General features: G+C 73.2%; 109 protein-coding genes and 6 tRNA genes (2 of these 115 cut by a window edge). 39 read left to right on the forward strand and 76 right to left on the reverse strand.

The annotated features are described in order from the left end of the window. Positions 1-226 carry the 3' portion of an HNH endonuclease signature motif containing protein gene (locus tag OM98_RS14610; protein ID WP_245528694.1) on the forward strand. The gene continues 1,406 nt to the left of window position 1, outside the view, so the window shows 226 of its 1,632 coding nt (coding positions 1,407-1,632); the start codon falls outside the window, past its left edge; the stop codon is at positions 224-226. Between the two features lie 722 nt (positions 227-948). On the opposite strand, the gene OM98_RS00575 is transcribed toward OM98_RS14610, so the two are convergent. Next, positions 949-1,021, reverse strand: a tRNA-Lys gene (locus OM98_RS00575). A 228-nt stretch (positions 1,022-1,249) separates the two neighbouring features. Continuing rightward, positions 1,250-1,915, reverse strand: a complete 666-nt coding sequence (locus OM98_RS00580) for a hypothetical protein (RefSeq protein WP_010532612.1) — start codon at positions 1,913-1,915, stop codon at positions 1,250-1,252. A 159-nt stretch (positions 1,916-2,074) separates the two neighbouring features. Here OM98_RS00580 and OM98_RS00585 point away from each other — a divergent pair, with 159 nt between their 5' ends. Further along, positions 2,075-2,740: an IMPACT family protein gene (locus OM98_RS00585; RefSeq protein ID WP_010532613.1), complete on the forward strand. Its 666-nt coding sequence runs from the start codon at positions 2,075-2,077 to the stop codon at positions 2,738-2,740. On the opposite strand, the gene OM98_RS00590 is transcribed toward OM98_RS00585, so the two are convergent. From OM98_RS00590 to nrdF, 3 genes are all read right to left on the reverse strand, one after another. Further along, on the reverse strand, positions 2,741-3,475 hold the full coding sequence (locus OM98_RS00590; protein WP_010532614.1) for a hypothetical protein: 735 nt from the start codon (positions 3,473-3,475) through the stop codon (positions 2,741-2,743). Between the two features lie 73 nt (positions 3,476-3,548). Next, a complete protein-coding gene (locus tag OM98_RS00595; RefSeq protein ID WP_010532615.1) occupies positions 3,549-3,833 on the reverse strand; it encodes a GlsB/YeaQ/YmgE family stress response membrane protein in 285 nt (94 codons plus the stop codon). 143 nt (positions 3,834-3,976) lie between these two features. Further along, the gene (gene nrdF / locus OM98_RS00600; RefSeq protein ID WP_010532616.1) at positions 3,977-4,945 is read right to left on the reverse strand and encodes a class 1b ribonucleoside-diphosphate reductase subunit beta; all 969 of its coding nucleotides are present in this window, start codon (positions 4,943-4,945) and stop codon (positions 3,977-3,979) included. Positions 4,946-5,177: 232 nt separating this feature from the next. Between nrdF and OM98_RS00605 the strand changes: the two genes are divergently transcribed. After that, positions 5,178-6,500, forward strand: a complete 1,323-nt coding sequence (locus OM98_RS00605; protein WP_010532617.1) for a DUF418 domain-containing protein — start codon at positions 5,178-5,180, stop codon at positions 6,498-6,500. On the opposite strand, the gene OM98_RS00610 is transcribed toward OM98_RS00605, so the two are convergent. The 4 genes from OM98_RS00610 to OM98_RS00625 all read right to left on the reverse strand — a co-directional run bounded on the left by OM98_RS00610 (position 6,461) and on the right by OM98_RS00625 (position 11,102). Next, positions 6,461-7,204: an anaerobic ribonucleoside-triphosphate reductase activating protein gene (locus OM98_RS00610; protein ID WP_010532618.1), complete on the reverse strand. Its 744-nt coding sequence runs from the start codon at positions 7,202-7,204 to the stop codon at positions 6,461-6,463. The genes OM98_RS00605 and OM98_RS00610 overlap by 40 nt on opposite strands. After that, a complete protein-coding gene (locus tag OM98_RS00615; protein WP_010532619.1) occupies positions 7,201-9,030 on the reverse strand; it encodes a ribonucleoside triphosphate reductase in 1,830 nt (609 codons plus the stop codon). Before OM98_RS00615 ends, OM98_RS00610 begins: the two co-directional genes overlap by 4 nt. A gap of 154 nt (positions 9,031-9,184) precedes the next feature. Then, positions 9,185-10,771, reverse strand: a complete 1,587-nt coding sequence (locus OM98_RS00620; RefSeq protein ID WP_010532620.1) for a solute symporter family protein — start codon at positions 10,769-10,771, stop codon at positions 9,185-9,187. After that, positions 10,764-11,102, reverse strand: coding sequence for a DUF485 domain-containing protein (locus OM98_RS00625; protein WP_010532621.1), 339 nt, complete (start codon positions 11,100-11,102; stop codon positions 10,764-10,766). Before OM98_RS00625 ends, OM98_RS00620 begins: the two co-directional genes overlap by 8 nt. Positions 11,103-11,304: 202 nt before the next feature. On the opposite strand from OM98_RS00625, the gene OM98_RS00630 reads away from it, so the two are divergent. Both OM98_RS00630 and OM98_RS00635 read left to right on the forward strand, forming a co-directional pair. After that, positions 11,305-11,640, forward strand: coding sequence for a PadR family transcriptional regulator (locus OM98_RS00630; protein WP_010532622.1), 336 nt, complete (start codon positions 11,305-11,307; stop codon positions 11,638-11,640). Continuing rightward, complete coding sequence (locus OM98_RS00635) at positions 11,637-12,680, forward strand: permease prefix domain 1-containing protein (RefSeq protein ID WP_010532623.1); 1,044 nt, start codon at positions 11,637-11,639, stop codon at positions 12,678-12,680. The genes OM98_RS00630 and OM98_RS00635 overlap by 4 nt, the downstream gene beginning before the upstream one ends. On the opposite strand, the gene OM98_RS00640 is transcribed toward OM98_RS00635, so the two are convergent. The 5 genes from OM98_RS00640 to OM98_RS00660 form a co-directional block, all read right to left on the reverse strand. Further along, positions 12,649-14,013: a multidrug effflux MFS transporter gene (locus OM98_RS00640; RefSeq protein ID WP_010532624.1), complete on the reverse strand. Its 1,365-nt coding sequence runs from the start codon at positions 14,011-14,013 to the stop codon at positions 12,649-12,651. The genes OM98_RS00635 and OM98_RS00640 overlap by 32 nt on opposite strands. A gap of 259 nt (positions 14,014-14,272) precedes the next feature. After that, positions 14,273-16,405 carry a class 1b ribonucleoside-diphosphate reductase subunit alpha gene (gene nrdE / locus OM98_RS00645; protein ID WP_029362603.1) on the reverse strand — a complete coding sequence of 711 codons (2,133 nt, stop codon included), beginning with the start codon at positions 16,403-16,405 and terminating at the stop codon, positions 14,273-14,275. Positions 16,406-16,410: 5 nt separating this feature from the next. Beyond that, positions 16,411-16,809 carry a class Ib ribonucleoside-diphosphate reductase assembly flavoprotein NrdI gene (gene nrdI / locus OM98_RS00650; RefSeq protein WP_010532626.1) on the reverse strand — a complete coding sequence of 133 codons (399 nt, stop codon included), beginning with the start codon at positions 16,807-16,809 and terminating at the stop codon, positions 16,411-16,413. 22 nt (positions 16,810-16,831) lie between these two features. Next, complete coding sequence (gene nrdH, locus OM98_RS00655; protein ID WP_010532627.1) at positions 16,832-17,089, reverse strand: glutaredoxin-like protein NrdH; 258 nt, start codon at positions 17,087-17,089, stop codon at positions 16,832-16,834. A gap of 624 nt (positions 17,090-17,713) precedes the next feature. After that, entirely contained in the window at positions 17,714-19,087 is a 1,374-nt protein-coding gene (locus OM98_RS00660) for a Gfo/Idh/MocA family protein (protein ID WP_010532628.1), read from the reverse strand. Positions 19,088-19,214: 127 nt separating this feature from the next. Here OM98_RS00660 and OM98_RS00665 point away from each other — a divergent pair, with 127 nt between their 5' ends. Both OM98_RS00665 and OM98_RS00670 read left to right on the forward strand, forming a co-directional pair. Beyond that, the gene (locus tag OM98_RS00665; RefSeq protein WP_010532629.1) at positions 19,215-19,886 is read left to right on the forward strand and encodes a lysophospholipid acyltransferase family protein; all 672 of its coding nucleotides are present in this window, start codon (positions 19,215-19,217) and stop codon (positions 19,884-19,886) included. A gap of 83 nt (positions 19,887-19,969) precedes the next feature. After that, a complete protein-coding gene (locus tag OM98_RS00670) occupies positions 19,970-20,353 on the forward strand; it encodes a universal stress protein (protein WP_010532630.1) in 384 nt (127 codons plus the stop codon). Positions 20,354-20,566: 213 nt separating this feature from the next. Here the strand turns inward: OM98_RS00670 and OM98_RS00675 are convergent, their stop codons facing one another. Both OM98_RS00675 and OM98_RS00680 read right to left on the reverse strand, forming a co-directional pair. Continuing rightward, positions 20,567-22,063 (reverse strand): catalase, encoded by a 1,497-nt coding sequence (locus OM98_RS00675; RefSeq protein WP_010532631.1) that lies wholly within the window; start codon positions 22,061-22,063, stop codon positions 20,567-20,569. A gap of 93 nt (positions 22,064-22,156) precedes the next feature. Continuing rightward, the gene (locus tag OM98_RS00680) at positions 22,157-22,594 is read right to left on the reverse strand and encodes a Fur family transcriptional regulator (RefSeq protein ID WP_010532632.1); all 438 of its coding nucleotides are present in this window, start codon (positions 22,592-22,594) and stop codon (positions 22,157-22,159) included. A gap of 126 nt (positions 22,595-22,720) precedes the next feature. Here OM98_RS00680 and OM98_RS00685 point away from each other — a divergent pair, with 126 nt between their 5' ends. Together OM98_RS00685 and OM98_RS00690 are read left to right on the forward strand one after the other, a co-directional pair. After that, positions 22,721-23,971: a histidine kinase gene (locus OM98_RS00685; protein WP_010532633.1), complete on the forward strand. Its 1,251-nt coding sequence runs from the start codon at positions 22,721-22,723 to the stop codon at positions 23,969-23,971. Beyond that, positions 23,968-24,675 carry a response regulator transcription factor gene (locus OM98_RS00690; protein WP_010532634.1) on the forward strand — a complete coding sequence of 236 codons (708 nt, stop codon included), beginning with the start codon at positions 23,968-23,970 and terminating at the stop codon, positions 24,673-24,675. Before OM98_RS00685 ends, OM98_RS00690 begins: the two co-directional genes overlap by 4 nt. Before the next feature lie 63 nt (positions 24,676-24,738). Here the strand turns inward: OM98_RS00690 and OM98_RS00695 are convergent, their stop codons facing one another. Beyond that, positions 24,739-24,930, reverse strand: a complete 192-nt coding sequence (locus tag OM98_RS00695) for a hypothetical protein (protein WP_010532635.1) — start codon at positions 24,928-24,930, stop codon at positions 24,739-24,741. Positions 24,931-25,060: 130 nt separating this feature from the next. Further along, a complete protein-coding gene (locus OM98_RS00700) occupies positions 25,061-26,386 on the reverse strand; it encodes an ISL3 family transposase (RefSeq protein WP_010532636.1) in 1,326 nt (441 codons plus the stop codon). An 878-nt stretch (positions 26,387-27,264) separates the two neighbouring features. On the opposite strand from OM98_RS00700, the gene OM98_RS00710 reads away from it, so the two are divergent. After that, a complete protein-coding gene (locus tag OM98_RS00710) occupies positions 27,265-28,401 on the forward strand; it encodes a fatty acid desaturase family protein (RefSeq protein ID WP_010532638.1) in 1,137 nt (378 codons plus the stop codon). A 100-nt stretch (positions 28,402-28,501) separates the two neighbouring features. Here the strand turns inward: OM98_RS00710 and OM98_RS15730 are convergent, their stop codons facing one another. From OM98_RS15730 to OM98_RS00740, 8 genes are all read right to left on the reverse strand, one after another. Beyond that, complete coding sequence (locus OM98_RS15730; RefSeq protein WP_175285929.1) at positions 28,502-28,678, reverse strand: hypothetical protein; 177 nt, start codon at positions 28,676-28,678, stop codon at positions 28,502-28,504. Positions 28,679-28,721: 43 nt separating this feature from the next. After that, the gene (locus tag OM98_RS00715) at positions 28,722-28,943 is read right to left on the reverse strand and encodes a helix-turn-helix transcriptional regulator (protein WP_010532639.1); all 222 of its coding nucleotides are present in this window, start codon (positions 28,941-28,943) and stop codon (positions 28,722-28,724) included. Continuing rightward, entirely contained in the window at positions 28,940-29,101 is a 162-nt protein-coding gene (locus tag OM98_RS15735; protein WP_175285930.1) for a hypothetical protein, read from the reverse strand. The genes OM98_RS00715 and OM98_RS15735 overlap by 4 nt, the downstream gene beginning before the upstream one ends. A gap of 286 nt (positions 29,102-29,387) precedes the next feature. Next, positions 29,388-29,621, reverse strand: coding sequence for a hypothetical protein (locus OM98_RS00720; RefSeq protein ID WP_010532640.1), 234 nt, complete (start codon positions 29,619-29,621; stop codon positions 29,388-29,390). Positions 29,622-29,778: 157 nt separating this feature from the next. After that, positions 29,779-29,854 (reverse strand) — tRNA-Thr (locus OM98_RS00725). Between the two features lie 118 nt (positions 29,855-29,972). Beyond that, a complete protein-coding gene (locus OM98_RS00730) occupies positions 29,973-31,607 on the reverse strand; it encodes an alpha/beta hydrolase (protein ID WP_010532641.1) in 1,635 nt (544 codons plus the stop codon). A gap of 91 nt (positions 31,608-31,698) precedes the next feature. Next, positions 31,699-32,433 (reverse strand): hypothetical protein, encoded by a 735-nt coding sequence (locus tag OM98_RS00735; protein ID WP_010532642.1) that lies wholly within the window; start codon positions 32,431-32,433, stop codon positions 31,699-31,701. A gap of 11 nt (positions 32,434-32,444) precedes the next feature. Next, a complete protein-coding gene (locus tag OM98_RS00740; protein ID WP_010532643.1) occupies positions 32,445-33,404 on the reverse strand; it encodes an ABC transporter ATP-binding protein in 960 nt (319 codons plus the stop codon). 135 nt (positions 33,405-33,539) lie between these two features. Between OM98_RS00740 and OM98_RS00745 the strand changes: the two genes are divergently transcribed. Both OM98_RS00745 and OM98_RS00750 read left to right on the forward strand, forming a co-directional pair. Beyond that, on the forward strand, positions 33,540-34,667 hold the full coding sequence (locus OM98_RS00745; RefSeq protein WP_029362604.1) for a sensor histidine kinase: 1,128 nt from the start codon (positions 33,540-33,542) through the stop codon (positions 34,665-34,667). Then, the gene (locus OM98_RS00750; RefSeq protein ID WP_010532645.1) at positions 34,652-35,335 is read left to right on the forward strand and encodes a response regulator; all 684 of its coding nucleotides are present in this window, start codon (positions 34,652-34,654) and stop codon (positions 35,333-35,335) included. The genes OM98_RS00745 and OM98_RS00750 overlap by 16 nt, the downstream gene beginning before the upstream one ends. A gap of 21 nt (positions 35,336-35,356) precedes the next feature. Here OM98_RS00750 and OM98_RS00755 read toward each other — a convergent pair whose 3' ends face one another. Together OM98_RS00755 and OM98_RS15740 are read right to left on the reverse strand one after the other, a co-directional pair. After that, entirely contained in the window at positions 35,357-35,719 is a 363-nt protein-coding gene (locus OM98_RS00755; RefSeq protein ID WP_010532646.1) for a metallopeptidase family protein, read from the reverse strand. Between the two features lie 154 nt (positions 35,720-35,873). Then, complete coding sequence (locus tag OM98_RS15740; RefSeq protein WP_175285931.1) at positions 35,874-36,014, reverse strand: hypothetical protein; 141 nt, start codon at positions 36,012-36,014, stop codon at positions 35,874-35,876. A 153-nt stretch (positions 36,015-36,167) separates the two neighbouring features. Between OM98_RS15740 and OM98_RS00760 the strand changes: the two genes are divergently transcribed. Next, positions 36,168-36,533 carry a hypothetical protein gene (locus OM98_RS00760; protein WP_010532647.1) on the forward strand — a complete coding sequence of 122 codons (366 nt, stop codon included), beginning with the start codon at positions 36,168-36,170 and terminating at the stop codon, positions 36,531-36,533. Here the strand turns inward: OM98_RS00760 and OM98_RS00765 are convergent. Further along, complete coding sequence (locus OM98_RS00765; RefSeq protein ID WP_139017532.1) at positions 36,530-37,180, reverse strand: MerR family transcriptional regulator; 651 nt, start codon at positions 37,178-37,180, stop codon at positions 36,530-36,532. The two genes, OM98_RS00760 and OM98_RS00765, sit on opposite strands and share 4 nt — an antisense overlap. A 124-nt stretch (positions 37,181-37,304) precedes the next feature. On the opposite strand from OM98_RS00765, the gene OM98_RS00770 reads away from it, so the two are divergent. Next, positions 37,305-38,195 carry an SDR family oxidoreductase gene (locus tag OM98_RS00770; protein ID WP_010532649.1) on the forward strand — a complete coding sequence of 297 codons (891 nt, stop codon included), beginning with the start codon at positions 37,305-37,307 and terminating at the stop codon, positions 38,193-38,195. Further along, positions 38,192-38,629 carry an anthrone oxygenase family protein gene (locus OM98_RS00775; RefSeq protein WP_010532650.1) on the forward strand — a complete coding sequence of 146 codons (438 nt, stop codon included), beginning with the start codon at positions 38,192-38,194 and terminating at the stop codon, positions 38,627-38,629. Before OM98_RS00770 ends, OM98_RS00775 begins: the two co-directional genes overlap by 4 nt. Positions 38,630-38,697: 68 nt before the next feature. On the opposite strand, the gene OM98_RS00780 is transcribed toward OM98_RS00775, so the two are convergent. From OM98_RS00780 to OM98_RS00790, 3 genes are all read right to left on the reverse strand, one after another. After that, a tRNA-Phe gene (locus tag OM98_RS00780) sits at positions 38,698-38,770 on the reverse strand. Between the two features lie 260 nt (positions 38,771-39,030). Continuing rightward, a tRNA-Asp gene (locus OM98_RS00785) sits at positions 39,031-39,104 on the reverse strand. 119 nt (positions 39,105-39,223) lie between these two features. Continuing rightward, positions 39,224-39,296 (reverse strand) — tRNA-Glu (locus tag OM98_RS00790). A gap of 173 nt (positions 39,297-39,469) precedes the next feature. Here OM98_RS00790 and OM98_RS00795 point away from each other — a divergent pair. Next, on the forward strand, positions 39,470-41,158 hold the full coding sequence (locus OM98_RS00795; protein ID WP_010532651.1) for a formate--tetrahydrofolate ligase: 1,689 nt from the start codon (positions 39,470-39,472) through the stop codon (positions 41,156-41,158). Positions 41,159-41,188: 30 nt separating this feature from the next. On the opposite strand, the gene mnhG is transcribed toward OM98_RS00795, so the two are convergent. Genes mnhG through OM98_RS00825 form a run of 6 tightly spaced genes read right to left on the reverse strand, consistent with a single transcriptional unit; the run spans position 41,189 to position 47,959 of the window. After that, a complete protein-coding gene (mnhG, locus tag OM98_RS00800) occupies positions 41,189-41,776 on the reverse strand; it encodes a monovalent cation/H(+) antiporter subunit G (RefSeq protein WP_033194836.1) in 588 nt (195 codons plus the stop codon). Continuing rightward, on the reverse strand, positions 41,773-42,420 hold the full coding sequence (locus OM98_RS14615) for an MrpF/PhaF family protein (RefSeq protein ID WP_010532653.1): 648 nt from the start codon (positions 42,418-42,420) through the stop codon (positions 41,773-41,775). Before OM98_RS14615 ends, mnhG begins: the two co-directional genes overlap by 4 nt. Then, positions 42,417-42,953, reverse strand: a complete 537-nt coding sequence (locus tag OM98_RS00810; protein WP_029362606.1) for a Na+/H+ antiporter subunit E — start codon at positions 42,951-42,953, stop codon at positions 42,417-42,419. The genes OM98_RS14615 and OM98_RS00810 overlap by 4 nt, the downstream gene beginning before the upstream one ends. Next, positions 42,950-44,506 carry a Na+/H+ antiporter subunit D gene (locus tag OM98_RS00815; protein WP_010532655.1) on the reverse strand — a complete coding sequence of 519 codons (1,557 nt, stop codon included), beginning with the start codon at positions 44,504-44,506 and terminating at the stop codon, positions 42,950-42,952. The genes OM98_RS00810 and OM98_RS00815 overlap by 4 nt, the downstream gene beginning before the upstream one ends. Next, positions 44,503-45,036, reverse strand: a complete 534-nt coding sequence (locus tag OM98_RS00820; protein WP_010532656.1) for a Na(+)/H(+) antiporter subunit C — start codon at positions 45,034-45,036, stop codon at positions 44,503-44,505. Before OM98_RS00820 ends, OM98_RS00815 begins: the two co-directional genes overlap by 4 nt. Continuing rightward, entirely contained in the window at positions 45,026-47,959 is a 2,934-nt protein-coding gene (locus OM98_RS00825) for a Na+/H+ antiporter subunit A (protein ID WP_010532657.1), read from the reverse strand. Before OM98_RS00825 ends, OM98_RS00820 begins: the two co-directional genes overlap by 11 nt. A gap of 130 nt (positions 47,960-48,089) precedes the next feature. Between OM98_RS00825 and OM98_RS00830 the strand changes: the two genes are divergently transcribed. Further along, a complete protein-coding gene (locus tag OM98_RS00830) occupies positions 48,090-49,415 on the forward strand; it encodes an MFS transporter (RefSeq protein ID WP_010532658.1) in 1,326 nt (441 codons plus the stop codon). Position 49,416: 1 nt separating this feature from the next. Here the strand turns inward: OM98_RS00830 and OM98_RS00835 are convergent, their stop codons facing one another. Next, on the reverse strand, positions 49,417-50,211 hold the full coding sequence (locus OM98_RS00835) for a hypothetical protein (RefSeq protein ID WP_010532659.1): 795 nt from the start codon (positions 50,209-50,211) through the stop codon (positions 49,417-49,419). After that, the gene (dcd, locus tag OM98_RS00840) at positions 50,208-50,819 is read right to left on the reverse strand and encodes a dCTP deaminase (protein ID WP_010532660.1); all 612 of its coding nucleotides are present in this window, start codon (positions 50,817-50,819) and stop codon (positions 50,208-50,210) included. The genes OM98_RS00835 and dcd overlap by 4 nt, the downstream gene beginning before the upstream one ends. Positions 50,820-50,919: 100 nt before the next feature. Here dcd and OM98_RS00845 point away from each other — a divergent pair. Both OM98_RS00845 and OM98_RS00850 read left to right on the forward strand, forming a co-directional pair. Then, positions 50,920-50,993: transfer RNA gene (locus tag OM98_RS00845), tRNA-Gly, on the forward strand. A gap of 81 nt (positions 50,994-51,074) precedes the next feature. After that, on the forward strand, positions 51,075-51,662 hold the full coding sequence (locus tag OM98_RS00850; protein ID WP_010532661.1) for a TetR/AcrR family transcriptional regulator: 588 nt from the start codon (positions 51,075-51,077) through the stop codon (positions 51,660-51,662). Between the two features lie 37 nt (positions 51,663-51,699). On the opposite strand, the gene OM98_RS00855 is transcribed toward OM98_RS00850, so the two are convergent. From OM98_RS00855 to OM98_RS00875, 5 genes are all read right to left on the reverse strand, one after another. Then, complete coding sequence (locus OM98_RS00855) at positions 51,700-54,090, reverse strand: sodium/proton-translocating pyrophosphatase (protein ID WP_010532662.1); 2,391 nt, start codon at positions 54,088-54,090, stop codon at positions 51,700-51,702. 24 nt (positions 54,091-54,114) lie between these two features. Beyond that, positions 54,115-56,049: a thioredoxin-like domain-containing protein gene (locus OM98_RS00860; protein ID WP_010532663.1), complete on the reverse strand. Its 1,935-nt coding sequence runs from the start codon at positions 56,047-56,049 to the stop codon at positions 54,115-54,117. Between the two features lie 105 nt (positions 56,050-56,154). Continuing rightward, entirely contained in the window at positions 56,155-56,850 is a 696-nt protein-coding gene (locus OM98_RS00865; RefSeq protein ID WP_010532664.1) for an HAD family hydrolase, read from the reverse strand. Continuing rightward, the gene (locus OM98_RS00870) at positions 56,847-57,551 is read right to left on the reverse strand and encodes an HAD family hydrolase (RefSeq protein ID WP_010532665.1); all 705 of its coding nucleotides are present in this window, start codon (positions 57,549-57,551) and stop codon (positions 56,847-56,849) included. Before OM98_RS00870 ends, OM98_RS00865 begins: the two co-directional genes overlap by 4 nt. A gap of 25 nt (positions 57,552-57,576) precedes the next feature. Further along, positions 57,577-58,914 carry a bifunctional o-acetylhomoserine/o-acetylserine sulfhydrylase gene (locus OM98_RS00875; protein ID WP_010532666.1) on the reverse strand — a complete coding sequence of 446 codons (1,338 nt, stop codon included), beginning with the start codon at positions 58,912-58,914 and terminating at the stop codon, positions 57,577-57,579. A 133-nt stretch (positions 58,915-59,047) separates the two neighbouring features. Here OM98_RS00875 and OM98_RS00880 point away from each other — a divergent pair, with 133 nt between their 5' ends. Beyond that, positions 59,048-60,013, forward strand: a complete 966-nt coding sequence (locus OM98_RS00880; protein WP_010532667.1) for a helix-turn-helix transcriptional regulator — start codon at positions 59,048-59,050, stop codon at positions 60,011-60,013. Here OM98_RS00880 and OM98_RS00885 read toward each other — a convergent pair. Next, positions 59,910-61,547 carry an ATP-binding cassette domain-containing protein gene (locus tag OM98_RS00885; protein ID WP_010532668.1) on the reverse strand — a complete coding sequence of 546 codons (1,638 nt, stop codon included), beginning with the start codon at positions 61,545-61,547 and terminating at the stop codon, positions 59,910-59,912. The genes OM98_RS00880 and OM98_RS00885 overlap by 104 nt on opposite strands. Positions 61,548-61,667: 120 nt before the next feature. Continuing rightward, entirely contained in the window at positions 61,668-63,062 is a 1,395-nt protein-coding gene (locus OM98_RS00890) for a glycoside hydrolase family 3 N-terminal domain-containing protein (RefSeq protein ID WP_010532669.1), read from the reverse strand. A 65-nt stretch (positions 63,063-63,127) separates the two neighbouring features. Between OM98_RS00890 and OM98_RS00895 the strand changes: the two genes are divergently transcribed. After that, positions 63,128-64,120: an N-acetylglucosamine kinase gene (locus OM98_RS00895; RefSeq protein WP_245528696.1), complete on the forward strand. Its 993-nt coding sequence runs from the start codon at positions 63,128-63,130 to the stop codon at positions 64,118-64,120. Positions 64,121-64,171: 51 nt separating this feature from the next. After that, positions 64,172-65,560 (forward strand): flavin-containing monooxygenase, encoded by a 1,389-nt coding sequence (locus tag OM98_RS00900; protein WP_010532671.1) that lies wholly within the window; start codon positions 64,172-64,174, stop codon positions 65,558-65,560. 39 nt (positions 65,561-65,599) lie between these two features. On the opposite strand, the gene OM98_RS00905 is transcribed toward OM98_RS00900, so the two are convergent. The 10 genes from OM98_RS00905 to OM98_RS00950 all read right to left on the reverse strand — a co-directional run bounded on the left by OM98_RS00905 (position 65,600) and on the right by OM98_RS00950 (position 76,363). Continuing rightward, positions 65,600-67,369 carry a cytochrome c oxidase assembly protein gene (locus OM98_RS00905; RefSeq protein WP_010532672.1) on the reverse strand — a complete coding sequence of 590 codons (1,770 nt, stop codon included), beginning with the start codon at positions 67,367-67,369 and terminating at the stop codon, positions 65,600-65,602. Beyond that, positions 67,366-67,782, reverse strand: a complete 417-nt coding sequence (locus OM98_RS00910) for a fluoride efflux transporter FluC (RefSeq protein WP_010532673.1) — start codon at positions 67,780-67,782, stop codon at positions 67,366-67,368. The genes OM98_RS00905 and OM98_RS00910 overlap by 4 nt, the downstream gene beginning before the upstream one ends. Further along, complete coding sequence (locus OM98_RS00915) at positions 67,779-68,417, reverse strand: fluoride efflux transporter FluC (RefSeq protein WP_245528697.1); 639 nt, start codon at positions 68,415-68,417, stop codon at positions 67,779-67,781. The genes OM98_RS00910 and OM98_RS00915 overlap by 4 nt, the downstream gene beginning before the upstream one ends. Positions 68,418-68,474: 57 nt before the next feature. Beyond that, positions 68,475-69,932, reverse strand: coding sequence for a dihydrolipoamide acetyltransferase family protein (locus tag OM98_RS00920; protein WP_010532675.1), 1,458 nt, complete (start codon positions 69,930-69,932; stop codon positions 68,475-68,477). Between the two features lie 74 nt (positions 69,933-70,006). After that, positions 70,007-70,990 (reverse strand): alpha-ketoacid dehydrogenase subunit beta, encoded by a 984-nt coding sequence (locus OM98_RS00925; RefSeq protein WP_010532676.1) that lies wholly within the window; start codon positions 70,988-70,990, stop codon positions 70,007-70,009. Then, on the reverse strand, positions 70,987-72,165 hold the full coding sequence (locus OM98_RS00930) for a thiamine pyrophosphate-dependent enzyme (RefSeq protein ID WP_010532677.1): 1,179 nt from the start codon (positions 72,163-72,165) through the stop codon (positions 70,987-70,989). The genes OM98_RS00925 and OM98_RS00930 overlap by 4 nt, the downstream gene beginning before the upstream one ends. A gap of 105 nt (positions 72,166-72,270) precedes the next feature. After that, the gene (locus OM98_RS00935; RefSeq protein ID WP_010532678.1) at positions 72,271-73,554 is read right to left on the reverse strand and encodes a Gfo/Idh/MocA family protein; all 1,284 of its coding nucleotides are present in this window, start codon (positions 73,552-73,554) and stop codon (positions 72,271-72,273) included. A 44-nt stretch (positions 73,555-73,598) separates the two neighbouring features. After that, positions 73,599-73,922, reverse strand: a complete 324-nt coding sequence (locus OM98_RS00940) for a P-loop nucleotide/nucleoside kinase family protein (protein WP_010532679.1) — start codon at positions 73,920-73,922, stop codon at positions 73,599-73,601. Positions 73,923-73,946: 24 nt separating this feature from the next. Next, positions 73,947-75,269 (reverse strand): MFS transporter, encoded by a 1,323-nt coding sequence (locus OM98_RS00945; RefSeq protein ID WP_010532680.1) that lies wholly within the window; start codon positions 75,267-75,269, stop codon positions 73,947-73,949. Continuing rightward, complete coding sequence (locus tag OM98_RS00950) at positions 75,266-76,363, reverse strand: histidinol-phosphate transaminase (RefSeq protein WP_010532681.1); 1,098 nt, start codon at positions 76,361-76,363, stop codon at positions 75,266-75,268. The genes OM98_RS00945 and OM98_RS00950 overlap by 4 nt, the downstream gene beginning before the upstream one ends. 78 nt (positions 76,364-76,441) lie before the next feature. Between OM98_RS00950 and OM98_RS00955 the strand changes: the two genes are divergently transcribed. Further along, positions 76,442-76,846, forward strand: coding sequence for a phage holin family protein (locus tag OM98_RS00955; protein WP_010532682.1), 405 nt, complete (start codon positions 76,442-76,444; stop codon positions 76,844-76,846). A gap of 84 nt (positions 76,847-76,930) precedes the next feature. On the opposite strand, the gene OM98_RS00960 is transcribed toward OM98_RS00955, so the two are convergent. Then, on the reverse strand, positions 76,931-78,829 hold the full coding sequence (locus tag OM98_RS00960; RefSeq protein ID WP_029362607.1) for an alpha-amylase family protein: 1,899 nt from the start codon (positions 78,827-78,829) through the stop codon (positions 76,931-76,933). A gap of 138 nt (positions 78,830-78,967) precedes the next feature. Between OM98_RS00960 and purB the strand changes: the two genes are divergently transcribed. Next, the gene (gene purB / locus OM98_RS00965) at positions 78,968-80,395 is read left to right on the forward strand and encodes an adenylosuccinate lyase (RefSeq protein WP_010532684.1); all 1,428 of its coding nucleotides are present in this window, start codon (positions 78,968-78,970) and stop codon (positions 80,393-80,395) included. Continuing rightward, a complete protein-coding gene (locus tag OM98_RS00970) occupies positions 80,392-80,727 on the forward strand; it encodes a metal-sensitive transcriptional regulator (protein ID WP_010532685.1) in 336 nt (111 codons plus the stop codon). The genes purB and OM98_RS00970 overlap by 4 nt, the downstream gene beginning before the upstream one ends. Positions 80,728-80,757: 30 nt before the next feature. Here the strand turns inward: OM98_RS00970 and OM98_RS00975 are convergent, their stop codons facing one another. From OM98_RS00975 to mshD, 12 genes are all read right to left on the reverse strand, one after another. Then, positions 80,758-81,480 carry an SDR family oxidoreductase gene (locus OM98_RS00975; protein ID WP_010532686.1) on the reverse strand — a complete coding sequence of 241 codons (723 nt, stop codon included), beginning with the start codon at positions 81,478-81,480 and terminating at the stop codon, positions 80,758-80,760. Continuing rightward, positions 81,477-81,800, reverse strand: a complete 324-nt coding sequence (locus OM98_RS00980) for a rhodanese-like domain-containing protein (RefSeq protein ID WP_010532687.1) — start codon at positions 81,798-81,800, stop codon at positions 81,477-81,479. Before OM98_RS00980 ends, OM98_RS00975 begins: the two co-directional genes overlap by 4 nt. 79 nt (positions 81,801-81,879) lie before the next feature. Further along, a complete protein-coding gene (locus OM98_RS00985) occupies positions 81,880-83,235 on the reverse strand; it encodes a hypothetical protein (RefSeq protein ID WP_010532688.1) in 1,356 nt (451 codons plus the stop codon). Further along, a complete protein-coding gene (locus OM98_RS00990; protein ID WP_010532689.1) occupies positions 83,232-84,026 on the reverse strand; it encodes an ABC transporter ATP-binding protein in 795 nt (264 codons plus the stop codon). The genes OM98_RS00985 and OM98_RS00990 overlap by 4 nt, the downstream gene beginning before the upstream one ends. 272 nt (positions 84,027-84,298) lie before the next feature. After that, positions 84,299-85,084 carry a phosphate ABC transporter ATP-binding protein PstB gene (gene pstB, locus OM98_RS00995; protein ID WP_010532690.1) on the reverse strand — a complete coding sequence of 262 codons (786 nt, stop codon included), beginning with the start codon at positions 85,082-85,084 and terminating at the stop codon, positions 84,299-84,301. Between the two features lie 28 nt (positions 85,085-85,112). After that, complete coding sequence (pstA, locus tag OM98_RS01000; RefSeq protein WP_010532691.1) at positions 85,113-86,285, reverse strand: phosphate ABC transporter permease PstA; 1,173 nt, start codon at positions 86,283-86,285, stop codon at positions 85,113-85,115. 7 nt (positions 86,286-86,292) lie between these two features. Continuing rightward, on the reverse strand, positions 86,293-87,315 hold the full coding sequence (gene pstC, locus OM98_RS01005; RefSeq protein WP_010532692.1) for a phosphate ABC transporter permease subunit PstC: 1,023 nt from the start codon (positions 87,313-87,315) through the stop codon (positions 86,293-86,295). 106 nt (positions 87,316-87,421) lie between these two features. After that, the gene (gene pstS, locus OM98_RS01010; protein ID WP_010532693.1) at positions 87,422-88,555 is read right to left on the reverse strand and encodes a phosphate ABC transporter substrate-binding protein PstS; all 1,134 of its coding nucleotides are present in this window, start codon (positions 88,553-88,555) and stop codon (positions 87,422-87,424) included. Between the two features lie 270 nt (positions 88,556-88,825). Next, positions 88,826-89,131: a hypothetical protein gene (locus tag OM98_RS15405; RefSeq protein ID WP_139017533.1), complete on the reverse strand. Its 306-nt coding sequence runs from the start codon at positions 89,129-89,131 to the stop codon at positions 88,826-88,828. Positions 89,132-89,412: 281 nt separating this feature from the next. Then, complete coding sequence (locus OM98_RS14625; RefSeq protein WP_010532695.1) at positions 89,413-89,964, reverse strand: DUF4190 domain-containing protein; 552 nt, start codon at positions 89,962-89,964, stop codon at positions 89,413-89,415. A 97-nt stretch (positions 89,965-90,061) separates the two neighbouring features. Further along, complete coding sequence (locus OM98_RS01025) at positions 90,062-91,006, reverse strand: NUDIX hydrolase (protein ID WP_010532696.1); 945 nt, start codon at positions 91,004-91,006, stop codon at positions 90,062-90,064. Between the two features lie 2 nt (positions 91,007-91,008). Next, positions 91,009-91,890 (reverse strand): mycothiol synthase, encoded by an 882-nt coding sequence (mshD, locus tag OM98_RS01030; protein WP_029362609.1) that lies wholly within the window; start codon positions 91,888-91,890, stop codon positions 91,009-91,011. Positions 91,891-92,042: 152 nt separating this feature from the next. Between mshD and OM98_RS01035 the strand changes: the two genes are divergently transcribed. The 6 genes from OM98_RS01035 to OM98_RS01060 all read left to right on the forward strand — a co-directional run bounded on the left by OM98_RS01035 (position 92,043) and on the right by OM98_RS01060 (position 97,064). Beyond that, the gene (locus tag OM98_RS01035) at positions 92,043-92,801 is read left to right on the forward strand and encodes a hypothetical protein (protein WP_010532698.1); all 759 of its coding nucleotides are present in this window, start codon (positions 92,043-92,045) and stop codon (positions 92,799-92,801) included. A 196-nt stretch (positions 92,802-92,997) separates the two neighbouring features. Beyond that, positions 92,998-93,654, forward strand: a complete 657-nt coding sequence (locus OM98_RS01040; RefSeq protein WP_010532699.1) for a heme-binding beta-barrel domain-containing protein — start codon at positions 92,998-93,000, stop codon at positions 93,652-93,654. A 4-nt stretch (positions 93,655-93,658) separates the two neighbouring features. Beyond that, positions 93,659-94,789 carry a CAF17-like 4Fe-4S cluster assembly/insertion protein YgfZ gene (gene ygfZ / locus OM98_RS01045; protein ID WP_033194800.1) on the forward strand — a complete coding sequence of 377 codons (1,131 nt, stop codon included), beginning with the start codon at positions 93,659-93,661 and terminating at the stop codon, positions 94,787-94,789. Positions 94,790-94,922: 133 nt separating this feature from the next. Beyond that, positions 94,923-95,366 (forward strand): hypothetical protein, encoded by a 444-nt coding sequence (locus tag OM98_RS01050; RefSeq protein ID WP_010532701.1) that lies wholly within the window; start codon positions 94,923-94,925, stop codon positions 95,364-95,366. Continuing rightward, positions 95,363-96,664: an FUSC family protein gene (locus OM98_RS01055; RefSeq protein WP_010532702.1), complete on the forward strand. Its 1,302-nt coding sequence runs from the start codon at positions 95,363-95,365 to the stop codon at positions 96,662-96,664. The genes OM98_RS01050 and OM98_RS01055 overlap by 4 nt, the downstream gene beginning before the upstream one ends. Positions 96,665-96,740: 76 nt before the next feature. Further along, positions 96,741-97,064 carry a DUF2516 family protein gene (locus OM98_RS01060; RefSeq protein WP_010532703.1) on the forward strand — a complete coding sequence of 108 codons (324 nt, stop codon included), beginning with the start codon at positions 96,741-96,743 and terminating at the stop codon, positions 97,062-97,064. 188 nt (positions 97,065-97,252) lie between these two features. Here the strand turns inward: OM98_RS01060 and fbaA are convergent, their stop codons facing one another. From fbaA to OM98_RS01075, 3 genes are all read right to left on the reverse strand, one after another. Next, positions 97,253-98,284, reverse strand: coding sequence for a class II fructose-bisphosphate aldolase (fbaA, locus tag OM98_RS01065; protein ID WP_010532704.1), 1,032 nt, complete (start codon positions 98,282-98,284; stop codon positions 97,253-97,255). A 143-nt stretch (positions 98,285-98,427) separates the two neighbouring features. Further along, on the reverse strand, positions 98,428-99,084 hold the full coding sequence (locus OM98_RS01070) for a TrmH family RNA methyltransferase (protein WP_010532705.1): 657 nt from the start codon (positions 99,082-99,084) through the stop codon (positions 98,428-98,430). Then, entirely contained in the window at positions 99,081-99,779 is a 699-nt protein-coding gene (locus OM98_RS01075; protein WP_010532706.1) for a DedA family protein, read from the reverse strand. The genes OM98_RS01070 and OM98_RS01075 overlap by 4 nt, the downstream gene beginning before the upstream one ends. 130 nt (positions 99,780-99,909) lie before the next feature. Between OM98_RS01075 and ypfJ the strand changes: the two genes are divergently transcribed. Beyond that, entirely contained in the window at positions 99,910-100,806 is an 897-nt protein-coding gene (gene ypfJ, locus OM98_RS01080) for a KPN_02809 family neutral zinc metallopeptidase (protein WP_010532707.1), read from the forward strand. 22 nt (positions 100,807-100,828) lie between these two features. Here the strand turns inward: ypfJ and pyrE are convergent, their stop codons facing one another. Beyond that, positions 100,829-101,422, reverse strand: coding sequence for an orotate phosphoribosyltransferase (pyrE, locus tag OM98_RS01085; protein ID WP_010532708.1), 594 nt, complete (start codon positions 101,420-101,422; stop codon positions 100,829-100,831). A gap of 25 nt (positions 101,423-101,447) precedes the next feature. After that, positions 101,448-102,296: an SDR family NAD(P)-dependent oxidoreductase gene (locus tag OM98_RS01090; RefSeq protein ID WP_010532709.1), complete on the reverse strand. Its 849-nt coding sequence runs from the start codon at positions 102,294-102,296 to the stop codon at positions 101,448-101,450. Between the two features lie 80 nt (positions 102,297-102,376). Here OM98_RS01090 and OM98_RS01095 point away from each other — a divergent pair, with 80 nt between their 5' ends. The 7 genes from OM98_RS01095 to OM98_RS01125 all read left to right on the forward strand — a co-directional run bounded on the left by OM98_RS01095 (position 102,377) and on the right by OM98_RS01125 (position 108,177). Continuing rightward, a complete protein-coding gene (locus OM98_RS01095; RefSeq protein WP_010532710.1) occupies positions 102,377-103,174 on the forward strand; it encodes an exodeoxyribonuclease III in 798 nt (265 codons plus the stop codon). A 391-nt stretch (positions 103,175-103,565) separates the two neighbouring features. Then, on the forward strand, positions 103,566-104,672 hold the full coding sequence (locus tag OM98_RS01100; protein ID WP_010532711.1) for a CpaE-like family protein: 1,107 nt from the start codon (positions 103,566-103,568) through the stop codon (positions 104,670-104,672). Next, positions 104,669-105,952 (forward strand): TadA family conjugal transfer-associated ATPase, encoded by a 1,284-nt coding sequence (locus tag OM98_RS01105; RefSeq protein WP_010532712.1) that lies wholly within the window; start codon positions 104,669-104,671, stop codon positions 105,950-105,952. The genes OM98_RS01100 and OM98_RS01105 overlap by 4 nt, the downstream gene beginning before the upstream one ends. After that, positions 105,949-107,034, forward strand: coding sequence for a type II secretion system F family protein (locus tag OM98_RS01110; RefSeq protein WP_010532713.1), 1,086 nt, complete (start codon positions 105,949-105,951; stop codon positions 107,032-107,034). Before OM98_RS01105 ends, OM98_RS01110 begins: the two co-directional genes overlap by 4 nt. A 188-nt stretch (positions 107,035-107,222) precedes the next feature. Continuing rightward, positions 107,223-107,423 carry a DUF4244 domain-containing protein gene (locus tag OM98_RS01115; RefSeq protein ID WP_010532714.1) on the forward strand — a complete coding sequence of 67 codons (201 nt, stop codon included), beginning with the start codon at positions 107,223-107,225 and terminating at the stop codon, positions 107,421-107,423. Continuing rightward, positions 107,420-107,836 carry a TadE family type IV pilus minor pilin gene (locus tag OM98_RS01120; protein WP_010532715.1) on the forward strand — a complete coding sequence of 139 codons (417 nt, stop codon included), beginning with the start codon at positions 107,420-107,422 and terminating at the stop codon, positions 107,834-107,836. The genes OM98_RS01115 and OM98_RS01120 overlap by 4 nt, the downstream gene beginning before the upstream one ends. Next, positions 107,833-108,177 carry an Rv3654c family TadE-like protein gene (locus OM98_RS01125; protein WP_010532716.1) on the forward strand — a complete coding sequence of 115 codons (345 nt, stop codon included), beginning with the start codon at positions 107,833-107,835 and terminating at the stop codon, positions 108,175-108,177. Before OM98_RS01120 ends, OM98_RS01125 begins: the two co-directional genes overlap by 4 nt. Positions 108,178-108,233: 56 nt before the next feature. On the opposite strand, the gene OM98_RS01130 is transcribed toward OM98_RS01125, so the two are convergent. Next, positions 108,234-110,318: the 3' portion of a DEAD/DEAH box helicase gene (locus tag OM98_RS01130; RefSeq protein WP_010532717.1), read on the reverse strand. It continues 426 nt past the right edge of the window; the window shows 2,085 of its 2,511 coding nt (coding positions 427-2,511); its start codon lies beyond the right edge, outside the window; its stop codon occupies positions 108,234-108,236.

Below are 110,318 nucleotides of genomic sequence, written 5' to 3' on the forward strand. Positions count from 1 at the left end.
CGACCCGGAGAACGCCCCGGACACCCAAGCGACGGCCGCTCCATCAGGAACCACCTGTACCGGCCCCGCCGGCAACGGAGAGCCCGCGCCCATCAATCGCCGAGCAGCCATCACCGGGAAACACTCATCCGGCGCTCGCCACGGAACGGGGAGCGGTCCCGGCGACCCGCCCGGTCCCCGAGCTGGCACCGGCCCTCCCCTGGGGACGGACCCACCACCCTTCTGACCGCCACCTTTCCAGCCGACTCCCGCGCACTGCGCCACGATCCCCACTCTGCCGAGAGGCCGCCACCCTGGTGACGGCTCTCTCGGCACGTGCAGGGTCAGGCGCGTCCGGAGCCGCGCAGCCGTCCGCCATGTCCCACGGCCGCGTGAGCACGGGCTCAGTTCTCTGCGAGGTGGATTCGGCGTCAGCCACGAAGGTTGGCGAACGGGAGGCGACCGTGCGCGCGGACGAACGCACCGAGCATCTCCGACTCGATCTCCTCCGGATCCCGGTCCGTCACCTCACGCCAGGCGACCAGCAGTTCTGCACTGTCGCGAAGCTGCCAGACGTACCGACCTCCCAGTGCCCCACAGGGTCCCCGGCACCGAAACCACGGTACTCGTCCAGGCGCTTCCGGAGCCCGCGTCTCCCCCGGCGACCGCCCGAGGCCTTCCCGATGTACGCCACCGGGCTGTCGGCCACCCATTGGGCATCCAGACGGTCGACCGGGACGCTCGGATCCCGCCCCTGGAAACGTCCCGCCGGACTCTCCGACAGGAACTCCGGTGACTCCGCAGACACCCTCACGACCACATAGACACCGGGGCCTCTCGGCACCTCGACATCGGGAAGGTCGGCGAAGGGGACGAAGCCACGGAATCCCTCGTTCCGGAGCGCTGACCACGGCTCGAGTCCCCCGGCGACACGGTGGAAGACACCCATGCCCTCGCCCCTCCCCACGGTGGGCCCCGTGGGGATCGAACCCACGACCCGCGGATTAAAAGTCCGATGCTCTGCCAACTGAGCTAGAGGCCCCTGCCCGCCAGCGCGAGCCCGACCATCCTAGCGGCGGCGCGGCGACCTCCGTGCCCGTGCCGGAGGGCTGGGGAGCACCGTCCCTGCACGGCAGAGGGAGCGCTGGCAGGACCGTGGCCTTCGGAGGCGCCTGCCCCGGCACGCTCCGGACCTGCCACGCTCGACGCCCCTGGAACGCCGACGCGGCGGCACCCCGCCAGGGATGCCGCCGCGTGGAGAACGGGAGGCTCAGGCGTTCTTCCGCCGCTGGACCACCAGCAGGATGATGCCGATGACCAGCAGGACGAAGCCGAGGAACCCCCCGAACAGGCCCAGCAGGACGCCGCCGAGGGTGCCGAGGATGCCGCCCACACTGGGCGGCGGGCCGATCGCGACGGCCTCGCCGTAGCAGTCGATCATGTAGTCCCCGGAAGTGTCCACGGTGAAGTCGTCGAAGGACGTCCAGGCCTGGCCGTCCGCGGTGACCGTGTAGCTCGTCGTGCTGTCGCCCAGCTCGATCTGTCCGGGCCCGGAGATGTTGCAGGACGGGGGCGTGGCGCCCTCGGGGGCGTAGGCGATGAGCTGCTGCCCCTCCTCCGCGGTGAAGGTGCCCGAGCCGGTCGAGAAGGTCTCCACCGATTCCATGCTGCCGGCGGTGTTCAGCGCGCCGACGACCGTCACGATGATCCCGACGACGACGCTGAGCGCCAGGATCACCGCACCCACGATGATGAGGATCTTCGGGGCCTTGGACTTCTTCTTCGACGGGGCGGACTGGCCACCCTGCGGCGGCATGCCGGGCTGCTGCCCGTAGGCCGGCGGCTGCGAGAAGCCGGGCTGCTGCGGGGATCCGGGCTGCGGCTGCTGCGGGGGCTGGGACCCGCTGCCCGGGGCGCCGGGGTAAGGACTGCTCATGAGGAGGCTCCTGGGATCGTCGAGGGATGGTCGGAGGAGGCCGACGGAATGACCGTATAACGCACATCACACCCGGTGGTGGCGCCGTCCGCGGTCGATACCCGACCGTGACGCCAGGTCACCCAGCACCTCGACCGGGCGCTCTCCTATGATCGGTCCATGCCCGATCCTCTCGTGCTCGCCGACGACGTCGAGTCCGAGCTGGTCGAGCGCCGCTCCCGTTTCCTCACCCGGCTGCACCGGGTGGAGAGCCCCGAGCAGGCCGAGGAGCACCTGCGGTCCGCACGCACCGCCCACCCCGACGCCCGCCACCACTGCAGCGCCCTGGTCATCTCCCCCGGTCCGAACAGACCGGTGGTCCACCGTTCCAGCGACGACGGGGAGCCCTCCGGCACGGCCGGGATGCCGATGCTGCAGGCACTGCTGCACGCCGAGCTCACGGACACCCTCGCGATCGTCACCCGCTACTTCGGCGGGGTGAAGCTCGGCGCGGGTGGCCTGGTCCGCGCCTACACCGCCGCCGTCGAACAGGCCGTCGCCGCCGCGACCCTGCTCCGCCGCACCGACCTGGCTGTGGTGCGGCTCGAGGTGCCGCACGCCGAGGTGGGGATCGCCGAGCATGCGCTGCGGCTGTGGGCGCAGACGAGCGGCGCGGTCGTGGAGGACACGACCTACGGCGCCCGTGCCGCCACCCTCACGGTGCTCACCGATCCGGCGACCATCGACAGCCTCGTCGCCGACGTGGCCCGCTGGTCCACGGGCCGCTTCACCCCCGAGCAGGACGGGACCCGCCGCGCCGACGTGCCCCGCGACACCGGCGCCTGATCAGGGGTCCAACCCCGGCAGGTCCACGTACCACTCGGGGATGCTCTTCAGCGGTCGGCAGGACCCCTCCGGCGAGCTGACCAGCAGCGTCAGCACCTCGAAAGCCGCATCCCGCAGCAGGGTGGTGAAGTCCTCGATGGCGTCCTCGGGCCGCACCGGATGCACCCATCGCCAGCCGGAGGTCGGGTCGTCACGCAGGTCCACCGGGTCGCGGGAGATCGCGAAGGCGGTCCCGGGCGGACGCACCGCGTCGAGGATCGCCTCCAGCACCGCGCTGAGGTCGCCCCCGGCCACGGTGGCCAGGGAGTCCCCGCTGCCGCGGCCGGAGGCCACCTCGATCACGAGGGTCCCCTCCCCCGCGGCCTGGTCCCACTCCAGCGACTGGATCGCGAAGACGGCTCCGGCCGCGTCGTACTCGGCCATCAGCACCCGGGCGATCCGCTCGGCCCGGTCGATGACGGCCTCGACGCGCCGGTCGTGCACGGTGACGTCGACGGCGAGCACCCCGCCCAGGCGGCCCTTCTGGGCGACGGCCTCCCGCGGCACCACGTTCGCGTTGTACAGCAGGGCGTAGTAGGGCACGGCGAGCGCCTCGGCCAGACCCGGCGAGGGGTGGGGGCGCTCCGCGAGCGGGGCGGCCTCGGGCCGCGGCGCCAGGCCGTAGCGCGCCGCGAGGTGCTGCAGCTGATCGGTGGGACCGGGGGTCGCGCGGCCCGGACGGGCGCTGGGGGCCATGCGCCCACGCTACAGACGACGACGCCGCCCCGGGAGACCCGGGGCGGCGTCGAGATGCTCGGTCGAGCGGGGATCAGGCGCGGTTCTTGGTGACCAGCCCGTAGATCGCCATCACCACGATGGCGCCGACGACGGCCAGCGCGATCGTGCCGATGCTCCACGGGTTGTCCATGATGCCGCTGACGCCGGAGCCGCCGAAGAGGCCACCGATCAGGCCGCCGACGATCGCGCCGACGACGCCGAGCACGATGGTCATGCCCAGGCCCATGGCCTGCTTGCCCGGCATGAGCGCCCGGGCGATGAGGCCGATGATGCCGCCGATGATGATCCAGGAAATGATGGCCCACAGAAGACCCATGTCACTCACTCCTCACGGGGTTGGGGAAGGGGAAGAAATGCCCCGCCAGTGTGCATCATGCGAGGTGGATCCGGGGTCAGGACACCCACGAGGCCACGACCGAGCGGTCGGACCGCCGGGTCGTGGCCTCGTGGATCAGTTCCTCAGAAGTCCCAGTCGTCGTCCTGGGTGTCGACGGCCTTGCCCATCACGTAGCTGGAGCCCGAGCCGGAGAAGAAGTCGTGGTTCTCGTCGGCGTTCGGGGACAGCGAGGCGAGGATCGCGGGGTTCACCTCGGTCTGGTCGGCGGTGAACAGGCCCTCGTAGCCGAGGTTCATCAGCGCCTTGTTCGCGTTGTAGCGCAGGAAGGTCTTGACCTCCTCGGTCCAGCCCACCGCGTCGTACAGGTCCTCGGTGTACTCCTCCTCGTTCTCGTAGAGCTCGAAGAGCAGGGAGAAGGTGTAGTCCTTCAGCTCCGCCTGGCGCTCGGCGGAGGCCTTCTCGACGGCCTTCTGGTACTTGTAGCCGATGTAGTAGCCGTGCACGGCCTCGTCGCGGATGATCAGCCGGATGATGTCCGCGGTGTTGGTGAGCTGGCCGTGGCTGGAGTAGTGCATCGGCAGGTAGAAGCCGGAGTAGAACAGGAAGGACTCCAGCAGGGTGGAGGCCACCTTGCGCTTCTCGGGGTCGTCGCCCTGGTAGTACTTCATGACGATCCCGGCCTTCTTCTGCAGCGACTCGTTCTCCTCGCTCCAGCGGAAGGCGTCGTCGATCTGCTTCGTGTTCGACAGGGTCGAGAAGATCTGCGAGTACGACTTCGCGTGCACCGACTCCATGAAGGCGATGTTGGTGTACACCGCCTCCTCGTGGGGGGTGAGCGCGTCGGGGATCAGGGAGACCGCGCCGACGGTGCCCTGCACCGTGTCCAGCAGGGTGAGCCCGGTGAAGACCCGCATGGTGAGGGTCTGCTCCTGCTCGCTGAGCCGGTTCCAGGACTGGATGTCGTTGGACAGCGGCACCTTCTCGGGCAGCCAGAAGTTGCCGGTCAGACGGTCCCAGACCTCCTGGTCCTTGGGATCAGGGATCCGATTCCAGTTGATCGCCTGGACCGTCGTCTTCAGGTGGTCGTTCACCGCAGCCTCGCTGTCGCCTCGGGGGATTCTCGTCCCCGACAGTCTAGGGGCGGGGGCCGACGCACGAGCGGCCCGACGGGGCGCGGTCGCGGTGTCTCCGGACACCTGTCACCCTCCGGCCGTGACGGGGCCGCCGACTTTGGTCGGAGGTGCCCGACCCGGCCCCGGCATACGGTCGTCCCATTCCCGCCCACCACCGGCCCACGCGGCCCCGGACCCCCTGAGGACCCGCATGGACACCGTCGCCCCTGCAGCCCCCGACAGCAGCCATTCGCACTGCGCCCGGCCCCCGCGTTCCCTCGCCCCGGACCTGGCGCGCGGCCTGATGCTGCTGCTGATCGTGCTCGCGAACTCCTCATGGTTCCTCTGGGGCCGGGAGGTCTCGGGGTTCTCCGCGCACGTGCCCGCCGAAGGACCGCTGGACCGGGCGCTGCAGGCCTTCATGGCCGTGGCGGTGGACGGGCGCAGCTACCCGCTGTTCGCGGTGCTGTTCGGCTACGGGATGGTGCAGTTCGCCCGCTCGCGCGTGGACCGCGGCATCGAGCCGACCGCGGTGCGACGGATGCTGCGCCGCCGCCACTGGGCGATGCTCCTGCTGGGCGCCCTGCACGCGGCGCTGCTGTTCTACGGGGACGTGCTCGGCGCCTACGGCGTCGCCGGCCTGGTGCTGGTGTGGCTGTTCTTCGGCCGCCGTGACCGCACCCTGCTGGTGTGGTCGATCGTGCTGACCGCCCTGCACGCGATCTCCGCGGCCCTCTCCGTCGTCAGCGGACTGCTGCTCGCCCGGGCCGCCGACCCCGCGATAATCGCGCAGATGGAGACCGGCGGCGGGTTCGACATGGGGGCCTTCCGCGACCTGGCCTACGGTGACGCAAACTACCTGGTCTCGGCCGGGGTGCGGCTGGGCACCTGGCTCCCGGTCACGATCGGCCAGGGCCTGTTCTCCATGATCCCGATCGCGATCCTGCTGGGCTGGCTGGCGGCGCGGCACCGGGTGCTGGACGAGCCCTGGAACCATGTCCGCCTGCTGCGCCGCACCGCGGTGATCGGCATCGCCTTCGGCTGGGCGGGCGGCGTGCCCAGCGCCCTGATCGCCCTGGACGTGATCGCCCTGCCCGACGCCCTGTCCTGGACCTTCCTGGGCCTGACCTCGGTAACGGGTCTCGGCGCGGGGCTCGGCTACGCGGCCCTGTTCGGGCTGCTCGCCACCCGGGTGGAGGCGCGCACCGAGGCGATGGGCCGGATGCCGCTGCCGGCGCGGGCCCTGTCCGCCGTCGGCAAACGCTCCCTGACCTTCTACCTGTTCCAGTCCCTGGTGATGGCGCCGCTGATGGCCGGATGGGGCCTCGGGCTCGGCGAGCACCTGGGCACGACCCAGGTGCTCGCCGTGGCCCTCGGTGTCTGGCTGCTCTCCCTCCCGCTGGCCATGGTGCTGGAGGCGCGGGACCGGCGGGGGCCGGCCGAGGTGCTGCTGCGACGCCTCACCTACGGCCGGCACGACCCGGCCGGAGGGGCTCAGGCGGCGCGCGAGAAGACCTCGACCCCGAGCTCCTGACCACGGGCACGGGCCGCACCCAGGGCCTGCTCGAATCGGCCCGGCCAGTCCCGCTCCTCCCCCAGCGTCGCCGCGAAGCCCGCCGCGGCGCCGGTGGATCGCGCCCGCTGCAGAACCAGGTGGTCGCCCCCGGTGGCCGCGACCTCCGCGAGGACGGCGGGGACCTGGCCGAGCAGGCCGGGCGTCACCGTCATCCGCAGCTCGTGCTCCACGCCGGACCCCCGGAGCAGGCGCAGCGACCGCTCCGCGCGGGGTGCCGCCCCCGGACGACCGACGAGGGCCGCGTAGCCCGCCCGGGAGGCCTTCACGTCCAGACCGACCCAGTCCAGCAGCCCCTCCTCGAGCAGGGCGCGCAGGCGCCCCGGGAAGGCGCCCCCGGTGTGCAGGCCGACCTCGAAGCCCGCCTCCCGCACCGCCCGGGCGGCGGGGATCAGGGCGTGCTGGAGGGTGGCCTCGCCGCCGCTGAACACCACGGTGTCCAGCAGCCCCCGCCTCCGCTCCAGCAGCGCCGCGAGCGCCGCGAAGGGCACGGCCCCGGGAGCCAGCGGGTCCAGGATCGAGGGGTTGTGGCAGTACCCGCAGCGCCAGGGGCAGCCCTGGCAGAACACCGTCGCGCTGAGGTGACCGGGCCGGTCCACGGAGCTGAGGGGCACCAGGCCGGCGATGCGCAGGTCCTCGGCCGTGGCGGTGGTCCCGGGGCTCACCGCAGCACCGCTCCGTGCGCGGCGGCGGCCGCCTCCGTGAAGAAGGTGCGCTCGGCGACCTCGCCCTGCTTGCCGATGTTGAAGGAGGCCACGGGCCGGAAGTAGCCCATCACCCGGGTCCACACCTCACAGCTGCTCCCGCAGATCTCGCAGACCGTGTGCTCCCCGGAGAGGTACCCGTGCACCGGGCAGACCGAGAAGGTCGGGGTGATGGTGAGGTAGGGCAGGCGGAAGCGGGAGAGGGATCGTCGGACCAGCTCCCGGCAGGCCTGGGCGGAGCTCATCGCCTCGTCCATGTACAGGTGCAGCACGGTGCCGCCGGTGTACTTCCCCTGCAGCTCCTCCTGCAGCTCGAGGGCCTCGAAGGGATCCTCGGAGGCGCCGACGGGGATCTGCGAGGAGTTCGTGTAGTAGGGCTGCTCCGCGGTGCCAGCGGTGAGGATCCCGGGGAACCGGGCCCGGTCCTCCTTCGCGAAGCGGTAGGTGGCGCCCTCGGCGGGCGTGGCCTCCAGGTTGAACAGGTGCCCGGTCTCCTCCTGGAACTCCACCATGCGCCCCCGCAGATGGTCCAGCACCCGCAGGCACATCGCCTGGCCCTCGGCATCGAGCAGGTCGAGGGCATCCCCCGAGAAGTTCCGCACCATCTCGTTCATCCCGTTCACCCCGAGGGTGGAGAAATGGTTCTCCAGGCTGCCCAGGTAGCGGCGGGAGTAGGGGAACAGGCCCTCGGCCATGAGCGCTGCCACGGTGGCCCGGCGCCGCTCCAGGGTGTCCTTGCCCAGCTCGAGCAGCTCGTCGAGGGCGGCGAGGAGCCCGGGCTCGTCGCCGGCGTGCAGGTGGCCCAGCCGACCCATGTTCACGGTGACCACCCCGATGGACCCGGTGAGCTCGGCGGAGCCGAACAGTCCGTTGCCGCGCTTGAGCAGCTCCCGCAGGTCCAGCTGCAGGCGGCAGCACATGGACCGGATCATCCCCGGGTCCAGGTCGGAGTTCAGGAAGTTCTGGAAGTAGGGCAGGCCGTACTTCGCGGTGAGCGTGAACAGGAGCTCGGCGATCTCCGACTCCCAGTCGAAGTCCTCGGTGATGTTGTAGGTGGGGATCGGGAAGGTGAAGGCCCGGCCATCGGCGTCCCCGGCGGTCATCACCTCGAGATAGGCCCGGTTGATCAGGTCCATCTCGGCCTGCAGCTCGCCGTAGGTGACGGGCTCCAGCTCCCCGCCGATCAGGGGCTGCTGCTCGCGCAGGTCCGGGGGGCAGACCAGGTCGAAGGTGAGGTTGGTGAAGGGGCACTGGGAGCCCCAGCGGCTGGGCACGTTGAGGTTGTGCACCAGCTCCTGGATGCCCTGGCGCACCTGCTCGTAGGCGAGCCCGTCGCGACGGACGAAGGGCGCCAGATACGTGTCGAAGGAGCTGAAGGCCTGCGCACCGGCCCACTCGTTCTGCAGCGTGCCCAGGAAGTTCACGATCTGGCCGCAAGAGGAGGAGAAGTGCCGTGGCGGCGTGGAGGCGATCGCCCCGGGCACCCCGTTGAAGCCCTCCTCGAGCAGGGCGCGCAGTGACCACCCGGCGCAGTAGCCGCTCAGCATGTCGAGGTCGTGGATGTGCAGGTCGCCCTCGCGGTGGGCCCGGCCCGCGGCGGGGCTGAACACCTCGTCCAGCCAGTACGTGGCGATCATCTTCCCGGCCGAGTTGAGGATCAGCCCGCCCACCGAGTAGCCCTGATTGGCATTGGCGTGGATCCGCCAGTCGGAGCGGTCGAGGTACTCGGTGAGGGTGGCGATCGGGTCGATCAGGTGGGGGGCGGCGGGACGGTCCAGGGCGGGCATGGGGGCGTTCTCCTTCGGGGCTCCGCCACGACGGCTGTCGCGGCGGAGCCCACGCTAGGACCGGACCACAACACCTAGTGCCTGCAACACGCCATCAACCCCACATCTTGTGGTGACGGCGCGTCACGACCAGGAGTGGTCGGGACCGAGGTCCTCAGTGTTCCGTGGCACCCTCCGCCCCGGCCCCGGTGAAGGCCCGCACCTCCATCTCCGCGGTCTTCTCGGCGTGGTTCGCCGAGGGCTTGGTGAGCAGGGTGCCGACGATGCCGAGGGCGAAGCCCAGCGGGATCGAGACGATGCCCGGGTTCGACAGCGGGAACAGGTCGAAGTCGGCGCCGGGGAACATCGAGGTCTCGTGGCCGGAGACGGCCGGGGACAGCACGATCAGGACCAGGCAGGAGCCCAGGCCGCCGAGCATCGAGGCCAGCGCCCCGCCGGTGTTGAACCGCTGCCAGAACAGCGAGTACAGGATGGTGGGCAGGTTCGCGCTGGCCGCGACCGCGAAGGCGAGCGCCACCAGGAAGGCCACGTTCTGCCCCAGCGCCAGGATGCCGCCGACGATGGAGACGATGCCGATGCCCACCACGGTCATCCGCGCCACCTTCACCTCGTCGTCGGGGTGCACCGCGCCCTTGCGGATCACCGAGGCGTAGATGTCGTGGGCGAAGCTGGTGGCCGCGGTGATCGCGAGGCCCGCCACCACCGCCAGGATGGTCGCGAAGGCGATCGCGGAGACCACCGCCATCAGCACCGGCCCGCCGATGGCGAGCGCCAGCAGCGGTGCGGCCGCGTTCTCCCCGCCCGGGGTGGAGGGGTCCTGCAGGATCTCGGGGCCGACCAGGGCGGCGGCGCCGTAGCCGAGCACCAGGGTGAGCAGGTAGAAGATGCCGATGATCCAGATCGCCCAGACCACCGAGCGCCGCGCCTCCTTACCGGTGGGCACCGTGTAGAAGCGCATCAGCACGTGGGGCAGGCCGGCCGTGCCGAGCACCAGCGCGAGGCCCAGGGAGAGGAAGTCGACGGGGTTGGGGTACTTCAGGCCGGGCGCGAGGACCGCCTCGCCCTCGGGCGACATCGCGACGGCGTCGTCCAGCAGGGCGGAGACGTCGAAGCCGTAGCGGGCCAGCACGATGATCGCGAGGATCCCGACGCCGACCACCAGCAGCACGGCCTTGATGATCTGCACCCAGGTGGTGCCCTTCATGCCGCCGACGATCACGTAGACGATCATCAGCACGCCGACCACCGCGACGGTCAGCGCCGTGGCGATGCCGCCCTCGAGGCCGAGCAGCAGGGCCACCAGGCCGCCGGCGCCGGCCATCTGCGCGATCAGGTAGAAGAAGCAGACGGCGAGGGTGGTCAGGGAGGCGGCCATCCGCACCGGGCGCTGGCGCAGCCGGAAGGACAGCACGTCGGCCATCGTGAACTTGCCGGTGTTGCGCAGCAGCTCGGCGACCAGCAGCAGCGCCACCAGCCAGGCCACCAGGAAGCCGATCGAGTAGAGGAAGCCGTCGTAGCCGGCCACGGCGATCGCGCCGCAGATGCCGAGGAAGCTGGCGGCACTCAGGTAGTCGCCGGCGATGGCGATGCCGTTCTGGGGTCCGGAGAAGGAGCGCGAGCCGGTGTAGTACTCGGAGGCGCTGGCCTTCTGGCGCGAGACCCGGAAGACGATCACGAGCGTCAGGGCCACGAACAGCCCGAAGACGATCATGTTGATGACGGGATTGATCTGCTCAGTCATCGAGGATCTCCCCCGTCTCCATCTCGCGGCGGATGGCCTCGGCGTGGGGGTCGTAGCGCTTGTCGGCCCAGGAGCGGTACAGCATCGTGATCGCGAAGGTCGTGACCACCTGCCCGAGGCCCAGCAGCAGGCCCACGTTGATCGAGCCGATCACGGGGGTGGCGTACAGCCCCGGCGCGAAGCTGGCCAGCAGCACGTAGACCAGGTACCAGGCCAGGAACAGCACGGTGAGCGGGACGATGAAGCGGAGGAACGAGCGCCGCAGGCGCTGGAAGTCGGCGGACTGCTGGACGGCGATGCTGCGCGCACCGACGTCGTCGGGTGCGGTCATGAGGAGACTCCTTTGTCGGATGACCGGAGGGTGACCGGCCAGTCACCCTGGGGGCCGACTGTAACCCAGGTCACGAAGATGTCACGACTGCCGCATGTCGGATGCTCCGGACCGGTCCGTCTCGGCATCCCCCTTCCCGTACTACGGCTGCCGTAGTACGGTGACGGCAGTACAGGACATCGCCACCCGGGAAGGAGTCGCCATGATCGGAGCCGACGCGATCCGCGGCCACATCGACCTGATCCTGCTGGCCCTCCTCGAGCCCCGCCCCTCCTACGCCTACGAGATCTCCAAGACGATCACCGACCGCTCCGGCGGCGACTACCTGATCAAGCAGACCACCCTCTACACCGCGGTGAAGCGGCTGCAGACGCAGGGCCTGCTGGACAGCTACGACGACGTCTCCGAGACCGGCAAACCCCGCACCTACTACAAGCTCACCCCCGCGGGTCATGAGCAGCTCGACGTCAAGCGCGACGAGTGGCGCAGCACCCGTGACCTCGTCGACCACTTCGCCGAAGGGCAGGCCATCCCATGACCGTCATCGACTCCTACCTCGACACCCTCTTCGCCCCCTACCCCGACAGCCCCCGCCTGCGCGAGGCCCGCGGGGAGCTGCGCGAGATGATGGAGGACAAGCAGCAGGACCTGATGGCCCGAGGGATCAGCGAGTCCCAGGCCGTGGGCCAGGTGATCGCCGAGTTCGGCAGCCTCGAGGAGGTCTCCGAGGACCTCGGCATCGCCGGGGAGCTGCGCGGACCGCGGTTCGGCGCGGACGCCGAGCGCACCGGGCCCGCCGAGCCCACCGTGGAGCCCGAGCGGATCGAGGCCTTCATCGGCGCACTGCGCGGCACCCGCGGGCTGCTGGCCACGGCCGTGCCCCTGTTCGTCCTCAGCTCCGTCCCGCTGCTGCTGCTCATCGCCGCCTCCGGGCGCTTCGACGACCAGCCCGAGACCGCCGCTGTCGTGGCCGGGCTGGTGCTGCTCCTGCTCGCGGTCGCCACCGGCGTGGTGCTGCTGGTGGTGCGCGGCGGCCGGCTGGCACGCTTCGCGGACATCCGGGAGCGGCGCTTCACCCCCACCGCGGCCACCCGGCGCCGCGCCGAGGCCCTGCGCGCCGAGCACGCCCCGCGCCGCACCCTGGGCCTCGCCGTCGCGATCACCCTGTGGATCCTCTGCGCCCTGCCGGTCGTGATCACCGGGCTGCTGAGCTCCGGCACCGAGGACCCGATGCCGCTGTACGGGGTCTGCGGGACCCTGGTGATGGTGGCCCTGGGCCTGGCGATCGTGCTCTCGGGCTCCTGGTCCGGTGAGGCCGCCGACGCCCTGGAGCAGAAGGTCGACGAGGACGACCTCACCGAGAGCGCCCATCACCCCGCGATCCGGGTGATCGCCGCCGTCTACTGGCCGATCGTCACCGCCGTGTTCCTGGCCTGGGGCCTGATCGGCAACTCCTGGGACGTCAACTGGATCATCTGGCCCGTGGCCGGTGTGCTCTACGGCGGCCTGTGGGCGCTGAACGCGGCCCTCGGCTCCGGGGACCGGCTCAGCGCCGGGCGACGAGCAGCAGGCAGGTGAGCGAGACGCTCACCCCGGCGCAGATGGCGATCGCCATCGGCAGGGAGGAGCTGGTGCCGGCGAGGCCCACCAGGGGCGCGGCCACGGCCGCCGAGAAGGAGAAGCCGAGCCCCAGCAGGGCCGAGCCGGTGCCCGCGTAGTCCGTGGCGTGCTGCGAGGCCATCGCCGCACCGTTGCCGAAGATCAGGCCCTGCGGGGCGATCACCAGGAAGAAGGCCGGCAGCACGATCCACACGGGCGTGCCCAGGAACAGCGCTCCGATCAGCAGGGCCAGAGCCGCGCAGGCCACGATGGTCAGGCCGATCGAGATCAGCCGCCGCGGGTGGTAGGTGCGGGTCAGCCGCGCGGAGGTGAAGGACATGATCATCATGCCCAGCGAGTTGATCGCGAAGGCCACCGAGTAGGCCTGCTCGGAGAAGCCCAGCATGGTCTGCAGCACGAAGGTCGAGGCGGAGACGTAGGACATCACCGCGAAGGCCGAGGCGCCGTTGACCAGCAGGTAGGCGGTGAAATTGCGTCGCCGCAGCAGCCGGCCCGCATTGCCCAGGAAGGCACGGAAGCCGCCCGCATGGCGCCGCGAGGGCGGCAGCGACTCGGGGATCAGGAACAGCACCCCGATCAGCGAGATCAGGGACATCGCCCCGATCACCCAGAACACCTCGCGCCACTGCCCCACCAACAGGATCAGGCCGCCCAGCAGGGGCGCCACGATCGGGGCGACGCCGCCGACGCCCTGCATGATGTTCATGGTGCGGAACAGCTCGGGGCCGTCGGTCATGTCGATCAGCACCGCCCGCCCGAGCACCATGCCGAAGCCGCCGCCGATGCCCTGCAGCACCCGGAACACGGTCAGCAGGGTGATGTCCGGCGCCAGGGCGCAGCCGATCGAGCCGCCCAGGCACAGCAGGATCCCGATGATCAGGGGGACGCGGCGGCCGAGCCGGTCCGAAGCGGGGCCGGCGACGATCTGACCGGTGGCGGTGCCCACGAAGAAGGCCGTGATGGTCAGCTGCACCCGCGCCGCCGTGGTGCCGAGCGAGTCGATCACCTCGGGGAACGCCGGGATGTACATGTCGGTGGCGAGCGGACCGATCGCGCTGAGGGTGGTCAGCACGACGATCACCATCGCGGTGACCTTGGTGCGGGTGCGCGCGTACTCCTGCTCGGTGGGGAGCCGGGCGAGGTCGCGGTCGTGCACGTCCTCGAGCACGGGGATGCCGCCGGTCATGGTCGGCAGCGGGCCCGTGGTGGTGGGCACCGGGATGCCGCCGGTCATCGTGCGCGGGGTCGGCTCGCGGCGTCGGGGCTGGTCGGCGTCGTCGTGAACGTTCATGTGAAGGGGCGGGGTCCTGCCGGGAGCGGGGAGGGAGGGGTGGGGTGGTGCGGGGCGGCGCCGGTGGTGAGCCGGAGCCGACCGGGGCGACCGTCCGGTCGAGCCTACGCCCGCACCGGCGCGGGGCACGACCCGGTTTCCGCCGATTCCCGCGCCCGGATCGGGGGTGGGCACCGGCGGATCGCGGGGCGCACGCACGCGGGCGGGCCGCCCCCTGCCGGGGACGGCCCGCCCGTCGTGGATCGGCGCGGATGCCTGATCAGAGCATGCAGCTCACGCAGCCCTCGACCTCGGTGCCCTCGATCGCCATCTGCCGCAGGCGGATGTAGTAGAGGGTCTTGATGCCCTTGCGCCAGGCGTAGATCTGCGCCTTGTTGACGTCGCGCGTGGTCGCGGTGTCCGGGAAGAACAGCGTCAGCGACAGGCCCTGGTCCACGTGCTTCGTGGCCTCGGCGTAGGTGTCGATGATCTTCTCGTAGCCGATCTCGTACGCGTCCTCGTAGAACTCGAGGTTGTCGTCGGTCATGTACGGCGCGGGGTAGTACACCCGGCCGATCTTGCCCTCCTTGCGGATCTCGATCTTGGAGACGATCGGGTGGATCGAGGAGGTGGAGTGGTTGATGTAGGAGATGGAGCCGGTCGGCGGCACCGCCTGCAGGTAGGCGTTGTACATGCCGTGGGTCTTCACGTCCTCGCGCAGCTGCGTCCAGTCCTCGACCGTCGGCAGGTGGGCGGAGGAGTTCGCGAAGATCTCGCGCACCCGGGCGGTGCGGGGCTCCCAGACCTCGTCGATGTACTTGTCGAAGTACGCCCCGGTCCCGTAGGCCGAGTTCTCGAAGTCGAAGAAGGTCTCCCCGCGCTGCTTCGCGATGCCCATCGAGGCCTTGATGGCCTGGTAGGTCACCGCGTAGAAGTACATGTTGGTGAAGTCCAGGCCCTCCTCGGAGCCGTAGAAGATCCCCTCGCGCGCCAGGTAGCCGTGCAGGTTCATCTGCCCCAGGCCGATCGCGTGGGACTTGCGGTTGCCCTCGGCGATGGTCGGCACCGACTCGATGTCGGAGGTGTCCGAGACCGCGGTGAGGCCACGGATCGCGGTCGCGATGGTGGTGCCGAAGTCCGGGGAGTCCATCGCCTTGGCGATGTTCAGCGAGCCCAGGTTGCAGGAGATGTCCCGGCCCATGGTGTCGTAGGACAGGTCCACGTTCATCTCGGACGGGGTGGAGACCTGCAGGATCTCCGAGCACAGGTTCGAGTGGGTGACCTTGCCGGGGATCGGGTTCGCCCGGTTCACCGTGTCCTCGAACATGATGTACGGGTAGCCGGACTCGAACTGCAGCTCGGCGAGGGTCTGGAAGAACTCGCGCGCCTTGATCTTCTGCTTGGCGATGCGCGGGTTGTCGACCATCGCCCGGTAGTTCTCGGAGATGTCCACGTCCGCGAAGGGCTTGCCGTACTCGCGCTCCACGTCGTACGGGGAGAACAGGTACATCGGCTCGTTCTTCTTGGCGAGCTCGAAGGTGATGTCGGGGATCACGACGCCGAGGGAGAGGGTCTTGATGCGGATCTTCTCGTCGGCGTTCTCGCGCTTGGTGTCCAGGAACCGCAGGATGTCCGGGTGGTGCGCCTGCAGGTACACCGCGCCGGCGCCCTGGCGGGCACCCAGCTGGTTGGCGTAGGAGAAGGAGTCCTCGAGCAGCTTCATCACGGGGATGACGCCGCTGGACTGGTTCTCGATGTGCTTGATCGGGGCGCCGTACTCGCGCAGGTTGCTCAGCAGCAGGGCCACGCCGCCGCCGCGCTTGGACAGCTGCAGCGCGGAGTTGATGGAGCGCCCGATGGACTCCATGTTGTCCTCGACGCGCAGCAGGAAGCAGGAGACCAGCTCGCCGCGCTGCGCCTTGCCGGCGTTGAGGAAGGTGGGGGTGGCGGGCTGGAAGCGGCCGTCGAGGATCTCCTCGACCAGGTCGCGCGCCAGCTGCTCGTCGCCCTGGGCGAGGGTGAGGGCCACCATCACCACGCGGTCCTCGAAGCGCTCCAGGTAGCGCTTCCCGTCGAAGGTCTTCAGCGTGTACGAGGTGTAGTACTTGAAGGCGCCCAGGAAGGTGGGGAAGCGGAACTTCTTGGCATAGGCCTGCTCCGAGAGCGACTTGATGAACTCGAAGTCGTAGGACTCCACCAGCTCGCGCTCGTAGTACTCGTTCTCCACCAGGTAGTCGAGCTTCTCGCGCAGCGAGTGGAAGAACACCGTGTTGGGGTTCACGTGCTGCAGGAAGTACTCGCGGGCCGCCAGGCGGTCCTTGTCGAACTGGATCGAGCCGTCGGGCCCGTACAGGTTCAGCATCGCGTTCAGCGCGTGGTAGTCGAGCTGCTTGTGATGCTCCATCGGTGGCATCTCGGTCAGTGTCGCCAAAACTCTTCCAATCCGTCGTGGACCTTCTGGACGTCGCGGGGGGTGCCCAGGAGTTCGAATCTGTACATGTGCGGGACGCGGCACTTGGCGGAGATGATGTCCCCCGCCAGGCAGTACGCCTCGCCGAAGTTGGTGTTCCCCCCGCTGATCACGCCCCGGATGCGCGACCGGTTGCGTTCGTCGTTGAGGAACCTGATGACCTGCTTGGGCACGGCGCCGTGGCCGTTGCCGCCCCCGTAGGTCGGGACCATGAGCACGAACTCCTCGTCCATCACGAGGGGGTCGTCCTTGGGGTAGAGGGGGATCCGACGGGCCGGGAGCCCCAGCTTCTCGACGAAGCGGTGGGTGTTGCCCGACACCGAGGAGAAGTAGACGAGGGTGGACACGCCGACGTCTCCCGGGGGCGGATCAGATGACGGCGCTGCGACGCTGCGCGCCGCCCGCGGCCACGATCGCCTTGATCTTGTCGGGACGGAAGCCCGACCAGTGGTCCTCGCCGGAGATGACGACGGGGGCCTGCACGTAGCCCAGGGACTTGATGTGCGCCAGGGCCTCGGCGTCCTCGGTGACGTCGACGACGTCGTAGGCCACGCCGGCCTTGTTCAGGGCGCGCTTGGTGGCGTCGCACTGCACGCAGAGGGGCTTCGAGTACACGGTGATGTCCACGGGGAGGGCCTTTCTCGGACGCCGCGCCGCGAGGGCGCGAGGAGGGAACGGTGAAGCGGGTTCGGGGGGCCGTGCAGGGCCGCTGGCTGCGGTCCGAGGGCCGGTGCGCGATGGGCTCGAGATCCCCTGGCTGCTGCTGTGGTCCTCGTGCACCGCGACCTGACCAACACTACACCTAGTGGTGCCCCCTCCGAGCGACCACAAGATGTACTGAACTACACGTCTGTCATCCACAACACGATGGGGACGGGCTGTGGACGGCTCGGGAGCGCTGGGGACGGAGCCGGGCGGCCCCGCACGGATCGCGGGAACGAGCCGGTCGCGGGGCTGTGGACGGAGGATCTCGAGCCATGCCCCATGGTGGACGAGGGGTCCGACGAACGAGCGCGGAAGGGCGCGGAGGGGGCCGGAACAGATCGGAATGTGGCGTGTCGCGGGCGTGTCGTCGGCGTGTCGTCCGGGGCGGTTCCGGGGTGCGTCCGGGGCGCCCCGGAGCGTCCCCCGCGCTCCCCCACCCGTCCCCCGACCGTCCCCCGTGCTGTCCACGGACTGGGGTCCGGACACGCGACGGCGCCGCCCCTCCCGAGGTGGGAGGAGCGGCGCCAGGGGGTGTTGCTGGAGGGGTCAGGACCTCTCGCGCGGGAGGTCGAGCACCCCGGGCTCGGGGGCGGGGGCGGCGGGGTCCTCCGTGCCGGTCGGCGCGGAGTCCTCGGCCGGATCGGCCGTGTTCGTCGGGGTCGGGGTGTCCGCGGTGGCCGGAGCGCCCGTCGTGGCGGGGGCACCGGCGGGGGCCGTCGCGCCGTGCTCCGGCTCGACGGTGGTGCCGTCGCTCTGCTCGGCGGCGGCGTCCTCTTCCGCTTCGACGGGGGCGTCGATGTCGCGGCCGTCGGCCTCGACCACGGCGGCGAGCACGCGACGCAGCAGCTCCACCTGGGCCAGCTCGGAGGCGGCGCCGGAGATGGGCTCGCGGCCCTTGACCACGAAGGCGTGGAAGCCCTCCCACATCGACTCCGCGGCGCCGTGCCCGGCGGCGGAGGTCGTCTCCTGCACCACCCCGGACTTCTTCTCCCGCAGGGAGACCGCGGTGCGGCGGTCGCCGTGGGAGGGAGCGAACAGCTCGACGTGCAGGCGCTTGCGGGCGGAGAGCACCCGCAGGTGCTCCGAGTACTCGGGGGCGAAGGGCAGGTAGTGCCACACCAGCCGCACCCGGCCGCCGCCCTCCAGCTGGCCCCACAGCTCGATCGAGCCGGGCACCACGCCCGTGGGCCAGTGCCGCACGGCCTCCAGCTCGCTGATCGGCCCGTAGGTGGCCTCGAGCACCGCGAGCTGATGGGCCACGCCCGTCAGCAGCCCCTTCACGTACAGGTCGCGGTCGCGCTGGGTGGCGCTGGGGCCGGAGCCCTCCTTCACCGCGGACTGCAGGGCGCTGCGCCGCTCTGCGCGCTTCTCGGAGGGCAGGTCGTAGGAGGCGGTGGTGACGTGCGCGGCGCCGAACAGCGGCTGGCTCGCGGGCATCAGCACCTCGTGTTCCAGCATCCGCACATCCTTGCGGGCCACGAGGTCCGGCACCCGCTGTACCGACTCGTCGTACTGCTGCGGGTAGGCCATCATCACCAGGCGCCGACCGGTCATCCGCTCGAGGTCGGCGATGCGCGCCACCTCGGCGGCGGAGAAGCCCAGCGGCGGCTCCACCAGCACCGGGATGCCGCGGCGGATCAGCGTCAGCAGGTCCTCGACGTGCAGGCCGTCGGTGGACAGCAGGACCCCGTCGAGGGCGATCTCCTTCGCGCGCACGGCGGCGACCAGGTGGGCGACGCTCGCGTAGCGCTGCTGCTCGGGGACCCCCCACACCTCGGCGGACTCCCGGCGGCGCCGCTCGGAGTGGTCCACCAGCGCGGTCACGGCGAAGCGGTCCCAGCGGCGGCGCAGCACCGGCAGGTGCACGGCCTGGGCCTGGGTGCCGACGCCGATCACGGCGATGTTCAGGGTCTTGGGCATGCGGGGGCTCCTCGAGCGTGGCGGGACTGCGCCCGTTCTACCACACGGCGCCGAGGGCGCCCGGTGCGGCGTCGCAGGTGGTCCTCGCCTATCGTGGGCCCGTCGTCCCCGTCCCCAGGAGGTCCCCGTGTCCACCGCGTTCTACATGGCCGCCCGCGGCATCGTGCGCCTCCCGGTGCGCCTGTTCTGGAAGCCGCGCGTGCGCGGGCTCGAGAACATCCCCGAGGACGGCGCCTTCCTGGTGGCCTCGAACCACCTGGCCAACGTCGACAGCTTCCTGATCCCGGTGGTGCTGCCCAGGCAGGTCTCCTTCGTCTCCAAGGACGACTTCTGGCACAAGCCCGGCCCGATCGGCCGCATCCAGAAGTTCTTCTTCGAGCAGGTCGGCGCGGTGCCCGTGGACCGCGAGGCGCTCTCCTCGGGCAAGGGCGCCCTCCAGGCCGGCCTGGAGATCCTGCGCTCGGGCAAGGGCTTCGCCATCTACCCCGAGGGCACCCGCTCCAAGGATGGAATGCTGCACCCCGGCAAGCAGGGCGCCGCCTGGCTGGCCCTGGAGTCCGGCGCCCCGGTGATCCCGGTCGGCGTGACCGGCACCCCGCAGCTCTTCGCCAAGGGCGCGCGGAAGCGCGGCGTGGTGACCGTCGACGTGGGCGCCCCCATCGAGCTGGACGACATCGACCCCTCGCTGTCCAAGGGCTCCCGACGGCGCCTGATGACCGCGCGGATCATGGACGAGATCCAGGCCCTGTCCGGCCAGCGCCGCTCCGACGTGCCGCTGCCGGACGTCGACGAGGGCTGAGCGTCCGCCCGGGCGCCCCGCCCCCGCCTGCGGACCCGTAGGATCGGGCCAGCGAGCACCGCCCCCGACCCAGGAGTGCAGACATGGCCGTCGTCGTCGGATTCATCCCCACCGAGGTGGGCTACGCCGCCCTGGACGTCGCCCGCGTCGAGGCCGAGCGCCGCGGCGGACCGCTGATCGTCGTCAACGTGTCCCGCGCGGGCGTCACCGGGGATCCGCGCCACGCCTCCGAGCAGCAGTTCGAGATCGCGATGGACCGCCTGCGCGGCGCCGCCGTGCGCGTCGAGCAGCGCCGCGAGACCACCGAGGACGACATCGCCGAGGTGCTGCTGGAGATCCTGGAGCAGGAGAAGGCCGAGCTGCTGGTGCTGGGCATCCGCCGTCAGAAGGACGTGGGCCGCCACCTGCTGGGCCTGACCATCCAGAAGCTCCTGCTCTCCGCCCGCAGCGAGGTGCTGGTCGTCTAGGCGCCGCCGCGAGGCGCCCGACCCGCCCCAAGCTCTGGTTCTTCGACGATCCCTGCCGCTTTCTGGCAGGGATCGTCGAATTTCTCGGGTGGTCCACCCGGGCGGGAGGGGCAAACGATGCGGGCTCTGCGGGCGGGCGCGTCCCCTGCACGGCCGAGGCCCGGCCCTCCCCTCGCGGGGCGGGCCGGGCCTCGTCGTGTCGGGCGCCGCGGATCAGGCGCCGGGGACGTCCTCCCCCTCGCCCGCGAGCGAGGCGCGCTCGATGGCCTCGCCGACCTCCTGGTCGATGTTCTTCCAGTACTGGAAGACGCGGGAGCGCACGGGCTCGATCACGTCGCCCATCATCCCGGAGACGGTCTCCACCAGGCGGGCGCGCTCGTCCTCGCCCATCACCTCACGCACCAGGATGTGCGCCTGGCCGAAGTCGTCGTCCTCGGCGTGGAGGGTGTAGGCCGAGCGCACCATGGTGCCGTCGGCCTCCCAGCCGTTGTCGACCGGGCCCTGCTCGTCCTGGTAGGCGCGGCCGAAGGAGTTCGGCGCGTAGACCGGGGCGTCGCCGCTGTGGAAGAACTGCATCGCCCCCTCCTTGTCGTAGGAGTTGGTCTGGTTCAGCGGACGGTTCACCGGCAGCTGGTTGAAGTTGGTGCCCAGGCGGTTGCGGTGCGCATCCGGGTAGGAGAACACGCGGCCCAGCAGCATCTTGTCGGGCGAGACGCCGGTGCCCGGCACGGTGTTCGAGGGGCTGAAGGCGGCCTGCTCGATCTGCGCGAAGTGGTTGCTGGGGTTCTGATTCAGGGTGAAACGGCCCACGGGGATGCGCGGGTAGTCCTTCTTGGACCAGACCTTGGTGAGGTCGAAGGGGTTGTAGCGGTACTCCTTCGCGTCCTCGTAGGGCATGACCTGCACCTCGAGCTTCCAGGAGGGGAAGTCCCCGCCCTTGATGGACTCGAAGAGGTCACGGCGGTGGTAGTCGCCGTCGCTGCCGGCCAGCTCGTCGGCCTCGGCGTTGGTCAGGAACTCCATGCCCTGCTCGGTGAGGAAGTGGTACTTGACCCAGAACTTCTCGCCGGCCTCGTTGACCCACAGGTAGGTGTGGGAGGAGTAGCCGTTCATGTGGCGCCAGGTCTTCGGGAGGCCGCGGTCGCCCATGAGGTAGGAGACCTGGTGCGCGCTCTCCGGGGAGAGGGTCCAGAAGTCCCACTGCATGGTGGCGTCGCGCAGGCCGGAGTCCGGGGTGCGCTTCTGGGAGTGGATGAAGTCGGGGAACTTCATGGGATCCCGGATGAAGAAGATCGGGGTGTTGTTCCCGACGATGTCGAAGTTCCCCTCCTCGGTGTAGAACTTCAGCGCGAAGCCGCGCACGTCGCGCCAGGTGTCGGGCGAGCCCAGCTCACCGGCCACGGTGGAGAACCGCGCCAGCATCGGGGTCTTCGCGCCCTTCTGGAACAGCCCGGCCTTGGTGTACTGCGAGACGTCCTCGGTGATCTCGAGCTCGCCGAAGGCGCCGGAGCCCTTCGCGTGGGGGCTGCGCTCCGGGATGCGCTCGCGGTCGAAGCGCGCGAGCTTCTCCACCAGGGCCACGTCGTGCAGGAGCAGCGGGCCGTCGGCGCCGATGCTGAGGGAGTGGGCGTCGGACTGGCGCCGCGCGCCCGACTCGGTGGTCGAGGGCAGGGCCGGGTCGAAGCCGGCGGTGGGGTCGACGGTGGTCATGTCGTTCTCCTTGGTGGTGACGGTTTCTGACGAGCTGACAGATCAGCGGGCAGACGGAGGGACAGGGGGACCGGGCCCGGACGGGCCCGGGGATCAGGGGGCGGTGGCGGTGAGCGTCTCGCGGCAGCGGCTGCAGCGACCGCGGAAGACGACCTCGGCGACCTCGATCTCGAAGTCGTGGTCCTCGGCCGGGGTCAGGCAGGGGGCGTGGCCGACGGTGCAGGGCACGTCCTCCAGCCGGCCGCACTCGGTACAGACCAGGTGGTGGTGGTTGTCGTGGCGGTGCAGCTCGTAGCGCATGCTGCGACCGCCGACGGAGACCCGACGCAGGATCTCGGCATCCGTCAGGGCGTTGAGGATGTCGTAGACGGCCTGGCGGGAGACGGTGCCGAGACGGTCGCGCACGGCCTGGGCGACGGACTCGGCGTCGGCGTGCGGGAGCTCGGAGACGACCTCGAGGGTGGCCAGCCGGGGCGCGGTCACGCGCAGGCCCGCATGGCGCAGGGCGGAGGCGTGGTCGAGGCTCGGCATGGCCCGACCCTACCCCATCTATCTGGACTCACTCAAGAAAACGTCCTCATCCAGGAGCGTGCCCGGCGTGTCCACAGCGACCTCCTGCCCTGGTGGTGCCCGACTGGTCCGGTTTAGCCTGCATCCGTGTCCGCTCGTCCCTCGCCCCCGCCCGCGGAGCTCTTCGCCTCCGCGACGGTGCCGCGCCTGGACAGCTGGCTCGCGATCACCCTGGTGACCCTGCTCCTCCTGCTGGGCACCGTGCCGGTTGCCGAGGGGGTGGGGCCGGCCGCTGTGCTCGAGGCGGTGGTGCTGAGCCTCGCCGGCGGCCTGGCGCTGCGGCGCCCCGGCACCGCCTCCGTGGTGATCGCCGTGGTCCTCACCCTCGCCCTGCTGGTCGGCCCGGCGGTGGGCAGCGCCGGGATGCTCGCCGGACCCATCGCCGTGGCGGCCACCGCCGCGAAGGGCCGGATGCCCCTCGCGCTCGGCACCGCCCTGTGGCAGGTCGCCGCCTCCGTCGCCGGGATCCTGCAGTCCGGCACCGCGACCGACAACATCCTCGCCCAGATCACCATCTGGGTGCTGCTCCAGGTCACCGCCCTGCTGGCGGGCGCCTGGGGCCGGGAGCTGATCCGCTCCGCCGGCCGGGAGCGCACCCGCCGCATCGAGGACCTCGCCGAACAGCGCCGGGCGATCGCCCGCGAGCTGCACGACACCGGGGTGCGCTCGATGGCGCAGGTGGTGATGCTCGCCGAGACCGCCGCTCACCCGGGCCGCGAGCTCCGCGCCCCGGGCCGGCACGCCCCCACCACCAGCGAGGCCGCCGCCCTGGCGCGCATCTCCTCCATCGCGCGGGACGGCACCGAGCAGATGCGGGAGCTGCTCGAGGAGCTCCGCCGCCGCACCTCCGCCGGGGAGTCCCCCGTCCCGCCGTCGCCGGCGAGGGCGGGCTCGCTGATGCAGCGCTCCCGGGACCGGCTCCGCGAGGAGGGCTTCGACGTGCAGCTCTCCACCGAGGGATCGCTGGACTCCGTCAGCGGGCCCCAGCCCCTGCTGGCCCGCTGTCTCGGCGAGATCGAGGCCAACGTGCTGCGCCACGGCGAGCGCTCCTCCCCCGTGGCGATCCTGCTGGAGGTCCGCAGCATCGCCGAGGCCGCCCCGATGATCGAGCTGGCCGTCCTCAACGGGGTGATGCGCAGCGACCGCCGTGGCCGTGACACCCCCGAGGACCTCCCCGGTGGCGTCGGCCTGCTGGGGATGGGTGAACGCCTCCGCGAGGTCGGCGGCCATCTCACCACCCGTCGCGAGGGCGACACCTACCTCACCCGCGTGCTGATCCCGGCCGCCGTTCCCCGGTCCGTCCCCGGCGTCGTCGCACCCCCCAGGAGCACGGCATGAGCACGCCCACCTCGACCGACACCGTCCAGGTGCTGATCTGCGACGACGACGCGATCGTGCGCGAGGCCCTGACCGGGGTGCTCGCTCGCGAGGAGGGCATCGCCGTGCGCGCGGCCGTGGGCACGGGCGAGGAGGCCCTCGCACTGATCCCCGGCGGCGTCGACGTGGTGCTGATGGACCTCACCCTGCCGGGTCTGGACGGCCTGGCCGCCACCCGCCGGGCCGCCGCCGAGCACCCCGGGGTGCGGGTGCTGGTGCTGACCACCTTCGGCACCGACGAGCAGATCCGCGAGGCCATCGCCGCCGGGGCCGTGGGATTCCTGCTGAAGACCACCCCCTCGGCGGCGCTGGTGGCCGCCGTGCGCGGGGCGGCGGAGCGGGCCGGCACCCTGCTCTCCCCGGAGATCGCCGAGCAGCTCGCCACCGGTGACGGGGTCGACCCGGGCGCCGGCGAGGCCCCGGTGGACGCGGAGACCCTGCAGACCCTGCACCTCAGCGAGCGGGAGCGGGAGGTGCTGGCCCTGGTGTGCGCCGCGGAGCCCAACGCCCGGATCGCGAAGGCGCTGATGCTCTCGGAGTCCACCGTGAAGTCGCACCTGTCCTCGCTGATGGCGAAGCTCGGCTGCGCCTCCCGCCTGCAGCTCGCGCTGCGGGCCTTCGAGCTCGGCCTGGTGCCCGCCCCGCGCCCGGGCCGGCGGGGCTGAGCCTCAGTTCGTGGTGGGCTGCAGGGTGCTGGGGCCGCGGGTGGAGCCGTAGAGCGTCCCGCGTCAGGTGACCGTGCGACGGACGTCGATGGTGACGCCCGGGCAGGTGGAGACGGCGACGGCGGGGCGGGCCACCGCGGCCAGCGCGACGGCGGCGGCCCAGGCGAGGGTGCGGGCCAGCCGGCGGCGGCTCAGGACGGGGCTCGCGCCGGGGGCGGGCTCGAGGGGAGCAGGCGGAATCGGGTTCGACGACATCAGGACCTGTCGGTGCTCGGAGGAGACGGCAGCGATCGACGACCTGCGCTCGACCGGACAGTAGACCCAAGCGACGCGGGTGGGGAGGTATCGCGGCACACGCCGCGATGGGATCTGCGCGACGGGCTCTTCAGAGTTGAGTGTGTGGTGATGCGTCGAGGCCGCCGGTGATGAGGAGCATTCGTAGGCGGTAGTGCTCGTAGTTCCGGAAGCCGCGGGCGGTGCGGCGGCCGAGTTCGATGATCCCGTTGACGGCCTCGGTGCCGCCGTTGCTCGCGCCGTCGGTGTCGAAGTAGGCCAGGAATGCTGTCCGCCAGCGGCGCAGGGTCTTCCCGAGTCGGGCGATCTCGGGGATCGGGCAGGACGGCAGGGAGGCGATGAGCCTCTCGGCGAGCTGTCGCCCTCGTGCGGGTGTGGGCTGGTGGAACACGTCGCGGAGGTCTTGGGAGCAGTGGTAGGCGACCTCGACCGCGACATGATCGGGATGCGCCGCGAACGCGCTGGCCAGCCGAGTCTGCTGGCGCGGGGTGAGGCGTTCGCGCCCCGCGCGGAGGATGTGGCGGATGCCGTAGAGGGGATCTCCCTTGCGGCCGCGGTGGCCGAGGGTCTCCTGCTGGATCCGGCGGCGAACGTCATCGACCGCCGCCCTGCCGAGCTTGACGATGTGGAAGGCGTCCAGCACGCAGGTCGCATCTTCGAGCTGGTCATCGATCGCGTTCTTATATCCCTGGAACGGGTCCAGCGTCGCGATCTCGACCTTCCGGCGGAACGTCTCGCCCCGCTTGTCCAGCCAGTCTCGGTAGGCCTTGCCGGATCGGCCGGGGACCAGGTCCAGCAGCCTGGCGGTGGGGTGGGGTCCTCGGGTCAGGTCGACCATCCCGGTGAGCTCCTTCGGGCCGCGCCGGCGCGGGTCCCGGTGGTGCCAGATGTGCTCGTCCACGCCCAGGACCTGCACTCCCTCGAACCGGGACGGGTCGTTCGCAGCCTCGATCAGGAGTGGTCGGACCTGGGACCAGACCGTGTTCCACGTCGTGCCGAGCTGGCGAGCAAGGCCCTGGATCGTCGCTCCCTCGCGGCGGAGCTGACCGATCGCCCAGCGGATCGCGCGCGTGCTCAGCAGGCCCCGCGGAGCGCAGACCTCCGGGTCCTGCTCCACGAACGAGACCACCTCGCAGATGCCCTCGTGGCAGATCCAGCGGCGCTTGCGCCACCGGATCCGCACTGGACGGCCCGCCCAGGGCGCATCGATCACCTCGACCATCACTCGGCCGTGACCAGCGGCGATGACTCCGCAACCAGGGCATCCGGCCACTGGATCGCAGGACTCGACCTCGAGCACCAGGCCCGTACGGCCCTTCACCACCGAGGCCAGATGGAGGCTGGGGAAATCGAGGAGAAGATCGCAACGGTCGCAGCGGCCGAGCGCGTCAGAGCAGGCGCACGTAGAGTTGGGCATTGTCGAGGTCCTTGAGATCAGCGGGGGTAGAAGTCCGCTCATCATCGAGGACCTCGACGTCTATCCCCAGCGACCCGACGCCACCGGCGCGCCCACACTCAACTCTGAAGAGCCCCGTTAGCCCATGCCTCAATGCGGTTGGTGAACAGCGGTCGCTCTTCCCAGACGAGGTGCCAAGCCTTCGAGTAGTAGCAGAGCTTCTGCAGCTTCATCGCTGTCGTCCCGCCCTGTTTCTCCAGGATGTACGACGCGACGTCAAGGACGGTAGCCATCGTTCTCGCCTCTCACTCTCGACTCCCGGGGCAGAGATATCCACTGGCGTCCACACTTTATCCACACCCCGATGTGGACCACTCTAGTCCCTGGAGCGTGGCCTACGCACGCCGGTGCGGGCGCGGTCACGGATAGTGCGGAGCTCAGGTCTGCTGCACACCCGCGGCGCGGAGGATCTTGTAGACGGTGCTCTCGTCCTCGTTGATGAGGACCGCGATGTCGCGCACCTCGAGGCCAGCTGCGCGAGCGTCGGCGACGGCCTCGCTGCGGCGTCGCGTACTGTCGGTGGTGCGCTCGGTCGGTGATACGGACCCGGCCGAGCGTGCCCATAAGCGGCCGCGAACATCGTGCCCAGGTGCGCACCAGTGGCGCGCTCACCGTGTCACGTGGCGGAGCACTCAGGTGTGTTCCACGCCAGCGGCGCGTGTACGCGCGACGGTGTCGCTGCAGCTGCAGCGGAGGACCGGTCAGGCTCACGAGCGAAGGGCGCCCACGTCGTCAAGAGCCTGTGAAGACGCCCAGGGCGGCCCCGTACAGTTCGAATGGTCGAGGGACCCCTCGACGGTTCGGGGGCCGATGCGACCCCACCTCGACGTTAGGTTCCGATGACGCCTACTTCCTTGACTCCCCGGTCTTCACCCGCCCGTGACGTGCCAGCAGAGCATCCTTCGGCCCTCGACTCCCTGATCGACGCGACCTCGTTCCCGCCGCAGCTTCGCGCCTTCGTGGAGGTCTCCCGGGAGATCCGCGCGCTGGGCCTGCTAGAACGCGCCCGGTGGTACTACGTCCTTGTGGCGGCCGCGCTTGCGACCGCACTGCTCGGATGCGCGGTCGCTTTCGTCTTCCTCGGCGACAGCTGGTTCCAGCTCCTCGTCGCGGCCGCCATCGGGATCATCCTGACCCAGATCGCGTTCGTCGCGCATGAGGCTGGCCACCGTCAAGTTCTGGCCAGTGGGCGCGCCAACACCCGTCTTGCGCGCCTCCTCGCCGGCACCACCGGCCTGTCCTTCAGCTGGTGGGACCGCAAACACTCCCGCCATCACGGCAATCCCAACCAGGTGGGCAAGGATCCCGACATCGCCGTGGACACCATCTCCTTCCTCGCCTCCGACGCGGCCAAGTCCCGCGGGATCCTCCGCTGGATCACGCAACGCCAGGGATGGCTGTTCTTCCCGCTTCTCACACTCGAGGGGCTGAACCTGCACATGCACAGCTTCCGCCACCTCTTCTCGCCACGGCCCACGACCCACCGATTCACGGAGCTCGGGCTGGTGACTGGTCGGTTCGCTCTCCTCGTCGCACCCGCGTTCGTCCTGCTACCGTTGGGGATGGCGTTCGCGTTCAGCGGCGTCCAGCTCGCCGTGTTCGGCGTGTACATGGGGGCGTCGTTCGCTCCGAACCACACAGGGATGCCCACCGTCGCTCCGGATGCCCGCCTCGACTTCTTCTCGAAGCAGGTGCGCACCTCGCGCAACATCTCCGGCGGTCGGTGGGCGACGCTCGTGTACGGAGGGCTCAACCACCAGATCGAGCACCACCTGTTCCCCTCCATGCCGCGCCCGCACCTCGCGAAGGCCCGCCGACTCGTCCGCGAGAAGTGTGCTGCCCTAGCAGTCCCCTACGCCGAGGAGCCCGCACACCGCGCCTACCTCATCGTGGTTCGACACCTCAACGAAGTAGGCCTGGCGGCCCGGGATCCCTTCACCTGCCCGATCCTCGCGCAGTACCGACCGACGCCCTAGGTGCGGAGAGACGAGAACTTGGCGACCTCCGTGAGTGCCTCCTCGCTCATCACGCGGTATCGCGGGACGCTCGACACGTTTTCTCCTCTCACGCGAGCTCCTAGGCCCCGTCAGGGCAGTGCCGACGGAGCTCGGTGATGCTGGCCGCCGCGAGGGCTGCGAGGCCGTCGCCGACGCCCTCGCTGCGGCGCTGCAGCATGACCTCGCGCTCGTGAGCGTTGTCGTCGATCTGCTCGCGTCCATTGCGGAGCGCGTCCTGCGGCTGGTCGCTGTCCACGGCTCTCCCGGTGGGCTCGGCGGTCTGCTCGGATCTTCGCAGGCTACGCGGCTGGATCAGCCGCACGCGTCGAGCCGCCGCGTCCGGGCGAGCCCGGGCGGGCCGCGTTCCACTGGTCCACCGTCTCGGGAAGCCATCCCATGGTCCCGCGGCCGCTGGCGCCGATGACGACGTCCGGCTCCGGGAGGGTGTACCGGGACAGGGTGGGCACCTTGACGCCGATCCGCTCTGCGAGCTCGGTGCGGGACAGGTAGACCGTGGTCATCGTCGGGCCCGGTGGGCAGCGAGGCTGACGCCGACGGCCGCAACGGTGATCGCGCCGGCGGCGATGGCCCAGCCTGTCAGCCCGGAGGCTGCAGCCCAGGCGGTCAGGGCGGAGGCTGCGATGGCGAGCCACGTGGTGGAGATGGTCCTGTTCTTCATGTCCGGTCGCGTGGGATGCTTGCCAGGCGGGCGGCCCCGGGGTACTTGCTCTACTCCGGGACCGCCTCGCGCTCACTCCTCGTCGTCGTCCTTGCGGATCGTCGCGATCAGGTCGGCTGTCGCTTTGACGAGTGCGGCGGCCGCGGCGATGACGGCCGCGATGCCTGGCAGGTGTTCCATGCTTCCTCCTCTCTTCGGTTATGGCTCTACTGTACATCAGTAGTTATGCCTCCGCAAGGGGTAGGGCCGACTCCATGGCCCCATGGCTCACGCATCATGCTCGGACTCAGGCCGGATCCCAGTCTCCCGGGTCCTGAGACCCCTCCCCGAGCTCGTCCCAGCGCTTCTCGTCGCGCTCGATCCGCTCAGCGGTCTCCGGGAACGAGCAGGCGACGCCTCGGCCCGCAGCGAGCTCCCGATCGAACAGCGCCCGCAGCTCGGCCTGCTCGCGCAGGTTCCGCTCCTGGTCCGCGCTAACGATGCGTCGCCGGCCGCCATCGGTCAGGTCATAGTCGCTCATGCGGCGACCCTGCACCGGGGGTCTGACGAACGAGATGGGCGACCCGATGGGACACCGATCGCCAATGGGTCACCAGATGGGCGTCCAGCGATCCCGAGGAGAGGGAATGAAGAAGCCCCCGCCACCTTGAACCTGCAGGTGACGGGGGCTTTCTCTGTGGAGCCGCCTGCCGGAATCGAACCGGCGACCTATTCATTACGAGTGAATCGCTCTGCCGACTGAGCTAAGGCGGCGTCCCCGCCGGTCACCCGGCGGACCGGACCACTGTACGAGACCGCCGCGCGGGCGCGCAAAGCCCGCGGCGGCGATCCTGCCGAGGTCACACTCGCCCGCGGGGCCCGCCGACGGGGATCAGCAGGTGGCGCCCTCGGCGGGCACCTCGTCCTCGAGCAGGTAGGCGTCCACCAGCTCCTCGATGCAGCCGCCGGAGCGGCCGTAGGCGGTGTGCCCCTCGCCCTCGCGGGTGACCAGCACCCCGGAGTCGAGCTGTGCGGCCAGGGCCTCCGCCCAGGAGTAGGGGGTGGCCGGGTCGCCGGTGGTGCCGATGACGACGATGGGGCCGGCGCCCTCGGCGTGGATCTCGGCGGGCTCCCGCACCGGCCCCTCGGGCCACATCGAGCAGGCGTAGCCGCTGAAGCCGAAGGTCGGGCCGAAGGTCGGGTTCTCCTCGGCGAGGCGCTCGGCCTCGCTGCGCTGCCAGTCCATGTCCGTCACCGCAGGATGGTCCAGGCAGTTCACGGCGGTGATGGCCACCGCGGAGTTGCCGTTGTAGGAGCCGTCGAGGTTCCGGTTCGCGCCCTGGTCGGCGAGGCTCAGCAGGGCGGTGCCGTCCCCGTCCATCGCGTCGGCCAGCGCGTCGCGACCCAGCGACCAGGTGCCGTCCTCGTACATCAGGATCAGCAGCCCGGCACGGGCCAGGGACCCGGTGAGAGGCCGTTCGGGATCGCCCGTGGGCAGCGGCTCCTCCTCCACGGAGGCCAGGAAGTCCAGCAGCTGCTGCTTGGCCTCGGCGGGCTCGCCCTCAAGCGGGCACTCCTCCCCCGCGTCCAGACAGGCCTCGATGAAGGCGTCGGTGGCGCCCTCGAAGGCCTCCGCCTGGCCGGCGCTGAACTCGTCGCCGATGAGGCTGGGGTCGATGGCGCCGTCCAGCACGAAGGAGCCGACGCGGTCCGGATAGGTCTCGGCGTAAGTCGCGCCGAGGTAGGTGCCGTAGGAGAAGCCCAGGTAGTCGAGCTGCTCGGAGCCGACGGCGGCGCGCATCACGTCCAGGTCGCGGGCGGCGGAGAGGGTGTCGAGGTAGGGCAGCAGCTCGCCGGAGTCGGCCTCGCACCCCTCGGCGGTGCGCTCGCCCCAGGTGGTCATCGCCTCGAAGCCCTCCTCGGTGAGCGGCAGGTCGTCGGCGGCGCGGCGCTCGTCGAGCTCCTCGTCGCTGAGGCAGTCGATGCCGGCGCTCTGGCCGACGCCGCGGGGGTCGAAGCCGATCACGTCGTAGGAGGCGAGCACGTCGGCGGAGAAGGTGTACTCGGCGTTGGTCGCGAAGTCGACGCCGGAGCCGCCGGGGCCGCCGGGGTTCACGAACAGGCTGCCCGTGGTCTCGGCACCGGTGGCGACGTGCTTGACCAGCGCCAGGTCGATATCCCCGGCGTCGGGGTCGTCCCACTGCACCGGCACCGAGATCGTCGCGCACTCCAGGGCCGCTCCGGAGGCGGTGGCGCCGCAGTCGCTCCAGACCATGTCCTGCTCGTAGTAGGCGGCGTAGGCGGGGTCGGCGACGGGATCCTCCAGGTCCGCGGCGGCGGAGGTGCCGGTCTCGGCGAGCGCGGGACCGCTCTGCTCGGCGTCCTCGGAGGCGGCGTTTCCGCCTCCCGCGTCGCTGCCGCCGCCGGTCTCCCCGCCGCCGGTGCAGGAGGCGAGGACCAGCGCGGAGGCCGCGGCCACCGTCCCCAGTCGGGCGAGGGGGCGGCGGGCCCGGGACATCAGCGACATGGGGACTCCTTCACCCGCCGCGAGGAGGAACGGCGGGACGGCGGCGGCGGTGCGCCCGCCATCCTAGGGGCCCGTCCCGCCGGGCGGCGGCTCAGGCCACCTCGGTGCGCATCCAGCCACGCACCCCGAGCGCCGCGGGCAGCACCACCAGGAGCAGCAGCGGCAGCAGGTGGATCGGGGAGGCTTCCCCGAAGGCCAGCGACGAGGCCGCGGCCTGCAGGTCCACCGCCCGGACGACGGTGACCAGGGCGTCGCGGCCGAGGGCCGCGGCGATCCCGCCGGCGGCGGAGACCACGACGGGCACGCCGAGGGCGACGACCAGGGCCAGCACCGTGCTGCGCAGCAGCAGGGCGACGGCCACGGAGAAGACGGTGGTGGCCAGCAGCATCGCGGACTGCACCAGCAGCGCCCGGCCGAAGCCGTCGATCACGGGTCCGGTGCCGAGCAGGGTGCCGCCGAGCCAGGTGGCGAGCGCGGCCAGGCCGAGGGTCACCGCGAACAGGACGGCGGCCAGGGCGAGGACCGCGAGCACGTTCGAGCCGAGCACGGCCCGTCGGTCGGGTCGCTGCAGGAGGGTCTGCTGCACGGAGCGGTCGCTGAAGGGACCGGCGAGCATCGTCACCGCGATCACGGGGAGGGCGACCGTCAGCGGCAGGGCGGTGATGTAGAGGGACAGGGAGAGATCGGCGGAGCCGTCGCTCAGCAGCAGCGGCTGGGCGACGCCGGCGACGACCGCCGCGAGGACGATCACCGCGAGGGTGGCGGCCAGGACGAGGCGGGCGCCGAGGGCGGACAGGTGGGCTCGGAGGTCGAGATCGGGTCGCATGACGGGGCTCCTCAGGAGGCGAGCGCCGGGGCCGGCGCGGGGGTGGACGGGGCGGTGGTGGAGGAGTCGGCGGGCTCCTCGGTGAGCTGGAAGAACAGCTCCTCGAGGCCCTCGGACTCGGCGGCGGTCAGGGCGGTGAGCACGATCCGTTCGCGCACGGCGAGACGGCCGAGGTCGATCGGGGGCAGCCCCACGTCGAGCAGGCCGTCGGGGCGGGGCGCCCAGGCGATGCCGTGACGGTCCAGCGCCGCGGTGAGGGCGGCGGGGATCTCCGCGCCGACGCGGGTGGCGTGGTCGGGGCGGAGCTCGGCGAGCGTCCCCTCGCGGACCAGGCGGCCGCGGGAGATCACCACGAGCCGGTCCACGGTGGCCTCGACCTCGCGCAGCTGGTGGCTGGACAGCAGCACGGTGCCGCCGGCGTCGGCGAAATCCCGCAGCAGGCGTCGCATCCAGCGGATGCCCTCGGGGTCCAGGCCGTTGGCGGGCTCGTCGAGCACCAGGATCGCGGGGTCGCCCATCAGGGCGACGGCCAGGCCGAGGCGCTGGCGCATGCCGTAGGAGTAGGCGCCCACGCGGGTGCGGGCCGCGGCTGTCAGGCCCACGGTCTCCAGCATCTCCTCGGCGCGGGCGAGCGGCATGCCGAGGGTGCGGGCGGTCAGGCGGAGGGTCGCCAGGCCCGTCCGGCCGCGGTGCAGGGTGGTCGCGTCCAGCATCACGCCGATGATGCGTCCGGGGTGCTCCAGCTCCCGGTAGGGGCGACCGCCGACGAGGGCGACGCCGACATCGGGCCGGGCGAGGCCCGTGAGCATCCGCAGGGTGGTGGACTTCCCGGCGCCGTTGGGGCCGAGGAAGCCGGTCACGGTGCCGGGGTGGGAGGCGAAGGAGAGGTCGTCCACGGCGGTGTGGGCGCCGAAGCGCTTGGTGAGGCCGCGGATCTCGAGGGCGGGGGCGCTGGGGTCGGTGGTGAGCATGGACCCACCCTCCGTCGCCGCGGGGCGGCGGCGGATCGGCCCTGGGGCGCGCGACGCCGGGCCGAAGGTCGAGCGGTGGCTGGTCCGGGGCGACGAAGGTCGAGGTCCGGCGTCGCCGCTGGTTACAGTGTCCGCGTGGAAGCCTCGGGGATGCCGCGTCGACGGCTGTGGCAGGAGGTGGCGATCGCCGTCGCCCTGGCGGCCGAGCTCGCCCTCGTCACCACCGTGACCGTGCCGTCCTCCCCGCTGTGGCCCACCCTCGCCCTGGGTGCCGCGACGCTGGCCGGACTGCTGCTGCGGCACCGGCACTGGAGGTGGGTGCTGCCGCTGGTGGTGGCGCTCGCCGGCGTCGGCGCCCTGCTGACCCCTCTGGTGATCGGCACCTACGCCTACGCCACCCGCAGCCGCTCCCGCCTGCGCACGGTGCTGCTGCTGGTGCTGGCCGTGCTGGCCTCCGCGGTGCCCGCCGCGGCCCTGCCGGGGCTGGCGAACTCCCTGATCGTGCTCGCGCTCACCGCCCTCTGCGGGGTGGCGGCGGCCACGCTGGGCATGTACACGGCGGCCCGTCGGCAGCTGCTGGCCGAGTTCCGCACCCGCGCCGAGGACGCCGAGGCCGACCGGGAATCGGCCGAGGAGCAGGCGCGCCGCGCCGAGCGCACCCGCATCGCCCGGGAGATGCACGACATCGTCGCCCACAAGATCTCCCTGGTCGCCCTGCAGGCGGGCGCCCTGGAGGTGAACCCCGCGATGGAGCACGAGCAGGTGCGCCAGAGCGCCGCCCTGATCCGCTCCACCGCCACCACGGCGCTGTCCGAGCTGCGGGAGGTGCTGGGCGTCCTGCGCGGCGAGGGCGAGGAGGCCCCGCTGGTGCCGCAGCCCACCTGGGAGGACGTGCGCTCCCTCGTCGACGCGACCAAGGAGGCCGGCGTCACCGTGGAGCTGTTCGACTTCATCGACGACCCGGTGCCCGACGCGATGGCGCGCACCGCCTACCGGGTGGTGCAGGAGGGGCTCACCAACATCCACAAGCACGCCCGCCACACCCGGGCCCGGGTGGCGCTCATCGGTGAGCCGGGCAGCGAGCTGGTGATCGAGATCAGTAATGTGCTCCCCAAGGGGTTCACGACGGACCTGCCCGGCGCCCGCATGGGCCTGTCGGGCATCGAGACCCGTGTCGCGCACGCGGGCGGCACGATCACGTCGGGCCCCACCGAGGACGGTCGATTCGAGGTGAAGGCGGTGATCCCGTGGCCGAGGACGTGATCCGGGTGGCCCTGGTGGACGACGACTCGCTGGTGCGGGCGGGCCTGGGCATGATCCTGGGCGCCGACCCGGGCATCGAGATCGTCGGCGAGGGCGCCGACGGCTCCGAGGCGGTGACCCTGGTGCACCGGCACCGGCCCGACGTGCTGCTGATGGACGTGCGGATGCCGACGATGGACGGCATCGCCGCGACGAAGGCGGTGACCGCGCTCGCCGAGGCGCCGCGGATCATCATGCTGACCACCTTCGACATGGACGAGTACGTCTTCCAGGCGCTCGAGGCGGGGGCCAGCGGCTTCCTGCTGAAGGACACCGCCCCGCAGGACCTGGCGCGGGCCGTGCACGTCATCGCGGGCGGCGAGGCGATGCTCTCTCCCACCGTCACCAAGCGGATGCTGTCCCACTTCTCCGAGGCCAACCCGGGCGCCCGGCAGGACCGTCACCCGGGTCTGGACCAGCTCACCGAGCGGGAGACCGAGGTGCTGGGCGCCGTCGGGGCGGGGCTGTCCAACGCCCAGATCGGGATGCGGCTGTTCATGAGCGAGGCGACCGTGAAGGCGCACGTCTCGAAGATCTTCGCGAAGCTGGACTGCACCAACCGGGTGCAGATCGCGATCATCGCGCACGAGGCCGGGCTCGGCGGGATCGACGCCGAGCTGCCCGAGTAGCGCCCCGGGCGGGCTCGCGACTCAGCCCCAGCCGAGCTCGTGCAGCCGGGCGTCGCTGAGGCCGAACAGGTGCCCCAGCTCGTGCATCACCGTCACGGCGATCTGCCGCACCAGCTGCTCGCGGCTGCGGGTGATCCGCTGCAGGGGCCCGCGGAAGATGAGGATCCGGTCGGGCTCCACGTACCCCTGGAAGGTGCTGCGCTTGTCCAGCGGCACCCCGACGTACAGGCCCAGCAGCTCCTTCCCGTGCTCGCGGTCTTCGGGCTCCTCCTCCACCAGGATCACCACGTTCGCGCGGGCGATCTCGGCGGCGACCTCCTCCGGCAGGGAGTCCAGGGCGTCGTTCACGGCCTCCTCGAAGTCGGCCCGGCTGATCTGCACCATGTCCTCATCGAAGCACGTCCGGCTGGACGCGCTCCGGACGCGAGGGGACGACCGGGCGTTTCCACATCGCGGACCCTCGTCCGGGCGGAAGGTCCGGTCCGTCCTAGAGTGACCGCATGGTCATCTGGCGAGGGTGGGGAATTCTGGCGGCGATCTACATCGGGGCGGCGATGATCCTCTTCGGAGGGCTCGCGAGCACGGTGCTGCCGGAGACGGCGATGCCGCTGACGATCGCGCTGGGGCTGGCCTGCGCGGCCGTGGGCATCTGGTTCACGGGGCGGGCGATGAACACCACGGGCCCGCACCGCCGGCAACCAGCACACCCTGTTCTTCGTCCCGATGCAGTACTGGGCCTTCATCATCGGTGCCGTCGCCGTGGTGGTGCTGGTGATCGGGCTCGTGGGTCTGGCCGGGTCCTGAGCCGGACCGGACGGATCGAGGTCCCACGATGAGCACGGACACCACCGGCTGGGTGGCGGTGACGCGGGAGGACCGCGAGACGGTCGGCTACCTGGAGCCCGTCACCGAGGACTACGAAGTGGTGCGGCCGCGCACCCTGCTCGGCCACCTGGCCGGGGAGGACACGGGCTTCGAGGAGGGCGAGGCGCTGCTGATCGCGCGCGGCATCTCCGAACTCGCCGAGGTCTGGGTGCTGGACGCCGGCACCGCCGAGGAGATCCGGGACCTCACCATCCGCGAGCTCTCCCCCGCCGGGATCGAGGTCGCCGACCGGATGGCGGCGAAGGCCCTCGTGGACTCCCCCGCGCACCACGTGGCCTGGCCGGACGTCGAGGAACGGCTCAGCCGCGCCTAGCGCCGGCCGCGAGGGTGCCCGTCGGCCCCCTCCCCCGGATCGCGGCCGAGGGCCCCGGCGTGGTGCTGCTGCGCGAGGAGCACGAGCGCATCCAGGAGCGGGCGGCGCAGGACGCTGCCGAGGACGACCCCGCGGATCATCTCGTCGAGATCGTCCGCACCACCGACGGCCTCGACGTCGATGCGGCCCACCTCGTCGGCCGCGCGCGCGTAGTCCTCCAGGTGGTCGACGAGCATCGTCAGGTCCTCGGCGCGCAGCTCGGCCACGGCCCGGAGGGCCGCCGCGTACGCGGGCGAGGCCGGATGGGCGCGCCACCCGCGCGCCTCGATCACCCGCGCCAGCAGCGCCTCCGCTCCGGGGTCCGACGGCTCCGGCTCGACCGCGCCCACGAGCGCATCCTGGGTGATCGCCAACGTGTCCAGCACAGTGGACCCGTCGCCGACGGCCCGCACGACCTCACGGATCGTGTGCAGCGGAAGCCCCGCGACCTTCGCCAGTGCCCGGATCAGGCGCAGCCGCTCGAGGTGGGGGACGTCGTAGACGGCCTGGTTCACGCCGGTCCGCCTCCCTGGCTGCAGCAGGCCTTCGCGGAGGTAGTACTTGATCGTCGGCACCGCCAGCCCCGAACGCCGGGACAGCTCCGCCATGCGCATCTCCGTCATTCCCGCCCTCTGCTTCCGTGAGGATCACCGCCGTGGGTCCTTGTGCCCCAAGATCGAGACTACTACTATCCATAAATGGATAGTTGAGCTAACCATTCAAGGAGGGGTCATGGCCCGCATCGCCGTCCTGGGAGGCACCGGGTTCCTCGGGAGACACGCGATCTCTCGCCTGCTGACCGATGGGCACCAGGTCCGCGCGATCGTCCGTTCACCCCGAGGGGCGGACCTCCCGGCGGACGTCGAGATCGTGCCCGGGGACGTCACCGTCCCCGGGACCCTGCCCGCCGCACTCGCGGGGACGGAGGCGGTGCTGCTCGCCCTGAACGGCGGCAGCACCCCCGCGCGGGCGGTACGCGTCGAGGAGCAGGGCCTCGCGCATGTCGCGGCCGCCGCCGGAGCCGCCGGAGTCGGACGGATGCTGCTGCTGACCGGAATGTTCTCCCAACCCGCCTTCGCGTCCCACCCCTGGGAGCAGGCGAAGGTGCGCGGGGCGTCGCTGCTGCTGGACGGCCCCGTCCCCGCGACCGTGTTCCGGGTCGGCTTCGTCAACGAGACGCTGGCCCGGTTCGTGCGCGGAGGTCGGCCGGTGCTCATCGGCCGCCAGCCGCACCCGATCCGCCCGATCGCTGCTGACGACATCATGGCCGCGGCCTCCCGGGCGTTCGACCTGCCGAGCACCGCGGATCGCACCTACGACGTCGCCGGAATCCAGGCAATCACCCTGCGGGAGGCGACCGCCGCCTATGCGACGGCCATCAGCGGCAGGGAGGTCTCTCCCCGGGAGGTGCGCGTCATGCCGCTCTCCCTCATGCGGGCGGTGAACCGCCTGGCCCTGAAGGGGGAGATGACCAGGCCCCTGGGGATCCTCTCCAGTATGGATCGGCACGGCGACGTCACCGACACCTCTGCCTGGTTCCGCGACATCGGCGCACCACCCACCTCGTTCCCGGACTGGATCGCGCGCCAGCGCCCCGGGACCACCGAAAGGACCTCGTCATGACCTGGCTCGAGATCTTCACCGTGCTCGTCCTCGGCTTCGTCGGATGCGCCGAGTTCGGCTCCGCCGCCCTGGTGCACCCGGTCATCCGCACCCTCGCCCCCGACGACCAGCTCGTGGTCGAGAAGGGGCTGCTGCGGACCTTCGGCCGGGTGATGCCGGTCGGCATGACCCTCGCCGTCGTCCTCGCGACCAGCCTCGCGATCGCCTCGCCCTCGGCCTGGCTGCTGGCGGCGGCCGCCGCCGTCGGGGTCGCGCTCGTGGTCACGATCGCCGGCAACGTCCCGATCAATCTACGCACGGGACGCATCGACCAGGACACGGCACCCGAGGGGTTCCTCGCCATGCGTCGGCGCTGGGACGTGTTCCAGCTGGTGCGGGCCTCGCTGCAGCTGCTCGGCTTCGTCCTGGTGACGATCGGCGTCGTCGGCGGCTGATCAGCGGACGCGAGCGGGTGGGCATGCAGAAGGACCCCCGCGATGTAGAAGCTACGCGAGGGTCCCAGTGGCTCCGACCGGCGTCGATCCGGTGACCTTTCGATTTTCAGTCGAACGCTCTACCAACTGAGCTACAGAGCCGTGTCCGCGAGGCGGACCTGAGCAGGCTACCAGGCGGGGCGGACGCCCCGGAAACCGCGCGGCCCCGGTGAGAGCGAGGCCACGCCATGGATGCCGGCCAGGGATGCCGACCGAGTCCCTGTCCACCGGACGCACTCAGATCGACGGTGGCCTGCGATATGCACGCCGCCTGCCACCTGGCTGCATCGAATGGACAACGGGCCGCGAGGCCGGACATGCGGAAGGCCCCGGAGCAGCTGCTCCGGGGCCTTCCGTGGGGGCGACCCTGACCGGGCTTGAACCGGCGACCTCCGCCGTGACAGGGCGGCACTCTAACCAACTGAGCTACAGGGCCTTGCGTTGGTCGATCCCCGCTGCTGATCCGCAGCGCGTTTCGACCTGGACAACTCTACCGGACCCGAAGCGGGCTCATGACCAGTTGGCCTGTGAGCCGCCTCGCACCCGGCGGAGCCGTACCCCCAACGGGATTCGAACCCGTGTCGCCGGCGTGAAAGGCCGGTGTCCTGGGCCACTAGACGATGGGGGCCCGGGCGGCGAACCGCCCGCGGGAAGCATACCCATCCCCTCCCCCGCGCCGCGACGCGGATTCCCTCGGGTGCGGCGCATCCGACACCGCCTCCCCGCATCGTAGGGTGAGGCCCCGCGGGCGCCCGTCGACGAGGCCGGGACCGCCCCCACCACGAAGGACGGAGGACGACGATGTCTGCCACCCCCACCACGGACAACCCCGACCTGGCCATCGCCCAGGCCGCGACCCTCGAGCCCATCACGGCCATCGCCGAGCGCGCCGGGATCCCCGAGGACGCCCTGATCCCCCACGGCCGGTACATCGCCAAGATCGACCCGCGGGAGCTGCCGGACAGCACCCGGACAGGCCGTCTGGTGCTGGTCTCGGCCATGTCGCCGACCCCCGCCGGGGAGGGCAAGTCGACCACCACGGTGGGCCTGGCCGACGCCTTCACCCGGATGGGCCTGCGCACGATGGTCGCGCTGCGCGAGCCGGCGCTGGGCCCGATCATGGGCATCAAGGGCGGCGCCACCGGCGGCGGCTACTCGCAGGTGGTGCCGATGGAGGACATCAACCTCCACTTCACCGGCGACTTCCACGCCATCCAGATCGCCAACAACACCCTCGCCGCGCTGATCGACAACCACCTCCAGCAGGGCAACGAGCTGGACATCGACCCGCGCCGCATCCAGTGGCGACGGGTGGTGGACGTGAACGACCGGGCGCTGCGCTCGGTGGTGATCGGCCTCGGCGGCGCCACCGAGGGCGTGGTCCGCCAGGACGGCTTCGACATCGTCGTCGCCTCCGAGGTGATGGCGATCCTGTGCCTGGCCACCGACCTCGCCGACCTCGAGCGGCGCCTCGGCGACGTGGTGATCGGCCTCAGCTACGACCGTGAGCCCGTCACGGTGCGGGACCTGCGCGTCGAGGGCGCCATCGCCATGCTGCTGAAGGACGCGATCCGCCCCAACCTGGTGCAGACCCTCGGCGGCACCCCCGCCCTGGTGCACGGCGGCCCCTTCGCGAACATCGCCCACGGCTGCAACTCCCTGGTCGCCACCCGGATGGCCCTGGGCCTGGCCGACATGGTGGTCACCGAGGCCGGCTTCGGCTCCGACCTGGGCGCCGAGAAGTTCCTGGACATCAAGGCCCGCCACGGCGGCCTCACCCCGGATGCCGCCGTGGTGGTCGCGACCGTGCGGGCTCTGAAGATGCACGGCGGGGTGGTCAAGGCCGACCTCGGCGCCGAGGACGTGGAGGCCGCCCTGCGCGGCACCGAGAATCTCCGTCGCCACGTCACCAACCTGCGCAAGTTCGGCCTGGAGCCGGTGATCGCCCTGAACCGCTTCCCCACCGACACCGAGGCCGAACTGTCCGCGGTGCAGGACTGGGCCCGCGGTGAGGGCTTCCGGGTGGCGCTGTCGGAGGTGTGGGAGCACGGCGGCGCCGGCGGGGAGGCGCTGGCCGAGCAGGTGCTCGCCGCGATCGAGGCCGGGGAGGGCGAGGGCTACCACCCGCTGTACGACCCGGAGGCGGGCATCGAGGAGTCCCTGCGCACCCTGGCCCGGGAGGTCTACGGAGCCGAGGACGTGGTCTTCGAGGGCCAGGCCCCGGCGAAGCTGCGGATGCTGGCGAGGAACGGCTGGGACCGGCTGCCGGTGTGCGTGGCCAAGACGCAGTACTCCTTCTCCGACGACGCCACCCGGCTGGGCGCCCCCAGCGAGCACGTGCTGCACGTGCGGGACCTGGTGCCGAAGATCGGCGCCGGCTTCGTGGTGGCCCTGACCGGCTCGATCATGACCATGCCGGGCCTGCCGAAGGAACCGGCGGCGCTGCGGATGGGCCTGGACGAACAGGGCAACCCGCGCGGGCTGTTCTGACCGAGGGCCGGACGGGGGGCAGGCACGGGCTCAGGGGCGGGGGTCGTGCTCCGCGATCTGCCCGGCCTCCCGCTCGGTCTCCTCAGCAAGGTCCACGTCGACCTCCTCGGGCCCGCCCTCCTCGCCGACCTCCGGCTCCTCCCAGTTGCGGGAGGTGACGGCGCCCGCCGCGTCGGCCGCGGAGACCACGTTGACGGGGAAGCGGTGCTGGCCGTCGGCGAGGGCCTGGTCGGGGTCGTCGGGCTCGTCGACGAAGCCGTCCTCGTCCTCGTCCTCGTCCTCGTCCCCGGCCAGGCGCTCGCTGAGCTCGTCGACCACGTAGCTGCCGCCGCGCACGAAGCCGCGGCGGAAGGCGGCGCGGCCCACCATCGTGGAGGCCACCGGGACGGTGAGCATCTGCGCCAGCAGCACCACCAGCAGCAGCCCGGCCAGGGACCAGGAGCCCACGGCCAGGGAGACCCCGGTGAAGACCAGCATCAGGCCGAGGGTCTGCGGCTTGGAGGTGGCGTGCATGCGCATCAGCACGTCCGAGAAGCGGTTCAGGCCGATGGCGGCGACGACGGCGAGCAGCAGCCCGGCGCCGATGAGGACGCTGGCGATGATCTCCTGGATGCTCATGGCCACCGCCCCTCGCCGTCCTCGAGGCCGAAGCCGGCCTCCTCCTCGTCCTCAAGACCCTCGTCCTCGGGGCCTGGGGCCCCGGCGTCTCCGGCGTCCCGGGCGCCCTTGGGGTCCTCGTCCTCGTGGGCGTTCAGGGGGATGCCGGTGCCGGCGGGGGCGGCATTGGTCGGGGTCGTCTCCCGCGCCGTGGTGTCCTGTCCCCTCGCGTCCTCCCCCTCGGCATCCGCCTCGGCAGCCACCTCCTCCGCGGCCGCGGCCTGCTCGGCGGCGTCGTCCTGGGCGGTGGCGGCCTCGGGGGCGGGCCGCGGATCGATGGCCGCGAAGACGCCGGTGCCGGTGTCGTCCCCGGCGCCGAGCTGCGCGGCGCGGCCGCCCGGGTCCTCGCGGGCCACGAAGCGGGCGAAGGCCACGGTGGCGATGAAGGCCAGCCCCGTCAGGCCCAGCAGCGCGGGGCCGGCCCAGGCCGCGCCCGCTTCGGCCGTGTACAGGGCCATGCCGATGACCAGCAGCACCACCAGCATGTCGGTGGCCACGGCGCGGTCCAGGATGGTGGGGCCGATGATCATCCGCACCACCACGCTGAGCATGGTCAGGGCCAGGACCACGGCGAACACCAGCAGCACGGTCTCGAAGGGCGTCATCGCAGACCCGCCTCCTCGAGCACCTCGGGGCGTCCCACCGCGAGCAGCAGGCGCCGCTCCTGGTCGCGCACCCGCTGCCGGGCCCGCTCCACCTGCGCGGGGGTACCGGCGCCGATCACGTGCAGGAAGAGGGTGCCGGTGGCGCGCTGCGCCTCCACCACCACCGAGCCTGGGATCAGCGTGGTCAGCACCCCGGTGAAGGTCAGGAAGAAGTCGGAGCGGGAGGCCAGCGTCACCGCCACCACGGAGCTGGGCGGCTGCGGGCCGGGGCGGATCGCGTACCAGGCGACCTCGACCGCGGAGACCACCAGGTCCACCAGGAATCGGCCCAGGAAGGCGAGCATCCGCAGCGGCCGCAGCGTCAGCTCGGAGCCGGTCGGCGGCATCGGGAACAGCCAGAACACCCCCGCCGCGACGACCAGGCCGCCGAGGACGGTCTTCACCTCGACCTCACCCCACAGCAGGCACCACAGCACCACGGAGCCGAGCAGCCACACCCAGCTCCGGCGCAGGCTGCGCACCGGGCCCCTCATCGCTCCACCACCTTCTGGCCGTCCTCGCCGATGCTGTAGACGAGCTGCGCGGCGGCCTCCTCGCCGAGCACGGCGGAGACGTAGGGGGAGCGCTCCAGCACCGAGAGGGCGGCCGCGTCGGCGTAGTGCAGCAGCGGCCCGGCGCCGAGGGTCAGCAGCAGGGAGAAGCCGACCAGCGCGGCGGTGGCCCCGGTCATCACCCTCGGGATGGGGCGGCCGTCGGTCTCGACCATCTCGGAGGGGGCCTGCCAGAAGGCGCGGTTCCAGATCTTGGAGATCGCGTACAGGGTGAGCAGGCTGGTCAGGACGCTGATGCCGACGAGGATCCAGCCGGCGGTGGTGTCGTAGGCGATGCCCGCCTCGATCAGCCCCACCTTGCCCAGGAAGCCGGACAGCGGCGGGATCCCGGCGAGGTTCATGGCGGGCACGAAGAACAGCACCGCCACCATCGGGGCGGTCTTGGCGAGACCTCCGAGGCGGGCCAGGTTGGTGGTGCCGCCGCGGTACTCGATGAGACCGGCGCCGAGGAACATCGTGGACTGCACGGTGATGTGGTGGGCGACGTAGAAGATGGTCGCGGCCATGCCCAGCCGGGTGCTCATGCCGATGCCGAAGAGCATGAAGCCCATGTGGGAGACCAGGGTGAAGGACAGCACGCGCTTGAGGTCGGTCTGGGCGACGGCGCCGAAGATGCCGATCAGCAGGCTCGCCCCGGCGGCCACCAGCAGCAGGGTGGAGGTCTGCGAGGCGGGGAACAGCAGGGTCTCCAGGCGCAGGATCGCGTAGATGCCGACCTTGGTCAGCAGGCCCGCGAAGACGGCGGTGACGGGCGCGGGTGCCGTCGGGTAGGAGTCCGGCAGCCAGGCGCTCAGCGGGAAGATCGCCGCCTTGATCGCGAAGGCCACCAGCAGCAGCAGCTCGATCACCATGCGGGTGCCCTCGGCGACCTGGTCCAGCCGCACCGCCAGCTCGGCGAGGTTCACGGTGCCGGTGGCGGAGTAGGCCGCGGCGATGCCGGCCAGGAAGATCACGGAGCTCAGCAGGGAGACGATCACGTAGGTGGTGGCGGCCCGCACCCGGCTGGCGGAGCCGCCGAGGGTGAGCAGCACGTAGCTCGCCGCGAGCAGCACCTCGAAGCCGACGTAGAGGTTGAACAGGTCGCCCGCGAGGAAGGCCATCGACACCCCGGCCACCAGCGCCAGGTAGGTGGGGTGGTAGATCGCCACTGGGGTGCGCTCGGTGTTCTCGGAGACGGTCTGGGCGCTGGAGTAGATCAGCACCGCGAGGGTGACGGCGGCGGAGACCAGCAGCATCAGGGCGGTCAGCCGGTCGGCGACCAGCACGATCCCGAGCTGCGGGGTCCAGTTGCCGATCTGCAGCACCAGCACGCCGGCCTCGGGCACCACCAGGCCCAGGGTGATGGCGACGCCGAGGATCGCCACCAGGGTGGAGACGGTCAGGCCGAGCTGGATGCGCGGGTGGTGGCGCAGCAGCAGGGTGATGGCGGCGCCCCCGAGGGGGAGCAGCACGGGCAGGGCGAGCAGCAGGTTCACGGTCGGCTCTCCCCCTCGTCGGCCTCGGTCGGGTCCTGTGCGACGTCCTCGGCGCCGGAGAGGTCCGCGCCCAGCGGGTCCTCCTCGTCGCGCTGGGAGGCGAGCAGGGCGCCGCGGCGGGACTCCTCGTCCAGGGACTGGTGCCAGATGACGTCGGCGTCGCCGGGGCGGCGGCGGCCGCGGCGCAGCACCCGCCGGTCCTCGACGTCGTCGGGCACCTCGTCGTGGCCGAAGAGCTGCCAGGCCCGGTAGGCCAGGGCCACCCCGAAGGCGGTCACGCCGAGCGAGATGACGATGGCGGTGAGCACCATCGCGAACGGCAGGGGGTCGCTCATCGTCTCCGGATCGGCGGTGCCCTCGAAGGGCGGCTTCCCGGGGCGTCCGGCGGCGACGATGAACAGCAGGTTCACGCCGTTGCCGAGCAGCACGAAGCCGAGCACGACGCGGGTCAGGGTGCGCTCGAGGACCAGGTAGACGCCGCAAGCGACGAGCACCCCGGCGGTGAGCAGCAGGGCGAGGCTAACGGACATCGGCGTCGGCCTCCTGCTGCTGGTCGATCTGGGCGCCGAGGGTGCGCAGCACATCGAGGATCACGCCGACCACCACGAGGTACACGCCGGTGTCGAACCAGAGGGCGCTCGGCACGTGCACCTCCCCCAGCAGGGGCAGGTGCAGCACGGGGGTGGCGGTGGAGAAGATCGTGCCGCCGAAGGCCAGCGGCAGCACCGCGGCGGAGACGGCGACCGCCATGCCCACGCCGAGCACCAGCCCGGCCTGCACGGGGGCCGCCTCGGTGAGCTCGTAGCGGCCGCCGGCGAGGTAGCGCAGGGTGAGGGCGAGCCCCGCCACCAGGCCGCCCGCGAAGCCGCCGCCGGGCAGGTTGTGCCCGGCCATCAGCAGGTACACGGAGAACATCATCATCACCGGGAAGGCGATGCGGGTGATCACCTCGAGGATCACCATGCGCCGCTCCGGGGCGAGGGTCAGCCCGGCCGAGAGCCAGGTGCGCCAGCGGTTCGGGCCGGCCACCTCGTCGCCTCGGACGTCGAAGTCGAGCACGTTGGCGGGCAGCGGCGCGTCGGCGCGGCGACGCCAGATCGAGGTGCCGCCCTCCAGGTCGCGCACCCGGGCGATCCCCTGCTCGCGGCGGGTGACGAAGATCAGGGAGGCGACGCCGGTGGCGACCACCAGCAGCACCGCGATCTCGCCCATGGTGTCCCAGACGCGGGCGTCGACCAGGGCCACGTTGACCACGTTGTGACCGCCGCCGATGGTGTAGGCCGGCTCGATCAGCTCGGGGCCCAGCGGGGCGGCGCTGCGGGCGTCGGCGGCGTACAGCGCCGCCCCGCACAGCACCACGGCGGTGCCGATGGCGACGGCCCAACGACCCCAGGCGCCGATCCGCAGGGGGCGCCGGGAGAAGTGGGTGGGCAGGCGGCGCAGCACGAGCACCAGCACCACCGTCATCGCGGTCTCCACCAGCACCTGCGTGGTGGCGACGTCGGGGGCGCCGGAGACCAGGAACAGCATCGCGGCGCCGTAACCGGTCACGGAGATGAGGAACACGGCGCGCAGGCGGCGCCGGGAGCGGGCGGCGCCGAGGGCGGCCAGCGCCATCACCGGCAGCAGCAGGAGTTCCGCGGGGTGGTGGAAGATCACCAGGTTGTCCGGCAGCGGGGCCCGCACCAGCGCCACGGGCACCGTCAGGGCGATCAGCACCAGCAGCATCGTGGCCAGGGTGTAGGGCAGGGAGCCGCGCTGGAACAGCGGGGTGATGCGCACGGCGGCGGTGTCGACGGCGCGCATCAGACGGCGGAAGCCCCGCTCGGCGTCCAGCAGCACGGCCAGGCGCTCCGAGGCCCAACGCTGCGGGCTGAGCGCCCGCTGCACCCGCTCCAGCGGGCGCGCCACCAGGCACAGCGCCGCGCCGCCGGTCAGCGCGAGCGCGGAGGCCAGCAGCGGCACCCCGAGCTCGGGGACCATCAGCAGGTGGGCGTGGCGCTCCGCTTCCGGCAGCACCGCGGCGACCGGGCCGAGCACGTCCTCGAGCGGCCCGGCGGCGAGCGCCAGGACCACGGAGCCGCTGGCGATCACGGCCGGCGGCAGCCAGAACATCGCGGGGATGCGGGGCCGGGCGACGGCGGGGGCACCGGGGGCGCGGCCGAAGGTGCCGCGCACGAAGCGCCAGGAGTAGGCGACGGTGAGCACGGATCCGAGCACGAGCGTCGCCAGCAGCGCCCGCTCCCCCGGCCCGCCGTACCAGAGGGTCGCGAAGACGGCCTCCTTGGCCACGAAGCCCAGCAGCGGCGGGATCGCGGCCATGGACGCGGCGGAGACGGTGCCGATCACGGCGACGACGGGCGCGGCCCGCGCCACCCCGGAGAGGACCCGCAGGTCACGGGTGCCGAACTTCTTGTCGACGATGCCGACGACCATGAACAGCGGCGCCTTGAACAGGGCATGGGCCAGCAGCATCGCGGTCGCGGCCAGCAGAGCGTCCTGGGTGGTTAGGCCCGCCACCGCGGCGAGGAAGCCGAGCTGGGAGACGGTGCCGTAGGCCAGCAGCAGCTTCACGTCGTGCTGGCGCAGGGCCCGCCAGCCGCCCAGCAGCATGGTGGCGGCTCCGAGCACGGTCAGCACGGTGGTGACCGCCGGCAGCAGCGCGATCGCGGGGGCCAGGCGCAGGATCAGGTAGATCCCGGCCTTCACCATCGCGGCGGCATGCAGGTACGCGGAGACGGGGGTGGGGGCGGCCATCGCGCCGGGCAGCCAGAAGTGGGTGGGCACCAGCGCCGACTTGGAGGCGGCCCCGGCCAGCACCAGCAGCATCGCGGTGAGCAGGGAGGGCCCGGCGGAGGCCCACATGTCGTCGGCCAGGATCACGGAGATCCGGCCGGTGCCGGCGGCCTGCGCCATCATCAGCAGGCCCACCAGCATCGCCAGGCCGCCGGCGGTGGTCACGACCAGGGCGTGCATGGCGGCGCGGCGGGCGGAGCGCTTGTCGGGGTAGTGCCCGATCAGCAGGTAGGAGAAGACGGTGGTGAGCTCCCAGGCGGTGTAGAGCACCATCACGTCGTCGGCCAGCACCAGAGCGAGCATGGCGCCGGCGAAGGCGGTGAGCACCCCGGCGAAGCGGCCCAGGCCCGGCTCGGCGGAGCCGAAGTAGCGCCCGCAGTAGGCGAGCACGAGCGCGCCGACGCCGCTGGCGACCATGGCGAGCACCCAGCTCAGGGTGTCCAGGCGCAGGGCCAGCTCGATGTTCAGGGTGGGGATCCACGGGACCGCCTCGACGCGCGGAGAGGACTGCAGCGTGGTGGGGCCCTGCAGCGCCAGCCAGAGGGTGGAGGCGGCGGGCACGAGGGCCAGCAGGTAGAAGGCGTTGCGGCCCGCTCCCCGCACCAGCACCGGCGCCAGCAGGGCGGCGACGAGGTGGGCGAGGAGGATCGTGAACACGCGGTCTCCGTCCATCGTCCGGGGGTGGGGAGGGGGCGGGGCCCATCCTACGGGGGTCTTTCTGTCACCCCGAGAAGGAGAGCGAGGTCACAGCCTCCCCTCGCTGCTCCGCTCCCCCTACAGTGAGGCCATGACCCGCCCCTCCCCCGGCCGTCGGCCGCCCGTGGTCCCCTTCGCGCTCTGGGACGGCGGCATGTCCGCCTTCTCCTCCGTGATCCTCACCTTCGTGTTCTCCACCTACGTGGCCTCCGCGGTGGCCGCCGAGGGCGCCGTGGGGGACGCCGCGATCCAGGCGGCGCGGGACGAGGGCTCCCGGGTGCTGGCCACCTGGCAGTCGATCGGCGCGGTGGCGGTGGCGCTGCTGGCGCCGCTGCTGGGCAACCTCGCCGACCGCGGTGGGGCCCGCAACGCGCTGCTGCGGGTCTTCACGATCGGCACGATCCTCACCGTCGCGGCGATGCCGCTGGTCGCCCTGGACCGGGACTTCCTGGTCCTGGGGGCGGCACTGATCGCCCTGGGCGTGGTGTGCAGCGAGCTGGCCGGGGTGTTCGTGAACTCGGTGCTGCCGGAGATCTCCACCCCCGCCGACCGCGGCCGCGTCTCCGGCACCGCCTGGGCGGTCGGCTACTGGGGCTCGATCCTGGCGTTCGGCGCCGTGCTGGTGCTGTTCGTGATGCCCGGCACCGGGCTGCTCGGCATCACCGCCGAGGCCGGCTGGAACCTGCGAGCCGTGCCCGTCTTCGTGGCGCTGTGGATGCTGGCCTTCACCCTGCCGCTGATGATCCGCGCCCCGCGGCACGCGGCCACCGCCCCCGGGGAGCGCTGGACGCCCTGGCAGGGCTACGGGCTGATCATCCGCCGGGTGGTGCGGGCCGTGCGCGAGGAACCGGTGATGCTGCAGTACCTGGTGGCCTCCGCGATCTACCGCGACGGGCTGGGCGCCGTGTTCTCCATCGCCGGGGTGCTGGCCGCGAACGCCTACGGCTTCACCACCGTGCAGGTGATCGTCTTCGGCATCGCCGCGAACCTGGTGGCGGGCCTCGGGGTGTTCCTGGGCGGCCGGGTGGACGACCGCCTCGGCCCCCGGCCGGTGATCCTGGCGGGCTGCGCGGCGATCGTGGTGCTGGGCCTGGTGGTGCTGATCTGGGGCTCGACGGCGGTGTTCTGGGCGGCGGGCCTGGCGATCTGCCTGTTCGTCGGCCCCGTGCAGTCGGCCTCCCGGAACCTGCTCACCCGGCTCTCCCTGCCCGGTCGGGAGACGGAGAACTTCGGTCTCTACGCGACGACGGGCCGGGCGCTGGGCTTCCTCGGCACCGGTGCCTTCGCCCTGGTGGTGGCGATCTCCGGGGACACCCGCACCGGGATCCTGGGGATCGTCATGGTGGTGGCGCTGGGCCTGGTGGCCTTCGCGCCGATCCGGCTGGGCGCCGCGGGGCGCGCGGCCGATCCGGCCTGAGTCAGCCGAGGTGGCGCGGGTCGACCAGCAGACCCTCGCCGTCGACCACGTAGCCGCCGACACCCTCCTCGAGGGTCGCCGCGAGCAGGCCGATGCGGCGGTAGACCAGCTCCCAGCGGGCGGCGGTGGCCGGGTCCGGCACCTCGACCGCGTCCTCGGCCTCGTCCTCGGGCAGGTGGCGCAGCCGGTAGTCCACGGCGCGGTCCAGCCAACCGAGCGCCGCGAGCGCCGGGTGCGGCTCGGCGGGGCCGACGGTGAGGGCGATCATGCCGCCGTCGTCCAGCGGGATGGTGGCGCCGTAGCCGGTGGTGTCGGCGTCGCCGGGCACCTCGTCGAGCTCCGCCTCGGGCTCGAGAGGGGCGATCAGCAGCGAGAGGGAGGCCGCGTCGATCGCGTAGGGGCTGACCACCGTGAGGTCGCGGATCGCGAAGGGGTGGGGCTCGAGGCGGGTACCGCCGTCGGTGACCACGGCGCCCTGCAGGCGGCGGGCCAGGGACCACAGCAGGTCCAGCTCGCGCCGCTCCTCGCGGAAGGGCAGCCCCTCGCCGAAGGCGCGGCCGTAGCCGTGGGAGTCGACCATGCCGTCCGGCAGGGGGTCCTCGCGGTCTCGCTCGACCTCCAGGGTGAAGCGGCCGGCGCCGCGCGGGGAGGGATCGGGCAGCAGGCGCGCCCCCTCCCCCAGCTCGATCGCGCCGTCGTCGGAGAGCTCCGCGCCCGGCCGCACGTTGCGGACCATGGCGAGCACGTCCGCGGGGTCGGTGGAGCGCGGCAGCTGCAGGCGGTGGCGGGCGATCATGCGGGGCCGTCCTGATCGGCGGCGCCCTCGACGGGGATCACGGTGCGGTGGAAGTTCAGGTGCGAGCGGGAGGCGGTGGGGCCGCGCTGCCCGCTGTAGCGGTTCAGGTTGCCCTCGCTGCCGTAGGGGTGCGCGGAGGCGGAGGAGAGGCGGAAGAAGCAGAGCTGGCCGATCTTCATGCCGGGCCACAGCGCCACCGGCAGGGTCGCCATGTTCGACAGCTCCAGGGTGATGTGCCCGGTGAAGCCGGGGTCGATGAAGCCCGCGGTGGAGTGGGTGAGCAGGCCCAGGCGGCCCAGGGAGCTCTTGCCCTCGAGGCGGGCGGCGACGTCGTCCGGCAGGGTGACCTGCTCGTAGGTGGAGGCGAGCACGAACTCCCCCGGGTGCAGCATGTACGGCTCCTCGGGGTCGACCTCCACCAGTCGCGTCAGCTCGGCCTGCTCGGTGGCGGGGTCGATCATCGCGTACTTGTGGTTGTCGAACAGCCGGAAGAAGCGGTCGATCCGCACGTCCACGGAGGCGGGCTGGATCATCTGCGGATCGAAGGGGTCCAGACGCACCCGACCGGCCTCGATCTGGGCCTGGATGTCACGGTCACTGAGCAGCACGGGCCCACCCTAGCGGTCCCGATTCGCGGCCGGGGCCGACGAGCGGGTATGCTGACCGCCGTTCGTCGCGCCGGATCCCCGGTCCACGCCGACGCTTCGCGCGGGTGTAGTTCAATGGTAGAACTTCAGCTTCCCAAGCTGACAGCGCGGGTTCGATTCCCGTCACCCGCTCCACGCGGAACCGCAGGCTGAGGCCTGCGGTTCCTTCGTACCCGGGGTCCCCTGCCCCGCGGACCGTCCAGAAAGCAGCGCGCCATGCCCAAGATCATCGGCGGCTCCCTCGAGGAGCACCGGGAACGCACGCGCGAGATCATCTTCGACGCCCTCACCGGCCTGCTGGAGACGCAGGACTTCGACGCCGTCACCTTCTCCGCGATCGCGACCGCCGCCGGCGTCGGCCGCACCGCGATGTACAACCACTTCCCCGACAAGGACACGCTCCTGGTCGAGTACGCCCTGCACGAGACCGCGGGGTACATCGTCCAGCTGCGGCGCGGTATCGACGGCGCCACCTCGCCCCGCGAGGCCGTGCAGCTGTACGTCCGCACCCAGCTCGAGCTGAGCGTCACCTTCCACATGCCGCAGTCGATGGGCCGCGGCGGGGCGCTGACCCCCGAGAACGCCGCCCGCATGCGCGAGCACGTGATGATGATCGAGGACGTGCTGCGCACCATCGTGCGCGAGGGCATCGCCTCCGGGGACTTCGCCGCCGACCTCGAGGTCGACGCGACCGTCCGCATCATCAACGGCCTGGTCGTGGGCCCGGCGGCCCGCCGCTTCTCCGCCACGGCGCTGGAGGCCTTCGTGCTGCGCGGCCTCGGCGCCGCCCCCGAACCGGCCTGAGCACGCCTGAGTCAGACCGACGTCCGGGGGCGGCAGCTCAGGAGCCCTTCTCGCTCTCCCAGTTCATGGTGTCGATCGAGTCGGCGTCCTCCTCCTCGCCGCGGCGGGCGAAGAGCGGGCGGGACATCTCCTCCTGGCCGTCCTCGAGGTCCACCTCGGGGGCGGTGTGCGCGATGATCCAGGCCACCGCGATGACGATCAGGGCGAGCACCGCGATGCCCCAGCGCAGGTAGACGTCCACCCCGCCGGTCACGACGGCGATCACCGCGTTGGTGGCGAGCGCCGCGATCGCGGCGGTGGTCAGCAGCAGCGGCAGCGCGAGGGCGCCGACGGCGGAGCGCAGCACCCCGGTCAGCACGGCGCCGCCGAGGGCGCCGGAGTGACCCCAGGAGCCGGCGCCGCCGTAGCGGCCGGTGGCGACGACCTCCTCGGCGCCGTCCATCGCGGCGGAGGAGCCGAGCATCCACAGGCCCAGGCCCGCGGCGGTCAGCACCACGCCCACCAGGTAGCCGGGCAGGGCCGCCGGGCCCAGGCCGAAGCCCGCCACCAGCGGCAGCAGCACGGCGATCAGCACCGCCGGCGCCACGGCCCGGCGCACGCCCTCGAGCACGTCGTCCAGGCGCAGCGCGGAGCGCTTCTCCAGGGTCGCGGCTCGGGTCTCCACCACGGAGGTCGCGCCCGCCCGGCGGGCGGCATCCAGCAGGGCGGCGGTCATCGCGAGCACCGCGACGACGCCGAGGCCGAGACCCGCCAGCACCGGCAGCGCCACCGGGGACAGGGCGTGCAGGGCGCGGTCCTCCCAGACGGTGGCGGCGCGCGGGGCGACCTGCAGGGCGGTGACCACGGGGCCGAGGGCCGCGAGGGCGGGGAGCACGGCGGCCAGCAGCATCACGGCGCGGGGCGCGGCGGTCGCGGCCGCTGCGCCCTCCCGGTCGGTGCGCTCCTGGTCGGGGCGGTCCAGCAGGGAGGCGGCGGCGATGGAGCCGGCCTGCCCGGCCAGCACGATCAGCGCGCCGAGTCCGGCGGTCGCCAGGAGGGTGAGGGCCAGGCCGGGCACGCCGGCGCTGAGCACGCTGAGCACCCCGGCCACGAGCACCACCAGGGCCAGCGCCCCGGCGGTGACGACGGCACCGGAGGCGAGACCGGAGACGGTGCCGAGCGCGCCGCCGGTGCGGCTGGTGCGGGCCGCGCGCAGCACGGAGGCGCCGCGGCGGGCGGCCAGGTTCCCGGACAGGACGGTGACGGCGAGGGCCACCAGCACGCCCAGCGCCAGGGAGGCGGCGACCACGGTCGCCGGGGAGATCGTGTACAGGGTCAGGACGTCCAGGAAGGCCCCGGCGCCACGGGACTCGTCGGTCGCGGTGACCCACTGCGACATGTCGGTGATCGCCTCGAGGATCTGCGCCTCGAGCTCCGAGCGGGCGATGGGCTCCGCGGTGATCGCGGTGTCCGAGAAGGTGTCCATCCCGACGGGGGCGAAGCGCAGGTTCTGGTAGGCCGAGGGCAGCCAGAGGGCGGCGGCGACCACGGCGCCGATGCCTCCGAGCAGGCCGGGCGCCTGGGTGCGGGCGAAGCGCACCGCGCCGACCTCGTCGTCCGCGCCGCGCGGGATCAGCGCGGAGAGCCCGGCGGCCAGCAGCGCCACGCCGAGGCCGAGCAGCACCACCAGGATGCCCTCGGTGGCGAAGACGGGGATGCCCAGCAGCAGGCCGACGGCGGCGAGGGAGGCGGTCAGGGCCAGCAGGTCCGCGGACAGCATGCCGCCGCGGCGCAGCATCCCGGCGGTGCGCAGATGCGCGGCGCCGAGGTTGTCCTCCGCCTCCGCCTCCAGGCCGTGCTCGTCGGTGCCGACCAGCACCGCGGAGGAGACGGCGGCGGTCTCCAGCGGCACCGCGGTCGCCCGCAGCACCAGCGCGGAGACGGCGGCGCCACCGGAGAGGGCCACCAGACCGGTGGAGGCGCCCTCCTGCAGCACCCACAGGGTGATCGCGGAGGGCAGCACCGCCAGGGCGAGCGCCCCGGCGACGGTGAGGGCCCCGAGCCGCGGGGCCAGCGCGCGGCGGCGCCCGGCGTCCAGGCCGAGGGCGGCGAGCTGCACGGCGGTGCCGCGCCAGGCGGCGAGCGGGCCCAGCAGCAGACCCAGCAGCAGCATCGCCGAGCGCAGGATGCGCTGGTCGGTGCTGCCGGGCACGAGATAGAGCAGCACCGCCAGCGGGATGCCGATCCACAGCAGCAGGGAGCCGGCGGCGCCGAGCGCCCCGCCGAGGCGGGAGCCGAGCGACTCGTCGAGCTCCTCGGCGTCCTCGTCGCGGCGCAGGCGGGCAGGGACGACGAACCCGGCGACCAGCGCGGCCACCGAGAGGGCCGCGAGCACGAGCAGGGCGATGGCGAGGTCGTCGCCGAGCGGGAAATCGGTGATGAAGGCCACGGGACGGTTCTCCCTCGGGGTGGGTCAGGCGAGCAGCGAGAGGTCCAGGGTGGTCGGCGCGCCCTCGACGACGCGGATCGGCACCCCCCAGTCCTGCTGGTGCATGTGGCAGGCCGGGAACTCGACGGCCGGGTCGACGTCGCAGGAGGCGGCGCGCGCGTTCACGTGCAGCACCCCCTCGGTGTAGGCCGGATCCAGCTCGATCGTGCGCTCGAGGTCGGTGGAGACCCCTCCCCCGGCGGCGAGCATCGGCTGCGGGGTGGTGGAGATGGTGACCTGGGTGGAGGGGCCGAGCGAGTCGTCGAGCTTGTGGCCCTCCGGCGGTGTGAACAGCACCCGCACCGTCAGCGGGCCGGGGCCCACCTCGGTGGCGGGGCGCTCGGAGCGGCGGGCGCCCTCGTCGATCACGCGCTCGGCGGCGCGGGCCACGGGCACCCAGGTGATGCGATGCGCCCCGGACTCCACCACGATGAGCTGGCCGATGCCGTCGACCGGCGGGCCGACCAGGGCCGCGCTGGGCTCGTCCAGGTCGGTGGCGACGGTGACGACGGTGGCGGCGTCCCCGGTGCGGATCGGGTTCTCCTCGGCGTGCTCGTCGACGATCCGGATCGCGCCGTTGTAGGTGTCGGCCACGGCGATGCGGCCGTCGGGCAGCACGGTCACGCCGAGCGGGTGCTGCAGGCGCGCCACCTCGGCGGGGCCGTCCACGTGGCCGAAGTCGAACAGGCCCTGTCCGACGAGGGTGGAGACCTCCATCGTCTGCGGGTCCAGCACCCGGATCGCGGAGCTCTCGGAGTCGGCGACGACGAGGCGCCCATCGGGCAGCTCGTCGATGCCGGAGGGCTGCGCCCACCAGGAGGTGACGGCAGGGCCGTCCACGAGGCCCTCCTGGGTGGTGCCGGCCAGCACCATCAGGGAGCCGGTGACGGGGTCGAAGGTCCACAGCTGGTGGATGCCGGCCATCGTGATCACGACGCGGTTCAGGGCGTGCGACCAGCCCAGGTCCCACGGGGTGGACAGGGCGTAGGAGCGGGGGTCGCCCTCGCCGCGGGGCAGCGCGTCGCCCTGCATCCACTGGGCGCCGGAGCCGGCGACGGTCCACACCTCGGTGGCGGTGCGGGAGCGCAGGAAGCGGTCCTGGCCGACCTTCACGCCGCGCAGCACGTGGTTGGCGGTGTCGGCGACCAGCAGGTCGTAGCCGACCTCCGCGGCGACGTCGGAGGGCAGGGCCAGCACGCCGTTGGGCTCGGCGAATCGCACCCCGGCGGACTCGCCGTCCAGCAGGCCGCGACGGCCGTCGCCGATCTCCTCGTCCACGGTGGTGCCGTCGGGGTCGAAGACCACCAGGCGGTGCTGCCCGGCGTCGGAGACCACGATCCGCCAGTCGTCCAGGATCGTGACCTTGGACGGGAAGCGGAGGGTCTGCGGCACCTTCTCGGCGATCACGGTGGGGGCAGGGCCACGGCGCAGGGAGCCGTCGGCCTCGCCCTCGGCGACCAGGCGGCCGATGAGGGCGTCGAGGTTCTCGGCGTGGCCCTCCCCGGAGAGGTTGCCGGCGATGCGGCCCTGGGTGTCCAGCACCATCAGGGTGGGCCAGGCGCGGGCGCCGTACTCGCTCCAGGTGAGCAGCTCGGGGTCGTCGAGCACGGGGTGGGTGACCTCGTAGCGCTCGATGTTCGCGGCGAGCGCGTCGGGGTCCTTCTCGAACTCGAACTTCGGCGAGTGCACGCCGACGACGACGAGCTCCTCGGCCCACTTCTCCTCCAGCGGCCGCAGCTCGTCGAGGACGTGCAGGCAGTTCACGCAGCAGAAGGTCCAGAAGTCCAGCAGCACGATCTTGCCGCGGAGGTCCTCGAGGTCGAGGTCGACGCCTCCCGTGTTCAGCCATCCACGGCCCCGCAGGGCGGGCCCGTGAGCGCGGGCTGGCAGGGGCAAGGAGGCGTCGGACGAAGCGGTCATGGGGCCAGTGAACACCGCCCACCTGGACACATGCCAGTCGGTCGGGGGGTGGCGGGGACCGACATCACCCGCGAGCAGGATCGTACGCAGGGATGATCCGGACCCTCACCAGGTCGCGATCCAGGCGGCCAGGGCGGGGTCCTCCAAGCTGCCGAGGACCAGGTCGGCCTCGGGGACGGAGCCCAGATGTGTGGGCACGGCGATCAGCCGCAGCCCGGCGTCGCGGGCGGCCTGGGCGCCGGTGCCGGAGTCCTCCAGGGCCAGGGTGTCCTCCGGGGCGACGCCGAGGGCGCGGGCCGCCGCGGCGTACATGTCGGGCGCGGGCTTGGGCCGATCCACGGTGTCGGAGGCCTCCAGGACGGTGAAGTGCTCGAGCAGGCCGCCGGCGGCGAGCTTGTCGCGCAGGGACTCCAGCCAGGAGTTGGAGGCGCAGCCCAGGGGGCGGGCGGCCGCGGCGGCGCGCACGGTCTCGGGGGCGCCCGGCATCGTCGTGACCCCGCCGTCGAGCTCGGCGGCGAAGGCCTCATCGAGCTGGGCGAGCACCGCGGTCTCGGGGTGGCCGGAGCGGGCGGCGAGCACTTCGGCGGCGACCTCGATGGTGGAGCCGTGCAGCCGCTCGTCGTCCTCGGGTGTGAGGACGGCGCCGATGCGGGCGACGACGGCGTCCTGAGCGCGCATCCACACGCTCTCGGTGTCCAGCAGCAGCCCGTCGCAGTCGAAGACGACGGCCTGCGGGGTCCAGTCACCGAAGGCGGCCCGGACGCTCTCGGGGACGGTGGCGTCGGCGGGGGTGGTGCTCATCGGCGAGGCTCCCAGCTCTCGATCCAGGTGCGCAGGGCGGGGTCGGCGAGGCTCGCCAGCGTGCGCGGGGCGGCAGGCTCCTGGCCGGGCACGGAGGGCACGGCGATGAGCTGCAGCCCGGCGGACCGGGCGGCGCGGGCCCCGGCCTCGGAGTCCTCGAAGCCGAGGGTCTGCGTCGGCTCGGCGCCGAGCGCCCGCGCGGCGGCGAGGTACATGTCGGGGGCGGGCTTGGGCTCGGCGACGTCCTCGACGGCGATGCTGGCGCCGAGCAGCCCGGCGATGCCGAGACCGGTGAGCTTGGCGTCGAGCATCTCGCGCGGGGAGTTCGAGGCCACGGCGACGGGGCGACGCGCGGCGACGGCGCGCAGGGTCTCCAGGGCGCCGGGCAGCGGCTGCGGGGTGTGCCCGGTGTCCGCCATGGCCTCCGCCATCAGCTCCTCGCCCACCTCGTAGGGGTCTCGCCCCAGGTGCTCGGCCAGGACGATCGAGACGGCCTGCCCGGAGGCGCCGGTCAGCGAGCGCCGGGTGGCCGGAGGAAGGGTCACGCCCTGCCGGGCCAGGTAGGCGTCCTGCAGCTGGACCCAGCGGGCCTCGGTGTCGATGAGCAGGCCGTCGCAGTCGAAGACCACGGCCTCCGGGGCCCAGCGCGGGGGCCACTGGTCGAGCGGGGACGGGGGCAGCGGAGCGGTGTCGGCACGCATGATGCCCCCAGCGTATCCGGGCCGCTCAGGCTCCCGCGTCCTCCTGCCCCGCGTCCTCCTGCAGCGCGGCGAAGCCGAGGTCGAGATCGGCGAGGATGTCGTCGATGTGCTCGATGCCCACGGAGAGCCGCACGAAGCCGGGCTCCACCCCGGCGAGCCGCTGCTGCTCCTCGTCGAGCTGGGAGTGGGTGGTGGAGGCCGGGTGGATCACCAGCGAGCGCACGTCGCCGATGTTGGCCACCAGGGAGTGCAGGCGCAGGGCGTCCACGAAGCGGATGCCCGCCTCCTTCCCGCCCTCCAGCACGAAGCCCAGGACCGAGCCCGCGCCGCGCGGCAGGTAGCGCCGGGCGCGGTCGTGGTACGGCGAGTCCGGCTGGCCCGCGTAGGCCACCGAGACCACGCCGGGCTTGCCCACCAGGTGCTCCGCCACCTTCTCGGCATTGGCGACGTGGCGCTCCATCCGCAGCGGCAGCGTCTCGATGCCCTGGGCGATGAGGAAGGCGCTGTGCGGGGCGATGGCCGGGCCGAGGTCCCGCAGCAGCGCCACCCGGGCGCGGATCGCGAAGGCCGGCAGCTCCGGCGGCAGCTGGGTGTAGACCAGGCCGTGGTACGAGGGATCGGGCTCGTTCAGCAGGGGGAAGCGCTCCGGCTCGGCCCCGAAGTCGAAGCGGCCCGCGTCGACGATGGCGCCGGCGATGGCGGTGCCGTGCCCACCCAGGAACTTCGTGGCCGAGTGGACCACCACATCGGCGCCGTGCTCGATCGGCCGCAGCAGGTAGGGGGTGGCGACCGTGTTGTCCACGATCAGCGGCACCCCGGCGTCGTGGGCCACCCCGGCGACCCCCTCCACGTCCAGCACGTCCTGGCGGGGGTTGGGGATGGTCTCGGCGAAGAACGCCTTGGTGGTGGGGCGCACGGCGGCACGCCAGGAGTCGAGGTCGTCGGGGTCCTCGACGAAGACCGGCTCGATACCGAGGCGGGACAGGGTGTGGCGGAACAGGTTGGCGGTGCCGCCGTACAGGGAGGGGGAGACGACGATGCTGTCCCCGGCCTGGGCCACGGTGAGGACCGCCAGGGTGATCGCGCTCTGCCCGGAGGCGACCAGCAGCCCGGCCGCGCCGCCCTCGAGGGCCGCGATGCGGGTCTCCACGGCCTCCTGGGTGGGGTTGGTCAGGCGCGTGTAGATCGGGCCGAGCTCGGCGAGCGCGAAGCGGTTCGCGGCGGTCTGCGCGTCGGGGAAGACGAAGCTGGTGGTCTGGTAGATCGGCAGGGCGCGGGCGCCGGTGTCGCCGTCGGGCTGCTGCCCGGCGTGCACGGCGAGGGTCTCGAGATGCGGGGCGGGGGCGGGCTCGGAGGTCGACATGCGCCCAGCCTGCGGTGCGGGGGCGTGGGCGGCAAGGATTCGGGCCGAGCGTGAACCGGGATGACGGACGGAGCGCGAGGGGTGCCCCGACAGGACATCCCTCCCCCGCGGGGGCCCGCCTAGGCTCTCGGCCATGAGCACCTCGAGCACCGCCCCCGACCCCCGCCAGGGGATCCGGGCCGAGATCAGCGACTTCCTGCGCACCCGCCGGGACGCCCTGACCCCGCAGGCCGCGGGCATCATCGCCGGGTCGCGGCGGCGGGTGCCGGGGCTGCGCCGGGAGGAGCTGGCGATGCTGGCCGGGATGAGCGTGGACTACTACGCGCGGATGGAGCGCGGCGACCTCGCCGGGGTCTCCCCCGAGGTGCTGGACGCCCTGGCGCGCGCCCTGCAGCTCGACGAGGCCGAGACCGACCACCTGCACGACCTGGCCGAGGCGGCCCAGCCGCGGCCGCGGCGTCCGCGCCACGCCCCCTCCTCCACGGTGCGGCCCGCCCTGCAGCAGTTCCTCGACGCGGCCGCCGCGCCGATGTGGGCCCGCGACCGACGGATGGACGTGCTGGCCACGAACGCGCTGGGGCGGGCGCTGTACGCCCCGCTGCTGGAGGACGTCGCCGCCCGGGGCAACACCGCCCGCTTCCTGTTCCTCAGCCCCGCCTCGCGGGTGTTCTTCCCCGACTGGGAGCGGTCCGCGGACGGGGTCGTCGCGACCCTGCGCAGCTACGCGGGGCGGACCCCGCGGGACACCGGGCTGACGGACCTGATCGGGGAGCTCATCGCCCGCAGCGAGGAGTTCTCCGCCCGCTGGTCCGCCCACCAGGTGCGCCACCATCGCACCGGCACCAAGCGCATCCGCCACCCGCAGGTCGGCGAGCTGGAGCTGTCCTACGAGGGGATGGAGCTGTCCGCCGAGGAGGGCTGGACCCTGTTCGGCTACTCGGCGGAGCCCGGCAGCCCCAGCCTGGAGCGCCTGGCGCTGCTGGCCAGCCTCGCCGTCAGCCCGTCGGGCTCATCGGGGTCGTCGGCGCCGTCGGGGCCGTCAGGTCCAGCCGCCGGCCCGTCCAGCGGTGGCGCAGCCAGCGGTCGTGGGAGGCGATGACGACCGTCCCCTCCGCCTCCAGCACCGCTCGCTCCAGCCGGGTGGCCAGGTCCAGGGCCAGATGGTTGGTGGGCTCGTCCAGCAGCAGCAGCGCCGGAGGCGCGGCGAGGATCGCGGCGAGAGCGACCCGGCGCCGCTGACCCCGGGAGAGCTCGCCCAGCGGCCGGTCCAGGTCCCGCGGGTGCAGCAGGCCGCGGGTGTCCGCGGCGACCTCGCGGGCGGTGGCCTCCGGGTCCAGCACCTCGTCCTGCGCCAGCAGCGCCCGGTCCGGGGTGACGGAGACGCTGCCCGCGCTCGGAGCGAGGGTGCCGGCCAGCAGGGCCAGCAGCGTCGACTTCCCGCTGCCGTTGGGGCCGGTGATCAGCAGCTTCTCCCCCGCGGCGAGGCCGAGGTCCACCGGGGCGAGGCGTCCGGTGACGGCGGCGCCGGAGGCGGAGGCGAGCACCTGGTGCTCCGCGCCGCGGCGGGGCTCCCGCCAGCCGGTGAAGACCAGCTCGGCCGGGGGCTTGCGGATCTGGGACTCCTCCAGCTCCTCCAGCCGGCGACGGGCGTCGCGCACCCGCCGGGAGACGACCGTGGCGTTGCGGTCGGCGTAGAACTTCTTGGAGGCGCGGGCCTCGGTGCGGGGGCCGCGCCCCTCGTGACCCACCCGGTGGCTCTCCTTCACCGCGGCGCGCAGCGCGTTCAGCTCCTCCTGCTCGTCCCGGAAGCGGGTCTCCCAGCGGTCGCGGGCGTCCATGCGGGCGTGCAGGTAGTCGGTGAAGGTGCCGGTGAAGGCCTGGACGCCGCCGGGCTCCCGGTCCAGCGGGGTGGGCGCCGGGTCGAGGTCGAGCTGGCCGCGGGTGGCCTCGTCGAGGAAGGCGCGGTCGTGGCTGGCGGCGAGCACCGGGCCGGGATGCTCGGCGAGCAGGCCGGCCAGGAAGGCGGCGGCGTCCTCGTCGAGGTGGTTGGTGGGCTCGTCCAGCAGCAGGGTGGTGGGCCGGGCGATCAGCAGGTGCGCGAGGGCGAGGCGGCCGCGCTGCCCGCCGGACATCTCGTCCAGCCGTCGCTCGGCGGGGATCGGCGCGAGGCCGAGCCCGTCCAGCACCCGGGCGGCGCGCTGCTCGGCGCCCCAGACGTCGGCGAGGGTCGCCTCCTCCAGCAGCTCCTGGTAGCGGCGGGCGACGGTCGCGTCGTCGGGGCGGGCGGCGAGGTCCTCCCCCGCGGCGGTGAGGTCCCGTTCCAGGCGGCGGGCGTGGACCAGCGCGTCCTCGACCACGGCCGCGCGGGTGGTGGCCGGCGGCAGCGGCAGCTCCTGGTGGAGCAGGCCGACGGGGCCGGGGGCGTGGACGGTGCCGTGGTCCGGGACGAGGCGTCCGGCGAGCACCCGCAGCAGGGTGGACTTGCCGCTGCCGTTCTCCCCCAGGAGGCCGGTGGGGCGCCCGGCGGGCACGGTGAGGGAGACGTCCCGCAGCACGGGCCGGTCGGGGTAGGAGAAGGAGAGGCCCTCGGCGCGCAGGTGCAGGGCGGCGGGGGCAGAGGGGGATGAGGACATGGAGCGGCTCCGGGGTGCGCGAAGGGGCGACGGTCTCGGGGCGGCTCAGATCCTCACGGGCCCGACCTTAGGGGCAGCGAATGCCGCCGTCCAGCGAATATCCCTCCGCCGCTCCCCGGATCACTCCGGCGGGGCGGCGAGCAGCGCGGTGACGGCGGCGCGCATCATCGCCTCGCCGGGGCCGTGGGCGAGCACCCGGTGCGGGGCGGGCGGGGCCGTCTCGGCGCGGCCGGTGTGCACGACGATCGTGTCCGGGCGGGCGGCGAGCAGCTCCCGCAGGCGGGCGTCCTCGGCAGGGTCGGCGGCACCGAGGGCGGTGAGGACGAGCACCGGGGCCGCTCCCGGCGGAGGCGCCTGCCAGGCGGGGTCGGTGACGACGGCGAGCCCGTGTGCGGCGAGGGCCCGGGGCAGGGCGTCGGGGGCCTCGGGGCGGCTGCGCAGGTCGAGCACGGCCACCTCGCCGGGGGTGAGGCGGGCGCGGCGCAGGCCGATGGCGCGGGCGGCCAGCGCGGCCCCGGCCTCCGCGAGGGCGGCCTCGGCGGCGGGGACGTCCGGGGTGGGCAGCCAGCGGCGGCGGGCCCGCAGGGAGGCGATCCGCTCGGCCGCCTCCCGGTGGCGGGCCTCCAGCAGCGCGGGGTTCAGCTCGCCGGTCTGCACGGCGGCGTCGAGCCCGGCGATCACCGCGCGGGCCGCGGCGGGGTCGGGCACGTGCAGCAGGTGCGCCCCGGCGCGCAGGGCGGCGACGGCGGCCGCGGCGAGGTCGATCCCGGCCTCCGCGGCGGCGCGGGGCACGTCCCCGGCCACCAGCAGGCCGTGGAAGCGGGCGGTGCCGATCTCCTCCAGCAGGGCGGGCATCCAGGCGCCGAGCGCCGCGGGGCCGGGGCCGAGGGCGGGGACGGCCAGCGGGTCGGGCATCACCGCGTCGGCCCAGGCGGCGAGCTCCCAGGGCACCAGGTGATCGGCCTCCAGGGCGTCCCGGTCCAGGGGCACCGCGGTGTCGCCCGGGCCGAGGGAGCCGGCGCCGGGGGCGCCCTGCACGCAGACGGCGATGCCGGGCTCGCGCACCCCGGACAGCAGGGCCCGGGCCTGCCGGGCCACCAGGTCGGGCTCGTCGCCCAGGGCGTGGGTGCCGCAGCGGGCGGCGGGATGGGTGGCGACGTCCAGGCGGGGCCCGAGCAGCACCTCGATGCCGCAGGCGGCCAGGAGGTCCCCGAGCGCGAGGCCGAGGCGGCGGGTGGCCTCCGGGTCGTCGACGGCGCCGAGCGCGGCGGGGCTCGGGGTGACGCCCTGGCCCGCGGCGTGCTCGGTCACGGCGAGGACGGTGCCGGGGGCGGTCCCCCGCAGGCGCTCGGCGCGCTCGCGCAGCGCGGCGGGGGCGGCGGCCGGCAGCACGGCCACCCCGAGGCCCGTCGGGAGCTCGCCGTCGTCCGCGGCGGGCAGGTCCATGACCAGCAGGGAGGCCAGGGGGACGGCCTCGGACCCGAAGGTTTCCGGAGCTTCCGGGCGTGCGATCATGGGCTCACTCCTGCCGGGGGCGGACCCCCTCAGGATAGGACCCGGAAGACCAGGTGGAGCAGGCCATGACCCCCTCGACGGACCCCACGACCCCCGCCCTGGTGCTGGTCGGCATCATCGGCATCACCCGCTCCCGGCTGGTGATCGCGCCCCGGGAGCCCGGCGCGGAGCCGCTGGTGGACCTGGAGGGCCAGGGCGCCCTGCCCGGCACCCGGATGGAGCAGAAGCTCGACCTGCTGGCCCGCACCGCCCGCCACGCCCGCGACCAGGCCGCCGAGCGCCTGGGCGCCGAGCCGCGGATCGTGGCCGCCACCCTCGCGGTGCACGGCCTGGCCCGCACCGAGCACGAGGAAGCCACCGTCGTGGCCCGCACCCTGCTGCGGGACTGGGGCATCCCCCGTGAGCGGATCCAGGTGGACGACGACCTGCTGACCTCCTTCCTGGCCGGCGGCGTCGGCGAGGACGGCATCCTGCTGCGGGCCGGCACCGGCGCCGTCGGCGTGCGCTACGCGGGCCGGGTGCCGCGGGAGCGCCGCGACGGCATGGGCTGGCTGCTGGGCGACATCGGCTCCGCCGTGTGGATCGGCCGCCGCACCCTGCAGGTCGTGGCCGCGGACCTCGACGGCCGCGGGCCGCGCACCCTGCTGACCGAGCGGGTGGGCGACGCGCTGGGCCTGGACCTGCGCGACGGCCTGCTGCCGCCCTCCCCCACCGGCGACGTGCGCGACGACCTCTCCCGCGCCGTCTTCGCCCTGGCCCCTCCCGGGCGCCACGCCGCGCTGGGCCGCTTCGCCCCGCTGCCCGGCTCGGTGCCGGAGGACCCGGCGGCCCGGCGCATCCTGGACCAGGTCATGCGATGCTTCGCCGACACCGTGCGCACCCTGGATCCGCACGCGGAGCTGCCGGTGGTGCTAGCCGGCTCGGTGCTGGCCACCCCCGGCCCGATCCACGACGAGCTGGTCACCGGCTTCGACGCGGAGGGCCGCGAGCACCGTGAGACCCGTTCGTGCATCGAGGGGGCGCTGCTGCTGGCCCGGGAGGCCGCCGCCGAGGAGTAGTCCCGGCGTCTAGGATGGGGCCCGTCCGTCGCCGATCCGGAAGGCCCCTCGATGTCCGAGCTGAACGACCAGGTCCCCACCCGCGAGAAGGTCCTCGTGATCGGGGCGGGACCGGCCGGCCTGGCCGCCGCCGCGGCGCTGCAGGCCCTCGAGGTGCCCTTCGACCTGGTCGACCGGGCCCCGCACGTCGGCGGCATCTGGGACCCGGAGCGCGAGGACTCCCCCGTCTGGCCGTCCCTGGAGATGGTCTCCTCCCGCGAGTACACGCAGTACGAGGACCTGCTCTGGCCGGTCTCCTTCCCGGACTTCCTCGACCCCGCGCAGATGGCCAAGTACCTGCGCGCCTACGCCTCCCGTCACGACCTCGGCGAGCGCTTCCGCCCCGGCGTCGCCGTGCGCTCCGCGCGCCCCTTCGAGGAGGGCGTCTGGCAGGTCGAGTTCTCCACCGGCGAGATCACCGTCTACGGCGGCGTGATCTCCGCGCACGGCATCGCCGAGCGGCCCCACCGGCCCGAGTGGGCCGAGCAGATCGGCGAGGGCACCCGGGTGATCCACTCCTCCGAATGGGAGGGTCCCGACGGCCTCGAGGGGCAGCGGGTGCTCGTGGTCGGCTCTGGTCAGTCCGCCGCGGACGTCGCGGTGGACGCCGCGCGCCGCGCCCTGGACGTGCGCTGGTCGATGCGCACCGGTCACTGGGTGGTGCCGCGCACCATCGCCGGCACCCCCGGCGACGTCGCCGCCGCCCACGAGCCGGCCCTGCTGGGCCCCCTGAACGAGAAGATCGCCGAGCTGGTGGTGGGCCGCGCCGTGGGCGACCCCGCCGAGGTCGGCCTGCCCACCCCCGCGAACGGCCTGCTCGAGGACGCCGTGATCGTCTCCGACACCGTGTTGGACCGGGTGCGCGAGGGCCGCATCGGCCCCGTCGGCGCCGTGGTCGGCGTCGAGGACGGCCGCCCCGTGCTGGCCGACGGCGTGGACTTCGCCCCCGACCTGATCGTGCTGGCGACCGGCTACGAGACCGGTGCCGACCACCTGCCCGAGGAGGTGCTGCCGCGCACCGCCAACGGCGACCTGGACCTGTTCCTGGGCGCCTTCCCGCGCGGCCGCGACGACCTGGTGGTGCTCGGCCAGCAGCACGTCACCGGTGGCGTGCTGCCGGTGCTGGTGGAGCAGGCCGACCTGGCCGCCTACGTGATGCGGGCCCGCCGCGAGGGCTCCCCCGCGCTGGAGCGCTTCCGCCGCCTGCGCGCCGGCTCCGACCGGGCCGTGTCCACCACCCCTCCCGGGGGCCTGCGCGGCCGGATCGCCGCGGTCCTCGGCACCGCCTCTCGTCCCCCGCGGCAGGCGACCTCGAGCGGCGAGCGGCTGGTGCCGCACGTGGACCGGGACGCGCTGCTGGCGCGCCTGCGCAGCGTCCGCGGGGAGTTCGACGGCTCCTGAGCCCGGCCCTCCCCCTGACGAGGGGACGCCCCGGGGGGGTCAGCGGCGCCGTGCGAGCGGCAGGCCGATCGCCGCGCCCAGCACCGCCCAGGCCAGCACCACGATCCCGCCGCGGTGCTGGTCAGCCAGCGCGTCCGGCCACCAGGGCCGTCCGGTGGCGCCGAACCAGCTCGCCGCCAGCAGGGCATCCCCGAGCAGCAGCACCACCCCGGCCGCCGCGAGCACCACCAGCGGCGCCAGCAGGGCGAGCCGCGGACGCGGGGCGCAGCGCAGGATCACGGCGATCGCGACCCCGCCGCCGAGGGCCAGCATCTGCAGGGCCAGGTGGGCGGCGTGCGCATCCAGCGCCAGGCGCAGCAGCCCGGTCGCGTAGATCCCCACGAGCGCCGCGACCGGCACGGCCGCCAGCAGCGGGGCGAGCCAGGCCCGGGAGGCGAGGAATCGCCGCCAGCGCGGCGGCACCGTCCCGGCGGAGCCGAGCAGCACCCCGGCGGGGGCGAGCAGCAGCAGGTGCTGCAGCAAGTGGGCGGAGACCAGCACCTTCCCGTACACGGCGGGCGGGCCGTTGGTGGCCAGGATCAGCACGGCGGCCCCGGCGGCCAGGCGCAGCGTCTCCCCGCGGCCGCGGGCGGGGGCCCCGGCCCGCCACCACCACAGGGCGATCACGCAGACCAGCGCGAGGGAGAACGGCGAGGGCCGCCATGCGGCGAGCACCGCCACCGCGGTGGGGGCGGCCGGCAGCTCGTAGCCGGTGAGGATCCCGGCGGTGCCGCTGGGAGGGGCGGCCGCGTCCGAGGGCGGCGGGGAGGAGCTCATCGCCGCCGCCAGCGCCACGGCCAGCCCCATCAGGGCCAGCTCCAGCAGGGCCAGGCGCCGGTAGGTGGCGCGCGCCGCGGCGGCGTCCCCGCCCCCGGCCAGGGAGGCGGCGAGCTGCCGGCGCTGCATCCAGCCCAGCACCCCCAGGCCCAGCAGCAGCGCGGCCTTCGCGAGCCCGAGCTGCACGTAGGCGCTGGTGAGGAGCTCCGCCGGGGAGGTCATGCGCACCACCAGCGCCCACACCCCGCTGAGGCCGAGCGCCACCCAGCACACCAGCGCCAGGTGGGAGTAGCCGGCGAGCACGCGGGCGTCGTCGCGGGAGCGGGCCGGGAGCAGATGCAGCACCGCCAGGCCGCCCACCCAGATGCCGACGGCCAGCAGGTGCACGAGCATGGTGGAGGTGGCGACCTCGTGGGAGGTGTCCCCCGCGGCGTGGCCCGTCATCGCGGCGCAGAAGGCCAGCACCCCGGCGGCGAGGGTGACCAGGCGTCCCGTGCCGCGGCCGGTGCCGGTCACCGCGAGGGTGGTGGTCAGGGCCGCGACCAGCACGCCGGTGAGCAGCCAGATGCCGAGGTCGGTGCGGACGAAGACGCCGAGGTCGGAGCCGAAGCGCTCGCTGCCCACCCGCTGGCCGGTGGCGATCGAGTAGGACAGCAGCAGCCCGATGCCGCGGGCGAGCGTCGCCACGCCGCCGGCGACGGCGACGAGGGTGAGGGCGCGGGCCCGGTCGGCGTCCTCGCGCAGCAGCCAGCCGGCCAGCACGGCGCCGCCCAGCATCACGGCGGCGGCGAGGTCCCCGAGCATCGCGGCGACGGGGGCGCCGTGCCGGGCGAGCGCCCCGGCGTCGCGCAGCACCAGCGCCCCGGAGCCGGCGACGTCGGCGGCGAGCACCGCCGCCCCGCCCAGCAGGAGCAGGGGGATCAGCACGGCCGCGGCCCCGCGGGCCAGGACGGCGGGGGCGGGACGGTCGGTCGCGGTGGCGGCGCCGCTCACCGGGCGATCACCACGCCCAGCCAGAGGGCCGACATGCCGATGCCGATGGTGAGGCAGAGGTAGCCGAGCGAGATCGCGGGGGTGCCGCGTCGCACCAGCGCCACCACGTCCAGGGCGGCGGTGGAGAGCGTGGACAGGCCGCCGCACAGCCCCACCGCGAGCAGCATGGAGAACAGCTCGGGCACGCCGGCGGCGGAGCCCAGCAGGGTCACCACGATGCCCAGCAGGAAGCAGGCCAGCACGTTGGCCACGAAGGTCATCCAGGGGCCGGAGCGGTCGGGGGTCACGGCCGGCCAGCGGCGCTGCAGCAGCGGCGGCCCGTACTCGGCGATCGCCCAGCGGCCGACGGCGCCGATCGCGCCGCCGAGGGCGACCATCACCACCATCGCCAGGCCCAGCAGGATCGCGATCATCGCCCGTCCTCCTCGACCTCGAGGACGGCGCCCGGGTGCAGGCCCCCGGCGGGCCCGCCCGCCACCGGGGGCGCGGAGTCCGGCTCCGCGCTCCCCGCCTCGGGGCGGGCCAGCCGCATGGCCAGGGCCAGGCCGACCACGGTGGCGCCGATGCAGATGGCGAGGGTGAGCAGCGCGTAGGTGAGGGCGACGGTCGGGAAGTCGGCGCCGATCATGGCGGAGCCGTCGAGCACCACGGCGCTCATGGTGGTGAAGCCGCCGCAGAAGCCGGTGCCGACCAGGGGCCTGGTCCAGGCGGGGACGGGCCGCACCTCCATCACCCCGGTCAGGGCGCCCAGGATCAGGCAGCCGATCACGTTGACCGCGAGGGTGGACCAGGGGATCTCGATCAGGGTGGGGGTGGCGGTGGTGGGGAACACGGCCGCCGCGATGAACCGCAGCGTCGCCCCGAGGGCGCCGCCGGCGGCGACCAGCGCGATGACCTGCCGGGTGGCCAGGGGCCGCGGGGCGGGCCCGGAGTCGAGGGTCTCGACCTCCTCGGCCTCCGCCTCGCGCACGGCGTCCATCTCGACGGTGCGCATCCGCGGGTCCTCGCGGCGCGGCGGCTCGCCTGCGGGTGGGGGGCTCGTGCTCACCGATCCAGGGTACCGACCTCGGCGGCCCCCGACGGACCGGCCGGGCTCACGGCGGAATCAGCCCCAGACGAGGCCCAGGGCGGGGTCCTCGAGCACGGCGGAGACGTCGCGCAGCAGCTCGGAGCCGAGGGCCCCGTCGATCAGGCGGTGGTCGAAGCTCAGGGCGAGCTGGGCGATCTGGCGCGGCACCATCTGGCCGTCCACCACCCAGGGCTTGTCCTTGATCGCGCCGACGCCGAGGATCACGGACTCCCCCGGGTTCAGGATCGGGGTGCCGGAGTCGATGCCGAAGACGCCGAAGTTGGTGATGGTCAGGGAGCCCTCGCGGGTGGCCGAGAGCGGGGTGCGGCCGGCGCGGGCGGTCTTGGCGAGGTCGTCGATGCCCTCGGCGAGCTCGCGCAGGGTCATCAGGTGGGCGTCCTTGATGTTGGGCACGATCAGGCCGCGCGGGGTGGCGGCGGCGATGCCGAGGTTCACGAAGTGCTTGTAGACGATCTCCTGGGCGTGCTCGTCCCAGGAGGCGTTGACCTCGGGGTTGCGGCGGATCGCCACCAGCAGCGCCTTCGCGATCACCACCAGCGGGCTGATCTTCACCCCGGACCATTCGCGGGAGGCGCGCAGCTGCTCCACGATCCGCATGGTCGCGGTCATGTCGATCTCGTTGAACACGGTGACGTGAGGGGCGGTGAAGGCGGAGGCCACCATCGCCTCGGCGGTGCGCTTGCGGACCGAGCGGATCGGCACCCGGGTGGTGCGCTCGTCGCTGGTGACGCCGGAGAAGGGCTGGTCGCGCACGGACTTCATGGCGTAGCCGAGGTCCTCGGGAGCCTGCGGGGACTCCTCGGGGAAGTAGTGGCCCTCGCCGCCGTCGGGGCTCATGGCGCGCTGCTGGGCGGCGAGCACGTCGTCGCGGGTGACGGTGCCGCCGGGGCCGGTGGCGAAGACGTCGGCCAGGGCCACGCCGAGGTCGCGCGCGAGCTTGCGCACCGGCGGCTTGGCGAGGATCCGGTCGATCGGGACCTGCGGGTCGTCCTCCTGGGCGGGCCGGCGGCGCCGGCGGCGGGAGGGACCGGCGGAGGCGCCGTAGCCGACGAGGTTCTTGGGCTCCTCGTCCTGCACCCGCTCGGCCTCGCGGGAGGCGGCGGGGGTCTCGGTGTCCCCCGCGGCGACCTCGGGCTCCTCGGCGACGACCGGCTCGGCGGAGGCCGCGCCGTCGGCGGGCTCGGCGGGGGCGTCCTGCGCGGGGACGGGGCCGCCGGCGGTGTCGACCTCGAACAGGGGCGCCCCGACGGGCACCTCGTCCCCGACCTTCACCAGGACCTTCAGCACGGTGCCGGCGACGTGGCTGGGCAGCTCGACGGCGCTCTTGGCGGTCTCCACCTCGATGACCGGGTCGTTGATGGCGATGGTGTCGCCGGCGGCCACCTTGATGTCGACGATCTCGGCCTCGGTGAGGCCCTCACCGGGATCGGTGAGGCGGATCGTGACGATCGACGGGCTGGGGCTGGCGTTCATGCCGGGATCCTTTCACGCGGGGCTCCGGTGCGGACCGGATCCCGGGCGGGCGTCGTGCGACGGGCGAGGACGGGTCAGTGGGAGAGCACGCGGTCGACGCCGTCGAGCACGCGCTCCAGGTCGGGCAGGTAGGCGTGCTCCATGCGGGCCGGCGGGTACGGGGTGGCGTAGCCGCCGATGCGCAGCACCGGGGCCTCCAGGTGGTAGAAGCACTGCTCGGAGACGCGGGCGGCGATCTCCCCGCCGAGGCCGCCGAGCACGGGCGCCTCGTGGACGATGACCAGGCGGCCGGTGCGGCGCACGGAGGCGGTGACGGTCTCCATGTCCAGCGGCGCCAGGGAGCGGGCGTCGATGACCTCGAGCTCGATGCCGTCCTCCGCGGCGGCCTCGGCGCTCTCCAGCGCCAGGGGCACGCTCGGGCCCCAGGCCAGCAGGGTCGCGTCGGTGCCGGGGCGGCGGACCTGCGCCTGCCAGGGGCCCAGCTCGGGGCGGTGGTCGGGGTCGACGTCGCCCTTGACCCAGTAGCGCCGCTTGGGCTCCAGCACGATCACCGGGTCCTCGGACTCGATGGCCTGGCGGGTCATCCAGTAGGCGTCCTGGCTGGTGGCGGGCGCGATGATGCGCAGGCCCGCGGTGTGGGCGAACAGCGCCTCGGGGCTCTCGGAGTGGTGCTCGACCGCGCCGATGCCGCCGCCGTGGGGGATGCGGATGACCATCGGCAGGGTGACCCGGCCGCCGGTGCGGTAGTGCATCTTGGCGACCTGGGTGGTGATCTGGTTGTAGGCGGGGAAGACGAAGCCGTCGAACTGGATCTCGACGACGGGCCGGTAGCCGCGCATGGCCAGGCCCACGGCGGTGCCGACGATGCCGGCCTCCGCGAGCGGGGTGTCCACCACGCGCTGCGAGCCGAACTCGGCGTGCAGGCCGTCGGTGACGCGGAAGACGCCGCCGAGGCGGCCGATGTCCTCGCCCATCAGCATCACGTGCTCGTCGGCGTGCATCGCGTCGCGCAGGCCCGCGGTGATGGCCTTGGCGATCGGCAGGGTGGTGGTGCTCATGCGCGCGCTCCGTCCTGGTCGGCCTCGTCCTCGAACTGGGCGGCGTACTCGCGGTAGGCCTGCTTCTCGGCCTCCACCACGGGGTGGTGCTCGGTGTAGACGTGCTCGAAGATGTGCACGGGGTCGGGGTCCTCCATGCCGTGGATGTGGTGGTGCAGCTGCATGGCGAGCTCGTGCGCCTCGTCGTCGCAGCGGCGCACGAAGTCCTCGTCGATGGCGCCGAGCTGCTCCAGGTGGCGGCGCAGGCGCAGGATCGGGTCGCGCTCGGCCCATTCCTCCTCCTCGGCGGCGGGCCGGTAGCGGCCGGCGTCGTCGCTGGTGGTGTGCGCGGCCATGCGGTAGGTGACGGCCTCGATGAAGCGCGGCCCCTCCCCCGCCCGGGCGGCGTCCAGGGCGCTGCGCACGGCGGCCATCACGGCGAGCACGTCGTTGCCGTCGACCCGCACCGAGGGGATGCCCCAGCCGCGGGAGCGCTGCGCGAGCGGCACGGAGGACTGCACCGAGGTGGGCACGGAGATCGCCCACTGGTTGTTCTGGGTGTAGAAGACGACGGGGGCGTCGAAGGACTTGGCGAAGGTGAAGGACTCGGAGACCTCGCCCTCACTGGAGGCGCCGTCACCGAAGAGGGCGAGCACCGCGGTGTCGTGCGCCCGGTCGCCGGTGCCGACGGCGCCGTCGCGCTGCAGGCCCATCGCGTAGCCCACCGCGTGGGGCGCCTGGGAGCCGAGCACGATCATGTACGGGTGGGTGCGGAGCTCCGCGGGGTCCCAGCCGCCGTGGCTGATGCCGCGGAACAGCTCCAGCAGTCGCCAGGGCTCGATGCCGCGCGCCCAGGCCACGCCGTGCTCGCGGTAGGTGGGCACCAGATAGTCCTGCACGCGGGCGGCGTGGCCGGCGCCGATCTGCGCGGCCTCCTGGCCGAGCGCGCTGGCCCAGAGGCCGAGCTGGCCCTGCCGCTGCAGGCTGGTGGCCTCGAGGTCGGCGGCGCGGATCATCACCATGTCGCGGTAGTAGCCGCGCAGGGCGTCCGGGCTCTGCAGGTCCTCGGCCCCGCCGCCGCCCGTGAGCACGGCGTCGAGCTCGGCGTGGGGGGTGCGGGTGCCGTCGGGACCCAGGAGCTGGATCATCGGCTCCTGGTGGGCGTCATCGGGGATGGTGGTGGCGAAAACGGTCACGACGGGAGCGTAACCTACGGTTCCGTAAGGACGGAAGCGGGGCGCCCCGTCGCCCAGGTCACGCGGGCGCGTCGCGGGTATCGCCGGCCGCGCCGGGCGGGCGCGTCAGGACGCGCGCACCAGCGCCGCGAGCGCCGCGGCGTCCAGGGATTCCTGCTCGGCGTCGAGGTCCTGCACGGGCAGGGGGCAGTCGCCGAGGTCGGGGATCTCCAGCCGGACGCCGTCCTGACGCATCGAGGCGTGGGCGTAGATGCCGGGCAGGGTGTAGCGGGCGGCCTGCCAGGCGTTGACCACGGGCTGGGTGCCGGCCTCGACGGCGCGGGCGAAGTCGTCGACCAGGAAGTGGTGGGCGCCCTCGTGGCCGTTGGGCATGCCGCGCAGCTCCTCGGGCAGGCGCGCCTGGTGGTGGGAGAGGGCGGAGCCGGCCACGAAGGCGTCGCGCAGGGTCTCGGAGACCCCGGCCAGGCGCGGGTCGTCCAGGTCCATCGTGGACTCGGTGCGGATCAGCTCGGTCACGTCGAGCACCTCGGACTTGTCGTGCCAGTAGGTGGTCGCGACGGTCTCCTCGAAGCTGGAGGCCTCCCCGAAGAAGCGGAAGCGGGACTCGCGCTTGTGGCTGGGGTAGCCGACGCGGCGCAGCTCGTTGGTGCGGAAGGCGCCGCCGTTGTCCATGCCGAACAGGGCGAAGGCGTTGGAGACGTCGTTGTCGAACATCGAGACCTCGCGGTCGAAGACCCCGTCGCCGCGGGTGTCGGGGCGGCCCAGGCAGGAGACGGAGACGGCGTGCCGCTCCCCCAGCACCCCGAGGATGCCGCCGATGGAGTGGGTGGGGTAGAGCATCGGCGGGTAGGAGGCGGTGGCCTTCCAACCCTCGCCGCCGGAGTACCGGTAGGCGTCGTAGAAGCCGAGGTCCATGTCGTGGACGTAGTCTCCCTCGGCGTAGAACACCTCGCCGAAGGCGCCGGAGCGGTGGATGCGGCGGGCCAGCACCACGGCGGCGTTGTACTGGCTGGTCTCGCCCATCATGTAGACCAGCCCGGTCTCCTCCACGAGGCGGGTGATCTCGCGGATCTCCTGCTCCTCGATGGCCATCGGCACCGCGGAGTAGACGTGCTTGCCGGCCTCCAGGGCCGCGACGGCGATGCGCCCGTGGGTCCAGCGCTGGGTGAAGATCGCGACCGCGTCGACGTCGGAGGCCAGCAGCTCCTCCACGCTGCCGAAGCGGCCGGCGAAGCGGACGGGGTGCTCCTCGCGCTGCTCGAGGGCGTCGATGCGCTCGGTCACGTCGTCCACGGCGTAGAGCGCGGAGATGTCCGGGTGGGCGGCGAAGAGCTCCGCGAAGTGGGAGCCGAACTGGCCGATGCCGACGATGCCCAGCGAGAACGTCATCGTTCCTCCTAAATTCCTGCGTGAAAGTATGTGTGGCGCCCACGCTACGGGAGGGGACGACACGGGGCAAGGGCGGGCCCGGAGTGGGCGCGCAGGGCGTGGCGTTCCGGCACGGACCAGCAGCCGAAGTCCAGGACCACGGCGCCGCCCGCGGCCAGCACGTCGTGGGCGGTCCAGATCATCCGGCCCTCCAGCACGGCCCGGCACCCGTCGACGTCGTCGGTGCCGAACAGCGGCGGCATCCACTCGTCCGGGGTCAGGCGCACGGCGCGGTGGCGGGCGGCGAGCTCCCGCGCCCGGGTGGTCTTCCCGGTGCCGGGCAGGCCGACGGTGACCCACAGCCGCGCGCGCTCGCCCTCGCTCCTCATGCCCCCATCCTGCCCCTCAGGCGGTCAGAGCCGGCGCCAGCGGCCGCTGCGCCACACCTCGCGCCAGGGCGGCACCTCGGCGGCCATGCGGCGGCGCAGGCGACGCCGCGAGACGATCATGCCGACGGCGCCGAGCAGCAGCAGCGGGATCTGCACCGCGAAGGCGAGGCGGAAGGAGTGCAGGTCGTAGGCGCCGTCGGGGCGCAGCACGTCCAGCACCACGCCGATCAGCAGGATCGCGATCAGGGCCCCGACGAAGCCGCCCATGATCACCACGCCCGTCGCGGTGCCCAGGCGGTGCCGGGCCAGGGTGGTGCGGGGGAAGTCGAAGCCCACCGAGGAGCCGGGCCCACCGATGGAGATGCCGGCGATCAGCGCCAGCAGCAGCCAGATCGGGGCGGGGCCGGGCCACAGCAGCACCGCCACCAGTGGCACCAGCATGACGCCGAGGATCACCAGCACCAGGGTGGAGCGCCTCAGCGGGTGGCGCTGGGTGAGGGCGCCGACCAGCGGCCCGCCGATGATCGAGACCACCACCAGGGCGGTCATCAGGGCCGAGGCCGTCGGCTGGGGGAGCCCCTCCCCCGCGGTGAGGTACGGGTAGCCCCACATCATCGCGAACATGAGCCCGGGGAAGCCCGAGGTGAAGTGGGTGAGGAAACCGAGCTGGGTGGCGGGGTGGCGCACGATCCGGCCGATCACGGCGGGGATGCGCCGCAGGTCCTGCCGCACCCGGGGGCGGGCGGTGCCGGGCGGCACGGCGCGGATCAGCAGCAGCGCCACCAGCGCCGAGACGCCGCTCATCGCGGCCGCGGCGGTGAAGGCGGCGCTCCACCCGGCCCCGGCGAGGATCGCCACGAAGGGCACCGCGGAGCCGATCTGCCCCACCTGGCCGAGGATCCCCGTCAGCTGGGTCATGATCGGCACCCGCGCGGCGGGGAACCAGGCGGGCACCAGGCGGATCGCGCTGGAAAAGGTCAGGGCGTCGCCCGCGCCGACGACGATGCGGGCCAGGATCGCCAGCAGCACCGTGTCGGTGTGGGCCAGCAGGACCTGCCCGCCGCCCATCAGCAGCGCCCCCGCGGTGAGGGTGACGCGGGAGCCGTAGCGGTCCAGCAGCACCCCGGCGGGCACCTGCGCGAGGGCGTACACCAGCAGCTGCAGCACCACGAAGGTGGAGACGATGGTGGCGGAGGTGCCGAAGCGCTCGGTGGCCTCGAGGCCGGCCACACCCATCGAGGAGCGCTGCAGCACCGCGACCGCGTAGGCGAACACGGCCGCCGCCCAGACCAGGTACGCGCGGGGGCCGCCGAGCGGAGTGGGGGCGGTCAGGGTCCCCGTGCTCACCGGGCGAGCCAGCTCGCCGCGGCCTGGAGCAGCAGGTCGCTGGCCTCGGCCTCGGCGATGGTGGCGCGGACCCCGTCGGTGCCGTAGCCGCGCAGCACGACGCCGTGCTCCTCGGCGTGGGCGAGGAAGGCGGGGCTGTCCTCGCCGAGGGGGAAGTAGACGAAGTTGCCCTGCGAGGGCGGCAGCTGCCAGCCCTGGGCGGCGAGGGCGGCCTGCACCCGCTCGCGCTCGCCGCGCACCCAGGCGGCCTGCTCGTCCAGGCGCGCCCGCACCTCCGGCCGGAAGGTGGCCAGGGCCGCGGCCTGCGCGGGGGCGCTGGCGCCGAAGGGCAGGGTGACCTGGTGCAGGGCCGCGGCCAGGCGGGGGTGGGCGACGGCGTAGCCGACGCGCAGCCCGGCGATGCCCTGCATCTTGGAGAAGGTGCGCAGCAGCACCACGTTGCCGTGGCGGGCGAGGATCGCGCCGGTGTCGGCGACGGTGGCGGGGTCGTGGAACTCGCGGTAGGCCTCGTCGAGGGCGACCACCACGTGCTCGGGGACCCGGGCCAGGAAGTCCTCGATCTGCCCGGTGGACAGGGAAGGGCCGGTGGGGTTGTTCGGGGTGCACAGGATGACCAGGCGGGTGCGCTCGGTGACCGCGACGGCCATCGCCTCCAGGTCGTGCTCGTACCCGGCGGTCAGCGGCACCGGCACCGCGCGGCCGCCGTGGGAGCCGACCAGGATCGGGTAGGCCTCGAAGGAGCGCCAGGCGTAGACCACCTCGTCACCCTCGGAGACCAGTGCCCGGATCAGGTCGCCGGTGACGGCGACGGCACCGGTGGAGGGGCAGATCCGGCTCGGGTCCACGCCGTGATCGGCGGCGATCGCCTCGCGCAGGGCGGCGGAGCCCATGTCGGGGTAGCGGTGACCGTTCTCGACGGCCTCCCGCACGGCCTCGCGCACCTCCGGCAGAGGCGGGAAGGGCGACTCGTTCGAGGAGATCTTCCAGCGCCGGGGCCCACCCGTGGGGGCGGGACGTCCGGCCACGTAGGCGGGCAGGGCGTCCAGGGCGGGGCGGAGGCGGATCGACTCGACGGGAGGCTCGGGTGCGGTCATGCCCCCAGGGTATGCCGCTGCCGGGCGCCGGGACGCGCGGCCCAGGCCGCTCCCGGGACGGGGTGGGAGGATACGGGCATGAGATTTGTCGGACACGTCATCGTCACCGGCCTCGCGCTGTGGGTGACCGCCCTGATCCTGCCCGGGATGAGCCTGGGCGACGGCTCGGCGAGCGCCCTCACCCAGGTGCTGACCATCGCGGCGATCGCCCTGATCGTCGCGATCATCAACACCATCGTGCGGCCGATCCTCTCCTTCCTGTCGCTGCCCATCACCTGCGTCACCCTGGGCCTGTTCCAGCTGGTGGTGAACACCCTGATGCTGCTGCTGGCGAGCTGGGTGGCCGGCTGGTTCGACCTGGTCCTGCACTTCGACACCTTCTGGTGGGCGCTGCTGGCCGGCATCATCATCGGCATCCTCTCCGGCATCGTGGAGGCCGTCACCGGCCTCGGCGAGCGCGAGCCGGATCCGCGGCGGCACTGACCCCGCCGTCCCGCACCGTGAGGAGCCCCCGTCCCGGATCACCGGAGCGGGGGCTCCTCGCTGCGCGGTCGGGGGACGGTCCGCTCAGGCCTTCGGGGTGACGCGGATCCAGCGGGTGCTGTGCGGGGGCAGGCGCAGGCCGCGGGAGAGGTCCAGCTCGCGGTCCTCGATGAGTTCGCGGGCCTCGGGGGCGAAGCCGGACAGGGTGGTGGAGGTGACCGTCACCTCCCGGTCGCCGACGTTCACCAGCACCAGCACGGTGGTCTCCTCGCCGGGGCGCTGGTAGCCGAGCACGGCCGGCTCGGGGACGTGGAAGGGCAGCAGCGTGTTGCCCGCGAACTCGGCGGTGGCGCGGCGGACCTCGAGCAGGCGCGTCAGGCGGCCGTGGATGCGGCCGGAGAAGGTCCGGGGGTCCTCGCGCACCGCGTAGGCCTCGGCGGGGCGGTGCGGCCGGTGCACCCAGCGGGAGTCGTCGGCCTCGGCGGGACGGTCGCGGAAGTAGTAGTCGTTGAGCTGACCCACCTCGTCGCCGAGGTAGATCAGCGGCATCCCGCCGGTGGACATGGCGATCGCGTGGGCGAGCACCACCCGGTCCTCGCCGCCGGCGTCCCCCGCCTCGACGCCGGCGAGGGAGGCGGTGGTGCCCGCGATGCGGGCGTCGCCGGTGCGGGGGTTCTCCTGGAAGGCGGCGCCGCGGGAGAAGGTGCCGGCGGTGCGGCCCACGTAGAAGTCGTTGAGGAAGCGGCGGTGAGAGTAGCCGTCGATGCCGAGCTCGGCGGCGTCCTCGTCGGCGAAGGTCCAGCCGATGTCGTCGTGGCTGCGCACGTAGTTCACCCAGGCGGTGCCCGCGGGCAGCTCGTGGCGGCGCTCGAGGGCCTGGGAGAGCAGCGAGGCGTCCCGGGTGGCCATCGCCTCCCAGGTCAGGGCCATCTGCAGCGGGTTGTAGGAGATCTGGCACTCGCCGGGCGAGATGTACTCGATGACCTCGTCGGGGTGGACGATCGCCTCGGACTTGAACAGCAGCGAGGGGGCGGCCATCCGCAGCACCGCGTTGAAGGCCTGCAGCAGCAGGTGCGCCTCCGGGAGGGACTCGCAGGCGGTGCCGAGCCGCTTCCAGATGAAGGCGACCGCGTCCATCCGCAGCACCTCGACGCCCTGGTTGGCCAGGAACAGCATCTCCCCCGCCATCGCCCGGAACACGGCGGGGTTGGCGTAGTTCAGATCCCACTGGAAGTGGTAGAAGGTCGACCAGATCCAGCGGCCGTCCTCGAGCTGCACGAAGGAGCCGGGGTGGTCGTCGGGGAAGATCTCCCGGGTGGTGCGCTCGTAGGCGTCCGGCATCGTGCGGTCCTCATGGATGAGGTAGAAGTCGTCGTAGCCGGGCTCCCCCGCCACGGCCTTCCGGGCCCACTCGTGCTCGTTGCTGGTGTGGTTGAAGATGAAGTCGACGACCAGGGAGATGCCGGCGGCGCGCAGCTCGGCGGCGAGCTCGCGCAGGTCCTCCATGGTGCCCAGCGCCGGGTCCACCTCACGGTAGCTGGAGACGGCGTAGCCGCCGTCGTTGTTGCCCTCGGGGGCGGCGAACAGCGGCATCAGGTGCAGGTAGGTCAGCCCCAGCTCGCGGAAGTAGCCGATGTGCTCGCGCAGCGCCGTCAGGGAGCCGGCGTAGCGGTCGACGTAGCAGACCCCGCCGAGCATCCGCTCGCTCTCGAACCAAGCGGGGTCGGCGCCGCGGGCCTCGTCCTGGGCGCGCAGCTCGGCGGGCCGCTCGGCCCAGGAGGCGGCGACCAGGCCGATCACGGCGGCCAGGGCCTCACGGGCGTCGTCCCGCTCCCCGTAGAGCCGGGAGAACAGCCCGTGCAGGGTCGGGAAGTGCGCGGCGTAACGGGCGGCGAGCACGGCGTCGAAGGGCCCCTGCTCGGCCTCGACGAGGGCACGGATCTCGGACTGGTCGGCGGCGGTGTCGGCGCTGAGGGTGCTCACGCCCACAGGGTAGAGCGCCCGGGTCCGCGCCGGCAGGGGCGTCCGTCCCGGCGCTCCGGGCATCCCGGGCGTGACCTCGACAGGACGGGAGGGCGCGGCGCTCGTCGGGGTGGGAGCGGGGATGGGAGACTGTCGCCCATGGCTCATTCCTTCGCGGACATCACTCCCCCGATCGCCCTGACGCCGCTGGACGGCCGGTACCGCGACCAGGTCGCGCCGCTCGTGGACCACCTCTCCGAGGCCGCCCTGAACCGGGCCCGCCTGGTGGTGGAGACCGAGTGGATGATCCACCTGCTGGACGGCGGCGCGATCCCCGGCCTGCGCGGCCTCACCGACCAGGAGCGCGCCCTGCTGCGCGCCATCCCGGAGGACTTCGGCGCCGAGGGCATCGCCGAGCACGCCGCCATCGAGCGGGAGACCGTGCACGACGTGAAGGCGGTCGAGTACTACATCAAGCGCCGCCTGGCGGGCACCAGCCTGGAGTCGCTCGCGGAGATCGTGCACATCTACTGCACCAGCGAGGACGTCAACAACCTGGCCTACGCGCTGATGGTGCGCGGTGCCGTGCACGAGGTGTGGCTGCCGGCGCTGGACGAGGTGATCGCCCAGCTCGGCGAGCTGGCGCGGGAGAGCGCCGAGGTGCCGATGCTCTCGCGCACCCACGGCCAGCCCGCCACCCCCACCACCCTCGGCAAGGAGCTGGCCGTGTTCGCGCACCGGCTCACCCGCCAGGCCCGCCGCGTCGAGAGCGACGAGATCCTCGGCAAGATCAACGGCGCCACCGGCACCTACGCCGCCCACGCCGTCTCCGTGCCCGGCACCGACTGGCAGGAGGTCTCCCGCACCTTCGTGGAGCACCTGGGACTCACCTGGAACCCGCTGACCACGCAGATCGAGTCCCACGACTGGCAGGCCGAGCTGTACGCCGACATGGCGCGCGCCGGCCGCATCCTGCACAACCTGGCCACCGACATCTGGACCTACATCTCCCTGGGCTCCTTCCGTCAGCGGCTCTCCGCACAGGGCGGAACCGGCTCCTCGACGATGCCGCACAAGGTCAACCCGATCCGCTTCGAGAACGCCGAGGCGAACCTGGAGATCTCCGGCGCCCTGTTCGACGTGCTCGGCCAGACGTTGGTCACCTCCCGCCTGCAGCGGGACCTCACCGACTCCACCACCCAGCGCAACGTCGGCCCCGCCGTCGGCCACTCGCTGCTGGCCATCCGGAACCTGCAGAAGGGTCTGGCGGGCCTGGACGTGGACGCCGAGGCGATGGCCGAGGACCTCGAGGGCAACTGGGAGGTGCTGGGCGAGGCCGTGCAGTCGGTGATGCGCACCCTCGGCGTGCAGGGCACCACCGGCATGGACAACCCCTACGAGCGGCTGAAGGACCTCACCCGCGGCCAGCGCGTGGACGGCCCCGCGATGCGGGAGTTCATCGGCTCCCTGGGCCTGCCGGAGGCGGAGGAGCAGCGCCTGCTGGCCCTCACCCCGCAGACCTACGTCGGCTACGCGGCCTCCCTCGTCTCCCACCTGGAGGCGGGCGGCACCGGGAGTGGGCGGTGAGCACCCCCGGGGAGGAGGCCACCGCGCACGGCGACCACGGCACCCACGGCGATCCCGGCTATCAGCACGGGAAGGCTGCCTACCTGCGACGGCTCAAGCTCATCGAGGGGCAGGTGCGCGGCATCCAGCGGATGGTCGACGAGGACACCTACTGCATCGACGTGCTCACCCAGGTCTCCGCGGTCACCAAGGCGCTGCAGTCGGTGGCGCTGGGGCTGGTGGACGACCACGTGCACCACTGCGTGCACGACGCCGCCGGCTCCGGGGACACCGCGGAGCTGGACCGCAAGATGGACGAGATCATGGGGGCCGTCAAGCGCCTGATGCGCTGAGCGGAGCCGCGCCCGCGGTCGCGGCTCCGCTCAGCGGGGGCGGACGGAGACGACGTCCAGGTTGGCGTCCTCGGGCAGGCGCAGCGCCAGTCCGATGGTCGCGGCGACCGTCTGCGGGGACATGGGGGGCCGGGGGGTGAAGGAGTCCCCCTCCAGCTCCCGCAGCTCGCGCTGCATGTCGGTGTCCACCCGGCCCGGGTGCACGGAGCTGACCCGCACGCCGTTCTCCCGCTCCTCCTCGCGCAGCGCGTCGGTGAGGGCGCGCAGGGCGAACTTGGAGGCGCAGTAGGGGCCGCGGGCCGCGATGCTGGTGAAGCCGGAGCCGGAGTTCAGGGTGACCACGGTGCCGCGTGCCTGCCGCAGGGCCGGCAGCAGCAGCCGGGTCAGCTCGGCGACGGCGGTGACGTTCAGCGCGAAGGAGCGCTCCCAGTCGGCGGGGGCCAGCTCCTCGACGGTGCCGCCGACGAGGTTCCCCGCCGAGTGCACCACGCCCGCCAGGCCCGCGGGCAGCTCGAGCGCGGCGACGGCGGCCGCCAGGGAGTCGGCGTCGGTGAGGTCGGCAAGGAAGGGCTCGGCCGAGGGCAGCTCGGCGAGCAGATCGGCCACGTCCTGCTCGCGACGGGCTCCGAGGACCAGGTGGTGGTCCGCGCCCAGCTCACGGGCGACGGCGCGGCCGATGCCGCGGCTGGCGCCGGTGATCAGGACGACGGGACGGGAATCGACGCCGCCGGTGGCGCCCGCTGCGGGGCTCACAGGACGTAGGCCTCGGCGTCGCCCTCGGAGACGATCGGCAGGCCGGACTCGAACCACAGGTCCATGCCGCCGACCACGTTGATCGCGTCGTAGCCGTTGCCGTTCAGCCACTGGGTGACCTGGTGGCTGCGGCCGCCGGAGCGGCAGACGATGTAGAGGTCGCCGTCCTCGGGGAGTTCGTCGAGCTTCTCCAGCAGCTCGCTGGCGGGCAGGTGCTGGGCGGTCGGGGCGTGCCCGGCATCCCATTCGGTCTGCTCGCGCACGTCGATGAGCTGGGCACCCTCGGGCACCTCGGTGGGGGCGACGGTCTGCTGGTCCATGCCCTCCAGCCTACCCACGCTCCCCCGCCGCGCGGGCGGCGGCCCCGGCCCGGGACCGCCGCCGCGGACCGCCCGCGGCTCAGGCCGTCCGGCGCGCGCCGCGGGCGCCGCGGGCCACCAGCGGCGAGGACACCGCGACCGCCCCGAGCACCAGCAGGTAGGCAGCGAGCACGCTGCCGCCGTAGAGCAGGGCGCCCCGGGCGTCGGTCGCCGGCCCGCCCATCACCGCGACGATGACCAGCAGCATCGTCCCGGTCGCGAGCACGGAGCTGAGGGCGAGCGGGATCGCCGTCTCCAGCAGCCGGGCCCGGTGGAGCTGCGCCACCTCGGCGCCCGCCACGTGCTGGGCCCGCAGGGCTGGCGCGTGGTCGATCACGCGGGCCGCCTGGGTGACCCCCGTGGAGACCGCGGCGATCACCGCGGCGATCGCCAGGGTGAGGATCCCGCCGGTCGCCATGGCCGTGATGAGGATCTCCTCGGCCGGCGAGGTCGGCTCGCCGAGGGTCACCACCACCATCAGCAGTCCCGCGACGACCAGGGCGAAGGTGATCCCGGCGACGGCTCGCCAGCCCGCCCGCGGGTCCGCGGCGAGGCGCCGGGCGCCGACCAGCAGGGCGGGCCACGGGGCGAGGGCCGCGAGGATTCGCGCCACCAGCCACACGGTGAACGGGCCGACGACGTTCACCCCGGCCACCACGGCGCCGATCATCCCGACCAGCAGCGCGAGGGCGAGGCCCGCGTTCGTCTCCTCCATGATCGGGAGCAGCTGCATGAGGCCGAACAGGCCGACGACCAGCAGCACCCACACTGCCACGCGCAGCACGCTCATCCGCACGGTGCGGGAGGCGCGGGCCACGCCGAGCGGGCTCAGCACGATCCCCGTCAGCGCCACCGCGGCGGAGGCGGCGGCGACCAGCAGCACGCCGAGCACGAGCAGGGGGTACGCCCACGCCGGGAGCAGCAGCTCCCCCACCGTGAACGGGGCGAAGCCGAAGTCCAGGGCCGTGAGCGGCGGGGTGACCAGCAGGTGCAGGCCGATCCCCAGCACGGCGCCGAGCAGCGCCTGCCCCTGCACGTCGAGCACGGCGATGCCCGCGACCTGTCCGGTGGTGCCGCCCACCAGGCGCATCGCGGCGAGGTCCCGATCGCGGCGGGCCAGGGACAGGCGGGCCGCCCCGCCGCCGAAGGAGACGGCGCTCGGCACCAGCAGCACGCAGGCGATGACCGCGAACATCACGATCAGACCCATCACCGAGGCCTCGTCGGAGGCCCCCGCGCCGACGGGTCCGGCGGGCAGCCGCCCGGCGAAAGCCAGGGTGCCCCCGAGGACCGTGGCGATGACGGCAGTGGAGACCGCGAAGGCGATCACGGGAAGCAGGTCGGCGAGGGCGCTGCGACGGCGCAGCAGCAGACCGGCCGCGAGCAGCGCGCTCATCGCGCACCGCCCGTCGCGGGACCCTGCGCCGGGCCGCGCTGGTAGACCTGCACGATGCGTCCGTCCTGCATCGCGACCGTGCGCGCGCAGGTGGCGGCGACCGCGGGATCGTGCGTGACCATCACCAGGCTCGCCCCGCTGTCGCGGCAGGACTCCACCAGCACCTCGAGCACGACGCGACCGGTGGCCTGGTCGAGCGCCCCGGTCGGCTCGTCCGCGAAGACCACCTGGGGCCGTCCGGCGAGCGCGCGGGCGATCGCCACCCGCTGCGCCTGCCCGCCGGAGAGCTGGCCGGGGCGGCGGTCGTGCATCCCCGCGAGGCCCAGGCGGTCCAGCCAGGTCCGGGCGTCGGCCGCGGCCGTGCGGCGGGCGGCGCCGCCCAGCATCCGCGGCAGGATCACGTTCTCGAGGGCCGTGAGCTCGGGGAGCAGCCGGCCGTCCTGGAACACGAAGCCGAAGGCGCTGCGGCGCAGGCGGGTGCGGCGGCGGTCGCCGAGGGCCGCGAGGTCGGTGCCCTCGTGCAGCACCTCGCCGGTGCTCGGCCGGAGGATCCCCGCGAGGACGTGCAGGAGGGTGGTCTTGCCGCAGCCGGAGGGCCCCATGATCGCGAGGGACTCCGCGCGGGCCACGTCCAAGTCGATCCCGTCCAGGGCGCGGGTCCCCGTCCCGGAGGAGCCGTAGGTCTTGGTGAGCCCCCGGGTGCGCAGGACGGGCGAGAGCGGGGCGCCCGCGAGCGGCGGGGCGGGGTGGGCGGCGGGTCCGGGCGGGAGGGTCGAGGTCGGTGTCGTCATGCCCCGAGACTCCCCGAGGGCGCCCCTCCCCCGCGTCGGCCCGCGGGGCGATTCCGACCCCGGGCCGTCAGACCCGGGGTGGACAGTCGATCAGCCGAGAACCCCCTCGCTGATCTCCTCCCGCTCCCCGCACACCGGGCACTCGTCCCTCGCGCCCGCCGTGCGGCTCACAGTTCGTCGATCAGACCAGGTCTGCCCAGCTGATCTCCTCCCGCTCCCCGCACACCGGGCACTCGTCCCTCGCGCCCGCCGTGCGGCTCACAGTTCGTCGATCAGCCGAAACGGCCGGAGATGTAGTCCTCGGTCTGCTTGTTCTCGGGGTTCGTGAACATCTTCTGGGTGTCGTCGAACTCGATGAGGTGGCCCGGCTTGCCGGTGCCCGCGATGTTGAAGAACCCGGTGCGATCCGAGACCCGGGAGGCCTGCTGCATGTTGTGGGTGACGATGACGATCGTGTAGCTCTCCTTGAGCTCGTGGATCAGGTCCTCGATCGCCAGGGTCGAGATCGGGTCCAGGGCCGAGCAGGGCTCGTCCATCAGCACCACCTCGGGCCGCACCGCGATGGTGCGGGCGATGCACAGGCGCTGCTGCTGGCCGCCGGACAGGCCCATCCCCGGCTTGTCCAGGCGGTCCTTGACCTCCTCCCAGAGGTTCGCGCCCTTCAGCGAGGTCTCCACCAGCTCGTCGGCGTCCTTCTTGGAGATGCGTCGATTGTTCAGCTTCACGCCGGCCAGCACGTTGTCGCGGATCGACATGGTCGGGAAGGGATTGGCCTTCTGGAACACCATGCCGACGCGGCGGCGCACGTTCACCGGGTCCACCTTGGGGTGGTAGATGTTCTCGCCGTCGATCTCGACGGTGCCCTCGGCATAGGCCCCGGGGATCACCTCGTGCATCCGGTTCAGGGTGCGCAGGAAGGTCGACTTGCCGCAGCCGGAGGGGCCGATGAGGGCGGTCACGGAGCGCGGCTCGATCTGCACCGTCACGTCCTCCACCGCGAGGAAGTCGCCGTAGTAGATGTTCAGGCTGTCGACATTGATGGGCTGGGGGGCTGCCATCTCTGGGTCCTTTCGCGGGGGCGCCGGCTCAGCGGCCGGTCTTCGGAGAGAAGTAGTGGCTGATCAGGCGGGCGACCACGTTCAGCACCATCACGATGATGATCAGCGTGAGGGCGGCGGCCCAGGCCCGGTCGATGTTGGTGGAGACCGAGCAGGCGTAGACCTCGCCGTTGATCGGGTTGGTGACCTGCTCGTTCAGGCAGGTCGCGGAGCCGCTGCGGTACTGCTGGTTGATGAACGTCGGCAGCGTCGCCATGCGCCCGTCGAACATGTTCCAGTTGATGCCGGTGACCATGCCGACCGTGAGCAGCAGCGGGGCGGTCTCGCCGATCACACGCGCGATCGCGAGGGTGACGCCGGTGGTCAGGCCCGCGATGGCGGTGCGCAGCACCACCCGCACGATGGTCAGCCACTTCGGCACGCCCAGCGCGTAGGCGGCCTCGCGCAGGTCCATCGGCACCAGGCGCAGCATCTCCTCGCTGGAGCGCACGACGGTGGGGATCATCAGCAGCGACAGAGCCACCGAGCCCATGATGCCCATGCGCATCGACTGGTCGTCGGCCGGCATGAAGGTGAGGAACAGGGCCAGGCCGAACAAGCCCGCCACGATCGAGGGGATGCCCGTCATCACGTCGATGAGGAAGGTGACGCCCTTGCCGAGGGTGCGCCGCCAGCCGGTGTCCGCGTACTCCACCAGGAAGATCGCGGTGAACAGGCCGACGGGGATCGAGATGATCGAGGCCCACAGGGTGATCAGCAGGGTGCCGATGGTCGCGTGCAGCACGCCGCCCGCGTCCGCGCCGCCGATGATCCCCGACATGTCGGAGGTCCAGAAGGCGAAGGGGGTGGGCGAGGCGGCCACCACGCGTGCGCCGCCGCGGATCACCACCTCCCACAGCAGCGACAGCAGCGGGAACATCGCGATCGCGAAGGCACCGATCACGGCCAGGGACATCACCCGGTCGGCGGCCCAGCGCCGGCCCTCCCGGATGCGGGAGTAGACGTAGGCGAGGACCAGGTGCAGCACGTAGCCGAGGATCAGCACGCCGGCGACGCTGAGCGTGCCGAGGACCGCGAGGATCACGGCGGCCAGGACAAGGGCCACGGCCCCCATCGCGATCAGGTGCAGGATCGGCAGGCGCCGCTCATCGGTGGGCCGCACCGCCTGCGCGGTGGACTCGGGAGAGGTGGTGGTGCTCATCGGGACCTCAGCTCTTGACGCCGCTGCGGGCGACGATCCAGCGGGCGATGGCGTTGATGATGAACGTCAGCACGAACAGCACCAGGCCGGTGAAGATCAGCAGGGACATGTCCACACCCGAGGCCTCGGCCTGCCGGGAGGCGATGTTCGCGGCGATCGACTGGTGGCGTCCGACCTCGAGGATGTGGAAGGAGAAGGTGGCGCCCGGCGCCAGGATCATCAGCACGGCCATGGTCTCGCCGAGCGCGCGGCCCAGGCCCAGCATCGAGGCGGCGACGACGCCGCTGCGGCCGAAGGGCAGCACCACGGTCTTGACCACCTCGAAGCGGGTGGCGCCGAGGGCCAGGGCGGCCTCCTCCTGCAGGCGCGGAGTCTGCAGGAACACCTCGCGGGAGACGGCGGTGATGATCGGCAGCACCATCACGGCCAGCACGATCGAGGCCGAGGCCAGGTTGTTCATGGGGGCGGTGGGGTCGCCGGCGAACAGGGCGACCACGGGCTCGCCGCCCACCCACGGCACGAAACCGGGCCAGGTCGGGAAGGTGCCCAGGGTCTCGTTCAGCAGCGTGTACAGCGGCTCCAGCTTGGGCACCAGCCAGATGCCTCCCCAGAGGCCGTAGACCACGGAGGGCACGGCGGCCAGCAGGTCGATCATGTAGCCCAGGCCCGCGGCCATCCGCCGCGGCGCGTAGTGGGAGATGAACAGCGCGATGCCCAGCGAGACCGGGATCGCCATCGCCAGGGCGAGGGCCGCCGCCAGGATGGTGCCGAAGATGTACGGCGCCGTGTAGCTGATCAGCGAGAAGTCCGGCTCGGCGTTGCTGAGGAACCCGGCGAGCTCCTCGCTGGCCAGGAGGGCCGGCACCGACTCGTTGGTCAGGAAGATCGCGACCGCGGCGAGGGTGAGGAAGATCAGCAGGCCCGATCCGATGCTCAGGACCGAGAACAGGGAGTCGCCGAAGCGTCGTCCTCCCCGTCGCAGGGTGGACGCCGAGGAGCTGCTCTCCTCGGCGGCGTCGGTGGTGCTCATGGGTGGGGCCTTCCTCGCGGGGCGCGGGACGGAGGGGATGGCACGTCGATGCCGCCGGGCCGAATCGCTCGACCCGGCGGCACGACGTCGTGCGTCACGGGAGGTGTCAGCCCACCGAGATCGCGTCGATGGCGGCCTGCGCCTCGCTGCTCAGCTCCTCGGACAGCGGGGCGGAGCCGGCGTTCTCGGCGGCGACCTGCTGGCCCTCGGTGGAGACGATGTAGGAGGCGTAGGCCTTGACGGCCTCACCCTGGGCGGAGTCGGCGTAGGAGCCGCACAGCGCGAGATAGGAGACGAGCACGATCGGGTACACGCCCTCCTCGGTGGTGGTGCGGTCCAGCTCGACGACGATGTCGTTCTCCTCGCGGCCCTCCTCGCGGGGGGACGCGTCGACCGCGGCGGCGGCGGCCTCGGCGCTGTAGGAGACGAACTCCTCGCCCACCTGGATGGCGGCGGTGCCGAGGTTGCCGGCCTGGGAGGCGTCGGCGTAGCCGATGGTGCCGTTGCCGCCCTCGACGGTGGAGATCAGGCCGGAGGTGCCGTCGCCGGACTGGCCGCCGGAGATGGGCCAGGTCTCGACGGGACCGTGGGTCCAGGCGTCGGGAGCGGTCTCGGAGAGGTACTCGGTGAAGTTCTCGGTGGTGCCGGAGTCGTCCGAGCGGTGGACGGGGACGATCTCGAGGTCGGGCAGCTCGACGTCGGGGTTGTCGGCGGCGATCGCCTCGTCGTTCCAGTTCGTGATGTCCCCGGCGAAGATGCCGGCGACGACCTCGGGGGTGAGGTTCAGGGAGTCGACGCCCTCGATGTTGAACACGACGGCGATCGGGGAGATGTAGACGGGCAGGTCGAAGGCCTGCTCCCCGTTGCACACCTCGGTGGAGGCGGCGAGCTCCTCCTCGTCCAGGGCGGCGTCGGTGCCGGCGTACTGCACCTGGCCGGTGAGGAACTGCTCGCGGCCGGTGCCGGAGCCGGTGGGGTCGTAGGTGACCGTGAGGTCGCCGCCCTCGGCCTGCACCAGGCCCATGAAGGTCTCGGTCCAGGCGGTCTGCGCGGCCTGGGCGGAGGAGGCGCCCGCGCCGGGCAGGTTGCCGGTGAGCTCGGCGTAGCCGCCGTTCGCGCCGGAGTCGGAGGCGCCGGAGCCGGAGTCGGAGGAGGAGCCGCCGCCGCAGGCGGTGAGGGCGAGACCGCCGACGAGGCCGAGGGCGGCCAGGGAGGCGATCTTGTTCGAGCGCACGTTCACTGCGTGTCCTTTCGGGGCCGGAGGCCCGGGGAGGGATGTCCTGCGAGATCGTCTGACAGCGGTGACGCTAGGGAGCGCAGGTGTCCGCCCGACCCCGCGCATGTGAACGAGGGATGAACAGGCTCCACCGGCGGATGAACAGCCAGGCCAGGGCACGAAAACAGGGGTGCTGCGGAACGGGTCACGGTCCAGTCACGGAGGTGACCGGACCGTGATCGGCTCCGGGGCCGTACGGCCGGACGACCGCTGCCGTCCGGCGTGGGGACCGGCTCAGTACCCGCTCGGGGCGCTGAGGGCCAGAACGGCGATGAGGACGAAGTAGGCCAGCATGAACAGCAGCGCCACCATCCCGAGGATCGAGGTGACGAGCCCGGCGATGGCCAGGCCGTAGCCGCCCACCGGGGGCTCGGCCCCGGGGGCCGCGGCGCGCATCCCCCGGATCGAGTAGTAGAGCCCGAAGGGGGCGGTGAGCCCGGCGCAGAAGGTGATCGAGACGATGCCGAGGACGAATCCCGCGATGATGAAACCCGGGGTGGGCAGCGGCGCGACGTAGTAGATCGGGGGGCCTCCCGCCACGCCCGGTCGTCCCCCGACCGGTGCCGGCGCCGAGGACGCCGGGACGCCGGGGGCGGGCCCGGAGGGGTCGCCCGCGCCGTACGGGCTCGCCGAGCCGTACGGATCCCGGGAGCCGTACGGATCCTGAGCGCCGTAGGGGTTTTGGGCGCCGTGGGGGTCCTGCGGACCGTACGGGGCCTGGGCGCCGTACGGATCGGACGCCCGGTCCGGTGCGCCGGGGCGATCGTCCCGGGGCTCGGGGTACCAGTCGGAGGAGCTCATCGAGGACTCGTCCTTCTCGCTCAGGAGGTCGAGGTGGAGGTGCCCATGAGGACGGCCAGCCCAGCGAACCCGATGATCCAGATGAGGAACAGCGCCAGGATGGCGACGCCGATACCGGAGATCACCACCCCCGCGATGGCGAGCCCGCGACCTCCGGCAGGAGGCTGGGCATCCGGAGCAGTCTTCTTCATGCCCAGGATCGACAGGATGAGAGCCACCGGCGCGGTGATGCCCGCGCAAAGGAAGAGAGACACCAGGCTGACGACGAATCCGGCGACGGCCATGCCCGAGGTGGGGGGCGCGACCGCGAAGCCGGCCGGGGCGCCGTAGCCGGGAGCCCCGTGGCCGGGGACGCCGACCGCCGGGGAGGGCTGCCCCGCGGGGGCGGGCGAGGAGGCCCACTGCGGCACGGGGCTTCCGGACTGGCCGTAGGGGTCCGCGGCCGAGCCGACGGACGGGGCCCCGGAGGCATCGGGGGCCGAGCCCGCGGCGGGATCGGAGGCGCTCGGGATCGAGGTGTCCTCACGGGGCTTCGAGGGGTCCGGCTCGGAGTTCCAGTTCGAGGAGGTCACGGGTGTCCTTCGGGATGGGGGCCGCCGTCGGGGGCGGATCGCCCCCGATCCTACGGATGCCGGGTTCGCCGTCCCGGGCCGTCCACGCCGCGGGAGCTCAGCCGATGTTGGGGAGATGCCGCTCCACCGCGACCACGTTGCCCTGCGAGGTCGCGTGCAGCACCATCGCCTCCCCCGCCGCGAGGTAGGGGTCCGAGCGGGGCAGCTCGAGCGCCGCGCCGTGCACGGAGACCTGCCGGATCACCTGCAGCACCGTGGGCAGCACCGGCCGATGGGTGCACACCACCACCGAGCGCGCCTCGCGCAGCACCCGCTCGATGACGGCGCCGGTGCGGGTGGGGTGGTCGGCGTGGGAGGCCTCGGTGAGCTCCGACTTCGTGGTGACGTCGATGCCCTGTGCCCGGGCGAAGCCCTCCACCGTGGCCCGGCAGCGCTTCCAGGGGCTGGTGACCACGCCACCCGGGTCGAAGGCGTCGATCAGCGGCGGGAGCGCCGCGGCCTGCTTCTTGCCCTTGGCGTTCAGGGGCCGCGACTTCTCGCCCTTGCGCCACTTGGCGCGGGAGAGCGCCGCCGCGTGGCGCTGGATGATGATGGCGGCGGTGTCCAGCTCCTCGGCCTCCAGGTAGCGGCGCAGCGCGGCCAGCAGCACCTGGTCGCTCTGGCGGGTCAGGCGCCGCTCGGCCTCGTCGAGGGAGAGCCATTTGCGCTGGTCGATCTCGCGCGGGTCCTCGGCGCCCGCGGCGACCTTGGCCCTCACCGTCGCCGTCCAGTACTGCACGATCTTGGTGCGCCCGTCGGGCAGCAGGTACACCGAGGCGGGCAGCGGGCGCTGCAGTCGCACCCGGTAGCCGGTCTCCTCGGCGACCTCCCGCACGGCCGCGGCCGGGAACGTCTCGCCCTTGTCGAGCTTGCCCTTGGGCACCGACCAGTCGTCGTAGCGGGGGCGGTGCACCAGCAGCACCTCGAAGCCCTTCTTGCCCTCGCGCCAGGCCAGGGCCCCGGCGGCGAGCACGGGAGGGGCGGTCGACGGGTCCACGCGCATGCTCAGCCCTCCTCGGCCCGCAGCTGGACGTGCTGCTCGGCGGTCGTGAAGCCCCAGCGCTCGTACAGGGCGAGCGCGGGGGCGTTGTCGCCCTCGACGTACAGCTCGACGCCGGGCACGTCGCGGTCCGCGAGGCGCTGCAGGGCGGTACCCAGCAGGTGCCCGGCCACGCCCTGCCCCTGCGCGGCGGGGGCGGTGGCGACGACGTAGATCTCCGCCGCGGCGCTCTCGGCGGTGCGCTTGGTCCACACGGCGCCCAGCAGCTCGCCCTCGTGGCGGGCCAGCAGCAGGTCCTCCGGGTCGAACCAGGGCTCGGCCAGGCGCCGGTCGAGGTCGGCGCGGGTGAGGGCGCCCTGCTCGGGATGGTCGGCGAACGCGCTCGCGTTCAGCGCGAGCCAGTCCTCCGCGTCCCGCTCGACCTCGAAGGTGCTGATCCGCAGGTCCGCGAGCCGGGGGGCGGGCACGGGCGGCAGGGGGTGCTCGGCGCCGAGCTGACGGTGCAACACCAGCAGTCGCCGCACCTCGGTGAGGCCCTGGGCCTCCAGGAACGCCAGGGAGGCCGGGAGGGCGCCGTGCGCCCAGACGCCGGCGTCCGACCGGTGGGCGAGGGCGGCCCGCAGCAGGGCGGTGCCGTGGCCGCGGCGACGGTGGTCCGGGTGGACCATGCCCTGGGTGGTGCCATCGGCCAGCACGCCGGCGTAGCCGACCAAAGAGACATCCTGCTCGGTGTCCTGCTCGATCAGGAGGTGGTGGGCGCCGGGGCCGGCGAGGGCGAGGCGGGCCGCCTCGTCCAGCGGGGCGACCCCGTCGTGGGTGGTCGCGGCCTCCAGGAGCGCGCCCACGGCGCCGCGGCGATCCGCGGTGAGGGCATCGGTGGTGATCATGAGGTCCTTCCCGACGCGATGCGCCGCCATCACCAGCGGACTCGTAGACTGCCACTGTAGCGCCGACGGACACCCCCGTCGGACGCCGCGGGACCCGCCGCGATCACGGCGCCCGCGGACCGACCGGCCCGCCCGTCGACGAAGGAGGCCCCATGACCGCTCCCGAGCGCGCGCCGCTCGGAGCCGCCCTGGCGCTCCTGCTCACGGTGATCACCCTGACCGGCCACCTCTCCCCGCTGCTGATGGCGATCGCCGTCGCCCTGGTGGGGCTGATGGTGGGCCTGGCCTGGCCTGCGCTGCTGGAGCTGCCCTCCCCGCTGGGCACCCGGATCGTGGTCTCCGCCGCGGGCGCCGCCTCGGCCCTGATCACGGTGCTGGCCCCCGAGCGGATCTCCCCGGTCACCGGCATCCTCATCGTCTGCGCGGGCGGCGTGCTGGCCTCCTTCATCCACCAGATGTGTCGTCCGGTGCGCGACGGCCTCACCGCCTCCCTCACCGGCACCGTGGCGGGCGTGTTCGTCACCTCCCTCGGGGCCAGCTGGGTGATCGCGCAGTCCCAGGTGCAGGTGGAGGGCATGTCCTGGCTGGTCACCGCCGTCGCCGCGGGTCTCGCCGCGACCCTGCTGATCGACGCGACGCCCCTGCCCACGGTCGTCCGCTTCGTCCTCGCGGTGCTCGCGGGCGCCGGGACCTGCCTGGCGTTGACGACGCAGCTGGGCGGGCTGGACGGGCTGGACCTGCTGCCCGGGGTGGTGCTGGGCCTGGTCGTGGCCGTCGGGGCGAGCTGTACGCACCTGCTGCTGGGCTCGACCCTGGTCTCCCGCCGCCCCGGCCCGACGCTCGCGGTCGCCGCCGGCCCCGTCGCCACCGTCGGCGTGGTGGCCCTCCTGGCCGTCACCCTTCTCCTCTGAGGCCCGTCCGAGCCGGACCCCGCGACCGCTCACCAGCCCGCGCGGAGCGCCGCCGCGGCGGGCGATCCCCGATAGACTGCCGCCATGTCTTTCCTCTCCCTCTTCTTTCTGGGCCTCGTGGTGCTGGTCGGTGTCGGCACGCTCGCCTTCACCGTGCTGGTGATCCGCCGCCTCTTCGACCGCTGAGCAGGCGCTGATGCCGATCACGCTCGACCCCTCCCTCCCCGAGTCGCTGTACCCGCTGGCCTGGCTGATGGGCACCTGGCGCGGCGAAGGTGCCCTGCACCGCCCCGGCGACGACGCCGGGGACCGCCGCATCGAGCAGGAGCTCACCTGCACGGCGCGCGAGGACGGCACGATGTCCTGGACCTCCCTGGTCCACCTCGTCGACACCCCCGCTCCCATCCCGCCGACCAGCTCCTTCGCCAAGAAGGACGCCCCGGCCCCCGCCGATCCCGGCACCGGCCAGCGCTCCCTGCTGCTGCGCGAGACCGGCCTCTGGACCGTCGGCGAGCCGCTGCCCGGCCAGGACCTCGAACGGGCCCGCCAGGCCAAGCCGGGCGACCCCGAGGGCGTGGTCTCCTACGGGCTGAGCGCCGTGCTGGGCAGCGAGGGCGTGGAGCACGAGTGGGCGGGCGAGGTCCGCGGCCCCCGCATCCAGCTCGCCCGCCAGGGCTCCGGCCCGGGCTCCCCGGTCGCCGACACCCGCATGTTCGGCTACGTCGGCGGTCGCCTGATGTGGCTGTGGGAGCGCGCGCCCGAGCAGGCCACCGCGAACACCGGTGAGGAGGCCGCCGACTGGCCCGGTGCCGGCCTGGTCCCCTACCTCTCGCTGGAGCTCGACCGTGTCTGAGCCGGTGACCCCGGAACCCCGGGATGTCTCCCCCCTGCTGCGCCCCTCCGCGGTGCTCGGCGAGGGCCCCGACGCCGCCGTGCCCGAGCATTACGGCGCCCCCCTGCGCGAGCAGCGCCGTCTGCTGCGCGGCCGCGCCGTGGTGGACCTCGGCCAGCTCGAGGTGCTCGAGGTGTCCGGCCCCGAGGCCCGCTCCTGGCTGACCACCGTCACCTCCCAGGTCCTCACCGGGGTGCCGGTCGACAGCTCGCTCAGCCTCGCCGTGCTGTCCCCGCAGGGCCGGGTGGAGCACCTGGCCTCCGCGGTGGTCGCCGCCGAGGAGACCGTGCTGCTGGTGCTCGACGCCGGCGCCCGCGCGGGCCTGCGGCGCTACCTGGAGATGATGCGCTTCGCCGCCCGGGTCGAGATCCCCGACCGGGACGACCTGCGCGTGCTCGGGGCGACCGCCCCCGCCGCCGAGGTGCTGCCCGAGCTGGGCCTGCCGGAGGCCGCGGCCGTCTGGGCCGAGGACTGGCCGAGCGTGGCGCCGGGCGGCGTGGCCTACGGGCCCGACCCCGGGGACGCCGTCGCCACCGTGCTCACCCTGCTGCCCGCCGCGGAGCTGGCCGCGCTCCCCTGGCACGGTGAGCACCTGGCCGGGATGTCCTCCTGGGAGGCCGTGCGGATCGCCTCCCATCGCGCCCGCTTCGGCCGCGAGGTCGACGAGCGCTCCATCCCCCACGAGCTGGACCTGCTCCGCACCGCCGTGCACACCGCCAAGGGCTGCTATCGCGGCCAGGAGACGGTGGCGAAGGTGATGAACCTGGGCCAGCCGCCGCGGCGCCTGGTGATGCTGCACCTGGACGGCTCGCAGGACGTGCCCGTGCGGCCCGGCGGCGAGGTCCGCCTCGGGGGCGGAGAGGGCACCGGCGGGAAGGTCGTCGGCACCGTCACCTCCACCGCGCTGCACGCCGACCTCGGCCCGATCGCCCTGGCCGTGGTGCGCCGCGCCGTGCCGATCGAGGCGGAGCTGGCGGTCGCGGTGCCCGTGACCACGGCCGACGGCGCGCAGGACGCCGTGTGGCTGGACGCCTCCCAGGAGGCCGTGGTGCTGCCGCGCGAGCACGGGCAGCGCCCGTCCACCGCCAAGCTCTGACCGCCGCCGCGCCGGGCCCCGATCCCGCCCGGCGTCCGGTGAGCCGGGAACCTCCCGGGCCGGTGCACGCCCCTCACGATCCCTCCACCTCGTCGCGCCCCGTTCGTCGGGGGTGGCTGGGATGATGGACGGCATGGAGGGCAGCACACCGTCATCGCAGCGATCCGGGACCGGCAGCAGCCGGGACGAGGTGATCGCCGCCCAGCAAGCGGCGCTGCAGGCGTCCCGTCGGCGCGAGCACGAGCAGGCCACTGCCCTGATCCGGGAGGCCGTCGCCCGCTGGCGGGAGGCCGGCATCGAGCCCCGCCCGCTGCGGGCCCTCCCCATCGGGGGCGGCCGCCCCGTGCGCACGTCCCTCACCGGCTGGTACCTCAAGCCCGACCGCACCCTCGCGGTGGACGCCGCGGCGAACTTCTATCTGATGCGGGTGGACGGGGGCCTGGGCGCCCGCCTGCGCGGCGCCACCCCGGAGCCCGCCGAGGCGCCGCTGGTCGTGGGCCGCGGCGCCCGCGACGGGGAGACCATCGACCTGGCGGAGCTGCTGGAGCGTCGTACCCAGGACCCGGTGATCGGATGAGCACCGGACCCGTTCCCACCTCCACCGCCGCCCTGCCGTTGGGCGAGCGGCTGCGCAGCGGGGTGCGCCGTCGTCTCTCCGACGGCTTGCGCCGCAGCCGCCGCGACAGCATCTCCATCGGCCGTGCCGCCGTCGCCGCGGCGCTGGCCTACTTCGTGGCGAGCCTGCTGTGGGGTCACCAGTACCCCTTCTTCTCCGCCATCGTCGCCTTCATCATCATCGGCTTCGGCACCGAGAAGAAGGTGCGCAAGGTGGCCGAGCTGGCCGTCGGGGTGATGCTCGGCGTGCTCATCGGGGAGCTGGCCCGCGCCACGATCGGCTCGGGCACCTGGCAGATCGCGGTGGTGGTGATCGTGGCGGGGCTGATCGCCCGCTTCATCGACCAGAGCGTGCTGCTGGGCTTCCAGATGTCCATCCAGTCGCTGCTGGTGATGATCATGCCGGTCACCCCCACCATGACCCCCGGCGGACGGGTGCTGGACGCCCTCACCGGCGTCACCGTCGCGATCGTCGTGTACCTGCTGCTCTCCGGCGACCCGCGCAAGGTGCAGCGGCGCGCCGCCCGCTCCTTCTACCGGGAGCTGGAGAACACGCTGGTCTCGCTGGCGCTCGCGGCCCGCACCGGGGACGCGAGCGTCTCCCGCGCGGCGCTGCGCAGCATCCGCGCCAGCTCGCAGGGATTCACCGACGAGTGGCGCACCGCGAACGACGCCGCCGACGAGCTCGCCTCCTACTCCCCCACCGGGCTTCGCCACGCCGACGACATCCAGCGCCTGCAGCACCTGCTGGTGGGCTCGGACCGGGCGATGCGCAACATCCGGGTGATCGCCCGCACCGAGACCGAGTTCCTGGACGCCGTGGACGGCGACCCCCACACCACGCTGGCCGACGCCCTGGTGGCGGCGCGCGACGCGGTCGGGGAGCTGCGCCGTGCCGTCGGCCACGACGAGGTGGACTTCACCGCGGCCCGCCGCGCCCTGCGGCTGTTCACCGCGTACCTCACCCCCGAGCTGCTGCTGAAGAACGACAAGGGGCTGCGCCCGGGCAGGGCCGGCCACTTCGAGGGCGTGAGCCTGGTGATCCAGCTGCGCGCCCTCGCGATCGACATGCTGCAGGCCACGGGCCTGGACCCGGCCGACGCCAAGCGCTTCCTGCCCAGCCTGCTGGTGGCCGCCGACGGCGACACCATCGGCCCGCGCCCCATGACCCAGGAGATGGCGGCGGTCGAGCCGCCTGCCACCACCCAGGCGCTCGAGCTGCTGATCACCGACCGCTCGGACCCCTCCCGGCGCCGCTGAGACGGCGCCCGCCGCGGGCGCCGTCCCGTCCACCGGGCTCGCAGGGGAGCAACGACGGCCCCGGTACGCTGGCGGGATGCTGATCGCCGCCATCCAGACGTGGATCTTCGCCGTCCTCGCCCTCGCCCTGTTCGCGGTGGAGGTGTGGGCGCTGGTGAACGCGCTGCGCTTCCGGGCCGACGCCTACGTCGCCGCGGGCAAGCGCACCAAGGGCTTCTGGGGCGCGCTGACGGGTCTGGCCGTGCTGCTGGGCTTCCTGTCCCTGCCCTACCCCCTGGGCTCCGGCAGCCCCTCGCTGCTGTTCATGCTGGGCGGGATCATCATCGCCGGCATCTTCCTGGCCGACGTGCTGCCCGCGCTGAAGCGGGTCATGGGCCGCGCCGCCGGCAACCGCTGGTGACGCCCGACCACTCCGCCTGACCGCGCCGTCCCGTCGGGCCGGCCGTCGCGTCGCGGCCTCTCCGCCCACGGCTGCTGACGGAGAAAGGGATACCGGTGTGCAGCCGAGCCCCGTGAGGGGTTCGTTGCACACCGGCATCCCTTTCTCCGTTGCCGCCCCGCGGCGGTGCCGCGGGGCTCAGCTGCCGATCAGGCGGTCGGGGAGGTGCCCGCCGAGCGCAGGTTCTCGCAGGCGTGGGCCACGCGGGCGGCCATGCCGGCCTCGGCCTTCTTGCCCCAGGCGCGGGGGTCGTAGGCCTTCTTGTTGCCGACCTCGCCGTCGACCTTCAGCACACCCTCGTACTCCTCGAACATGTGGCCGGCCACGGGGCGGGTGAAGGCGTACTGGGTGTCGGTGTCGATGTTCATCTTGATGACGCCGTTGTCCACGGCCTCCTGGATCTCCTCCAGGGTGGAGCCGGAGCCACCGTGCATCACCAGGTCGAAGGGCATCTCGGTGCCGTACTCCTCACCCACGGCCTTCTGGATGTCCAGCAGGATCGAGGGGGTGAGCTTCACGTTGCCCGGCTTGTACACGCCGTGCACGTTGCCGAAGGTCAGCGCGGTCAGGTAGCGACCGTTCTCGCCGAGGCCGAGGGCCTTGGCGGTCTTGAGGCCGTCCTCGGGGGTGGAGAACAGCTTGGACTCGTCGACGTCCGCGGAATAGCCGTCCTCCTCGCCGCCGACGACGCCGACCTCGATCTCGAGGATCTTCTTGGCCTCGGCGCACTTGGCGAGCAGACGCTGGGCGATCTCCAGGTTCTCCTCGACCGGGACCGCGGAGCCGTCCCACATGTGGGACTGGAACAGCGGGTTCAGGCCCTTCTTGACGCGGTTCTCGAGGTCCCACTCGATGAGCGGCTCGACCCAGCTCTCGAGGTTGCCCTTGGCACAGTGGTCGGTGTGCAGGGCGACGGTGATCGGGTAGTTGTCGGCCACGGCGTGCACGAACTCGGCGAGCGCGATGGAGCCGGCCACGCGGTCCTTCACGGTCGACCCGGAGAGGTACTCGGCGCCGCCGACGGACACCTGGATGATGCCGTCGGAGCCGGCATCGGTGAAGCCCTGCAGCGCCGCGATCGCGGTCTGGGAGCTCGAGACGTTCACGGCCGGGTAGGCGAACTTGCCCTCCTTGGCCCGGTTGATCATCTCGACGTACTGATCGGGGGTTGCGACTGCCATCTGGCATTCTCCTTCGCTGGCGAGAGGTACGGGGACGACTCCCGGCGCGGGGCGCCGGGACGGGTCGTGCGTCCGGGTTCATTGTTCCACAGGGCACATGGGTGGCCCGTGCCCGAGGTCCCGTCGTGGACGGCCCCGCAGGGTCAGCGCAGCGGGCCCTCCGGCAGCGCCGCGTGCTGGCGCACCCAGGTGTGCATGGCGATGGCCGCGGCGGCGGCCACATTGATGGAGCGGGTGGAGCCGAACTGGGTGATCCCCACGACGAGATCCGCGGCCGCGACCAGCTCGGGGCTGAGGCCGGGGCCCTCCTGCCCCATCACCAGCACCGCGTCCCGCGGCAGGGTCACGTGCTCGATCGGGAGGGCGCCCTCGACGAGGTCCACGGCCACCAGGGGCCGCCCCTGCTCCCGGGCCCAGGCGACGAGAGCGGCGGCGTCGGGGTGGTGGATCTCGTGCTGGTAGCGGTCGGTGACCATGGCCCCCCGGCGGTTCCAGCGGCGACGGCCGACGATGTGGAAGGCACCGACGGCGAAGGCGTTGGCGGTGCGCACGATCGAGCCGATGTTCGCATCGTGCTCGAGGTTCTCGATGGCGACGTGGAGCTCGTGGCGGCGGGTGTCGAGCTCGCCGACGATCGCCTCGCGCCGCCAGTAGCGGAAGCGGTCCTCGACGTTGCGGCGGTCCCCCTCGGCCAGCAGGCGCGGGTCCAGCCGCGGGTCCTCGGGCCAGGGCTCGGGGTGGGGGCCGACCCCCACCTCCCGGGACTGCGGACCGTGCTGGTCGTCCCGGGGCGCGGTCATCGGGGCTCCCCCTCACCGACGGGCTCCGGCCGCTCGGGGTCCGCGGCGGCCCGGCGGAGGGCGTCGTCGGGGTCGGGCAGGCCGAGGGCGCGGCGTCGCCGCTCCCGTCGGACCAGCTTCACCACCGTCCAGACCGCCAGCAGGGCGATCACCGCGTACGCGAGGCGGGAGAGGGTGTCGGTCCAGGGCTCGATCACGGTCCAGTTGCTGCCCAACAGGTAGCCGGCACTCACGAAGATGGTGTTCCAGATCGTGCTGCCGGCGAGCGTGAGCAGGGAGAACACCCCGAACGGTATCGCGTACAGCCCGGCGGGGATGGAGATCAGCGAGCGCACGCCCGGCACGAAGCGGCCCAGGAAGATCCCGGCGCGGCCGTGTCGCTCCATCCAGCGCACGGTCGCGTCGTAGTCGTCGACGCTGAGCAGCGGCAGCCGCAGGAACAGGGCCCGCAGCCGTTCCGGGCCGAGCGCGCGGCCCAGGCCGTACAGCAGCCAGGCCCCGCCCATCGAGCCGGTGACGGAGGCCGCGAGCATGCCGAGGTAGGTGGCCTCGCCGCTCGCGGCGGCGACCCCGGCCAGCGGCAGGATCACCTCGGATGGGATCGGCGGGAAGACGCCCTCGAGCAGGATCAGCAGCGCGACGCCAGGCTCACCGAGGCGCGCCATCACGGCGAGGGCGAACTCGACCAGGTTCATGGGGCGCCTCCTCGGGGCACGGGGGTCGGACCGGCTCATCGTAGGGCCGTGATCCGGGAGGTCCCCCGGCGCACCCCGGGTATCCCCGGACACCGCCCAGGACCTCCACATCTGCGTCTACTCTGCGGGCATGACCTTCAACCCCGACGCCGAGATCCGTTCCGGCAACACCGGCCGCGCCGGCTCCCGCATGCCGGGCGGCCAGGGAATCGCGATCGGCGGGGGCGGCGGCTGCCTGCTGCTGGTCGTGATCGTGCTGTACACGCTGCTGGGCGGGAACCCGCTGACACTGCTGGAGGGGTCGACCGGATCGGGCGGCTCCACCTCCCAGGGACCGCTGAAGGCCTGCGAGGACGGGGCCGACGCCAACGCCCGCGACGACTGCCTGGTGCAGGCCACCATCGAGTCCGCCGACTCGCTGTGGTCGACCCTGGCACCGGAGGCCGGCATCGACTTCGCCGAGCCGCAGGCCCTGCTGTTCGAGGACTCGGTGCAGACCGGCTGCGGCGGCGCCACCTCCGCCGTCGGCCCCTTCTACTGCCCGGCGGACACCACCATCTACCTGGACACCGACTTCTTCGGCTCCCTGCAGGCGCAGTACGGCGCCGACGGCGGGCAGCTGGCCAAGATGTACGTGGTGGCGCACGAGTACGGCCATCACGTCCAGAACCTCGACGGCACCATGGAGCGGATCGACCGCTCCGGCACCGGCCCGCAGTCCGACGGGGTGCGGCTGGAGCTGCAGGCCGACTGCTACGCCGGCGTGTGGGCGCACCACGCCTCCCCCACCACCGACGAGGCGGGGGTGACGATGCTGGAGCCTCTCACCGAGGCGGACATCGACTCGGCGCTCTCGGCGGCCTCCGCGGTGGGCGACGACCACATCCAGGCGGAGGTCTCCGGCGGCGAGGTGCAGCCGGAGAGCTGGACCCACGGCTCCTCCGAGCAGCGTCGCGGCTGGTTCCTCACCGGCTACGAGCAGGGCACCGTCGCCTCTTGCGACACCTTCTCCGCCGCCGAGGTATGAGCCCCCGCGCGGCGGGCGGCGCTCAGATCTCCAGCTCGTCGATGTCGTAGGCGGACAGGTAGCGGTACCCGGCCTCCTCGACGGCGCGACGGGAGGCCTCGGCGCGGTGGACGATCACGGCGACCGCGGCGATGTCGGCCCCGGCCTCGGTCAGGGCCTCGCAGGCGGTGAGGACGCTGCCGCCGGTGGTGGAGGTGTCCTCGACGGCGAGCACGCGGCGCCCGGCGACGTCCGGCCCCTCGATGCGGCGCTGCAGGCCGTGGGCCTTGTTGGCCTTGCGCACCACGAAGGCGTCCAGCGGGTCCGCGCCCTCGGCGGCGGAGGCGTGCAGGATCGCGGTGGCGACCGGGTCGGCGCCCAGGGTGAGCCCGCCGACGGCCTCGATGCCGGGCACCAGGCCCTCGGAGCGCAGCAGGTCCCGCATCACGCGCCCCACCAGCGGGGCGGCCTCGTGGTGCAGGGTGATGCGGCGCAGGTCCACGTAGTGGTCGGCCTCGACCCCGGAGGAGAGGGTGACACGGCCGCGCACCACGGCGAGGTCGCGGATCAGCTCGCGCAACCGCTCGCGGTCGGCGGCGGCCTCGGGACGGGGTGCGGGGAGGGTCTGCTCGCTCATGCCCCCAGGGTAGAGGCCCGGACGCTCACTCCTCGTCCTCGCGCTGCCAGGGGGCGCGCAGTGTCTTGCGGGAGGCACGACGGCGGGCCTTCAGCACGGCCCGCTGCCGCATCCGGTGGTACCAGTTCGGGGAGGTCAGCGCCCGCACCACGGGGCGCGGGGCGATCCGGGAGACCTCCCCGGCGGTGCGGTACTTGACCGAAGGGATGGACAGCACGGTGCCCTTGGCGGCGTCCTTGAGGGCCTGCTCCACCACGTAGGGCGCCTTCAGCCAGGTGACCCGCGGCAGGCCCTCCATGTTCATCGCCGCCCGCTCGTGGAACTCGGTCTGCACGAAGCCGGGCAGCAGCGCGGTGGCGGTGACGCCGGTGCCCTGCAGCTCCATCGCCAGGGACTCGGTGAACACGGTGACCCAGCTCTTGGAGGCGGCGTAGGGGCCGGCGGTGGTGTAGCCGGCAAGGGAGGAGACGTTGATGATGGCGCCGCGGCGGCGCTGCACCATCGAGCAGGAAGCCGCGTGGCTGAGCACCAGCACCGCCCGCATCAGGGTGTCGAGCTGCTTCTCGTGGTCGGCGATCCCCACCTCGAGGAAGCCGCCGCGCAGCCCGTAGCCGGCGTTGTTCACCAGCAGGTCCACAGGGGCGACGGGATCGGTGAGGCGGGTGGCGACCTTGTCCAGCCGTGTCCGGTCGGAGAGATCGGCGGGCAGCACCTCGATCTCGACCTCGTGGACGTCGCGGATCTGCTCGGCGACGGTCTGCAGGCGCTCCTCGTCGCGGGAGACCAGCACCAGGTCGTGCCCGGTGCCGGCGAGCTGCCAGGCGAACTCCAGGCCGAGCCCCGTGGTGGATCCGGTGACGAGTGCGCGAGCCATGGGCCGAGTGTAGGACTCCTCGCGCGGGGCGATGGGCGGTCCCTGGATCTCGTGTCGGGGCCGGCCCGTAGGATCGGCGCATGCGCATCGCGACCTGGAACATCAACTCCCTGCGGGCCCGGACGGAGCGCGTGGTGGCCTTCCTCGAACGCCACCAGGTGGACGTCCTCGCCCTCCAGGAGATCAAGGCCAAGCCCGCCCAGCTCGACCTGGCGCCGCTCGAGGCGGCGGGGTACGAGGTCGCCGCCCACGGCCTGAACCAGTGGAACGGGGTCGCACTGATCTCCCGGGTGGGCCTGGACGAAGTGCAGCGCGAACTGCCGGGCGTGCCCACCTGGCCGGAGGAGGACGGCGTGGTGGAGGCGCGGGCGCTCAGCGGCGTGGTCGGCGAGGGCCTGCGGATCTGGTCGCTGTACGTGCCCAACGGACGCGAGCTCGACCATCCGCACTACGGCTACAAGCTGCGCTGGCTCGAGGCGCTGCGCGCCGAGGGCGAGCGCGAGCTGGCCGCCGACGAGGACGCCCTGGCGGTGTTCGTGGGCGATTTCAACGTGGCCCCGCAGGACGAGGACGTGTGGGACATGGCGGCCTTCGAGGGGAAGACCCATGTCACCGGTCCCGAGCGGGCGGCCTTCCGCGCCGTGGTCGAGGAAGGCTTCGCCGACGTGGTGCGCCCCGAGCATCCCGGCCCCGGCGTGTACACCTACTGGGACTACCAGGCACTGCGCTTCCCGAAGAAGGAGGGCATGCGGATCGACTTCGTGCTCGGCTCCCCCGCCGTGCAGGGCGCCGTGACGGGGTCCTTCATCGACCGTGAGGAGCGCAAGGGCAAGGGCGCCTCGGACCACGCGCCGGTGGTGGTGGACCTCGACCTCTGAGGTCGCGGGGCCGTCGGAGGTCGCGGCGAAACCGGAGATCGCGCGGCGGACCGGAGCAGAACGGACTCGAGCAGGGCAGACAGAAAGAGCGGCGGCACGGGGTCCGTGTCGCCGCTCCTGACGAGCCTCTGCATCGGGATCAGGCGTGTTCCTCGTGATGGCTTCCGTGGCGCTGTCGACGCCTGGAAGCCGGTCCGTTGCGGGGACCAGTCGCACGTGGGTTCCGATGCCGGTATTCGTCGTTGTGCAGATCACACTACGCCCGCCGGTGGGGTCGCGCAAGGGGTCGACGCGAGTGGTCCGCCATGTCCGTTCCTCCCCATCCGGGTGTCGTCCACCGCGGACCCTGAGACACTCGTCCGGGTGCCGGATCCCCGCCACGATGGCTGGCATGACCAGCAGATCCGCTCCTGACTCCCCCGGCCCGCGGGGCTGGGTGAGCCGTCCGCGCGACGCCGCACCGGCCGCCGTGCCGCCGCGGGATCCCGCGAGCTTCCCCCGGGCCGGCGAGGCCGACGTCCCCCGGATCCGCTGGCACGGCGGGGACGGTGAGCTGGCCGCCCTGCTGGCCGATCATGCGACGGCCGCGGGCCTGCGGGTGACCACCGGGGGCGGTGAGGTGGTCGCCGAGCTGGCCGAGGCCGCGGGGCTGACGGAGCTGCACCTGCCCGAGGGTTCGGCACCGCTGGTGGTGCTGGCCCCGGACGGGCCCGTGCCCGATCGGAGCTGGGATGCGGCGCTGCGGCTGGGTGCCCTGGCCCTGCTGCGGCTGCCGTCGGAGTCCGAGGTCCTGCTGGGTCTGCTGGCCGACCTGGCCCGGCCCCGCGACCGGGCCCTCGTCATCGGGGTGGCCGGCGGCTGCGGCGGGGCCGGGGCCTCGAGCCTCGCCGCCCGGCTGACGGCCGCCGCCCGCGCGCAGGGACCGGTGACCCTGGTGGATGCCGACCCGCTCGGTGGGGGCCTGGACGTGCTGGTGGAGGAGCCGTGGCACGGGGGCCTCGGCTGGGACGAGGCCGCCGCCCTGGGCGCCGAGGATGCAGAGGCCCTCGGGCGCGGTCTGCTCCGGGTGGACGAGGTGGCGCTCCTGGTCGCCGGCCGAGGCGCGGGCGCCGACGCCGAACGTCTGGCCCGGGTCCTGCCCGCCCTGGCCGCCCGGGGCGGCACGGTGGTGGTGGATCTGGCCGTGGAGCTGGTGCCGGCGGCCCGGCCCGAGCTGGACCGGCTGCTGCTGGTCGTGCCCGGCACCGACCACGCCGTGGCGGCGGCCCGACGCCGCCTGGGGGCGTGGCGCCTGCCCGCCGGGCTGGCCGAGGTGGTGGTGCGCCGCGGCGGACCGCTCGCCCCGCGGGAGGTCGCGGAGGATCTCGCCCTGTCACTGGCCGGGGCGTTCCGCGACTCCGCCCCCGGGGTGGTACCGCTGCTGGACGTGCAGCGCGGTGGGGCGGACCGCTGCTGCCGGGCGCTGCTGCGCGAGGCGCGGGGCGGTGACCGACCGTGAACGGGGCACCGGAGGAGGCATCGCTGCTGGAGCGGGTGCGCGCGGACCTGGTGCGACATCCGGGGGCGGTGGACGTGGCGCGCGTGTCCCGGCTGCTGCGGGAGGCCGGGCAGGTGGTCGGGGCGGGCGCGATGCTGGACCTCACCGCCCGGCTGCGGGATCACGTGGAGGGCCTCGGTCCGCTGCAACCGCTGGTCGCCGAGGGCGTCACCGATCTGCTGGTCAACGGCGACGGCACGGTCTGGGTGGAGGACTCCACCGGGCTGCGTCGCGACGCGCTGCGCCTGCGCCCGCAGGAGGCCCGCGAGCTGGCCGTGCGTCTGGCGACGGCCGGGGGTCGGCGCCTGGACGACGCGGTGCCCTGGGCCGATGCGCACCTGCCCTCGGGCATCCGCCTGCACGCGGTGCTGCCGCCGCTGTCCCCCGCCGGCACCGTGATCTCCCTGCGCCTTCCGGGTGGCCAGCGACTGGACCTGGATGCGCTGCAGCGTCGCGGCGCCTTCCCGGGGGCGGCGCGCCAGGTGCTGGACGCCCTGGTGGCGACCCGTGTGCCCTTCCTCGTGACCGGCGGCACCGGGACCGGGAAGTCCACCCTGCTGGCGGCGCTGCTGGCCACGGTGCCGCACCGGGAGCGGATCGTGGTGGTCGAGGACGTGCTCGAGCTGGAGGTCGACCATCCGCACGTGGTCCACCTGCAGTCCCGGCACGCCAACAGCGAGGGCGCGGGCGGGGTGGACCTCACCGTGCTGGTGCGCCAGAGCCTGCGGATGCGACCGGACCGGATCGTGCTCGGCGAGTGCCGCGGCGGCGAGATCCGGGAGCTGCTGCAGGCGCTGAACACGGGCCACGAGGGCGGCTGCGGCACGGTGCACGCGAACCGGGCACGGGACGTGCCGGCCCGGCTGGAGGCCCTCGGCGCGCTCGGCGGGCTGGATCGTGCGGCCCTGGCCGCGCAGGCGGCGAGCGCCCTGGCGGTGGTGCTGCACCTGGACCGGGAGGGCGGCGTGCGACGCCTGCGGGAGGTGGCGCTGCTGGAGCGCGACCCGCAGGGACTGCTGGCGGCCCGCACCGCCCTGGACCTCGGGGCGGACGGCCAGCGGCCCGGCCCGGCCTGGGAGGAGCTGCGCGGGCGGCTCGGTGTGCCGCTGACGGAGGCGCCGGGACCCGCGACGGCCGCGGATGCGCGCACGGCGTCCGTCGCCGCCCCCGCGGATGATGCCTCTGCGCAGGTTCCTGTCGGGGTCGCGGTGCCCGCCCGCCACGGGAGGCGGGCGGCATGAGCGCGGTGCTGATCCTGCTGGCCGTGGCCGGGGTGCTGCTCTGGGTGCTCGCCCCACCGGCCCCCGCTCCTGCGCCGTCCTCGCCGAACCCCGTCCGCCGCGCCTCCCCGGCGGGGACGCTGGACGTGGCGCGGCTGGTGGAGCGGCTCGCGACGGTGCTCGGCACCGGGGCGGGACTGCGACGGGCGTGGGCGGCCGTGGCGCGTTCCCTGCCCGAGGGGGAGCTCGCCGAGCTGGCCCGCGGCGCCGCCGGGGGCAGCGGTGCCCGCCGTGCCGCCCCGCCGCGACTGCGGGACACCCCGATGATCTGCTCCCTCGATGCCGCCCTGGTGGTCTGCGACCGCACCGGGGCGCCCACCGCGACGGTGCTGACCTCGCTCGCCGCGGCCCTGCGCGACCTGCACGCGGCCGCCGGGGCGCGGCGCACGGCCTTCGCCGGGCCGCGGTCGACGGCTCGCATCCTGCTGGTGCTGCCGCTCGTGGGTCTCGGCCTCGGCGCCCTGCTCGGGGGCGACCCGCTCGGCGTGCTGCTGGGCACCGCCCCGGGTCGCCTGCTGGGCCTGCTGGGCGTCGCCCTCACGGTGGCCGGATGGGTGTGGATGCGCCGACTGCTGCGCCGGGCCGATCCGCCGCGGACGGCCCGCGTGGATCCCTCGGTGCTGCTGGATCTGGTGGCGGGCGCGCTGGCCTCCGGCCTGCCCCTGGCGGCGGCCTGCTCCGCGGTGGCCGCGGCCCTGGATCCCGGCCCCGACCGGACCGCCCTGGACCGCCTGGCACGTGCCCTGCGCGCCGGGGTGCCGGCCCCGCAGGCCGCCGATCCCCTGCCTGCGGACCTGCGGGGGCTCGGCGAGTCCGCCGCTCTCGCCGAGGAGTCCGGGGCGGACCTCGCCGGGGTGCTGCGCTCGGCCGCGCGGGACCTGCGCCGCGACCGCGCCCGCCAGGCCGAGGAGGCCGCCGCCCGGCTCGGGGTGTCCCTGGTGCTCCCGACGGGTATCACCCTGCTGCCGGCCTTCGTCGTGCTCGGCATCGTCCCCACCGTCGCCTCCCTGCTCGGCGGCACGATCGCCCTGGTCGGTGCCTGATGCGTGCCTCCGCTGTGCGCCCCGTCCTCGCGGAAGCCGCCACCCCGACGTCCTCCCTGACATCCCCGTCCTCCCCCGGACCCGCGACCACCGGGAGATCCCCGGTGGGCGGGCCGAGACCGGCCCGCCCCGGGCGGACCTGCCGCCCATCCCGGGCGGCAGCGCCGCCCCCGAGAAAGGAGGACCCCATGTCCCTCACCCTCACCCGCCTGCGCACCCGTCTCGCCGCCGCCCTGCGCGACGAGACCGGTGCCTCCACCGCGGAGTACGCCATCACCGTGCTCGCCGCCTGCGGCTTCGCCGCGGTGCTGGTGGCGCTGCTGGCCTCCGGGGAGGTCCGCGAGCTGCTGATGGGCATCATCACCTCGGCCCTGTCGAAGGGGTCGTGACCGCCCGGCGTCCCCGCTCCTCCCGGCTGTGGGAGGAGCGGGGCTCCGCCACCGCGGAGACGGCGATCGTGCTGCCCGTGGTGGTGACGATGGTGCTGGTGGTGCTGCTGGCCGGCGGCGCGATCGGGGCCCAGGTGCGGCTGGAGAGCGCCGCCCGCGGGGCCGCCCGGGAGCTGGCCCGCGGGGAGGACGAGTCCGCCGCCGCGGCGGTGGCCGAGCGCCTCGGCGGGTCCGGCACCACCATCACGGTGAGGGTCCAGGGCGAGTGGGTGCGGGTCGAGGCCCACCGCAGCCTGCGCCTGGCCTCCCCCGCCGTCGGCTCCGCCACCGTGGGCCTGCTCGCCGACGCCGAGGCGCGGCGGGAGCCGCAGCTGCTCGACGCCCGGGCCGGACCGACGGGAGGTGCGCCGTGAGCACCGGCGCCGCCGGGGTGCTGGCCTGGACCGGGGCGATGATCACCGCCCTGGCCGGGCTCGGCCTGCTGGGCACCGGGCTGCTCGCCGAGTCCCGCGCGGAGACCGCCGCGGACCTCTCCTCCCTCGCCGCCGCCGACGCGCTGGCCACCGGCTCCGCCGACCCCTGCGCCGTCGCCCGGGAGGCCGCGGCCCGCAACGACGCCGTGCTGCACGCCTGCGAACGCCGGGAGTGGGACGTGCTGGTGCGCATCGAGGTCGATGCCGGCGTGCTCGGCACCGCCACCGCGCGCTCCCGCGCCGGCCCCGGTCCCGAGCAGCGGCCCGGGTCGGAGCCGTGACGGTGGGCGACGGGCACGGTCGCCGAGCCCGGCTTCCGCGGGGTGAGTCCTCCCGGTCAGGCGGTAGCGGGCTCCGGTGTCAGCTCGCCCAGCAGCACCCGCGCCCAGACCTTGGACAGCGGCTCGTTGCCGTTGCCGCATTTCGGGGAGACCACGCAGGCCGGGCAGCCGACCGCGCAGGGGCACTCGTCGATCATGTCCGCGGTGGCGCGCAGCCAGGCAGCCGCGTCCTGGCAGCCACGCTCGGCGAAGCCGGCCCCGCCGGGCGCGCCGTCGTAGACGAAGATCGTCGGCTCCCCGGTGTCCTCGTGCTGCGCGGTCGAGACCCCGCCGATGTCCCAGCGGTCGCAGGTGGCCAGCAGCGGCAGCATCGAGATCGCAGCGTGCTCGGCGGCGTGCAGCGCCCCCGGCAGCTCCTCCCCCGGGATCTCTGCGGCGTCCGTGCGCTCCCGCGGCACCACCCACCACACGGCCTTCGTGGTCAGGGTGCGCGGCGGCAGGTCCAGGGAGTGCTGGGCGAGCACGGCCTGCGTGAACACGTCCCGCACCTGGTAGCCGGTGACCTGGTCGGTGACGTCCACGGTGCCGAAGCACAGCCGCACCCCGCCCGCCCAGGGCACCTCGGAGTCGGTCTGGCGGATGCGGATGGAGGAGGTGGACTGCGGGTGGGTGGTGTGCAGCGGGTCCTCCCGGTGCACCATCGCCACCGCCTGCTCCGTGTCCAGGTGGTCCACCACGTAGCTGCGGCCCTGATGGAGGTAGACGGCGCCGTCGTGCACCTGGGTGTCGGCGCTCGCGGCGTCGACGGTGCCCAGCAGCGTCCCGCTGCCGCTCTCCACGATCCGCACCGGCTCCCCGCCGCTGCCGCGCAGGTCCGTGAGGTCGTGGGCGGACTGCGAGAGCGTCCAGTACCAGCCGCCGGGCCGGGCCCGCAGCACCCCGCGCGCGGCCAGGGTGCCCAGCAGTTCGCGCGCGGTGGGCCCGAAGATGCCCTCCTCCCCGTCCTTGATGGCCAGCTCGGACGCCGCGGCGCACAGGTGCGGCGTCATCACGTAGGGGTTGGCGGGGTCGAAGACTGCCGCCTCCACCTCGGCGCCTAACACTGTCTCGGGATGGTGGACGACGTAGGTGTCGAGCGGGTCCTCGCGCGCCACGAACAGGGCCAGCGCCCCGCCGCCGGCGCCGCCGGCGCCGCGCCGGCCGGCCCGGCCCATCTGCTGCCACAGGGAGGCCCGGGTGCCGGGCCACCCGGCGACCACCACGGCATCCAGGCCGGCGATGTCGATGCCCAGCTCCAAGGCATTCGTGGAGGCCAGGGCCCGCAGCTCCCCGCTGCGCAGATCGTCCTCGAGGCGGCGCCGCTCGGCGGCCAGATACCCGCCGCGATAGGCCGCGACCCGCCCGGCGAGATCGGCGAGCGCCCCGGAGTGCTCCTCCTCGGCGCGCTGGGACAGCATCCGCCGGGCGGTGCCCGAGACCAGCTCGGCGCCGCGGCGGGAGCGGGCGAACACGAGGGTCTGCACGTCCTCGGCCACCAGGTCGGCAAGCAGCGCTCCGGCCTCGGCGGTGGCGGAGCGGCGCAGCATCTCCTCGCGGCCGGACCCCGCGGCCCCGCCGGTGCTCCCGGTGCCGCCGATGTCCGCGGTGCCGCCGGAGCCCGCGATATCACCGGTGCTCTCCGTGCCGTCAGCGGCGGTTCGAGAATCGTGCCCCGCCTGCTCGGGGCGACCGTCCACCACGGCGCCGCGGGTGCCGGGCTCCCACAGCCCCACGGTGAGTCCGGCGCGCGGGGAGCCGTCCTCGGTGACGGCCTGCACGTCGCGGCCGATCAGGCGGGAGGCGGAGAGCTCGGGGTGGGCGGTGGTCGCGGAGGCCAGGATGAAGGTGGGCTCGGCGCGGTAGTGGGCGGCGATCCGACGCAGGCGGCGCATCACCAGCGCCACGTGGGAGCCGAAGACGCCGCGGTAGCTGTGGCACTCGTCGATCACCACGTAGCGCAGCGCCCGGAAGAAGCTGGCCCACTGCTCGTGGCCGGGCAGGATCCCGAAATGCAGCATGTCGGGGTTGGTCAGCACCACGCTGCCGTGACGGCGGATCCAGCGGCGCTGCTCGCTGGGGGTGTCCCCGTCGTACACGGCCAC

It is taken from the genome of Brachybacterium squillarum M-6-3 (assembly GCF_000225825.1).
GTDB lineage: Bacteria > Actinomycetota > Actinomycetes > Actinomycetales > Dermabacteraceae > Brachybacterium > Brachybacterium squillarum.

Excerpts from the sequence above, each read along its gene's own strand:
- OM98_RS00625 (WP_010532621.1), bottom strand. The coding sequence starts at position 11,102 with ATGACCGCACCCGACGACGTCGGTGCGCGCAGCATCGCCGTCCAGCAG.
- OM98_RS00955 (WP_010532682.1), top strand. The coding sequence starts at position 76,442 with ATGAGATTTGTCGGACACGTCATCGTCACCGGCCTCGCGCTGTGGGTG.
- OM98_RS00605 (WP_010532617.1), top strand. The coding sequence starts at position 5,178 with ATGGACACCGTCGCCCCTGCAGCCCCCGACAGCAGCCATTCGCACTGC.
- OM98_RS14615 (WP_010532653.1), bottom strand. The coding sequence starts at position 42,420 with ATGACGCCCTTCGAGACCGTGCTGCTGGTGTTCGCCGTGGTCCTGGCC.
- OM98_RS00875 (WP_010532666.1), bottom strand. The coding sequence starts at position 58,914 with ATGTCGACCTCCGAGCCCGCCCCCGCCCCGCATCTCGAGACCCTCGCC.
- OM98_RS01115 (WP_010532714.1), top strand. The coding sequence starts at position 107,223 with ATGTCCCTCACCCTCACCCGCCTGCGCACCCGTCTCGCCGCCGCCCTG.
- OM98_RS00660 (WP_010532628.1), bottom strand. The coding sequence starts at position 19,087 with ATGCCCAAGACCCTGAACATCGCCGTGATCGGCGTCGGCACCCAGGCC.
- OM98_RS00635 (WP_010532623.1), top strand. The coding sequence starts at position 11,637 with ATGACCGTCATCGACTCCTACCTCGACACCCTCTTCGCCCCCTACCCC.
- OM98_RS00860 (WP_010532663.1), bottom strand. The coding sequence starts at position 56,049 with ATGACCGCTTCGTCCGACGCCTCCTTGCCCCTGCCAGCCCGCGCTCAC.
- OM98_RS01070 (WP_010532705.1), bottom strand. The coding sequence starts at position 99,084 with ATGACCGCGCCCCGGGACGACCAGCACGGTCCGCAGTCCCGGGAGGTG.
- OM98_RS00680 (WP_010532632.1), bottom strand. The coding sequence starts at position 22,594 with ATGCCGAGCCTCGACCACGCCTCCGCCCTGCGCCATGCGGGCCTGCGC.
- OM98_RS00990 (WP_010532689.1), bottom strand. The coding sequence starts at position 84,026 with ATGACGACACCGACCTCGACCCTCCCGCCCGGACCCGCCGCCCACCCC.
- OM98_RS00595 (WP_010532615.1), bottom strand. The coding sequence starts at position 3,833 with ATGGGTCTTCTGTGGGCCATCATTTCCTGGATCATCATCGGCGGCATC.
- OM98_RS00590 (WP_010532614.1), bottom strand. The coding sequence starts at position 3,475 with ATGGCCCCCAGCGCCCGTCCGGGCCGCGCGACCCCCGGTCCCACCGAT.
- OM98_RS00715 (WP_010532639.1), bottom strand. The coding sequence starts at position 28,943 with ATGACCACGGTCTACCTGTCCCGCACCGAGCTCGCAGAGCGGATCGGC.
- OM98_RS00980 (WP_010532687.1), bottom strand. The coding sequence starts at position 81,800 with ATGGACCAGCAGACCGTCGCCCCCACCGAGGTGCCCGAGGGTGCCCAG.
- OM98_RS00710 (WP_010532638.1), top strand. The coding sequence starts at position 27,265 with ATGACGCCTACTTCCTTGACTCCCCGGTCTTCACCCGCCCGTGACGTG.
- OM98_RS00850 (WP_010532661.1), top strand. The coding sequence starts at position 51,075 with ATGCCCAAGATCATCGGCGGCTCCCTCGAGGAGCACCGGGAACGCACG.
- OM98_RS00920 (WP_010532675.1), bottom strand. The coding sequence starts at position 69,932 with ATGAACGCCAGCCCCAGCCCGTCGATCGTCACGATCCGCCTCACCGAT.
- OM98_RS01035 (WP_010532698.1), top strand. The coding sequence starts at position 92,043 with ATGACCGCTCCCGAGCGCGCGCCGCTCGGAGCCGCCCTGGCGCTCCTG.
- OM98_RS01090 (WP_010532709.1), bottom strand. The coding sequence starts at position 102,296 with ATGGCTCGCGCACTCGTCACCGGATCCACCACGGGGCTCGGCCTGGAG.
- OM98_RS00890 (WP_010532669.1), bottom strand. The coding sequence starts at position 63,062 with ATGATCGCACGCCCGGAAGCTCCGGAAACCTTCGGGTCCGAGGCCGTC.
- mshD (WP_029362609.1), bottom strand. The coding sequence starts at position 91,890 with ATGATCACCACCGATGCCCTCACCGCGGATCGCCGCGGCGCCGTGGGC.
- pstC (WP_010532692.1), bottom strand. The coding sequence starts at position 87,315 with ATGAGCACCACCGACGCCGCCGAGGAGAGCAGCTCCTCGGCGTCCACC.
- OM98_RS00585 (WP_010532613.1), top strand. The coding sequence starts at position 2,075 with ATGCCCGATCCTCTCGTGCTCGCCGACGACGTCGAGTCCGAGCTGGTC.
- OM98_RS00885 (WP_010532668.1), bottom strand. The coding sequence starts at position 61,547 with ATGTCCTCATCCCCCTCTGCCCCCGCCGCCCTGCACCTGCGCGCCGAG.
- pstB (WP_010532690.1), bottom strand. The coding sequence starts at position 85,084 with ATGGCAGCCCCCCAGCCCATCAATGTCGACAGCCTGAACATCTACTAC.
- pyrE (WP_010532708.1), bottom strand. The coding sequence starts at position 101,422 with ATGAGCGAGCAGACCCTCCCCGCACCCCGTCCCGAGGCCGCCGCCGAC.
- ypfJ (WP_010532707.1), top strand. The coding sequence starts at position 99,910 with ATGACCTTCAACCCCGACGCCGAGATCCGTTCCGGCAACACCGGCCGC.
- OM98_RS00910 (WP_010532673.1), bottom strand. The coding sequence starts at position 67,782 with ATGATCGCGATCCTGCTGGGCCTGGCGATGGTGGTGATGGTCGCCCTC.
- OM98_RS00940 (WP_010532679.1), bottom strand. The coding sequence starts at position 73,922 with ATGAGGAGCGAGGGCGAGCGCGCGCGGCTGTGGGTCACCGTCGGCCTG.
- OM98_RS00675 (WP_010532631.1), bottom strand. The coding sequence starts at position 22,063 with ATGACCACCGTCGACCCCACCGCCGGCTTCGACCCGGCCCTGCCCTCG.
- OM98_RS00895 (WP_245528696.1), top strand. The coding sequence starts at position 63,128 with ATGACCCCCTCGACGGACCCCACGACCCCCGCCCTGGTGCTGGTCGGC.
- OM98_RS00720 (WP_010532640.1), bottom strand. The coding sequence starts at position 29,621 with ATGAGCGACTATGACCTGACCGATGGCGGCCGGCGACGCATCGTTAGC.
- mnhG (WP_033194836.1), bottom strand. The coding sequence starts at position 41,776 with ATGAGCATCCAGGAGATCATCGCCAGCGTCCTCATCGGCGCCGGGCTG.
- OM98_RS00835 (WP_010532659.1), bottom strand. The coding sequence starts at position 50,211 with ATGATCGCCCGCCACCGCCTGCAGCTGCCGCGCTCCACCGACCCCGCG.
- purB (WP_010532684.1), top strand. The coding sequence starts at position 78,968 with ATGGCTCATTCCTTCGCGGACATCACTCCCCCGATCGCCCTGACGCCG.
- OM98_RS00580 (WP_010532612.1), bottom strand. The coding sequence starts at position 1,915 with ATGAGCAGTCCTTACCCCGGCGCCCCGGGCAGCGGGTCCCAGCCCCCG.
- OM98_RS00820 (WP_010532656.1), bottom strand. The coding sequence starts at position 45,036 with ATGTCCGTTAGCCTCGCCCTGCTGCTCACCGCCGGGGTGCTCGTCGCT.
- OM98_RS00765 (WP_139017532.1), bottom strand. The coding sequence starts at position 37,180 with ATGGCGGAGCTGTCCCGGCGTTCGGGGCTGGCGGTGCCGACGATCAAG.
- OM98_RS00730 (WP_010532641.1), bottom strand. The coding sequence starts at position 31,607 with ATGTCGCTGATGTCCCGGGCCCGCCGCCCCCTCGCCCGACTGGGGACG.
- OM98_RS01050 (WP_010532701.1), top strand. The coding sequence starts at position 94,923 with ATGGAGGGCAGCACACCGTCATCGCAGCGATCCGGGACCGGCAGCAGC.
- OM98_RS00630 (WP_010532622.1), top strand. The coding sequence starts at position 11,305 with ATGATCGGAGCCGACGCGATCCGCGGCCACATCGACCTGATCCTGCTG.
- OM98_RS01025 (WP_010532696.1), bottom strand. The coding sequence starts at position 91,006 with ATGCGCGTGGACCCGTCGACCGCCCCTCCCGTGCTCGCCGCCGGGGCC.
- OM98_RS00795 (WP_010532651.1), top strand. The coding sequence starts at position 39,470 with ATGTCTGCCACCCCCACCACGGACAACCCCGACCTGGCCATCGCCCAG.
- OM98_RS00925 (WP_010532676.1), bottom strand. The coding sequence starts at position 70,990 with ATGAGCACCACCACCCTGCCGATCGCCAAGGCCATCACCGCGGGCCTG.
- OM98_RS00880 (WP_010532667.1), top strand. The coding sequence starts at position 59,048 with ATGAGCACCTCGAGCACCGCCCCCGACCCCCGCCAGGGGATCCGGGCC.
- OM98_RS01110 (WP_010532713.1), top strand. The coding sequence starts at position 105,949 with ATGAGCGCGGTGCTGATCCTGCTGGCCGTGGCCGGGGTGCTGCTCTGG.
- OM98_RS00740 (WP_010532643.1), bottom strand. The coding sequence starts at position 33,404 with ATGCTCACCACCGACCCCAGCGCCCCCGCCCTCGAGATCCGCGGCCTC.
- pstA (WP_010532691.1), bottom strand. The coding sequence starts at position 86,285 with ATGAGCACCACCACCTCTCCCGAGTCCACCGCGCAGGCGGTGCGGCCC.
- OM98_RS00935 (WP_010532678.1), bottom strand. The coding sequence starts at position 73,554 with ATGACGTTCTCGCTGGGCATCGTCGGCATCGGCCAGTTCGGCTCCCAC.
- OM98_RS00755 (WP_010532646.1), bottom strand. The coding sequence starts at position 35,719 with ATGGTGCAGATCAGCCGGGCCGACTTCGAGGAGGCCGTGAACGACGCC.
- nrdE (WP_029362603.1), bottom strand. The coding sequence starts at position 16,405 with ATGCCACCGATGGAGCATCACAAGCAGCTCGACTACCACGCGCTGAAC.
- OM98_RS00865 (WP_010532664.1), bottom strand. The coding sequence starts at position 56,850 with ATGAGCACCACCCCCGCCGACGCCACCGTCCCCGAGAGCGTCCGGGCC.
- OM98_RS00810 (WP_029362606.1), bottom strand. The coding sequence starts at position 42,953 with ATGAGGGGCCCGGTGCGCAGCCTGCGCCGGAGCTGGGTGTGGCTGCTC.
- OM98_RS01075 (WP_010532706.1), bottom strand. The coding sequence starts at position 99,779 with ATGAACCTGGTCGAGTTCGCCCTCGCCGTGATGGCGCGCCTCGGTGAG.
- OM98_RS00900 (WP_010532671.1), top strand. The coding sequence starts at position 64,172 with ATGTCCGAGCTGAACGACCAGGTCCCCACCCGCGAGAAGGTCCTCGTG.
- OM98_RS00670 (WP_010532630.1), top strand. The coding sequence starts at position 19,970 with ATGGCCGTCGTCGTCGGATTCATCCCCACCGAGGTGGGCTACGCCGCC.
- OM98_RS00870 (WP_010532665.1), bottom strand. The coding sequence starts at position 57,551 with ATGCGTGCCGACACCGCTCCGCTGCCCCCGTCCCCGCTCGACCAGTGG.
- OM98_RS00830 (WP_010532658.1), top strand. The coding sequence starts at position 48,090 with ATGACCCGCCCCTCCCCCGGCCGTCGGCCGCCCGTGGTCCCCTTCGCG.
- OM98_RS01055 (WP_010532702.1), top strand. The coding sequence starts at position 95,363 with ATGAGCACCGGACCCGTTCCCACCTCCACCGCCGCCCTGCCGTTGGGC.
- OM98_RS00775 (WP_010532650.1), top strand. The coding sequence starts at position 38,192 with ATGACCTGGCTCGAGATCTTCACCGTGCTCGTCCTCGGCTTCGTCGGA.
- OM98_RS00640 (WP_010532624.1), bottom strand. The coding sequence starts at position 14,013 with ATGAACGTTCACGACGACGCCGACCAGCCCCGACGCCGCGAGCCGACC.
- OM98_RS00695 (WP_010532635.1), bottom strand. The coding sequence starts at position 24,930 with ATGTCGTCGAACCCGATTCCGCCTGCTCCCCTCGAGCCCGCCCCCGGC.
- OM98_RS00950 (WP_010532681.1), bottom strand. The coding sequence starts at position 76,363 with ATGACCGCACCCGAGCCTCCCGTCGAGTCGATCCGCCTCCGCCCCGCC.
- fbaA (WP_010532704.1), bottom strand. The coding sequence starts at position 98,284 with ATGGCAGTCGCAACCCCCGATCAGTACGTCGAGATGATCAACCGGGCC.
- OM98_RS00620 (WP_010532620.1), bottom strand. The coding sequence starts at position 10,771 with ATGACTGAGCAGATCAATCCCGTCATCAACATGATCGTCTTCGGGCTG.
- OM98_RS15735 (WP_175285930.1), bottom strand. The coding sequence starts at position 29,101 with ATGAAGAACAGGACCATCTCCACCACGTGGCTCGCCATCGCAGCCTCC.
- OM98_RS00770 (WP_010532649.1), top strand. The coding sequence starts at position 37,305 with ATGGCCCGCATCGCCGTCCTGGGAGGCACCGGGTTCCTCGGGAGACAC.
- OM98_RS01060 (WP_010532703.1), top strand. The coding sequence starts at position 96,741 with ATGCTGATCGCCGCCATCCAGACGTGGATCTTCGCCGTCCTCGCCCTC.
- OM98_RS00985 (WP_010532688.1), bottom strand. The coding sequence starts at position 83,235 with ATGAGCGCGCTGCTCGCGGCCGGTCTGCTGCTGCGCCGTCGCAGCGCC.
- OM98_RS00735 (WP_010532642.1), bottom strand. The coding sequence starts at position 32,433 with ATGCGACCCGATCTCGACCTCCGAGCCCACCTGTCCGCCCTCGGCGCC.
- OM98_RS00690 (WP_010532634.1), top strand. The coding sequence starts at position 23,968 with ATGAGCACGCCCACCTCGACCGACACCGTCCAGGTGCTGATCTGCGAC.
- OM98_RS00760 (WP_010532647.1), top strand. The coding sequence starts at position 36,168 with ATGAGCACGGACACCACCGGCTGGGTGGCGGTGACGCGGGAGGACCGC.
- OM98_RS00700 (WP_010532636.1), bottom strand. The coding sequence starts at position 26,386 with ATGCCCAACTCTACGTGCGCCTGCTCTGACGCGCTCGGCCGCTGCGAC.
- OM98_RS01100 (WP_010532711.1), top strand. The coding sequence starts at position 103,566 with ATGACCAGCAGATCCGCTCCTGACTCCCCCGGCCCGCGGGGCTGGGTG.
- OM98_RS01040 (WP_010532699.1), top strand. The coding sequence starts at position 92,998 with ATGCCGATCACGCTCGACCCCTCCCTCCCCGAGTCGCTGTACCCGCTG.
- OM98_RS01095 (WP_010532710.1), top strand. The coding sequence starts at position 102,377 with ATGCGCATCGCGACCTGGAACATCAACTCCCTGCGGGCCCGGACGGAG.
- OM98_RS00615 (WP_010532619.1), bottom strand. The coding sequence starts at position 9,030 with ATGCCCGCCCTGGACCGTCCCGCCGCCCCCCACCTGATCGACCCGATC.